Genomic DNA, 90572 nt, shown 5'->3' with positions numbered 1-90572 from the left:
ATATATATCAAACGAATCACTTATACTGTAACCGGGCTGAGTTCGATACAAGTATATACAGAAAACGAAGGAAGGAAAAAGGTATCTATACATAACCTTAAAAAACTCAGGATTACTAAATATTTTTCTTCCCATATTTAAAAATATAACTAAAACCAATCCCTATTTCTATAGGAGTCGATGTTTTCAGTTTCTTATCAAATTCAACAATTCCTGATTTATAATAATCCAACGTGCTATATCCCAACCAAGCGGCTATAGAAAAAGAACGACCTACCGGATACTGATAACCAGCCTTTATTACATATTCGAATTCGTGATGAATAGATTGCCCCTTATTTGCCAAACGATCGAAATTCCAATTCAGTCGGTTGTAAGCAAATTTATTTTCAATAAAGATATAATGGGAACGATCAATTTTTTCTTCGTATTTAATTGGCAAATAAAACTTCGGAGAGATATGAAGAGAAAAAAAAGAACCTTTATAGACTAAATTATCCCCTCTTAATCCTCCCAACCCAACTCGCTGTGTAAAACCACCTCCACCAAAACCAGCATTAACCCCAAAGAAAGGGACAAAATCAAATTCATATCCGATATCAGCGGCAATAACTCCAGGATTACCTATTTGGCTCAATGTGTAATGCCAACCGAATAAATATTTGAAACCGGCATTAATCTTCTGTCCTTCCTGAGCATAAGATACGACAACAGGCAATAGCAATAATAAAACCAGTATCTTCTTCATATTATTCTTTCGTTTAAGACAATACAAATATAGAAAGAGCCCCCTAATCAAACCGTTACCACATTGCCATCTACTGTTATTTAGTGTTACCACCGGAATGAACGAAGACAAATCAAGTTATATTTGTAATATGAAATTACAAATGCGTCTTATACTGATCTTCGTTTCCTTATCGGTCCTGGGAATATTCTTTTTCCAGGGATATTGGTTATGGAATAGTTATAACATAGAAAAACAACAAATCAGAAGAATTATCAACGAAACACTTCAGCAAGCAATTAATGAAGATCTGACAGAGCGGATGGAAAAAATGAAAAACGACACGACACCCGGTGCACCTCACGGCCAAGTGGAGTTCAGTTTTTCTATGGACAGTACTTCCCATACAGCCTCCCAACAGACACCCCGGAAATATTATTCCCGTACCCGGCTCCAATTATCCAATGAAACCGACAGCACCGTTTTTCAGGCTTATAAACCGGAAAACACCCCCATGATGAGAATGGCATTCAAAGGAATCTGGCAAGCTATTAACGGGATTTCTCCTGTAAACATTGAAAAAACCGACAGCCTATGGTCAACCTTTCTCAGTGCAGAAGGTATATACAACCGTCATTTTATCGACTTTACACTAGGCACAGACACTCTTCTGGCTTCTTCTTTACCGGACAACCAGAATCCAACCAATTTGCTTGCCACCCAAAAAATAGGCGTTAACAGTGACGATAGTATCGGCATGCAAGGATTTATCATTGCACCCGGAGAGACAGTACTCAAGCGGATGGGGCCATTGTTTCTCGCCTCATTCTTTCTGATTATCATTACGACAACTTGTTATATCTACCTGATACGAACCATTTTACACCAGAAAACGATCGCCCAGATAAAAAATGATTTTGTCAACAACATGACCCATGAACTGAAGACTCCGATCACCATTACTTACTCAGCTATCGACGCTTTGCAAACATTCAATTTCGTCGAACAAAAAGAGACACGGGAGGAATATTTCACACTTTGCCGCCAACAATTAAAGCATCTTTCCGGTCTGGTTGAAAAGATACTTAGCATGGCTGTCGACGAGCGCAAAAACTTCCGGCTGCAAAAAGAGACTTTCCGGATAAAACCGGTCATAGATAATCTGGCACAACAGCTTACGCTAAAAACAGATAAACCTGTTTCTTTTCAGATCGTCTGTGAACCTGAGGAACTGACGATATATGCCGATAAACTGCATTTCACCAATGTAATCAGCAATATGCTCGATAATTCAATCAAGTACTCCGGAAAAAGCGTACTAATCTCCATTCGGATAAACCGAATAGAGAAAGGGACTCAAATCGACCTGACAGATAACGGTATAGGCATCCCTACCGTTCAACTAAACCGCATATTCGAACGTTTCTATCGTGTCCCCAAGGGGAATATACATGACGTGAAAGGTTTCGGACTCGGACTCAGCTATGTCAAAGACATCATAGAGCGGCATAACGGGACTATTACCGTTGAAAGCAAAGAAAAAGAAGGAAGTACATTTACTATTATAATACCGGAAAAGAAATGATACATGTATTATTGGCCGAAGATGAAATAGCATTAGCTAAAATAATCAAAGACAGCTTGGAAAGCCGCCGGAAATTCCAAATTACAATTGCGGCAAACGGCAATGAAGCAATGTCTTTATATCACCGCTCAAAACCGGATATCCTGGTATTGGATGTGATGATGCCTCAAATGGATGGATTCACGCTTGCCAAAATGATCCGTCAAACCGACACACAGACACCGATCTTATTCCTTACCGCACGCTCATCGGTCGATGACCTGGTAACCGGTTTTCACCTGGGAGGAAATGATTATCTGAAAAAGCCGTTCGACATGGAAGAATTGATCGTTCGCATCCTCGCCCTATTGAACCGTCCGATAATCATAGAAGAAGAAAAACGACCGGAAGTTTTCAGCATCGGTCAATATACGTTCGATTACCCCCGTCAGACGTTACAGATAAGCGACCAAACAGAAACATTATCGCATCGGGAAGCCGAGATTCTACGCATGCTCTGCCAACATACGAATGATGTATTGCACCGTAAACCGGTTTTACTGGAGTTATGGGGAGACGATTCCTTTTTCAATGCCCGCAGCATGGATGTTTTTATCACCAAGCTACGTAAAAAATTAAAAGCCGATCCCTCGGTTCAGATTGTGAACATCCGGGGGATCGGCTATAAACTGATCATATAGTAAAATCAAATAAACAATTCCGGTTCGCGACGTGCGCTGAAGTTTTTATGAAGCATAGCCGTATAGGGAGTATCGAAAGTACGGGCCCCTTCCGGACATTCTTTTACGCAGGCACAGCATTTAATACAAAGCGACGGATCACTGAACATACGATCATCGACAATCGATATCGCCGCAACAGGGCATACATCGATACAATACTCACATTGTGTACACAAATCCTCATCCGTCACAGGAGCCTGTGGAGTGGAAGGACCTTTTACTTTGTACGGGAAATTTCCTTTTACCTCCAACGGCTGTAAATCCGTCAACGTCGATACGTTATCCAACTTTTTCAGAATTTCGCTACCGAATTCGGATGCTTTCAACAAATCGTCCTTATCCGGCCGACCGGCGGCAATAGGCATATCTTTCCGACTGTATGAATGCTCACCGATAAAGGCACCGGCACTCACCGGCACGAATCCCTGAGCGGAAAGCGCATCGCTTAACTCCTTTAAAGCGTCTTCGTAATCGCGGTTTCCGTAGACTACGACAGGAATAACCGGAGTTGCGTTTCCTTTAAACATACGGATGCGCTCCATAGCCGTCTCCGCAACGCGGCCTCCATATACAGGAACCGCAACGATTACCAGTTCATTTCCTCCCATCGAAAGCGGTTCCTTCAATCCTTCATGGGTAATATCCGATTCGGACAAAGTATCCGCTTCCAACGCTTCGGCAATTGCATAAGCTATTTTTGCAGAAGTATGCGTCGGAGAGAAATAAATCAAATGTATATTCTGATATTGCATGATCGTTTACTTTAAAGATGCACCAATCTTATCCATCAATCCGGCAAACTCCTCTTCGGTATATCCCTTGCCGGCATACATCACTTTTCCGTCTTTACCTATCAGATAAGTACGGGGAATCAGGTTCTTTGCAAATGCCCCGAAGATGGCACGGTTCTTATCCGGATACAACGGGAAGGTGAAACCTTTTTTCTCATTATACTTTGCCAACTCGGCATCTGTATGTTCACGTCCAATCACCAACATCTGAAAGTTTTTATTATCCTTAAACTTCGGCCACAACTTCTGCTGTACTTCCGCCAGTTCTTTCTGACAGGGAGGACACCAGGTTGCAAAGAAATTTATCAGCACTACTTTCCCTTTCAGGGAAGCAGACGAGATTTGTTTACCATCGTCGGAAACGATCGTGAATGCAGGCATCTGGTCGCCCACTTTTATAATATCACCATCGTTCTGAGCACGGGCTACAAACGCGAAAATTGCAAGCAGGACGGTTAAGAGGTACTTCTTCATAGGCTTTATTTTATTCTTTGGGCAACATCGTAACCGGCTTTCAGGGCTTTCAGGTTCATCTCAACCACTTCTTCCCCTTTACGACCGAAGATACGACGGATACCATCTTCTATTTTATTATACTCAATTCCAATAAAAGGAGCAGCAGCACCCAACATCACGATATTGGCGGCACGGGCCGTAGCGACTTCCTTAGCTATAGCTTCCACATCCAGGATAACCTTATGCGGCAATTTATCCAGCTCTTCGTTTACTTTCTCCATATCCGGATAATTAGGGATATTGACAAACGGCTGTGAATTAGTCACCAACCAACCATCTTCTTTCAGATAAGGAAGATAACGGAGACTTTCCATCGGTTCCAGGGAAATGATCAGGTCGGCATGTCCCTTCGGAATCAGGTCGGACGCGATCGGCTGGTCAGACAAACGCAGGTTCGACTGTACGTCGCCACCACGCTGGCTCATTCCGTGAACTTCCGCCTGCTTCATATACAAACCTTCTTTCAAAGCGGCTTCTCCAATAACGGCGGCAATAGAGAGGATACCTTGTCCTCCTACACCTGACAATATAATATCTGCTCTCATTTCTTGCTTGCTTTTTTCTTTCTTGTTAATGTCTGGATACATTCACGACGCGGGATCAGGACAGATACGCCTTTGTATTCGATCTCTTCGCGGATGATCTGTTTCATTTCTTCGTAATTCTTCTTCAACGGGATCATAACACGGATATGAGCGGGATCAACACCGATACCTGCACAGATAGCTTCCAGGCGTCCTGTTCCGGCTGAATCCTGTCCGCCGGTCATAGCCGTTGTTTCATTATCGGAAATCACGATTGTGATGTTTGTATCCTCATTGACACAATCCAGCAAACCGGTCATACCGGAATGCGTGAAAGTAGAATCACCAATTACCGATACGGCCGGGAATACACCGGCATCAGAAGCCCCTTTCGCCATTGTAATGGAAGCCCCCATATCGATACAAGAGTCGATTGCACGGAACGGAGGCAAAGCTCCCAATGTGTAACAACCGATATCGCCGAATACTTTCGGGTCTTTATATTCAGCCAGCACCTCATTCAATGCTTCATACACGTCGCGGTGACCGCAACCCTGGCATAATGCAGGCGGACGCTGTTCCACAACTTCGGGGATAGCATAGTAACTGGTAATATCTTTGCCTAAAGCCTTGCCTACAGCATCCGGAGTCAACTCGCCGTCACGCTGTAAAGTCCCGTCCAAACGGCCGTGAACAGTTATCCCTTTACCCAGGAAACCTTTCAATTGCTCTTCCACAACCGGATAGCCTTCTTCAAGCACCAGAATTTCCTTACATTCGCCTGTAATCTTTTCCACCAACTTACGTGGCAACGGATATTGAGTAATCTTCAATACCGGATATTCGAACCCGTCAGGATAATTCTCCGACAGATAGTTGAATGCAATACCGGTGGTAATGATACCCATCTCTTTGTTGGGAGCATCGAAATACTGGTTATACTTTGAACTTTCAGCCGCTTCGGTAAACCCTTTCTGCGCTTCCAGCAATACTTTGAAACGTTTGCGTGCCAAAGCCGGAAGCAAGATAAAACGCTGACGGCCGTCAGGCGGACAACTCATCGTATTTTCTTCCTTGATCGGACGCGTTACCACACCGGCACGAGAGTGCGCCATACGGGTAGTAATACGCATCAGGATCGGATAACCCAATTTTTCCGATAGCTCGAAACCTTCATACACCATATCATATGCTTCCTGCTGGCTGGATGGTTCCAGCATCGGGATCATAGCAAAATTTCCATATACACGGTTATCCTGCTCGTTCTGTGATGAGTGCATGGAAGGGTCGTCGGCCGTAATAATAATCATACCACCGTTGATACCGCTCATTCCGGCATTCATAAAGCAGTCTGCCGCCACATTCAGTCCGACATGTTTCATACAGCAAAGCGAACGCTTTCCGGCATAACTCATACCTAAAGCTGCCTCCATTGCTGTTTTTTCATTCGTACTCCAACGGCTGTGTATTCCCCGTTCTTTCGCTACTGCCGAGCCTTGTATATACTCGGTAATTTCAGTAGAAGGGGTACCCGGATAGGCATAAACACCGGAAATACCGGCATCGATCGCAGCCTGTGCGATAGCCTCATCCCCCAAGAATAGTTGTTTTTCCATGTATATTTGTTTTCTTAAATTGATTTTTATGTTATACCAACAGCCAAAGATACAGCTTTTACCATAAACAAAAAGCAAAAAGCCTACCGAATCTTTCTCCTGTTCAGTTCAGCCCGGTAACGGTTTGCATTGCGATTATGCTCTGCCAGCGTTGCCGCAAAATTATGCCGGCCCGAAAAATCTTCTTTGGCGCACATATAAAGATAATTATGCTTCATATAATTCAAAACGCTGTCCATCCCCTTGATAGTCGGGACACGCAGCGGTCCGGGCGGCAACCCGGCATATTTATATGTATTATATGGAGAATCTATTTCCAGATGTTCGAACAGGATACGTTGCAAGGTAAAATCACCCACTGCAAATTTGACGGTAGGATCGGCTTGTAACGGTATGCCACGATGCAGACGATTCAGATACAAACCAGCCACAATCGGATATTCATCCGCCGCAGCCGTTTCTTCCTCTACGATAGAGGCCAGGATGGCGACTTCCGCAGGTGTCAGATCAATCGCTTTTGCCTTCTCCAGACGTGCTTCCGTCCAGAAGGCTTTATATTCACGATTCATACGCTGCATCAGTTTTTCTGCGGGAATATTCCAATAGACCTCATAGGTGTTCGGAATAAACATGGAGAGGATTGTTTCGGTAGTAAATCCCAGCGAATCGCAATAAGCCGAATCGTTCAGCAAGACAAGCAGGTCATCTTTATCCAGCATCAACTGTTCGTCCAACCGTTCCACCAGATCATCTTTAAAGCGGATATTATTAAAGGTAAGACGGGTTGCCACCTGATGACCGCGCCGCAGATCGTTCAACAGTTCCAAGTTGCTCATTCCCGGCGATACCGCATATCGGCCGGTCTTCATATTTCCCTGGTATTGCAGGAATCCGGCCAACTGTTTAAAACTTCCGATACGATTGCAGCCGGCCGAATCAATCAACTGACGGCAAAGTTCGCCGAAATCCTTGTCTTTTCCTATATACAGATAAACCGTTTCTTTGGGAGTAAAGTTAGGCGCCCATGCCAGACGGTATCCCCAGAAACCTGTGCCCGCCAGCAAAAAGACTAAAAATACGACAATCCCAATTAGTATATTACGCTTCCCCTGTTTTTTCTTATTCATTTTTTCCTCCAATAAAATACTGATTATCAGAACAGGTCACAAAAGTAATACCTTTTTCCGAAAAAATAGATGCAAAATCCTTTGTTTATTTAAAAACATCCGCCTATCTTTGCAGCGCAATTCTAAGGAAGAAGCACAGAACACATGGAAGTGTGGGTGAGTGGCTGAAACCACCAGTTTGCTAAACTGACGTACTCGTAAGGGTACCGGGGGTTCGAATCCCCCCGCTTCCGCTCCAAAGGCTGTTAGTCGAAAGATTGACAGCCTTTGTTGTTTTACCCCCTAAAACGAACCTGCCATTGAGGAAAATTTCATCACATTTCCCCAATTCCACATCCCCATTCTACAGTCTGGCACAATCACGAATACGCAATACTATTTGATTATCAACACACAAGCAATCATACCATCCGTTTGGCACACGAATTGAATTACATTAAGCGTATTAGTAATAAAAGATTGTTGAATTAAAAAAATTAAGATCATGAAAAAGGTATTAGTAGTAATGGCAATGGTTATGGGTGTTGGTTGTATGAGTGCTATCGCAGCAGAAACAAGTGTTGATTCAGTAGCTTGCTGTCAGTCTACTCAGGATGAGTACACAAAGGTTGAAGTGGCAGATGTTCCCGAAGTAGTGAAAACAGCAGTTGAAAAAGCCTATGCAGGCCAGACCATCAAAGAAGCCTCTGTAGCAGAAAAAGACGGAGCCAAGACTTATAAACTTGTTATCGCTACAGCCGAAGGTACGGAAAGCACAGTTACCTTCAATGACAAAGGCGAAGAAGTAAAATAAAATTTAATAACAACAGTTATGTCGGTTAAGACAAACGTCCGGATGTCCCCAGGGAAGTCCGGACGTTTTGTTGTTTTTAGCTCTCATGTTTTTCAGCCCATTCAAATATAACCGGACTCTGCACATCCACACCGAACTCCGCCGCTTTTTGCAGGATACGGTAAGCCAGCAACGGCTTCTTATCCTCGGGTGCATATCTGAAATAAGATTCGGCAGCCCTTACATGGGCCGCATCGGGCATAGGAAACTCACGGGTTTCCGGAAGGCCAAAATCAGAGGAAGGAAGTTCCTTGCGTTCTTCTGTCGTCAACTTGTCACTAAACCTGTTTACCATAATCATTTATTTTGATTGTTCATTATAACCCACTCAACAACCAAAAAGCTCATTTCTATTGCCTGATTTAGCAATTATTCTATTAAAACAGGGAATCAATCCTCTTTCTTCAGCAAGATGATATCCAGAATGGAACTGACTGTATCCGCTTTTTTGACCACCATCAGATGATCGCCTCCCTCAACGGGAAAAACATTTTCAAGCCGGTCATAAGGAAAGATCTGATCGGCCGTGCCATGAATATGATAAAGGTGTTCGCTCTTATTGTCCGGTACCCAGTCAGTGATCTGTTCTACCGCCCATTTGATATATATGGGATCGGTAACAGTCATATACTCTGCCAGGTCGAAATTGGAGGCATTATATACCAGGCGGTTAAAGGCATTGGTAATAAAGTCGGTCGACGAGAAAAGCCGTTTAGGCATAAACTCCATCAGGTTGACTTTCCTGACTGCCTGGAAAAGAATAGGGATTTCCCTTTTGCTTTTAAAGGAAGAAATGATAACGCACTTCTCCGGTTTCAGAAAAAGTGTCATCTCCTGCATGATAACGGCACCAAAAGAATAACCGATCAGGATAAACGGGCGCGAGGTGTCGATCGTCTTTGCCATCTTATGGGCATACTCCGACAATGATTCGTCGGGGCTGGGAATAAACCATTCAATATAGGCTTTTTTATACCCCTTCGGAAGCCGCAGTTTGTCAAAGACCTTACAGTTATAGCACATCCCGGAAATAAAATAGACAGTAATATCCTCCGCCTCCTTTTTCCAAAGCCAGTTTACCAACGATGACAAACGTCTCCACAGTCCGGGTGATTGCACTTTACTTCCTTCCATATATCATTTTTACTTTATAAGCATAAAGATAGTGGTTTTGTTCAAATGATCATCTATCGGCTTTCAGCTGACGTAATAATTCGGAAGGAGTGCAGCCAAACTGCTGCTTGCAGAAACGTGTAAAATGAGTCGCCGAGTTAAACTTATACAACCGCATAACATCACTCAGCGTATTTCCCGGTTCGGCCAGTTTGAAACGCACATGTTTTGCTTTTTGTTTCAATAACCATTGATGGGGAGAGATTCCGAACTCTTCCTTGAACTTATTATTAAAATTCGTACGTCCCATACCGGCTATTTTTGCCAACCCGTCCACCTGGTCCACCTTCAGATAATTTTCAAGTATGAGGGAACGGAAATCCAGCGATTTTCCAACGATAGGATGAAATAAATAAGCCAACTCTTCTTTTCGATAAAATCCCCGAAACAGCAAAAACAGCTCCATCGACTTTATCTCATGCAAATGCTTGCAGTTCATCTTCGACTCCAGGTATTCTATGATAGTCTCCAGGAATAAACGTAAAGGCGGATATATAACAGTCGGCTGATAATCATACTCGATCTCACGACTAAGGGGAGCCAGCGATTGAAGTTCCAGTTTATTGCAAGCACCGGGGAAACGGTCAAACGTAAATATAACAAGGTTGGAATCAGATAATATCTTACAGAAAAAATCAGAAGACTTCGGGATCAATATAAACTCATCCGACCGGATGATTCTGTTTCTTTGCTCATTACAACAAATAACAGCTTCACCTTCCAGGAAAAAGATCAGATGATGGCAATCCTTGTCCTGCTCTTTCAGTTCACTCTCCTCTCTTACTATACGATGTTTAAATCCAACTAAAATATCCGGAGAATAATCTTTACAAGATATATGCTCTTCCAAATAAAGTAACTTTTTCATTACATCCCCCATTTTTAATTCCGACATTAGTGTTTCCTCATATTTACCTTTACAACGGTATCGCATTCAGTCGGTTATTCACTCACTATACAAAAGGCTCATTTCACAATTTGAAACAAATGTATAACTTTTTCCGGTTAAACAACTCACATATCCATCGTTAATGTTTACATATCTGCTACGGAAATACGGCGAGGCTATTATTGTCCGGCGCTTTCCGAAAATAAAAAAGTGCAGTTCCTGCATATACTACAAAAACAGCACTTTATCAATTACTTATCAGAAAATTAAGTTACTCAATCCTGCCTACCATTCCGGAAGGATCCACCCATTCATCGAACTCTTCGGCCGTAAGCAACCCGGAATCAACGGCTGCCTGCTTCAACGATTTGTTTTCACGAAATGCTTTCTGGGCAATCGAAGCTGCTTTATAATAACCGATCTTCGGATTGAGTGCCGTCACCAACATCAAGGAGTCGTCCAGATGTTTCTTTATAGTCTCTTTTACCGGCTGGATACCGACAGCACAATGGTCGTTGAAACTCCGGCAACCATCACCAATCAGCCGCGCGCTGTGCAGAAAATTATAAATAATCATCGGCTTGTACACATTCAACTCAAACTGCCCCGACGCACCGCCTACGGAGATCGCCACATCGTTCCCCATGACCTGCGCTGCAATCATGGTGAGAGCTTCGCACTGGGTCGGGTTCACTTTCCCCGGCATGATAGACGAGCCCGGCTCATTTTCCGGCAAACGGATTTCACCGATTCCCGCACGCGGACCGGAACCCAGCATACGGATATCGTTAGCTATCTTCATCAGGCTGACTGCGACGACTTTTAACGCACCGTGCGTTTCAACGATCGCATCATGGGTTGCCAGCGCCTCGAATTTATTGGGTGCCGTGACAAACGGCAGACCGGTCAGTTCTGATATTTTCTTTGCCACCTTCTCCCCATAGTTTTCCGGAGTGTTGATACCGGTACCGACAGCCGTACCTCCCAGCGCCAGTTCCGCCAGATGCGGCAACGTATTCTTTATCGACTGGATGCCGTATTCCAGTTGGGCGGCATACCCGCTGAACTCCTGCCCCAAAGTCAAAGGAGTCGCATCCATAAAATGAGTACGCCCGATCTTGACGATCGGCATGAACTCCCGGCTTTTCATGACAAGGGTACGGTGCAACAACTCCAGAGACGGAATCGTGTTCTCCCGAAGCATCTTATAAGCGGCGATGTGCATAGCCGACGGGAACGTATCATTAGACGACTGCGATTTATTCACATCGTCGTTAGCCATCAGGACCTTTACCTCATCGGTCAGTTTTCCGCCATTCAGGACATGTGCACGGTTGGCAATCACTTCATTCACATTCATATTGGTCTGCGTACCGCTACCAGTCTGCCAGACCACCAGGGGAAACGCCTCATCCAGGCGGCCCGCCAGTATCTCATCGCAGACACGTACTATCAGATCGCACTTTTCCGCCGACAGCACACCTGCATCCTTATTGGCCAGCGCAGCTCCTTTTTTGAGGTAGGCAAAGGCATAAATAATCTCTTTGGGCATACGGTTTATATCTTGTGCAATCTCAAAGTTTTCGATACTACGTTGCGTCTGCGCTCCGTAATAAGCATCCACGGGAACCCTGACGATTCCCATGGTATCTTTTTCTATTCGACATTCCATAACTTCTTCTTATTCGTTTTTCTTATAAAACCATTCAGATTATGAATTGTTTACGATTACAACCGGTATGTCTTTTTATATACACACTTCATGTACCAATAAGATAAGACGAAGAGAGACAGGACATAAATATGTTCCGTCGTCCAATACACAGCGAGAGGGAGATTCGGGGTTGCGGACAATACATACAGGTATATCACATAGAAAACCGTCGTAACCACTTCAAAAAGGAAAGCCGTACGGGTCCTTCCGGTTCCGGTAACGGCATTGCAATAAATATGAGCCGGAACCGAAAAGAGGTAATTAGCCAGCATGACCGTAAAAGGCCAGAAGGCAATCCGGATCAACTCCTCATTCTTCGTATAAACGCCCAACACCGCATCGGAGAAAAAGAAGGTCAGCACAATCAAAGGAAGTCCTACAAAATAACCCAGGCAAACCATTTTACGGCACAAAGGCATCACCTTTGCGTATTCGCCTGCCCCTATCAGATTGCTGACCAACGATCCCGTTGTTGTCGAGAATGAGCAGACGATCACAAAAAAGACCGTCGATATGCTCCGGATGATATTGGCTACAGCCAGTATGTTTTCTCCCAGATGTTCAATCATCACGAAAAAAAAGAACCAGGGAGCCACACTGATAAAAGCATGCATCATACTCCACACGGAGAGATGAAGCAAACGGAGCAACAACCGCCCGTCATACACAGGCCGCAAGCCATACTGACGTTTGTCTACCTCCCGGAAGATATAGACAAGAAAGACGATTAAAAAAGACAATTCAGACAAGGTCGAAGCCAGAGCGGCGCCGGAAATACCCAACCGTGGAAACCCTGCATGACCGAATATCAACAGGTAATTCAGTAGGATATTGGTCGTCACCATAACCACGGCCCCAACAGTCAACACCCTGGTTTTGATAATCCCGACAAAGAAAGAACGGAAAGCCAGTGCCGGGAAAGTAAACAGAAGCCCGAATGTCCGCCAGTCGAGATAATCCATTACGGCACCATAGACCTCATCCGAAGTGACCAATCCGGATAAAATAACCGGTGCAATCCATTTGGATAACAGGAACAGGAAAACCGCCAGCACTACCAGGAAAAACAATCCCTGAAAAAACACCTTTCCCGTTTCATCGTATTTCTGTTCGCCGTTACGGCGTGCCACCATAACCTGCAATCCGAGGCTAAAACCAAAACCCAGCATATAAAGAATCAGGTAATACATGCCGGCCAGGGCAGAAGCGCCCAGTTCAACCTCCCCGTAATGCCCCAGAAATATAGCGTCGGTAATATTAATCAGTTGTTCCATTAAAATGCTCATCATCACGGGATAGTTGATGAGCCAGATCTGTTTGTATGTGAAATTCATAATTCAACTTAATATATAGCGTCGGCATACGTTCCCGCTAGAGAACATACCGCGACCATGAATACTAAAAAATAGATAGATTGTACCCTGTATAAAAAAGGATAGCGAAAGTCAGGCAAAACAGTTTTTGCCTTATGTCCGGGAGAACGACGCTATATACAGAGTTGCCACTTCATAAGTTGAATAATCGGATTATTTGATTCGGGAACAAATGTAGGAGTTTTTTCAGGAAATAACAAGGAGGTGCCCAAAGTCTCTCCACAGTCATCCTTGGATAGCCCTAGGATCGCATACTACACCGACAAAACAGGTTGCATGAATTGTCGGATCAAGTGCGTCATGACAAAACAGACTTTACAGCACCTCCTTCAAGCATGTTTACTTATCAGAATACAATCCCAACGTATTTCCTTCGCTATCGGAAAACATTGCGAAATAGCCGCGGTCTTCGGATTCGATCTTTGTCTTTTCGCGGACGATGCTGCCACCGTTGGCTTTGATCAGAGCAAGCGTTGCATCCATGTCGTCCACATTCAGATGGACAAGCACGCCGTTCTTTGCCGGAAGGAAGTCGGCCGCCCATGAGATAGCACCCGGAGCCAAGCCGTCCTCGTCGGGGAAGAAAGCCATCTTTTCGGATTCGCATTCCATCACGCTCAATTCCAGGTTCAACACTGTTTCATAAAACTTCACGGCTCTGCCAAAATCTGCCGTAGGGATCTCGAAGAAAGAAACTAACTTTTTCATGTTCACTTTTTTTGTCGTTAAACTATTTCTGCCAATTGACAATGCAAAGGTAGGACACGCCGAAGGAGCAAACTTGGAAAAAAAGGACATTAGTCGTTTTCGGTAGAAAAATAATCGGAATAGGGTGCACAGAGGGACAGGTATTCCTTCGGCGTATAGCCGGAGAATATTTTAAACTCGCTGATAAGATGAGGCTGGTCGTAGAAACCGCATTCGCAGGCCAGCCGCGAAAAGGTCATGCCCGGAACAGACTGCAACATATACAAAGCATGCTGGAAACGGACTATGCGCAGGAAATCTTTGGGACTGATCCCTATATGCCCGGTAAACACACGCTGAAACTGCTTGGTACTTAAAAAGACGGAAGATGCCAGGTCGGATACACGTATCTCCCCTTTTTCACGGCCGATCGTCGAGATCACAGAACGCATGCGCTCCAGGTTATACGATTTCAGGGGATTTAACCGGCGAAGGAGGAATTGCTCGACCAGACGGATACAATTCCGGTCTTCTGCTTCGTATAGGAGGCGGTCTTCCAGTTCCAGCAGGTCGCGGTCGCCTGCCTCACCGGCAGTAACCTTCCGGTCACAAAATTCGCTGACCGGTATACGGAAAAACGCATTGGCGGCATAGGTATGGAAAACGACAGCCAATATCTTTATATTTCCGGTATAGCTCAGGTCGGAGAAGCCGACGAACTGCCCGCACAGGACGGACTGGCTATCCAACCGGCGGGTATCCTGCCGGGAAGAAAGCGAGACCGGATTTCCGCGGTAGAAAAGCATCTGGATATTACCACACGGAATAATACGCTCGGTACTCCGGGCGACACTATCCGTCTCCAGCAACCAGTAATGCCTGATGTAAGGAGCAAGTGCCGGCGATGGTAATACGATCTGAAATGATTCCATGGCGGCAAATATACAAATTTATCCGGCCAGGATATAACTATCGAAGTACAAAACTGTCGGAGAGCTGCCGACATCATTCCGGCAATCTGCCACCCTTTTTCCGTGGACTAAGGCAGGAATCATCCTACATGATTGCCACAATCATCCCACATGATTACTACAATCATCCGGGATGATTCCTGCTTTAGTCGTATAGGCGACCATGCCGATGTCCGGCAAAGCCGTCTATTCGACCGGGACATAAATCTCGGTCATCAACTCTTCCGGTGCCGTATTGGCCGGATTGTTCAGATACTTTTCATACCCCGGGGAGTCGGCCGGTTTATAGCCGCCTTCCGGTAACAGGTGCGAATAGACCGTATCGTATACGGATTTCAGATGTTCATAAGAACCCTGATAGCGGTAAACAGCATATTTGCCGCCCGGCAACTGTTTTACTCCTATTTCACCCCGCGGTTCCGCCGGTTTGGGGAGGATAAGGCAAACGTCTGTCCGCAACTTATCCGGCTCGGTCACTTTGGGATCGTTATGATAAATACAGATATGCTCGATGCCCTCTGAGAAGAGGTTCTGTTCTTTCACGAATCCCCATAACTTTTGCCAGGCTCCGCAATAATCGAGGTTCATATACGCTCCCGACAGACGCAGGTAAGCGATCTGGCAGGCCGGAAGTTCTTTCACTTCCGCTTCTATTTTCAAATCGTGTCTTATTTCTAATGGTCTCATGATAATGTAATCTTTGTTTTTACGATATCCGTTCGGCGAAATACCATAGAACTGTTTGAACACCTTCGACAGAGAAGAGGGTACATCGTATCCAACGCGCCAGGATATTTCCTGTACCGGCATATCAGAGTGACGCAGTAACCGAGCGGCCGTCTCGACTCGCATCCTGACGATAAAGGCACCTATATTTTCACCGAGGAATGCCTTTACTATCCGATGGAAATGCCAGGGCGAAAAACCGGACATTTCTGCCAGTATATCCAGATCAATTGTTTCGCTCAAATGATTGTTGATATACTCCACGAGGATATTTACTTTACGCTGATACTCTTCCGTTGTTGCAGGTCGTTGTTCCATATTCTTTTGTATTTCGCTACAAAGATAACCTCCGGCCTGAAAACCTACTTGTCCTATCTTGCTAAAAAGAGAAAGGGCGACCATCACTGGCAGCCCCTTCCGACGTTCACGTTGAATTATCGTTTGTTTCTAAATCAGAGAGTGAATGTTTAATATCATCCATTGTTATTGAAAAATTTTCATTGTTGTTGAGCCTTTCCAGGACCAGCGCGCCGATCTTACGGGCACTGGCCTCATCCGGGAAAGACCTTAGCGTGTCAATTGCAGGAATGGTGGGCTGATATATCAACACCTTCTCATTCATCACGATCCGATAGCCCCAGCCATCCTCCAATTGAAACGTTTGCAACTCCGGTTGCCGGCCGTCCGGAGACCCCTTTTCCCCGGGACGGAAATAAATAAGTAAAATAAGTACCGGTAGCAGCACCAAGCCCCAAAGAGCTTTTCTACCTTTAATAGTCATCATCGTCGTATTCATAAGGGTGAAGTTCCCAAACATCATCAAAACGGTAAGTGCTGCTTTTACCCGTTGCCACAAATCCCCTCTCACCATTGGAGAAGCCGACCGCAACCGTACGGGCCGTACCTTTGAATTTGGCTACATTTTCCCACAAATCGGTTGCAGGATAATATTTCCAGGTGTCAGAACGTAAACTTCCGCTTTCACCGCAGGTCAGGTAGACAGCTCCGTCGATCACGAAAGCCACACCATTCATACGTGCTATATTATAATCATCGTCATAATCATCATCTGAAGTATCGGCTATGTCGCGTAATTGCGTCCATGATTCCGTCGACGGGTCAAACATCCAGAAATCGTCCACATATTCTCCGTTGTTCACTCCGCAGCAGACATATGCCTTGTTGTCCAAAACAAAACTGGTGGCACCCCAGCGTTTAGTCCCCCCGATACTAACGATCTGCTGCCAGCTGTTGGAAGAAGGATTGAACGCATAGAAATCTTTCAGATAATTTCCGTCGTCACCACAACCGATATAGGCCTTTCCGCTGACACCGAAAGCCACCGCACCGTAACGCGCCGTTCCGGGAAAGTCGGCTTTCTGTGTCCAAGTATTGGTAGCAGGGTCATATTCCCAGAAATCATTCAGACGGTTCACTCTGTCATAGCCGGTTCCGAAATAACCTTTACTATCGACAGTCATGGCCACCGCTGAGTTTCGGGCTGTCCCCGGGAAGTTAGCCTTTTGTGTCCAGGAATCGCGGTCCATATCATACTCCCACAAGTCTGACAGACAGTTTTTACCATCATACCCGCAAACCAGATAGCCTTTATTTCCAATAGAGAACGAAGAGGCATCACTGCGTGCCAGGCCGTCGAAGTCGGATACGCGATACCACTTACCTATCAAATCATCATCATCGTCATCCCCACAGGATACCATTACCAGAGGCAGCAACGCCAGCAGGAACAGAAATAGTCTTTTTTGTGTCATCATATAACGTGTTACTGTTTACGGTTGCAAAAGAATAAAGTATCCGAAACACCGGCAAATTAAATCGACAAATGGCGGTTCCTGTCCGATGAACGGGTATTTATGGGAGGTAAAAGGCTTTTTCGGACGTTGTTTCCGGCTTACCGCCGACTAATCTGCGGAATCAGGCGATTAACAGAGAAATCCGGGGCATTGACAGGTTATTCTTGCACAGGAAATACCGAATCCGGTTCTTTGTGCGGTCAATAGAATAGTATTATATATATGAAAAGAAGCCTTTTTCTGCTATGGATATGCCTGGCAACAGCCGGTTGCCTCTTCCAATCCTGCTATGACGAGAGTAATAAGTATGGTAACGGATTAGTATCTTCGGCATTCCGCAATATCAGTACCGACACCAGTACGGTGACAGTCGCAGCCATGTTGATTGACTCGCTGGAAACCTCCGGCAAGGAGCTCGTCTTGCTGGGTGAATATACGCATCCGGTATGGGGCAAAATGTCCGCATCCGGTTATGTATCCTATAACCGTCCTTCCTATAATACCGATATAGACGAGCGCGTCGTACTCGATTCGCTTATGCTCACCTTCAGGTACGGAGGTTATTATATCGGCGACACGCTGAAGGCCCAACACTTCAACGTACACAGGCTGACCCAGAAACTCAGGCTGGGAGACAACGGTTATCTTTACAACACCTCGTCGTTCACCTATGAAGCCGAACCATTGGCAAGCCATAGCTTTATCCCGCGGCCAAACAGCGGGGAAGAAGTGGAAGTGCGCCTCCCGGACGAAATGGGACAGGATTTCCTGACCCGTTTCCACAGCCGCGACGTACAGGTTAATTCCGATTATTTCGAAGATTATTTCAAAGGGCTGGTCGTTATTCCCGAAGGGGCCGACAACCAGTCGCTCCTCTCCTTCCAGGTGGCCGACAGTTCTGCCGTGCTCGTTCTCCATTACCATATAATAGATGAAAAGGAAAACGAACAGGAACTGACCTTTACGCCCAATACCAGCACCCAGTTCAATCATTACGAGCATGACCGGAGCGGTACGGCGCTGGAACCGTTTCCTCCCGAGCAGAAGGAAATCCCTTCCTCCCAACTGGATAACAGGGGTGTTTTGTTTGGCGGACTGGGATGGTATGCCCGCCTGGAATTTCCTTATATCAATAATATCCTTATGCAGGGAGAGCAGGTAGCGATTGAAAGCGCACTGCTAAAAATTTATCCTGAACCGGGCACGTTTTCGGCAGAGAATGCCCTGCCCGACAGCCTTTATCTTTATATCGCCGACGAGAACAACGTGGTTACCGATGCCGTGACCGACTATCTCGGTGAAGAGGTGCAAAGCGGAACATTGGTAAAAGATGATACGTATGATGAAAATACCTATTATTACTTCGACATTACCAGTTTTATGCAACAGGAACTGGGAGCTTTCGGTATGTATAAGCATAACCTGCAACTGGTATTCAACGAAGATACTTATACAAAGACATTCCGCAACCTGACCTTCAGCGACCAGCAAGGCCGTTCGCCCATTGTTTTACAGCTAATCTACAAAGTATATGAAAGTTATTAAGCATCTGACTCTATTCCTTTTACTGACAGTTACCGTCAACGCACAAAATATAATGACCTCGTCGCCTTACTCGATGTTCGGGATCGGCGAGATCGTAACGGGATTGTATGGTTCCAATTCGGCGATGGGGGGTGTATCGACAGGTATGCGCAGCACCTGGTTGCTCAATACGGAAAATCCGGCTGGCCTGACGGGGCTCGACACGCTCCGGTTGTTTGCCGAGACATCCGCCTTTATGAAAAGCGAGTCGTACCAGTCGAAAAACGGCAACAGCAATGCTTTCACCGGAAATATGTCGGCTTTCACGCTGGCAGGACGTATCATGCCGCACTGGTATATGGCAGCGGGATTGACCCCTTATTCATCGGTCGGCTATTATTTCCAGAGTACGGAACCGCTGGAAGGCTCACCCGGTTCATACTATACAAGTACGTTCGAAGGATATGGCGGACTGTCAAAGGTTTACCTGACCAATGCATTTATGTTGGGCAAGAATCTATCGGCTGGCGTCAACGTCAGTTACATCTTCGGAAACACTAAACTTACGGAAAGCCAGAGTAGCATTTCCGTAGAAAACAGAATGTACACGCATGCGTTCTATGCTGATTTCGGATTGCAATATCACCGCCAGATCGGAAAAGAGACGGCTTTTACAATCGGGGCCGTTTACGGATATAAACAGCGGCTGAGCATTGAAAATTCGATCGCAATCGTTTATAGCAGCAGCGAAACAGAGGAGAGTAAAAGGAATACAACCCAATATTTGCCTCAATTTGCCGGCATAGGCGGCTCGCTGACCTACAAGAAATGTACTTATGCGCTCGACTATGATTTCCACCAGTACAGCAGCCTTTCATCGGGTGACAGCCGGGTAAAATTCAGGGATTCGCATAAGTTGCGGCTGGGGTTCGATTATTCGCCCAACGGTTATTCGTCTTCGAGTTTCTGGAAACGCAGTTCGTATAAGGCCGGAGTAAACCTGTCGACTCCTTACTTGCAGATCAACGGGCAAAAAGGTTACGCCTACCGCTTCAGTGCCGGAATGGGACTTCCGGTAACGAACGGACGGATCAACGTAGCCCTTTACTACGACAAGACCCAACTAAATAATGATGTATACGGACAGAGCACTTTCGGGATGACGGTTACGTATACGCTGAGTGAGTTGTTTTATAAGTTGAAATTGTAATCGGGAGCCTTCTATTTCGAAGATGTCCCGCTCTCCAGAATGCTGACAATGGAGAATAAAGTAAAGCAGATGCCACCCAAGCCGGCTAAAACTCTGGCCGGAACAAAATAGTAAGCATGAGCGGAACCCAGTTCGAACAGGAAGGCGGACAGGAACAAACAAGTCAATGCCGTAAATATAGGTATTAACGGAATACGGTTTGATAATTTGAATTCGTGCCGCCATATTTTGGATAGCAGGATCACTTTGCTGGAAATGCTATAGCATACCAATCCCAGTCCGATCATGATATAGCCTGTTGTACCGTTTGCCGGATTGATGGTAGCCAGGATCAGGATAATTCCCCATACAACACAAATACTGCCCATGACCAATACCATAATAGGCCAGAATTCACGTTCGGTAGGAGAAAATATATTCCTGATCTGCCGGGCAATAGTCGCTACCAAGGCAATCAGACTCGTACAGATACAGGCCAGGCCGATCATCACATGGCCAGCCACAAAATATTTCGAGCTCTGGTCGCTATGGGCTAACAGGCAGAATGCCCATATCCAGACAGTCAAGGCGATCAGTCCGGCAATAGCAATCAGGGTCAGTCCCTGGGCACGGGTAAAAGCCTCGGGCGGAATATCATGGCCTGTCTTTTTCGAATTGACGGTAATCATGGTGAACCGGGTGGAAGAGGTGGCAGTTGTGGCTACACAAGCAGTAATCAGTCCCACTCCGCAGATTACATGACCGGCTACAAACGATGCCGTATCAGGCGACCGCATAATCCATATCCCTGCAACGACCGTCAGGATAGCCGACAAATATCCCAATGCCGGAAGCGCATACCGACTGATCTCTCCGAAAGTATTAATAATCTGCCTGATAATGGTTGCCGCCGTTGAGAACAGGGCTATACAAATCATACCCAAAGAAAATACGACCGGACCAGCCACAAAACGGCTCGGGTCGGTTCCATATTCATACACGAACCAGCCGTAACCGAAACAGAACAGGGCCATCAACAAGGGTATAGCCCTAAAAAGAACACTAATGCCGTAATTCATAGTCTATTTGTTTTTAATTTTCCTCCAAACAGACAGGATTACGGCATTGTTCCTCAAATTACATTTTTATAGAATCTTTTTAGTTATCAGGGACAGGGAGACCTATTCCTGCAAGGCCAACCGCCCCATAAGTGCCGGAAGGTAGGAGTCGCTGATCGGGATCAACTCGTCACCGATGCGGATACGTTTCCGTTCGATATAACTGATGTGGGAAAGAGATACGATATAAGAACGGTGCACACGGCAAAACAAACTGTCGGTGAGGTTTTCTTCAAACCGCTTCAGGCTGACCTGCGAAAGCAGCGGTTTGCCGTTCGTGCGATGAATCTTCACATAATCGCCATAGCCTTCCAGAAAAAGAATCTCTTCTTTACGAAGGCGAATGATCTTACTTCCTTCCCGAACAAAAACAGGTTGTTCAGTCTGTTCTTTGTGCAACACTTCATGCACATCAGCCAATGCTTTATCCAACTTCTCAAAATAGCCCATCAGAGCATTCAACGTAGAAGCATCTCCATCGAAAGTAATACATTTCAACATAGTCGCTTTTCTTTTAAGTTTACACTACAAATAAATAAGAATATTCGGTGAACAAAGGTTAAGAACCGATAAATGGTAGAATTGGGTCGGTGAATCGCCCGGAGGAAGAGGGTGAAAAAAATCACCTCGATGATGCAGTATTTCACCGGATCATTCTTCCATCAATATCCATTTCTTGAATACCGGGGTTTTCGTTTTACTGATAATGATACGTTCCGGAATAGGCAAAGTGAGGTTGACAGACAGGCGGCTGCCGAACCAAAGGTCAATATCCTTAATGGCTTTCCGGGAGATAATGAACTGGCGGTTGGCACGAAAAAAATGCTTTTCATCCAGTTGGTCGCCCAAGGCATCCAGAGTGCGGTCTACCGGATGCAGCTTGCCGTCGGAAGTATAAGCAGTAACCTTTTCATTCATTGTATAAAAATACTGGATATCTTCTACCTGCAACGGGTAAAATTTGTCGGTGAGCATGATCAGAAGGCTCTTTATGACGTGCCGTCCCTGTATGGTATCGTTCGTGCGCCGGATATGGGCCAACCGCTCTTCGGGGCTGAAGAGGCGCAATTTTCCTAATGCCCGTTCAAGGGAAGTCAGTGTGATCGGTTTCAGCAGATAATCGATACTGCTGACCTGGAAGGCTTGCAGGGCATACTCGTCATAGGCCGTTGTAAAAATGACCGGTGCAGCGATTTCCACCTGTTCGAATATTTTGAAGGCTGAGCCGTCAGCCAGGTGGATATCCATAAAGATAATATCCGGCTGGGGATAGTTATGGAAATAAGTAACGCTTTCCTCTATACTCTCCAGTTCGGCCACTACCTCGACAGGCATCATGGTGTTTTGCGAAAGAATTGCTTTCAGGCTACCAACAGCAGCCGTTTCATCCTCGATAATTACAGCGTTCATACAGTTTAATCTTTTAATTGTTATACCCGTCCGTTACCGTTCAGTAAAGGAAGGGTTACCTTAAAATAATCTTTCCGGTTGGAGATATGGATATCCTTTCCGGTAAGCATCCGGTAACGTCCCCATAGGTTCTTCAACCCAATGCCGCTTCCCGTGCTCTCTTCCACCTTCGGCTGTACCCTGTTGGATACGACCAGTTGGCTCTCTTTAGTAGTATAAACGTCGATTTGCAGCGGATACTGCTTGCTGATCACATTATGTTTAACCGCATTTTCGATCAGCGGCAGAATACTCAGGATGGGCAAATGCCATAATAAAAGTGCCGGAGCCGCTTGAATAGAGAAGAATAGCTTCCCTTCATAACGGACGCCAAGGAGATAAGTATATGCTTTTACAAACTGCAATTCTTCTGCCAGCGTAACCATTTCTTTCTTGTTGCTCTGCAAAATATAACGGAAAACATTCGACAACTCATCCAGATAAGTCAATGTCTGCTCCTTCTCCCCGCTCCTGATCAGGGAGTTCAGCCCATTCAGGGAATTGAAAAAGAAATGAGGGTTGATCTGTCCCATCAAAGCATTGTATGAAGTCTGGAGTTTTTCAGTCTTCAATTGTTCATATTCAAGCATCATCTGTTGTTTACCATTCAGCAGGCGTATCAAAAGGACACTCAGCAAAACGGTTAGCAGTATAAATAGATGTTCCGTCAGAAAGGGTTTCGGGAAATCTGTCGCCCGGCTGAGAACCATAGACATATGCGGATCAGGGGAAGCAGGGGGTGTCGCTTTCTTTCTTGCCGCATCTTCCATTATAACAAAACTATCAGAACGGAACATTTGATCAACTTCCAAAAGGTCGATCATCACAAAACGGTGTATGACCGGATACATGAAAAAGAACGCAATGCCACAGACGATTGTCACACCGACAGACAACAGGATTGTTTTATATTCTTTATTACAAAACAGACGGTCGCCCAACTTATACATTTGAGAATCCAGTATAAACAGCAGAAAGGCATATACGAAAAACCAAAATAAGGAATAATAAAGAAATTCATCTCCGGACGAATAGTTCCCCGGGAAAGGGACTCCCAGCGACTGCATTTTATAAGTATGCATCAACATGGTAAAGTTGACGAATAGGCTTAACAGCACTGACACGATAAAACCAATCAGCAGATTGTTTTTTACGGAATGTTGCATAAGTGTTTTATTTATAGGTGACAAAAGTAAACCTATTACCACGTCGATAAAAATTAAACCGATGAAAGAGACAAAAACATCGGCGAATCGCCGTAATTACCTAATAAAACGTATATCTTTGTTCAATCTAGAAAGGTTAGTCACTACTCTGCCTTCCACATTATATATACTCACTTTATAGAATAACAACAAATCAGATATGTCTGAATGGTGTAAATATATTAACGGAAAACTAGTATTATTGATATTGACAGGAACCATACTTCTCGTTCTGACTACATGCTCTAAAAGGGAGAAGGAAGAAATGCACACCATCGATATTCGCTCCGGATGTATATATCCTCAGGCCATACCATTAAGTAGTATCACAGATTCAGTCGAGATCATTCATTTTTCTGATCCTTTTTATAGGGATAAAGTCTTGTTGCTCGACAGTGTAATCGTCGTAGAGAGTAAAAAATCTTGCCAGCTTTTCGACCGCAAAGGAAAGTTCATAAAAGAAATTGCCCGTAAAGGAAACGCTCCCGATGAATACCCTAATTGTTTGGCATTAAATGAATGGAATGGGAATATCTATATTACAGATCACAATGGTGTAACAAAAGTTTATACACTAGACGGACAATTTTTGGAAACCTTTCTATGCCCTATCGATTTTCTAAGTACAATAGGAGTCCTGAATGAAAAGGAATTTGTCGGATACCGCATCAACTATAAAGGGAATGAGAAAGACCGAATGATATTCTATGGGAAAGATACTATCTTCAACAGACTCTCCTACCAAAAAGAATACACTGAACCCAAAAACTACTTCTTTTTCAGGAAAGACGGCCATTTTGTAAGAACTCCTCATTCTTTATTAATGAAAGAGTTACTGAACGATACGATTTATCAGGTTTCGTCTGCTACGCATAACATCGAACCGGCTTATCTGCTGGAACTGGACTCGTTGCGGGGAGATGAATCTTTGCGTTACTCACTGGAAAATCCGGAATTCGAACTATTCCGTTATACACCTTATATCATGTTATTAGGAGAACACAACTCAACCTGCTGGTTCACCACCGTATACAGTTCCTATGAACAACAAAAACAAATATACGCAACGCACTGCTATGACAGGAAAACCAAAAAGGTTTACAGCATGGAACTTAAAATGTCATTGAAAGATATGGGGAAGGATAGTCAACTCTTATATGATTCTACCCAATATACCCCTCCTTCAGTCAATTGGGATAATTTCTTTCCGGAACAAATGTCGACAGACGGACGTTACCTGATGTCATACAGAGGAAACGATATATTAGTCATAGCTCGGCTAAAAAAGAATCCTATAGCCATCCTCCAACCGGACACAAACCTCAGATGGCACACAGTTCTTTTGCCTCTTATTATATTATTAATACTCGCAAGTACATATTTTTACTTCCGCCATAAAAAGATCAGGCAAGCCTTGAAACAAATAAAGAAACAGTTATCCAGTAATGAAGAAATCCTGAAACACTATCACATAGAACTGGAAAAGATGCGGAAATCATCCACTGAAACGACCGCTTCCATACAAAAGTCGGCCGAACTGGAACAGCAAATCTACCTCCTTGAAATACAGAATGAGGAACTAAAGCAACATTTAGCAGTCCGGGAACAGAAAAAACAAAAAACGGAAACAGAAAGGACACATCTTTCCGTATCTGATGAAGGTTACAACTTATTTATAAAACTGAAGGCAGAACCGTCCTATGTCTTTATCGGAGAAAAAGAGCACGAACATCTTTGCCGCATTACAGATAAACTCTATCGTCAGTTTGCCACCCGCCTCCAGACTACTTATCAAGAATTGACCAAACACGATATAGAAACCTGCTGCCTATTGAAAGCCGGACTAACCAATCAAGAGTTAAGCATCATCTTCAACAATACGCCAGCAGCTATCACCAAATCAAAGAACCGGATTAAGAAGCGAATAGGACTGAATGGGGATACAAATCTCGATTCTTTCCTTCAGGAGTTTTGAATGTTGTCCGGTCAGTTACTCCATTTTATTTTGTAACAATTAGTATTTCAACTGTTTAACAAAACACATTTGTCAAGGTGTGATTCTCAGAACATCCTTTTTGTTCCTGTACTTTTGCGATATGAACTATAAACTCAAATCAACAATGTTATGAAAGTACATGTTATTCTTTTTATTTCTTTTCTGGGAATAATCATATCCTGCACACAGAAATCCGACCTTCACTCCAGTATAGACGTCGTCAATATCGGACAGCAAATGGAAAACCCTTCTGAAGTACCCATCCGCGATTTAGCCAAATCTGTCGAAATCGTCCAGTTGGAAACAAACGATTCGCTGTTGATACGTGATATCTACAATCTCCATTTATTTGATAATAACCTGTTAATTGATGGCCGTTTGTTTGACAGGTTTGGTAAGTTCTTAAATCAGGTCTACCGAATAGGTGAAGGACCGGGCGAAGTAACCAAAGGAGCCAATGTCATTAAGGTGAAAGACAACAAAATATATGTACTTGATTTTGCAGGTAAAGTAAATGTATATTCACCGGATGGTAAATGTCTGGAAACAATCAAATCGCCAGCTAATTTCTATTTTGAATTCCAACCGCTGGATAATGGTAATTTCGTCGGCTTCAAATCCAACTTCAAAGGAGATGAAAAGATCTGTCTGGAGTTCTTTGACAAAAACGGATTACAGGCAACTGTCCCCTACACCGAACAATACACCTCTGAGGCAAGCTGGTTTGCGCCGGGAGAAGGCAAATTTTTCGATCATAATGGCAAATTGTTGTTGAAAAAGCTCCTTTGCGATACAATCTATCAAGTAGATACAAAAAAACATCTGCTGGTTCCGGCCTATCATATAGATTTCGGGAAATGGCCATCCAAAGAAATTCTCCGGTATAGCTACAAATCAATAGAAGAACTACAGAACCGACTTTTTACAGAAATGCCGTTTGTCAGTTTCTTGGGAGAGGGTAGTGATTATCTCGTTTTCACTGTCACTTTCACCGACATGGTAAAACAACAAATGATGCATAGTACTAATTTCTATAACTTCCAAAATAAAAGTACCCGAAGTGTCATGCTGACATTATCTGATGAAGATCTTAAAATACTGGGAGAAGACGGCGATCCGCTCCCCGATTATATGAAAGGCATATCAAATAACTATTTCTTCCCTCAGGTGATGTCGGATGACGGAAATAGCCTGATCAGTTGGCGACAACAGACAAACGACCAAAATCCAGCTGTTATTATAGCGACACTCAAATAATATATCCATACAAAAAAGCCACCCAAAACGAATCGGATGGCTTTTTTGTATGGCAATTAAATCCCGAAGGATTAGAATCTTCTTTCTTTGATTCTTGCTTTCTTACCTGTAAGAGCACGCAGGTAATACAATTTAGCACGGCGTACTTTACCCAGTTTGTTTACAGTGATACTTTCGATGAACGGTGATTCGATCGGGAAAATTCTTTCTACACCAATGTTCTCAGACATCTTACGAACAGTAAAACGTTTTTTGTCACCATGTCCTGAGATACGGATAACAACGCCTCTGTACTGCTGGATACGTTCTTTGTTACCTTCTTTAATACGGTAAGCTACTGTAATAGTGTCACCACTCTTGAATGAAGGATATTCCTTCTTTGTAGCAAACGCTTCTTCTGCAATCTTAATTAAATCCATTGTTTTATAGCTTTTTAATTGTAATTTTAAATGAAACGCAATTTAACGGGCTACTTCTCCCGACAGAGATTGCGCAAAGCGGATGCAAAGTAACGAAAGATTTATTTGATACGCAAATTGTAGGGGGAAAATTCATTCGAAAATCAAAGATACTTCCTTATATCAATACTCTTTTCTGAATAAGGAATAAAGAAAATGGGTAACTCATCAAATTTATAGTCCATCTTCAATGGTAAATTTTTTAGTAAAGATATATCATGTTTCAATATCAAACCAGAGTCTTTGGCATTATACAATTTGATACAAAAACGTTCTTTACAATAACCAGACATAATCTGAGCCTTTTTAGTGAGCTTTGATAATGTCTCAATATCCGGTTCTAAAGCTATAATCAAAGCACAACACTTATAATTTTCTTTCACAAAATCATCAAAAGAGTGCAGCAACATAAACAATTTTGCATAACTTGCCTCTATCTGACTTTCCGCCTTTATGATATTATCATAAGTATATTTACTTTTCAATTCAACCAAAATTAAATATTTCTCTTTCGCACAATGATAAATAAGCACTCCGTCACATCCTTTGCATAAAGAGAAACGATCGTCTTTTTGTTTGAACAGTAAATTCATCTGATCTAATATCTTTTTATTTAAATAGATAAAATCTCCATTCTCAAGACGGACGGACCGCACCTTCGCCTGCGGATCTTCTTCTTCGATTGTAACTGCTCCTGTATATTCACAAATAAAGTCAGGATTAAATAAGGTTTTAAGTTTATCTATCATAAAGCTATAAATTATGTTCTTCTATAAAATCATCCAAAGCAAACGAAACGGTAGTTGTTTGTTGTACTACATCAGAAAAAGTATCAAACGGAATACCTTTAGAAGGTTCCTGTGTTATAATCTCTACACTTCCGTCTTCCCTTCTCTTAAAATAATAAGCACCTAGTTTATCAGGGTTAAGAGTTAACTCGCCATCAAGCCCGTTCTGATTACATAAAGCATTATAATCTTCTGCCGATACATTCGACTTAATGTAATGTAGCTTCAATAAGTCATTTATTCTCCCCATAAAATAGTCGCTATGTGTTGTTACCTGAAAAGAAGCACCATCGTTCACTGCATGAGCAATCAGATCTGCCACTTTTATTTGCATCCGGGGATGAAGATGAGCTTCAGGTTCTTCTATTAAAACCGACAGTTCTGCCGCCCGATATCGCTGCAACAACAAAAATAAAGGACTTAACTCTTTAATTGAAGAAGCTGCCGCACTAATAGGTAATTTTGTTCCATTAAACTCATAATAAAGCCGTCCGTCTTGCCTGACCAGGTTTCCTTTTAATATATCTGATATCGCATCTAACAAATAAGGAGGGCAAAGAGTCTCATTATACGAAGCAGAAAGAACCAAATCCAGTACCTCTACAAACTCTTTATACATTCCAATACTCATTATAGCATTCGTTGCACTTATACTAGCTCCCATTAAAGCAGCTCTGGCTGGCGGCAAAAGCATATTTCTCTGATAACCTATATTTAAAAGTGACTCAGATAAATATCCTTGACTTATAATAGCCAAAAGGTTTATATTAGGCCGAGTTTTTTTATAAGGACTTCCTTCATTGCCATTCAAATAAGTTATTATGTCTTTTTCTCCAGTGTCTTCTACCAGCTTATATCCAATTGTAAAATTAGGGAAATTAACGTCTATTTCTACTTCTGCTTCCAAGCCTTCATTTCCTATCAAATATCCAATAAAACGAGAAGCATTCTTATTCAACCATTTTTTATACTGTTGAGCTGATATAGTTATATTATATTGATTAAGTTGATTTATTTCTGAAGCATTTTTACCTAACACCTCTTCTATAAAAGAAACTAATGCCGCCTCTCCCATCATTGAATTAACAAAAAAATAAGACAAAAAAGCAGCATAGCTTTTCCCTAATCCCGAATCTCCCGAAAAGATCATAAAAGGCTTGTACTCAAAAGTGGTATTCTTCAAAGCACCCAGTTTATGTATCTTAAATTGTATAGGCATAACGACTTGTTTTATTGTTTTGCATCAAAGATACAAATAACCTTAATACGAAAAAGATATCAAAGCTAAAATTCATAATTCAGCTTATTTTCTTATTTTTGGTGGATAATAATGATAACGTGAAGATGAGGAAGATACTTACAATGCTGTTATGTTCTGTGTGTTTACTAACGGCCAAAGCACAGACTATTCCTAATATGTACCGTAACGTCGATCAGGCAAAAATGAATCATTGGGTTGATTCTGTGTTTGATAAGATGAGTTACGATGAACGGATCGGACAACTCTTTATGGTGATTTCCGAACCGAAATCGGATAACCGCACCATGCAGCGGCTTATGCGATACGTCAATGAAATAAAGCTCGGAGGAATCCTCTTTCATAAAGGGAATCCTGTTACCCAGGCTGAAGTAACCAACCGGTTGCAAAAAGCGTCACGTGTCCCGATGTTCGTTTCGCTGGACGGAGAATGGGGCTTGTCTATGCGCCTTAGCGGAACGACACGCTTCCCTAAAAACATGATGCTGGGAGCTATCGAAGATGATAAACTGATTACCGAATATGGGAAGGAAGTAGCCCGCCAATGCAAAGAGATGGGCATTCAAATCAACTTTGCCCCCGATATAGATGTAAATAGTAATACCGATAACCCGGTAATCGGCCTCCGTTCGTTCGGAGAGAATCCCCGTGCCGTTGCCGATAAAGGAATAGCCTATGCTCGCGGATTGGAAACTGCCGGTATCATCTCTGTAGCTAAACATTTCCCGGGGCATGGCGATACTTCGGATGATTCGCATAATACATTGCCTGCCGTCCATCATGACCGGGCACGCCTGGACAGCGTTGAATTGTATCCTTTCAAACGTTACATCTATGATGGTTATGCCGGAGTTATGACCGGACATCTTTATGTTCCGGCACTGGATAAAACCCGTAATCTCCCTTCCTCCTTTTCCCGTCCGATTGTAACGGGACTGTTGCAGGAAGAACTTGGTTTCAGAGGCCTTTGCTTCACAGACGCGCTGGCCATGAAAGGTGCTACGACTAAAAAATCGGATAATCCGTCAGTAAAAGCATTACTGGCTGGGAATGATATATTGCTGGCCCCGGCTGCCCCGATTAACGATTTCACTGCGGTGAAAGAGGCTATCGACGAAGGTATTTTATCCATAGAGGATATCGAAGCCAAATGTATCAAGATACTCCAATACAAATATATTACCGGACTGGATAAATACCGACCGATTGAAACGAAAGGATTAAGCAAACGGCTGAACTCACCGCATGCAGCCTGGCTGGCCGCCAAACTCAATGCAGAAGCAATTACATTATTAAAGAACGAATCCGACATGGTCCCGCTCAGACAGCTGGATAAAAAGAAGATTGCCGCCTTGTCAATCGGTTCGCCTGCCGGAAATGAATTTCAGGAAATGCTGGGACGTTACGACAGTATTGCCTGCTTCAGCATCAGCCGTAGTTCAACAGCTGCACAAATCCAACATGTTTACAGACAGTTAGAGAAATACGATGTAATCATCTGCGGCGTACACACAGTCCGCATCCCTGAAAGCCTGCAACTCCGCCAGCTGGCGACTAAGAAAGAGCTCGTTTATGCCTTCTTTACCCTGCCCTATTTCTGTAAGGAATATAAAAGTTCCATTATGAAAGCGAAGGCGGTAGTGATGGGATACGAAGGAACGCCTCTTGCTCAGGAATATGCCGCCCAGGTTATCTTCGGGGGGATTCCAGCTAAAGGCAAACTACCGGTTACCATCCCAGGCGTATTCCATGCCGGAGCCGGTATCTTCACGGAAAAAACACGGTTAGGTTATCACGAACCGGAGGAAGTCGGAGCCAATCCCATACGCCTCGATGTAATCGGATCCATTGCAGAAGAAGGACTTGAAGAAAATGCCTATCCGGGTTGCCAGGTGCTGGTTGCCAAAGACGGTATGATTATTTACGACAAGGCCTTTGGTTACTTTGACTACGACCAAAGCCGGAAGGTACAGGAAAATTCCGTCTACGACCTGGCGTCTGCCTCCAAAGCGGCCGGGACCTTACTTGCCGTAATGAAAGCGTACGATGAAAAGAAATTCACCCTCAATAATAAAATAGCAGACTTTCTCCCCGAACTGAAAGGTTCCAACAAGAAAGACCTGAATATAAAAGAATTGCTTTACCATCAGTCAGGAGTTGTCTCCACAATCAATTTCTATCTGAATGCCATCGATAAGGATAGTTACAAAGGCAGCCTTTACAGCAGTGTAAAGAACGCTACCCATCCGGTACGCTTCGATGCCAAAACATACGTACGCAATGATTTCAACTATCTGCCCGACCTGGTTTCTACTGAGAAGAAACCGGGATTCACCACCGAGGTAGCCCGCAACTTCTACCTGCACGATTCCTTCAAAGACAGTATCATGCAGGAAATAAAAGACTCCCGCCTCGGAACACGCGGCAAATATGTGTATAGCTGCGTCAACTTCATCATGCTGAAAATGATGGTGGAAAACCAGATGAAGCAACCGATGGACCAGCTGTTGCATAACGACTTTTATAGCCGGCTGGGAGCCTGGCACACCACTTATAACCCGCTGAAAAGAATAGACAGCCTCCTGATTGTCCCGACCGAGAACGACCAGTTCGTACGCCGCCAGTTACTTCGTGGCTATGTACACGACGAAGCTGCCGCTTTCCAGGGGGGCGTCTCCGGCAATGCCGGCCTGTTTTCGAATGCCAATGACCTGGCGAAAGTATTACAGCTTTTCCTTAATCAGGGCACTTATGGCAACGAACAATACTTATCAACAGAAACCTGTCGTCTTTTCACCCAAAGTAAAAGCCCGACAAGCCGCCGCGGACTGGGTTTCGACAAGCCTGCCCCGGGAACACATAAAGGTTCTCCTTGCAGCAGCCTGACGCCACCTTCCGTCTATGGGCACACCGGCTTCACCGGGACTTGTTTCTGGGTGGATCCGGACAACCAGTTGCTTTATATCTTCCTTTGTAACAGGGTCAATCCGTCGCGTGCCAATAATAAACTCAGCCAGTTGGATATCCGCAAACGAATACAGGATGCAATCTATAAGGCAATTGATAGGAAAAGCCAAAAAGATTAGTATTTTTGCACCACCTTTTAGAACAACATTAATTACATAAAACAAATAAAGTATGCTATTCGGACACGGTGATGACTTTTACAATTCGCAGAACGAAGTAAAGATTAACTTCAGTTCTAACGTATGGCACGGTGCTAACCTCGATAAACTCAAGGAACATCTCAATGAGCATTTCAGTAAACTGACACGTTATCCGGAACCGGATGCTGCTTCACTTAAAAGGTTGCTTGCCCGCCGGTATGAGATAAAAGAAGAAAATGTAGTTGTAACCAATGGTTCGATTACCGCTTTCTATCTGTTGGCACAGGCTTGGAGAGGGGCTAAATCAACGATTGCCGTTCCTTCCTTCTCTGAGTATGAAGATGCCTGCCGCCTACACGAACACGAGATAAATTTCTTCCCAACCTCCGACGACCTTTCGGAACTTTCTCTGGAAGGACAGGATTTCTGCTGGATATGCAATCCTAACAATCCGGATGGTAAATTGATTCATCGTACGGAATTGCTCCGGTTGATTGCAGCCAACCGCAATACAAAATTCATCATCGACCAGGCTTATGTTGCCTTTACCACCGAAGATATGCTAAAGCCTTCAGACGTTAAGAATCACCCAAACCTGATTCTTATCCAGTCTATCTCTAAGGCCTACAACATTCCGGGATTACGTATCGGTTACTTGGTAGCTTCTCCTGAAATAACAGCCGAAGTAAATAAGTATATCATCCCCTGGTCGGTAAACGCTATTGCGCTTGAAGCCAGTAAATATATCCTGATTCATCCGGCCCAGTTTACTTTGCCTATCCGTAAGTGGCAGCGTGAAACAGCCGAATTGATTTATCAGTTAAGCAAATTCGATAACCTGGAAGTCATTCCTACTTCAACAACCTTCTTCCTTGTCCGCCTAAAGAAAGGCACAGCGGCAGAACTAAAGAAATACTTGTGGGAGAAGAATGGAATCCTGATTCGTGATGCCTCCAACTTCCGCGGACTGGATGAAACATACATCCGCCTGTCCACCCAAACAAGTGCTGAAAATCAGATATTGATTGATGCTATCCGTGAATGGTTCGCTCAATTATAATAGTATAAAATAGAATAGCCGGAGTAAAGAGATTGTTTTTGCTCCGGCTATTTCATCTCTCACATGCATTAATTCGAATAAAAACCATTCACCTTTTATCTGCCTGTCATCTATCGCTCCCCCTACTGACTATTCCTGCATAGCATACTGTCTTTTACTATAAAAGATATGACTCATTCTCTTTTCCATCGCCGTCGCAAAGCTTACCGACGGACGTGGATAAGCTTGCTGACGTCCGTCGGTAAGCTTTGCGACGGTCGTGAAAAAGACAAGATATAATATGCTTTCGATTAGAAATAAATAACCTCCGGGATAGTTACTACTAGCCTTTCTGATAAAGGTAAGGGACATAAACACCAAAAGGCCACCTCTTTGGGAGGCAGCCCTTCAGTCTATTACATCTGATTCTGTAAGTGTCAGAATTATTTTTTGTACGTCTTATAGCCATAAACAGCCAGATCGCCCAATTCTTCCTCGATACGAAGCAACTGATTGTACTTAGCCATACGATCCGAACGGCTTAAGGAACCAGTTTTGATCTGTCCTGAATTAGTAGCTACAGCGATATCGGCAATCGTTGCATCTTCCGTTTCACCGGAACGGTGCGACGTCACTGAAGTATAGCCGTTACGGTGAGCCATTTCAATAGCATCCAGTGTTTCACTTAATGTTCCGATTTGATTTACTTTAATCAGGATAGAGTTGGCACAGCCTTCTTCGATACCTTTCTTCAAGAATTCAACATTAGTTACAAACAAGTCGTCACCAACCAACTGAACACGGTCACCTAAAGCTTTGGTAAGATGCTTCCATCCTTCCCAGTCGTTTTCGTCCATACCGTCTTCGATAGAGTCGACCGGATATTTGTTAACCAAATCCAACAGGTAAGCCACCTGTTCGGCAGCAGTCCGTTTGGCACCGTGGGCACCTTCAAACTTCGAATAATCGTAGATACCCTTCTTATCGTAAAACTCGGAAGCAGCACAGTCCATAGCGATTGTCACATCTTTACCCGGTTCGTATCCGGCAGCTTTAATAGCGGCCATAATAGAACCCAAAGCATCTTCCGTACCGTTGAGAGCCGGAGCAAAACCACCTTCGTCACCAACTGCCGTACTCAGACCGCGGTCGTGCAACACCTTCTTCAAGGCATGGAATACTTCTGCTCCCATACGCAAGCCTTCACGGAAACTCTTTGCACCTACCGGGCGAATCATAAATTCCTGAAATGCTATCGGAGCATCACTATGCGAACCGCCATTGATAATATTCATCATCGGAACAGGCAATACATACGTATTTGTTCCGCCTATATAACGATATAACGGTAAATCGAGATAACTGGCAGCTGCTTTAGCTACGGCCAGCGAAACGCCTAACATGGCATTGGCACCGAGTTTCGACTTTGTCTTTGTTCCGTCCAACTGAAGCAGTTTATGGTCGATTGCACGTTGGTTTAATGCACTCATTCCGATGATAACCGGTGCAATTACATTGTTAACATTATCCACAGCTTTCAGTACACCTTTGCCTCCGTAGCGTTTTTTATCACCGTCACGCAGTTCTATTGCTTCATTTTCACCAGTAGAAGCACCGGATGGAACGGCAGCACGACCAAAAGCGCCGCATTCAAGAAGCACATCTACCTCTACTGTCGGGTTACCACGGGAATCAAGAATCTCTCTACCTATTACTTTTTCAATTTTCATAACCTAAATATTTAGTATTCTGTATTTTTTTCACTCAGTACAAATATAACAAACGGTTCACTAAGATTGTTGCCAAACCCTTATAAAGATTTTCGATGAATAAATAGAGGACTGCCTTTTTGAATACTATACTTTATCTATATTTATCCCCCGAATCAACAGGCATTTTTTCTTAAAAAGTTACAACCTTTTGCATTAACAAAATGTTTTAACATAAAAAGTTTATTCTCGAATCATGAAGAAAGTTCTGTCCATATTAACACTCCTTATCCTGATCTTTACAGGGCAGGAGATTGCGTTTAATATCGACAACGAAGAGATGATTCAACCATGTAACCTTAATGGCGAAGAAAAGAGCCTCTCCTACGATAATAAATTAAAACAGTTTGAATTAGGGAAAATCCCTCTTGAGTCTCTTGATATAACTGCACGTACCAAACCGGCTTTCGATAACTACGAACGGCTATTCAAATTATCGAACAGCAATAAGAGTCTTCTTCTCTTGAAGTTGAAAGAGCAGGCCTCACAATATAAAATATCGGAGACATTATCTATTATCCATACAATAAACTACCTCTCGCTTCGCAAATGCGGAAATCAATGGATCTACGTTTTGCGAAAACTCATTATTTGATATTATTATAAGACATTTATAATTGTTGATTATGCCTTCGAATACGGCATGATTCGGGTGTGCATTTCCTTTTTTGTACACTAAGACTATTATTTTCTGTTTTTTATCTCTTTAATAATATCAAAATTATGAAAACAAATCAATCTGTTATATCAAAAACATCTAATGGCGTTTCAGCCGGCATCGTCATTATCATTTGCTTTATCCTGGCAGTATGCTTCTTTCATTTCGTACTAGGCAATCCTTCCAACTTCATGGATAATAATCCGGATAATCATCCGCTTCCCGGCAACTATGCTGGTACGATTTATAAGGGAGGTTTCATTGTCCCCGTTGTTATCACTCTTTTACTTACTGTAATCACCTTGAGTGTTGAACGTTTTATTGCCATCAACCGGTCTAAAGGGAAAAAAGCCCTGCTAGGATTTGTACGTACTATAAAAAAAGACCTTGAAGACGGGAATCTGGACGCAGCTCAAAAGGCTTGTAAAGAACAGCAGGGTTCTGTGGCCAATGTGGTTAACGCCGCATTGACCCGTTACGCTGATGTAGAAAACAGGGCGGATCAGACCAAAGAACAAAAGATGGTCATCATACAGAAAGAGATCGAAGAGAGCACGGCACTGGAATTACCGTCTATGGAACAGAACCTGCCGGTTATTGCTACAATCTCGACATTGGGAACTCTGTTCGGGTTGCTTGGAACCGTACTGGGTATGATCCGTTCGTTTGCCGCCCTGGCCAATGCCGGAGCTCCCGACTCGGTAGCATTGTCGACCGGTATTTCCGAAGCTCTGGTCAATACGGCCTTAGGTATCGCCACCGGTGCCATGGCTATTATCTCGTACAACTATTTCACCAGTAAAATAGATAATATCACCTATGCCATCGATGAAATAGGTTTCTCTATCGTACAAACATTTGCGGCTAAACACTGAAACATATGCCTAAGATTATAGTAAAACGAAAAAGCACATTCATCGACATGACGGCGATGAGTGATGTAACGGTGTTACTGCTTACTTTCTTCATGCTGACATCTACCTTCATCCAGAAAGAACCGGTCGTGGTTACTACTCCGGCTTCCGTTTCCGAAATAAAAATACCGGAAACGAATATTCTTTCCATCCTGGTAGATCCGGAAGGGAAAGTATTTATGAGCATGGACAAACAAGAGGATAAGGCAAACGTATTAAAGAAGCTGGGACAAGACTACGGTATTAACTTCAGCGACAAAGAAATATACGAATTTAGCCTTCTTCCTTCCTTCGGTGTTCCTATCCAGAATATGCAGGAATTTCTGAATCTTCCGTCTTCCGAACAAGACCGTCTGACGCAGAATTACGGAATCCCTGCCGATAGCACGAACAACCAATTCAAAGCCTGGGTACAACATGCCCGCGAAGTGAACCGCGACCTGGTGATCGCCATCAAAGCCGACCAACAGACGCCGTATCCTAAAATCAAAAATATAATGAACACATTGCAGGACCTGAGAGAAAACAGATATAATCTCATAACAACTCTCAAGAATGTGCCCGACAATGTTTAAACAACAAGCAGTATGGCAGAAGTAAATACAGATAAAGGAAAAGGCGACGGCAAGAAAGGCAAACAAAAGAAAGTCAATATCCGTGTCGACTTTACGCCGATGGTGGATATGAATATGTTGCTGATCACGTTCTTCATGCTTTGTACTTCGCTGAGTAAGCCGCAGACCATGGAGATCAGCATGCCGTCGAAAGACCATGTCACGGAAGCCGAACAGACAAAAGTGAAAGCCTCTAAAGCCATCACCCTTATATTGGGTGAAGACAGCAAGGTGTACTACTATTTCGGTGAACCGGATTATGAACATGTAGAATCACTGAAAACAACCGATTTTTCTCCTACCGGATTACGTAACATCCTACTGGAACGCAATTCCGACGCTATACAACAAATATCGGAGTTGAAAGTGAAAAAGCTAAACAAAGAAATATCCGAAGATGAGTTTAAAAAGCAGGCTACAGAGATAAAAGGAGGCAAAGATGCCCCGGTCGTACTGATCAAGGCGACCGACGATGCTTCTTATAAAGACCTGGTAGATGCGCTCGACGAAATGCAGATATGCAATATTGGTAAATATGCAATCGTCGATATAACCGACGGAGATAAATTTCTGGTCGACAACCTGAAAAGCGGCGGAGAACTCGCTAAACAAATAGCAGAGGCTAATGCCGGCCCTAAAAGAAAATAATTCGTATCACCAATAAAAAAGAACGATCATGATTAATATGAACAATATAAATCTGAATTCACCGGAGTGGTGCGAATTGATCTTCAACGGGAAGAATAAAGACTACGGAGCATACGAGTTGCGTAAAAATTCTTCCGGCAGACATATCCGCGCATTGATCATTGTAGCTATCGGAGCTATTCTGGTCATGACAATCCCGGTTTTGATCAAATCGGTTATTCCCCAGCACGCCAAAGAGCAGGTACTGGAAGTAACGACACTTTCCAACCTGCAAATGGAAACGAAGGTACCGGAAGAAAATCAAATCCGTAATTTAGAGGCTCCACCTCCTCCCGTACTGAAAAGTACAATCAAATTTACCCCTCCTGTTATTAAGGCGGATAAAGATGTAAGGGAGGAAGAGGAAATCAAGACACAGGAAGAACTGACAACCTCAAAACTGGCTATCTCAGTGGCAGACGTAAAAGGTTCCGAAAGTGAAGAAGCCATCGACATTGCAGACCTGAAAGACAACAAGGAAGTGATTGAAGAAGAAACCGAACCTTATGTTGCCGTTGAACAAATGCCGCAATTCCCCGGTGGAAACGAGGCTTTACTGAAGTTCATTAGTACACATTTGAGATACCCGGTAATCGCTGCCGAAAATGGTATTCAGGGAACAGTTACCCTCCGCTTCGTTGTAAGCCCAACGGGAGAGATCACGAAAGTGGAAGTTCTAAGGCAATTGGATCCGGCTTGCGACAAAGAAGCATTACGCGTTATCAAGTCTCTGCCACAATGGGTTCCGGGGAAACAGAATGGTAAACCGGTACCGGTCTACTTTACAGTTCCGGTACGATTTAAATTACAATAAGATGGAGGTAAAGTGTATAAATATTAAGTTTGTCTGGGGTATATTCATGGTCATGATATACCTCGGAATGACTTTCCTGCTGGTTTTCACTAACTTGTTTAATGAGAATATGTCATTCCCTATGCGAATAACAGTTGGTATTCTGTTCTTCTGCTACACTTTATTCAGAGGTTACAGGCTCATAAAAGACAGCAAACGATGAAAAGTTTATTCTATATAACAGTATGTATAGTTCTGTTGGTTTCTTGCGGAAACAAGAAAACAGAAACTCCGGACGATACTCCGACCAGTGGCGTTATCGCTATAGCTTCCGATGGCTGCTTTGCCCCTGTCGTAGAAGAAGAAATCGCCGTTTTCGAAAGTATTTATAAGGAAGCCGGGATTGTTCCTTACTTTTCCGGTGAAACAGAAACTATCAACAGGTTGCTGCGCGATAGCATCCGGCTGGCCATTACTTCACGCCCGCTAACCAAAGAAGAGACGGAATTTATGAACACTAAAAAATTATTCCCCAGAAACATTCAAATAGCAACAGATGCCATTGCATTGATTGTAAATAAACAAAATACAGATTCTCTGATTGGTATCCCTGCATTGAGAGACATACTGACGGGAAAAATAAAAGAATGGAAAGAACTCTGTTCCGATAACCAATCAGGAAGGATCGAAGTTGTATTCGATAACCCTAATTCCGGAACTGTACGCTATGCTATCGATTCAATCTGTAACGGAAAATCATTTTCCGGGGATTTACATGCAATGAAAGAAAACCGGCAAGTAATAAACTATGTATCCCAAAACCGTGGAGCGTTAGGTATCATCGGAGTAAACTGGATCAGTAATCCGTCTGATACAACCAACATGAGTTTCTCTGAGAATATAAAAGTAATGGCAGTCAGTCCTTACAGACATGCCACTGCAACAAATAGTTTTAAACCGTATCAGGCCTACATCGCATTAAAAAAGTATCCGATGAGCAGGCCTGTTTATCTGATACTATCAGAACCCCGCATGGGCCTGGCTTCCGGTTTTACAACTTTCATAGCTAGCGACCGGGGACAGCGGATCATTCTTAAATCAGGTATTCTTCCGGCTACACAACCTGTAAGGTTGGTAAATGTCAGGGACCAGTTATAAACCCTATAAATATTTACAGTCATGAAAAAGAATTTATATATAATCCTTTTAAGTTTTATCGCTATTGCCGTTTACGCAGATAACCGGCAAGGCATTGACTTTTACAAAGCCGGCGAACCAACTATAGCAAGCCGGCTTTTTGAGAAACAGCTGAACAGTTCTCCTGCCGAACAGGCTGAAGCTTTATACTATCTGGGAGAAATTGCTTTTGATGAAAATAAAACTTCCGAAGCTTTGGCTAATTACCAGAAAGGATGGATGACATTTCCTGATTATGCCTATAATAAAGTTGGTGAAGGTAAAGTGCTACTCAAAACAGATAAATCTACTGCGCAAAAAGCATTTGATGCAGCAATCAAAATCAATAAAAAAGATGCTTCTGTTTATGTCGCTATTGCTAAAGCCTACTCAATGAACGGAATGGAGGCAGAAGCCCAGGCGGCTCTCGATAATGCAAAGAAATATAATGCTAACGACCCCGCCATTTATTTGTATGAAGGCGATTTACTTATCAGCAAAGATAAACCAGGAGATGCTGCCGGAAGATATGAACAGGCTATCCACTTCGATCCGGCCTGCAAGGAAGCTTATATCAAATATGCAAACGTATATCAGGGAGTCACTCCAACATTATCAATAGAAATGCTTCAGAAAGTAATTTCAAACTATCCGGATTACTTGCCGGCGTACTGCCATTTGGGAAACATCTATTCATTACAAGGGAATTATCCTAAAGCTGTAGCAGCTTATAAAACCTACATGGCAGGAGGTCTTTACTCTACAGACAATCTGGTTCATTATGCCTCTGCTTTGTTCTTCAATAAACAATACGCTGAATCCGGTAAAATAATCAGTGAAGGACAAGCTATTGACCCTGATAACTTTTTATTGAAACGTCTGGCCATCTATAATGATTACGAAAGCAAAGCCTACGAAAAAGGACTGGAAGAAATAGAGACTTTCTTCAATAATCCGGATGCTAAATATATCTGGCAGGACTATTTATATTACGGTCGCCTGCTGAATAAAGCAAAACAATATGATCAGGCAGCAGATGCATTACAGAAAGCTATAAAAGAAAGTTCTTCGCATACAGAAATCTATAAGGACCTTGCTGAAGTTTATAGTAACAGCGAAAATAATGCTGAGGCCATCAAGGCTTATACGCAGTATATAGAGGCGCTGGGAGAAGAATCGGAAGCTGCTGATTACTATCAATTAGGTAAATATTACTATACAGCAGCTGCAAAAGATAGTATTGCAGCACAAAAGTACCTGTTCAAAGCTGATAGCTTATTTGCTATTGTAAAAGAACGTGTACCGGATAGCCACCTTGGTAGCCTATGGCAGGCACGTACACAATCTCAACTGGCCCCCGAGACAGAACAGGGTTTAGCCAAACCCTATTACGAGTCTTGCATTCCCATTCTTGAAAAAAACAAAGAGAAATATAGCAATGAATTAACCGAATGTTACCGTTACCTGGGCTACTATTATTACTTGAAACAAGATATGGATAACTCCAAAATTTACTGGAACAAGATTTTATCAATCGATCCATCTAATGCTACAGCGCAGGAAGCTTTAAAAAATATCAAGTAAGTAAACAAATAAATTAATTTGTTTATATACAAAAACAGCCGGCATAAAAATGTCGGCTGTTTTTGTATCGTATATAAGTTACAGAAATTATTCTGCAGCTTTTTCTTCTGTTGCTTCTGCTGCAGGAGCTTCAGCAACCGGAGCAGCTGTTTCAGCAGCTGTAGATTTCTTACGAGAACGTCTTGTTTTCGTAGTTTTCTTAGCTGTAGTATCCTTCAACATGTTTTCGTTGTAATCAACTAATTCAATGAAGCACATAGCAGCGTTGTCACCTAAACGGTTACCAGTCTTAATAATTCTGGTATAACCACCCGGACGATCACCGATCTTCTGAGCTACTTCCTTGAAAAGTTCTGTTACAGCGTTCTTATCCTGTAAAGTACTAAATACCACACGTCTTGAGTGAGTTGTATCCTCTTTGCACTTTGTGATCAGAGGTTCAACAAACTTACGAAGCGCTTTAGCTTTTGCTGTTGTCGTAAAGATTCTCTTATGCTTGATCAAAGAAGAAGCCATATTAGACAGCATTGCTTCACGGTGAGTATTTGTACGACCTAAATGATTGAATTTCTTATTATGTCTCATCGCTTTACTTACTCTTTATCTAATTTATATTTCGTGATATCCATACCGAATGAAAGGTTCAGGCTTTCAAGCAGTTCATCAAGTTCAGTGAGCGACTTCTTACCGAAGTTACGGAATTTCAACAAATCATTCTTGTTGAATTTAACCAGTTCACCCAATGTTTCAACATCTGCAGCTTTCAAGCAATTCAAAGCACGAACGGAAAGGTCCATATCTGCTAGCTTGCTCTTAAGCAACTGGCGCATGTGAAGTACTTCTTCATCGAATTCTTCATTGCCGTCAGTATCTACTGTCTCGATCGCAATCTTTTCATCTGAGAACAACATGAAATGATGTATCAGAATCTTAGCAGCTTCTTTCAACGCTTCCTTCGGATGAATAGAACCATCTGTGGCTATTTCAAGAACCAACTTTTCGTAGTCCGTCTTTTGCTCAACACGGAAGTTCTCGATTGAATACTTAACATTACGTATAGGAGTATAAATAGAGTCGATGGCAATAACGTGAACGTCTGCATTCGGGTCTCTATTTTCATCAGCGGGAACATATCCGCGTCCTTTATTTATTGTTAATTCAATCTGGAAACCAGCGTTCGGATCCAAACGGCAAATAACCAAGTCTGGATTCAATACTTCGAATCCGGTCAGCTGTTTACCTATATCACCGGCTTTGAACACTTCCGAACCCGAAACAGTAATACTTACTTTCTCATTCTCTATGTCGTCTACAATATGCTTGAACCGTACCTGTTTCAGGTTCAAGATAATGTTTGTTACATCTTCAATAACACCGGGAATTGTACCAAATTCATGGTCAACACCTTCGATCTTAATGGATGTAATAGCAAAACCTTCAAGCGACGACAGGAGAATACGGCGCAGAGCATTACCTATAGTAATACCATAGCCGGGTTCCAACGGACGAAATTCAAACTTTCCGAAGAAATTGTCCGCTTCCAACATTAATACTTTATCGGGTTTTTGAAATGCTAATATCGCCATGGAAATCAATTATTATTTAGAATACAATTCTACGATCAACTGCTCTTTAATGTTTTCAGGAATGTCAGTTCTTTCCGGCAGATGCAGTAATTTTCCGCTTAAAGAAGACTGATCCCACTCAATCCAAGGATATTTGCTGTGGTTGAATCCTGATAATGCATCAGCAATCACTTCCAAAGACTTGGATTTCTCTCTAACACCAACGATCTGACCGGCTTTCAAAGAGTAAGAAGGAATGTTTACAACCTTACCATCAACTGTAATGTGACGGTGAGAAACCAACTGACGTGCAGCAGCTCTCGTAGGAGCAATACCCAAACGATAAACTACATTGTCCAAACGACCTTCCAGTAACTGAAGCAGAACTTCACCGGTAATACCCTTTGAACGCTGCGCTTTGTCGAACAGGTTTCTAAATTGTTTTTCCAATACACCATAAGTGTATTTAGCTTTTTGCTTCTCGCGAAGCTGAATTCCGTATTCAGAAGTTTTTCTTTTTCTGGCGTTACCATGTTGTCCGGGAGGATAATTCTTTTTAGAAAGAACTTTATCCGGTCCGAATATAGCCTCACCAAACTTACGGGCAATTCTTGTTTTTGGTCCAGTATATCTTGCCATTTTTTTATTGTTTTAATTTTTCTGTCTGAATCTGGAACCGTGCAGCCGCGATTACAGAGAGGATAAGGTCTTTATGCAATCTATTCACAATTCCGGATTCAATGTTCAAGAAACTATAGTTAATTATACTCTTCTCTTTTTCGGAGGACGACAACCATTGTGGGGCAGCGGAGTAACGTCTACGATTTCAGTTACTTCGATTCCGGCACCGTGGATAGTTCTGATAGCAGACTCACGTCCGTTACCCGGTCCTTTTACGAATACTTTTACTTTTCTCAAACCAAGATCATAAGCTACCTTAGCACAATCTTGTGCTGCCATCTGAGCGGCATACGGAGTGTTCTTTTTAGAACTTCTGAATCCCATCTTACCTGCAGAAGACCAACTGATTACCTGACCTTCACTGTTGGCAAGAGACACAATAATGTTATTGAAAGAAGAATGAATATGAGCTTGACCGTAAGCGTCAACTTTTACGTTTCTCTTCTTTGCTGCGACTGTTTTTTTTGCCATATCAACTCTTATTATTTAGTAGCTTTTTTCTTATTTGCAACAGTTTTCTTCTTACCCTTACGAGTACGAGCATTGTTCTTTGTGCTCTGGCCTCTCAAAGGCAAACCAATACGGTGACGAACACCTCTGTAACATCCGATATCCATCAGACGCTTGATGTTTAGTTGAACTTCAGAACGAAGATCACCTTCTACCTTGTACTCAGCGCCAATGACTTCACGTACTTTTGCAGCTTGATCATCTGTCCAGTCTTTTACTTTGATATCACGATCAACGCCTGCTTTCTCTAAAATAGATTTTGAAGCACTCCGACCGATACCGTAGATATAAGTCAAAGCGATTTCTCCTCTTTTATTTTGTGGCAAGTCTACACCAACTATTCTTATAGCCATATTACTTACTTAATTATTTTGCAAAAATAATAAATTATCCCTGACGTTGTTTATACTTAGGGTTTTTCTTGTTAATTACGTATAAGCGACCCTTTCTTCTTACAATCTTACATTCAGGTGTACGCTTCTTTAAAGATGCTCTTACTTTCATATCTAGTTATTTTTATTTATATCTAAAAGCAATTCTACCTTTTGATAAATCATACGGAGACATTTCTACTCTAACCTTATCACCAGGAAGAATTTTAATATAATGCATACGCATCTTTCCTGATATGTGGGCAGTAATTTCATGTCCGTTCTCTAATTCCACACGAAACATCGCATTTGACAATGCTTCTACTATAACTCCATCTTGTTCAATAGCTGCTTGTTTAGCCATATAAATCAAATTAAATTGCGTTATTTCCTAGAACTTCTTCTACAAATTCAAATGAAGATAAAATCTGAGGGCCATCGGGTCTTATCGCTATACAATGCTCAAAATGAGCAGAACATTTTCTGTCTTTTGTACGCACCGTCCAACCATCCTTTTCAAAAACGACATTTTTGCTTCCCATATTGATCATAGGTTCAATGCAGATGCACATACCACTACGCAATAAAGCTCCGCAACCATATCTTCCATAATTGGGTACTTCAGGTTCTTCATGCATCTTGCGTCCGATACCATGTCCCACCAGTTCCCTTACAACAGAGTAACCTTTCGATTCACAGTATGTCTGCACCGCATGACTAACATCTCCTACTCGTTTTCCTTCTACAGCTTGTTGAATACCTTGATAAAGAGATTCTTTTGTCGTCTTCAACAAATTCTTCACTTCCGGAGCCACTTCACCTACACAAAAAGTATAAGCTGAATCACCGACAAAGCCATCCAATATGGTACCACAGTCAACTGATATGACATCACCTTCCTTTAAAACTGCTTTTGAGGAAGGAATACCATGTACTACCTGCTCATTTACAGAAGCACATATTGAATTTGGAAAACCACCATACCCTAAAAAAGCTGGGACTGCTCCATTATCCCTAATGAATTCTTCAGCAATCTTATCGAGTTGAAGAGTTGTAACCCCGGGAGCAATATGCTTTGCCAATTCTCCCAGTGTCCGGCCTACCAATTGATTGGCCGAACGCATCAACTCGATTTCTTCATCTGTTTTTAAATAGATCATCCTATTAATAAGCGGCAACTGAGCCTGTACGACCTTTAATTCTTCCTGACTTCAACAAACCGTCATAATGACGCATCAACAAATGACTTTCTACTTGCTGCAATGTATCCAACACTACACCAACCAAAATCAACAAAGATGTTCCTCCAAAGAACTGAGAGAACTCCATACTCACACCAGCGATTCTTGCAAAAGCAGGCATAATAGCTACCAATGCCAAGAAGAATGCACCCGGAAGAGTAATACGATCCATGATTGTATCCAGATAGTCTTTGGTGCTTTTTCCAGGTTTAACACCCGGAATAAACCCATTGTTTCTCTTCAAATCATCAGCCATCTGGGTCGGATTGATCGTGATAGCTGTATAGAAATAAGTAAAGAGGATAATCAATACCGCAAATACAAAGTTATACCAGAAACCGGTATTATCCATAAATGCAGCCCAAAAACCACTTTGATCACCTGTACTGGAGAATCCTACAATAGAAATAGGAATAAACATAATTGCCTGAGCAAAGATGATAGGCATAACGTTTGCAGCATTTACCTTTAAAGGAATATACTGACGAGCGCCACCATATTGTTTGTTACCTATAATTCTCTTAGCGTACTGTACGGGCACTTTACGAGTTCCCTGAACCAATAAAATAGCACCGGCAATAACAAGTAAAAGAAACAGCATTTCAAACAAGAACATAACCAGACCACCAGTTTTTTCACTTGTTCTTGAAATAAATTCCTGGAACAATGAATGCGGTAGACGGGCTATGATACCAATCAAAATGATAAATGAAATACCATTTCCAACACCTTTATCTGTAATTCTTTCACCTAGCCATAAGATAAACATACTTCCTGCAGCCAGAATAATAGTAGAAGATATAGTAAACAGAATACCCGGAGGTAAAGCTGCACCAGCGGCCTTCAACTGAACACTTAAGTTCACCAAATACGTCGGTCCCTGGAATAACAGGATAGCTACTGTGAGGTAGCGAGTCCATTGATTGATCTTTCTACGACCACTCTCCCCTTCTCTCTGTAATTTCTGAAAAGAAGGAACTGCAATGGCTAACAACTGCATAACAATTGAAGCGGAAATATAAGGCATAATACCCAATGCAAAAATAGAAGCATTAGAGAATGCACCACCTGAAAACATATCCAACAGTGCAAGCAATCCGCCTCTTGTCTGCGCCTGTAAAGCGGTTAACGCTTGAGGATCAATACCAGGAAGTACTACATACGTTCCGAAGCGATATATAGCCACCAATAAAAGAGTGGTGAGGATCCGATTTCTCAGATCCTCAATCTTCCAGATATTTTTTATTGTTTCAACTGCTCTCATGACTTAGAGTTTAACAACAGTTCCACCTACGGCCTGGATAGCTGCTTCTGCACTTTTAGAGAAAGCATGAGCTTCAACATCTAATTTAACAGTCAGGCTACCATTACCAAGAATCTTAACCATTTGAGATGATGAAATAAAACCAGCTTCGATCAATTCGTTAACACCTATTTTAGTTAAGTTCTGAGATTCAGCCATTAACTGTAATGTAGCGATATTGATAGCTTTATATTCAACACGATTAATATTCTTGAAACCAAATTTAGGCAAACGTCTCTGAATAGGCATCTGACCGCCTTCAAATCCGATCTTTTTTGAATAACCAGATCTTGACTTTGCTCCTTTATGACCTCTTGTTGAAGTTCCTCCTAATCCTGAACCCGGACCACGGCCGATTCTTTTTCTGGTCTTAGTAGATCCTTCAGCAGGTTTTAAATTTGATAAGTTCATATCTTATAATTTATTTTTTCAACCAATTATTACTTTTCTACTGAAACCAAATGTTTCACTTTCTCAACCATGCCTAAGATAGCCGGAGTAGCTTCATGCTCTACTACACGGTTCAACTTTGTCAGGCCCAGTGCATCAAGTGTTCTTTTTTGGTCTTTCGGGCACTTAATTCTACTCTTAACTTGTTTAATTTTAATAGTCGCCATAATTTTTCCTCCCTAATTAACCTCTAAACACTTTTTCTACAGATACACCTCTGTTCTGAGCTACAATAAACGGACTTCTCAATTCACCCAGCGCAGCAATAGTAGCTTTTACCAAGTTGTGAGGGTTTGATGATCCTTTTGATTTAGCCAAAACGTCAGTAATACCAACACTCTCCAATACAGCACGCATAGCACCACCGGCTTTTACACCAGTACCATGAGATGCCGGTCTGATCAGCACCTGTGCACCACCGAATTTAGCAAGCTGTTCGTGAGGAATAGTACCTTTATGAACAGGAACCTTGATTAAATTCTTTTTAGCAGCTTCTACACCTTTAGCGATAGCTGTCGTTACTTCACCAGCTTTACCTAAGCCCCAACCGATGATACCGTCTTCGTTTCCTACTACGACAATAGCAGCAAAACTAAAAGTACGTCCACCTTTCGTTACTTTAGTTACGCGGTTGATTGCAACTAATCTGTCCTTCAACTCTAAGTCGTTGGTCGATTTAACTCTATTATTAACTCCTGCCATCTTCATTAAAATTTAAGGCCGCCGTTACGTGCAGCATCTGCTAATTCTTTAATTCTACCGTGATACAGATAACCATTACGATCGAAAACAACAGCCTGAATACCAGCTTCCTGAGCGCCTTTAGCGATCAATTCACCAACCTTGGCAGCGATTTCTTTTTTGGGAGCCTTAACATCTAATTTCAAAGATGAAGCAGCAGCCAAAGTTTTACCTGTAGTATCATCTATAACCTGTGCATAGATCTGCTTGTTGCTTCTAAACACAGTAAGGCGTGGACGTTCAGGTGTTCCTGCAACTTTTCCACGTATTCCTCGTTTTATTTTTAATCTTCTTTCTTCCTTCGTTGTCATGATAATTTCAGTTTACGTAGATTACTTACCTGCTGATTTACCAGACTTTCTGCGAATTTCCTCACCCACAAACTTAATACCCTTACCTTTATACGGTTCCGGCATTCTGAATGAACGAATCTTAGCACAAATCTGACCCAGTAATTGTTTATCAGCTGATTCAAGGATAATAAGAGGATTCTTATTTCTCTCAGTCTTCGTTTCAACCTTTACCTCTTTAGGTAACTGCAAATAGATGTTGTGAGTATAACCTAAAGAAAGATCCAACAGCTGTCCTGTGTTAGTAACACGGTAACCAACACCGACCAGTTCCAGTTCTTTTTTGTATCCTTCAGATACACCGATCACCATATTGTTGATCAGAGAACGATACAAACCATGTAATGCACGATGGTTCTTATCATCTGTCGGTCTTGCTAAATGAATAACTCCATCTTCCAGAGTTACATTAATATCAGGATTAACAGCCTGAGTCATTTCGCCCTTAGGACCTTTTACAGTCACCACGCTATCCTTAATCGTAACCGTTACACCGGCCGGCACATGAATTGGTAATTTTCCTATTCTTGACATTCTTCTTTCCTCCTAATTAATAAACATAACATAATACTTCACCACCGATCTTCAGATCGCGGGCTTCTTTGTCTGTCATCACACCCTTAGAAGTCGAAAGAACGGCAATACCTAAACCATTCAATACTCTCGGCATTTCTTTGTAACCAGTGTACTTACGCAAACCTGGAGTAGAAACTCTCTCAAGTTTCTTGATTGCATTCACTTTGTTTACCAGGTCATACTTCAAGGCAATCTTAATTGTTCCCTGAGGACCTTCTTCTACAAACTTAAAATTAAGAATGTAGCCCTTTTCGAAAAGGATCTTAGTGATCTCTTTCTTTAAATTTGACGCCGGCACTTCAACAACTCTGTGCTTCGCTTTAATTGCATTACGCAATCTTGTCAAATAATCTGCAATAGGATCTGTCATATATAAATGAATTAAATTGATCCGGCCACCCGGACAATATTTAAATAAAAAAACTTACCAACTTGCTTTCTTTACACCCGGGATTAAACCATTGGATGCCATTTCACGGAATTGAATACGTGAAATGCCGAACTGGCGTACATACCCTTTCGGACGACCTGTAATTTTGCAACGGTTGTGCAAACGTACAGGAGAAGCATTTTTAGGTAAAGCCTGCAAAGCTTCGTAGTCACCAGCAGCTTTCAGTTCAGCTCTTTTAGCGGCGTATTTAGCTACTAGTTTTGCTCTTTTAACCTCGCGGGCTTTCATTGATTCCTTAGCCATAACTTAGTCTTTTTTTGCATTTTTAAAAGGCAACCCAAATTCTCTCAACAGAGCATACCCTTCTTCATCTGTTTTCGCAGAGGTCACAAAGGTAATATTCATTCCTAATATTTTAGTAATATTATCGATATTTATTTCAGGAAAAATAATTTGTTCCTGAATACCCATGGTATAATTACCTCTACCATCTAACTTACTTTCAATACCTTTAAAGTCACGAATACGCGGAAGAGCGATACGAACTAATCTTTCCAAAAATTCGTACATCTGCTCACGACGCAATGTTACCATCACGCCGATAGGCATTTTTTTACGCAACTTAAAGTTTGAGATATCCTTTTTAGATACTGTCGCAACGGCCTTTTGACCAGTAATTGTAGACAATTCGCTGATTGCGATATCGATGATCTTCTTGTCGGCAGCAGCCATACCCAAACCTTGATTGATTACAATCTTCTTCAATACGGGTACCTGCATTACTGATTTATATCCGAACTCTTTTGTCAAAGCAGGAACAATTCTGTCCTGATATTCTTTTTTAAGACTGGCAGTATTGCTCATTACTTAATTTCCTCCCCTGATTTTTTAGAATAACGAACTAAAGCACCTTCAGCATTTTCTTTACGTCCGATACGTGTCGGTTTACCTGATTTCGGGTCAACCACGTTCAGGTTTGAAATATGAATAGGAGCTTCCTTCTTTTCAATTCCTCCTTGCGGATTCTTTGCATTAGGCTTGGTATGCTTTGATACCATATTAACGCCTTCAACAATAGCACGGTTCTCGTCTACGAGCACCTGTAAAACACGACCTGTTTTACCTTTGTCTTCGCCGGCATTAACAAAAACTATATCGCCTTTTTTGATATGTAATTTACTCATTACCTTAAATTTTACGAATTAAAGTACTTCAGGTGCAAGTGAAACAATTTTCATATTTGTTGCACGAAGTTCTCTGGCAACCGGACCGAAGATACGGCTTCCACGAATATCACCACCGGCATTCAACAATACGCAAGCGTTATCATCGAAACGGATGTATGAACCATCCGGGCGACGGATTTCCTTTTTAGTGCGAACAATGATAGCCTTAGAAACAGCACCCTTCTTCACATCACTTGACGGGATTACACTCTTAATTGCTACTACAATTACATCCCCAACAGAAGCATAACGTTTTCTGGTTCCGCCTAAAACACGGATACATAAACATTCTTTTGCGCCACTGTTATCTGCTACTACTAGTCTTGATTCTTGTTGTATCATGTTACTTAGCTCTTTCGATTATTTGAACTAATCTCCATCTCTTTGTTTTGCTCAAAGGACGAGTTTCCATAATTTTTACGGTATCACCGATATTGCACTCATTCTTTTCGTCGTGAGCATGATATTTCTTCGTTTTGTTAACGAACTTACCATAAATGGGGTGTTTTTCCTTCCATTTAATAGCAACAGTGATGCTTTTATCCATCTTGTTGCTAGTAACCACGCCCGTTCTTTCTTTTCTTAAATTTCTAGTTTCCATCAGGCTCAATTATTTGTTGTTAAGTTCTCTCTGGCGCAATTCTGTTCTCATGCGCGCAATCATCCTGCGTTGTTGTTTAATCTGTGCAGGGTTGTCTGTCGGAGAGATAGTGTGGTTAATAACCTTCTGATCGTAGGCAGCAACCTCAGCATCTACTCTTTCAAGCAATTCTTTTGTGCTTAATTCTCTAATTTCTGCAATCTTCATAACAATTACGCATTTTGATTAGCCATATCATAATCACGTCTCACAACAAATTTCGTTGTTACCGGAAGCTTCTGTGCTGCTAAGCGCAAAGCTTCTTTCGCAATATCAAAGGGAACACCTTCAATTTCGAAAATCAGACGACCTGGAGTAACAGGCGCAACAAAGCCTTCCGGGTTACCTTTACCTTTACCCATACGTACTTCGGCCGGTTTCTTTGTAATAGGTTTATCCGGGAAAATCCGAACCCAAACCTGACCCTGACGTTGCATATAACGAGTTACCGCGATACGGGCAGCTTCAATCTGGCGACCGGTAATCCATTTATTCTCTAACGCTTTTATACCGAACGAACCGAATGCCAGCTGGTTGCCACGTTGAGCTTCACCCTTCATGCGACCTTTCTGCTGTCTTCTGAACTTGGTTTTCTTTGGTTGTAACATCTCTTCTTAATTCTAACGTTTAACGATTAGCTTTTTTTCTCTTGAAGTTCTTATCTCCTCTGTTGCCACCGGCATTGTCATTTCTGCGGCCTGAATCTTTAGAAGCTGTGAATGAAGGAGCAAGATCTCTCTTACCATAAACTTCACCACGGCAGATCCATACCTTGATACCCAGCAAGCCAACTTTCGTCAACGCTTCAGCCAAAGCGTAATCGATATCTGCTCTCAGAGTGTGTAACGGAGTTCTTCCTTCTTTGTACATTTCAGAACGAGCCATTTCAGCACCGTTCAAACGACCAGATACTTGCACTTTAATACCTTCTGCACCCATTCTCATGGTAGAGGCGATAGCCATCTTAATAGCACGACGGTAAGCAATTTTTCCTTCAAGTTGACGAGCAATATTGTTTGCAACAATGACTGCGTCTAATTCGGGTCTTTTTACCTCAAAGATGTTGATCTGAACTTCTTTGTCGGTAATTTTTTTCAACTCTTCTTTCAATTTATCAACTTCCTGACCACCTTTACCGATGATGATGCCCGGACGTGATGTGCAAACTGTTATTGTGATCAACTTAAGCGTACGTTCAATAACGATACGAGATACACTAGCTTTAGCAAGACGAGCATTCAAGTATTTACGGATTTTGCTATCTTCCAGCAAAGTATCTCCGTAATTTTTGCCGCCATACCAATTGGAATCCCAACCACGGATGATTCCTAAACGATTACTAACCGGATTAACTTTTTGTCCCATCTACAATTAATTTTGACTATCGTTTTTACTAAGTGTATCAACAAACAAGGTTACATGGTTCGAACGTTTACGAATTCTGTATCCTCTACCCTGGGGAGCCGGACGCATTCTCTTCAATGTAGTAGCGCAATCAACGCTGATTGAAGAAACAAACAACTCACCAGTTTCTGCTTTACGTTCATTTTTCTGCTCCCAATTGGCAATTGCTGAACGAAGCAATTTTTCTACTCTTGCTGCAGCTTCCTTGTTAGAAAACTTCAAAACACCAAGTGCACGGAATACTTCCATACCACGGATCATGTCTACAACGAGACGCATCTTACGCGGAGAAGTAGGTACGTTACGCAACTTTGCGAAGTACATGGTCTTTTGGGCTTCTTTTCTTGCTTCAGCTGATATTCTTTTTCTAGCACCCATTTTTATTGATTCTTTTTATTTTCAGATTCCTGAATTCCTGTTACTACCGATAATTATTTTTTCTTGTTACCGGCGTGACCACGGAACGTACGAGTTGGTGAAAATTCTCCCAACTTGTGACCTACCATATTTTCGGTTACAAAAACAGGAATAAATTTATTTCCATTATGAACTGCAATAGTATGGCCTACAAAGTCAGGCGAAATCATTGAAGCTCTTGCCCATGTCTTAACTACGGCTTTCTTTCCTGACTCATTCATAGCCAAGACTTTCTTTTCCAGCTTTACGTTAATATACGGGCCTTTTTTTAGTGAACGACTCATAGTTTACTTAATTAATCAGATTATTTCTTTCTTCTTTCAATAATATACTTTGAAGAATGCTTCTTCGGAGCTCTTGTCTTCAAGCCCTTAGCATACAAGCCTGTACGAGATCTTGGATGACCTCCGGAAGCACGACCTTCACCACCACCCATTGGGTGATCAACCGGGTTCATAACAACACCACGGTTGTGAGGACGACGACCTAACCATCTAGAGCGACCGGCTTTACCTGATTTTTCAAGACCATGGTCTGAATTACCTACACTACCAATTGTAGCCTTACATGCAGCAAGAATCTTTCTGGTTTCGCCAGAAGGCATCTTAATAATTGCATAAGCACCTTCTTTAGAAGTCAACTGAGCAAAAGCACCAGCAGAACGTACCATTTTGGCACCCTGTCCGGGACGAAGCTCAATATTATGAATAATAGTACCAACGGGAATATTTGCCATAGGCAAAGTATTACCTACCTCAGGAGCGGCATCGCTACCTGAAACCACTGTCTGGCCAACTTCCAAGCCGTTCGGAGCGATAATATAGCTCTTTGCTCCGTCAGCATAATACAATAAAGCGATGCGAGAAGTACGGTTTGGATCGTACTCGATAGACTTTACTGTTGCAGGAATGCCATCTTTATTTCTCTTGAAGTCGATAATTCTGTACTTTTGTTTGTGACCGCCACCAAGATAACGCATTGTCATCTTACCTGTGTTGTTACGACCACCAGTACTGCTCTTACCTACCACAAGAGACTTCTCTGGTGTACTTGCAGTGATTTTATCAAATGCACCAATAACTTTGTGTCTCTGCCCCGGTGTTGTGGGCTTTAATTTACGTATTCCCATTTCTTTTTTTAGATATTACTAAAGAAATCAATTGTTTCTCCTTCTTTCAACGTTACGATTGCCTTCTTAAAAGCTGCCTGTTTACCATTGATAATACCTGATTTTGTATAACGGCTTTTCTGCTTGCCGGAGTAGTTGATGGTGTTAACATCAACTACAGTTACATTATACATATCCTGTACAGCTTTTTTGATCTCCAACTTGTTGGCATCAGGAGAAACACGAAAACCATAGCGATTAGCCATTTTTTCAGTAATCGCTGTTTGCTTCTCTGTTACTATAGGTTTAATAATAATTCCCATTTCCTTACTCCTTATGCATTAAAAAGTTTTTCTATAACAGCAACAGAACTTTCAGTCAAAACCAAATTAGCTGCATCAAGCACTTTGTATGTGTTTAATTCAGAGGCTGTTATAACATTTGTCTTTTCTAAATTACGAGCCGACAAATATACAAAATTATTTTTCTCCGGTAAAACCATAAGTAACTTTTTATCAGCCACTTTCAGGTTTTTAGCAATTGTTACAAATTCTTTAGTCTTCGGAGCTTCCAGAGCGAAATCTTCTACAACTACAATTGCATTATTTTTAGCTTTATAAGCCAAAGCAGACTTACGAGCCAGACCCTTTACCTTCTTGTTCAATTTGAACTCATAATCTCTCGGTTTCGGACCGAAAACGCGAGCACCACCAACCAATACAGGAGAGTTGATATCACCACGACGGGCTCCACCACCACCTTTCTGACGGATCAGTTTGCGTGTACTACCAGAGATCTCACTTCTTTCTTTCGATTTGTGAGTACCCTGACGCTGGTTTGCCAAATACTGCTTTACATCCAGGTAAATGGCATGATCATTGGGTTCAATGCCGAAGATAGCATCGTTTAAAGTTACCTTTCTTCCGGTATCTTCACCTTTAATATTAAATACGCTCAGTTCCATTACTTTTCAATTAATACGATTGAACCTTTTGCTCCTGGAACAGATCCTTTAACCAATAAAAGATTATGTTCCGGCATTACCTTGATCACTTCCAGGTTCTGAACTGTTACACGTTCATTACCCATCTGTCCGGCCATACGCATGCCCTTGAATACCTTTGCAGGGTATGAACAAGCACCGATACCACCGGGAGCACGCAAACGGTTATGCTGACCGTGAGTAGTCTGACCTACACCACCGAAACCATGACGTTTTACTACACCCTGGAAACCTTTACCTTTTGATGTACCAACTACATCAACGAAACCTGCATTTTCCAGATAATCCACAGTGATCACATCACCCAGATTGTATGCAGTTTCAAAATTCTTGAACTCGGCCAAGTATCTCTTGGGAGTTACACCGGCTTTCTTGAAGTGGCCCATTTCCGGCTGAGTTGTATGTTTCTCTTTTTTGTCTTCGAAACCCAACTGTACAGCTTCATAGCCATCTTTTTCCAAAGTCTTAATCTGTGTAACAACACAAGGACCCACTTCGATAACAGTGCATGGAAGATTTTTTCCCTCGGCACTGAAAACGGATGTCATTCCGATTTTTTTTCCTAATAATCCTGGCATTTCACTTAATTTTTAAATAACTCACACTTTAATTTCTACTTCAACACCGCTGGGTAATTCCAGCTTCATCAAGGCGTCAACTGTTTTTGCAGTTGAGCTGTAAATGTCTATCAATCTTTTGTAAGATGACAGTTCGAACTGCTCACGAGATTTCTTATTAACGAAAGTAGAGCGGTTCACAGTAAAGATACGTTTGTGTGTAGGCAGAGGAATCGGTCCGCTAACAACAGCACCTGTAGCCTTTACCGTCTTCACGATCTTCTCGGCAGACTTGTCTACCAGAGAATAATCGTAAGACTTTAATTTAATTCTGATCTTTTGGCTCATATTGTTATATATGTTTCTAAATTATTTGATCAAATCAGCACGACCCTGTACTTCTGTCAGTACCTGCTTAGCAATAGAAGAGGATACCTGAGCATAGTGAGAGAACTGCATTGAAGATGTTGCACGACCTGAAGTGATAGTACGCAGTGCAGTAACATAACCGAATGTTTCAGCCAAAGGCACTTTAGCTTTTACAACACGTGCACCAGTACGGCTTGTTTCCATACCTTCTACCTGTCCACGACGTTTGTTCAAGTCACCGATAACATCACCCATGCTTTCTTCCGGAGTAACAACTTCCATCTGCATGATCGGCTCCATCAAAGCAGGACCTGCCTTTTCTGATGCGCTCTTGAATGCCTGGATAGCACAGATTTCGAATGACAACTGGTCAGAGTCAACCGGGTGGAATGAACCATCGATCAATGTAACTTTCAGCTTATCCAACGGATAACCGGCAAGAATACCGTTCTTCATTGCTTTTTCGAAACCTTTCTGTACTGAAGGAATAAATTCCTTAGGAATGTTACCACCCTTTACTTCATCAATAAACTGAAGTGTTCCTTCGAAACTTTCGTCAGCCGGTTCGATACGAACGATGATATCAGCAAACTTACCACGACCACCAGACTGTTTCTTATAAACTTCGCGAAGTTCAACAGATTTAGTGATAGCTTCTTTATAAGTAACCTGAGGTTTACCCTGATTACATTCAACCTTGAATTCACGACGCAGACGATCAACGATGATATCTAAGTGAAGCTCACCCATACCGCTAATTACAGTCTGACCTGTTTCTTCGTTAGTCTGAACACGGAAAGTAGGATCTTCTTCAGCCAACTTAGCCAATCCCATACCCAGTTTATCCAGGTCTTTCTGAGTCTTAGGCTCTACTGCGATACCGATAACCGGATCCGGGAATTCCATAGATTCCAGTGTAATCGGATGTGCTTCGTCACAAAGAGTATCACCAGTACGGATATCTTTGAAACCAACACCAGCACCGATATCACCACAACCGATAGCTTCCATCGGGTTCTGCTTGTTTGAATGCATCTGGAACAGACGAGAAATACGTTCTTTCTTGCCTGAACGAGTGTTGTATACATAAGAACCAGCCAATAAAGAACCTGAATATACACGGAAGAAACACAAGCGGCCTACATACGGGTCGGTTGCAATCTTAAATGCCAATGCAGTCAACGGCTCTTCGAACAACGGTTTACGCACGACTACAGTATCAGGATCACGTGGGTCTGTACCTTCGATAGCTTCTGCATCAGCAGGGCTAGGCAGGTAAGCACAAACAGCATTCAATAAAGTCTGAACACCTTTGTTCTTGAAAGAAGAACCACAGATCATCGGATTGATCTGCATAGCGATAGTACCTTTACGGATAGCAACTCTGATTTCATCTTCTGTAATAGTTGCAGGATCATCAAAGTATTTTTCCATCAAAGCATCGTCGCATTCAGCCAGAACTTCCAACATCTTATCTCTCCATTCTTCAGCTTCATCCTTCAGGTCTGCCGGAATTTCTTCAACAGAATATTCAGCACCCATAGTTTCGTCATGCCAAAGGATAGCCTTCATTGTTACCAGGTCGATTACACCTTTGAAAGTTTCTTCTGCACCGATAGGTATCTGAATAGGACAAGGATTAGCACCCAATACATCCTTCACCTGACGAACTACTTCAAAGAAGTTTGCGCCGGAACGGTCCATTTTATTTACATAACCAATTCTGGGTACATTATATTTATCAGCCTGACGCCATACTGTTTCAGACTGAGGTTCTACACCTCCAACCGCACAGAATGCAGCAACTGCACCATCCAGAATACGCAGTGAACGCTCTACTTCAACAGTAAAGTCCACGTGCCCCGGAGTGTCAATCAAGTTGATTTTATATTTGTCATTAGCGTAATTCCAGAAAGTAGTAGTCGCAGCAGAAGTGATAGTGATACCACGTTCCTGTTCCTGCTCCATCCAGTCCATTGTTGCAGCACCGTCATGAACCTCACCAATTTTGTGAGTCAGACCTGTGTAGAAAAGGATACGCTCTGAAGTCGTAGTCTTTCCTGCATCAATGTGCGCCATGATACCGATGTTTCTGGTATATTTTAATTGTTCGTCAGCTTTTGTTGCCATCTTTCTTTTATTCTCCTAAATTTGCTAAATTAAAATCTGAAGTGTGCAAATGCACGGTTAGCTTCAGCCATACGGTGCATATCTTCTTTTCTTTTGAATGCGCCACCCTGGTTGTTGTAAGCATCTACAATCTCTGCAGACAACTTATCAGACATAGTCTTACCACCTCTCTTGCGTGAGAAGATGATCAGGTTCTTCATAGAAATTGATTCTTTACGATCGGGGCGAATTTCAGTAGGTACCTGGAAAGTAGCACCACCAACACGGCGTGACTTCACTTCGACTTGGGGGGTAATATTGTCGAGTGCAGCTTTCCAAATTTCGAGAGCAGACTTTTCTTCGTTAGGCAATTTAGCCTTAACGTTTTCCAGAGCGGAATAGAAAATTTCGAAGGCAGTATTTTTCTTGCCGTCATACATTAAATGGTTTACGAATCTCGTAACCTTTACATCACCGAAAACAGGATCCGGGAGGATCTGTCTTTTCTTTGGTTTTGCTTTTCTCATTTTGTTTTCAAAAATTTCGTTTTTGTCTTTGGTTGCCTTTTAATTTTGTCTTCAACGGTTCCGCTGAACCATTTACTCAACCTTGTAGCCTATCCAAATAACTCAAACCAGCTTTAATACTTAAATTTAAATTCTCAGTTTGAAAGGGTGATTTTTACTTCTTTCCTTTTGCTGGAGCAGCACCCGCTTTTGGACGTTTTGCACCGTATTTAGAACGACGCTGAGTACGACCATTAACGCCAGCTGTATCCAAGGTACCACGTACAATGTGATAACGTACACCAGGAAGGTCCTTTACACGACCACCACGTACTAATACGATTGAGTGTTCCTGCAAGTTGTGTCCTTCTCCCGGAATGTAAGAGTTTACTTCTTTACCATTTGTCAAACGAACTCTCGCTACTTTACGCATTGCAGAGTTAGGCTTTTTCGGGGTTGTAGTATAAACACGTACACAAACGCCACGTCTCTGAGGACAAGCATCCAATGCAGGTGATTTACCTTTTACCACCAAAGTTTCCCTTCCTTTTCTAACTAATTGCTGAATTGTAGGCATTTCTTTTCTTTTTTAAACTTTGAATGTGTTATAATTTTATTTATCTCTTTTTTCTATTTCAGGCTGCAAAGATACGCATTATTTCCGTATAACCAACGAGTTACATCTGTTTTTCTGCATAATCTGCGCTAAAAACGGTGCAAAGTTACATAATAGTTCCCGTTTGTTTCTGTTCTACAACATGTGAATTCAAACTATTTATTATTATTTAACACGAAGCCCCGCCGGCTTAAAACCAACGGGGCTTGTCTTGTGTCTGTTTTCTCTCTTCACAAAGGTACTGACAGAAGAACTTTATTTTATTACTTTAGTATTAAAAACTACTTGTTCACCTCTCACAGGCTACTTAGTCCAGCTGTGTATTATAACTCATATAACCAAACTACGTAGTTCTAATTATTTGATTGTTTAAAGAAGGAAGAATCCTTCTCTAATTCTTATTTTACGATTGCTTTTACTGCTGTTTCACCTTCAATAGCTACTACAACAATACCAGCAGGAGCATTTACCTCAACATCATTAGATGTAGCGATTGTTTCAGCGATTGCCTGTCCCAACAAGTTGGTAATCTTAACAGACTTACCAGCTGCATTCAATACCCTAACAGAACCTTTAGCTGCAATTATGCTAATTTCAGATGTTGAAGAAATAGATTCGTTATCTGTTGCTATTTCACCTTCAGCATCTTTCAGACTAAATACCTGAGCCTGCTTAACAAGTTCCTCTACCTTAGCTTCATCACCATCATGGCTACCGCCAACTTCTTGTGTAGATTTCGCCAATACAGGAACACCATTTTCAATCTTCACCCAAGCACCCTTGAATGAACCGATACCAGATACACCTGCCAAATTAGTTTCAAGTAAGAAGTCTTCACCATCATCTGTAATCTTACGCAAAGAGAACAAGCAATTTGCATGAACATCTTTAGTCAGAGTTGTCGGTACAAGTTTTGTATTATCACTGAAATCAGCTGGAGCTATTACGCCATATTCCTTGCTTAAAGAAGCTAATGTATAACCCTTTCCGGCATTTACCTGATAGAATACGCCATCTTTGATAACACCTTCCATAAAGGCCAAACGAGTATATACATTATTATACATATAAGCATTGTCAGTTGAATCATTCAGATTAACCAAGAAACGTCCATACAAATATCCCTTATAGTCTACCGGTTCAAAATGTTCACCTGAACAAGTAGGATTATATCCGTGTTTATCACACCACTTTCCATCCTCTACAGTACCTGTAGCAACGCCCAACATATATTGTGGCATATGTTCACCACCTATTGCATGCAAATACAAAGCTGTTGTGTAATTTTCTCCTGGTTTAAAGTCTGTTCCAGTACCTATTCCTAAGAAGTTGAAACCACTAGTTGAATTTTCATACAAACATTCGGTTGAATTACCCTGTCTTTCACGATAGACCTTAACTGTTTTACCGCTCAAGTCATCAACATTTTGATACAAATCACGAGAAGCGTCAATCAATGCAAAAGCATCAATATCATCAGTTACATAATTTCTCAAGTTGACAGAAGTCATGTGCTGAACACCATCACCCAATGCAACACGGTGAGCATTTACTAATACACCTGAAGAAAGACTACTACCTACAGTGTCAACCAATGTATAATATTCCCGTTCCGTATCTACCTGATCATTCTTCAAATAGAATTTAGCGAGTGTTGCATTATTTGCAGCAGCCTGTTCCGGTGTATAAGCCTTATAATAAGATCTCTTAGTACCATCACTCTGTGTAATTTCGGCTAGATAGACATAACACTTATCATTATCAATCAGATTAGCATCTCTGACTTTCAATTTGTAAGCATATTTTTTCAACTGAGATGTTGTAGAATAATTAGTACCGAAATTCGTCGGAGTACCTTCAATTTGTTCTACCTGGAAATAAGTAGAAGAGCCATCGGTTGTAGCAACGAAATTCATATCTTTATCTACAGTAACCAAAGCATCTTTACCGCCAGTCAAATTGTCTGTAACATTATATTTCAACTTAAATTCGTTATAGGTCAATTCATTATTGCTTAAATATTTGTAACCATGATAATCACTTGCAATAATTGCTGCAGCGGCAGCACCATCTTTATCAACAACAGTAGTAATATCATAACCATCTTTATTATACAGCGATTTCATTGATATATTATCAATAGCAGTATTATAATTATTGTCAATGATAAAGACCTTACCTGTAGCATCTTTATAAAGCTGACCTTTGAATACTTCATTTGCAAATTCACGGTTTGCAATCTGTACAGGAGAAGTAGCATCTGCATCACAACCAATTTGTTGAACATCCCACATTGTAGCAGGCATGTAAACAAACTTCTGAGCTTCAGTAGGAACATCATATTGAGTCCAGCCAACCAAATTAGCAACAATATACTTGCCTCCAGTCATGATATAGTTCAAACCTTCGGTCAAAGTTACACGCTGTAACCATTTAGAAGACAAGTCTCTGCCATCAAAGTTAAATTTCGGAGTTGTTACAGATGTACCATCATTGTTATAAGCAGTTAAAGCTGTCGTATTACCTAACTCTACTAAAGTTACAACAACACTATCCTGAGCGGCATCACGTAAAGCCGTAGTAGGCTGATTATCTGCTGCCAAGAATGCTCTTCTGTTATTATAATAAGAGTTGTAGGCAATGCCTTTATTTCTCCATTCATAATTACCACTTACAGAAGCCATAGGCAGAGCATTCAACGGTTCGATAACCAAGCTATCAGTTGATGCATAATAAGTAAACTTATACAAGAAACGTGTAGCAAGAATTGTATCACTCAAAGAAGATGCAGCTTTATCATAAGCACTAAACTTGAACGGTACATAATCGTTGTATCCTGCTGCAGGAACAGAGTCAACCATCATATACTTAGTTGCATCAACTTTGCTCTGAAGCGCTACATACAGATTCAAACTGTCAGCACTGTTCAAACCTAATGTATCCTGAGCAAACTGATCAGAAACAGCTGATACTCCAGCAGAAAAATTAACAGGAGCTTTCAAGAATGCATCTGCTGAAACAGCCTTAAATTCACCACTGATAAATTCAGAGGCAATTGTAGGATCTGCAGAAGATTTCAATTTAAATGTACCCTCTGCATTAAAATCAACCAACGTGTTTAAAGCCAAAGGATCCAATACAAGCGGAGAAGCCAGTCTCGGACGTAATTTCAAGGCATCAGTAATAGCACTTACACCAGTTGCACCAACTACTGTTCTCGGATATTTAACAGCTACTACCTGATCTTTGTCATTCAGCTGCATTACCATAACAGAGTCATTGCTTGCACCAAAATAAGCAAACACTGCTGTCGGAGTAGAAATAGCAGCACCATTATTAGTTGCACTGTTATACCACTGCCATTTGTTCTGGCAACCATTCAAAATAGTTGAGTCTGCATTTGCCACACTCAGATTAGCTGTTGCAGAAGCTAATACATTACTGTTAGTTGTCTGATCATCAAAAATCAGGTCAACACCTGTTTCAGCATTTGTAAAAGTAAATTTAGCACCGCTAACGCCATCGGCTGCGTCTACTTTTACTCTCCATAAAGAGTAGTTCAGAGGAGCTTTGCTGATAGAATCCATTTTCAGGTAAAGAGCACCTGTTTCTTTATCGCGCAATTGCACCAATACACTGTCACCTGCAGTATTTGATAATTGATACAAAATGTTACCGGCCGTATAATCTTTAATCTCGGTAACATCAAAAGGGTAAGTTGGAGCTTTGTGCAAAGTATCTGCCATCACAAAATGTGAAAGGGTCTTCCAATCATAACCAAAATTGTCCGGCACATTGGCTGAAACTGAATTTTGAATCTGAGCAGAAGCACCAACTGCTGAACACAACATTGCGCCAACTACTAACGTAGAAAACTTTTTGTTCATAATCCTAAATTTAATATTAATACTAATGTTCTTAAAAGTCTAACTCGAGAACGTCTTCAAATGTTAATGACTAGCTAAAACGTTCCTTTTTTCTAGTCATCTTTTTATGGTTCGTAAGAAATAAAAGGCATTTCGTACAAACTTTGCTATTCGGTTGATAAGAAAGGATATAGGAAATAAAAAAAATAGCAAAAAAGGATTGCGCTTTCAAAAGTTATAATTAATTTTGTTGACTAGAAAAAAGGAACGTTTAAATTAGTCATTCATTTCGAGGCATTAGAGTGCGCTATATTACTATATATCAAATATTTACATTGTATATATTTATAATATAGCCAAATGTTAATTCAGCATTTAATAATATATTAATGTACGTGTACATATATAATACAACAAATCACCTTTCAGGTTTCAGCCGATATATCACACTGACTATCAAGCCAAAACAATGAAAGATGATTTATCAAGAATCTTTCTCTTATCCAACCTCATTTTCCCCATTTTTCAGAGTCAAATGTTAATTGGCCCTTTTTACACCTTAAAAGACCATTTTACACCAGTGCTACCACCCTATAATAATTACCGGATTCGGTATGTTTCCGTTCAATCCCCAGGGAAGAAAGGAACTTTCCGAAATTACCTGCCGATACCGAGCGCATAGCTGCCGGATTATGCTTTTTCAACCGCTGGAAAATCTCCGCAGCAGAAAGCATCAATGCCTTCTCTCCATATTCGGCCGGACGAAAACAACTCCTGAACACATCTTCTTCGACAGGATGTTTGTAATACGATTCGTTGGCCGCCATGATCTCCGCTTCCTCTTCAGAAGTGAACCAATACCGTTCGCCGGCCAGTAATTCGGCTTTCAGCTGAGCATAAAGCTGACGATAATCAAGCGGAGAACAATCTATTTTATTTTCTATTTCAACACACAGGAACCGACGACTTCCAGTGGGATCAGTCAGCAACTCCTTCTGATTAGACGTTGCGATGAAAGAAGCGACACGGGGTAACGGACGATAATTTTTCTGGTGTGCTTTGCGAACACATGGATTGACAACCTGCATCAGGTTCTTCAACAATGCCATCTTGCGAGGAGTAAATTTATCAAATTCATCCATATTGATCAAGCCGAATTCCGTTAGCTTACATTCTGCCGCCGATTGGGCGGACAGATCGTAGCTGTCCGTATAATACCTCTGCAACTCACGGGGAAGCAATAATTTACAAAACGTAGACTTCTGTTTTCCCTGTGTACGACTGACTAATACCGGCGATACACTGTTTGCATGCAGCCGGTCTGTCTCCAACCATTGCGCCGCCATCCCCAACAACCAGCGATGAAAACATTTTACCCACAACGGTACAGAAGAAACCCTGCGTGCCAGGCTATTGATCCGGTCAGTCCCATCCCAGTCCGGTAACTCATCCATATATAGGCGGAACGGATGATATTCAGGAATGCTATCGGAAAACACATAACGCGACACATCCCTGTCCCAACAATCTATCCCTTGCTTTCGCGCTTCTATACAAAAACTGTTCAACTCGCGCTGCCCCACAGGCTGGAAGCAGGCTCCGGAAAGATTCCGCTTCCTGAATTCCGTCTCCGACGTCAGCTTGTTGAAACGGAGATCGTACTGTTCACCCAGAAACTGCTCCATTGCCATCATCGCCCGGGTCGCTTTTTGCAAAGGGGTATCCGTTGCTGCAAGGGGCACAACATTACCTGCATTATTCACACCCGACACTTCCTGCATCATTGTCGGGTGTTTTTCCGGTAGCTCTTCTGTTGCCACTACCGGCATCACCTCCGATACTGCATTTGTTATCACTTCCGTTTCATCCGAAAACCGTCCGTGCATCACCAGGTCACACAGCTTTTCAATAAGATTTTTAATCGCATTCATATTCGTTTTTTTTAGTTATTTTCAGCGAATATAATACCGTATATCAAGTTTTTACAAATTAACAGACTACTATTTTCCAACAATCGCATCTACCGGAAAAGTAGGCAAAAGGTATTGCTTAAGTCATATACATCTATTACCTTTGTAGTCATTCAATAATCACTCCACAGTTGTAGGGCGTAAGAACCACTGCTGTTAAACAATAGCCTTACACTTGTGAGTCTTACGCCCTACAATTGTCAAGCGATGAATAGACAAGCATTTAAACAGGAGTTATTCATTAAACAAGCAAGAATATGTCAGCAGAATACGACTTCTATAAAAACCCTATACCGAAAGGGAGTAACCGCAAACCACGCCTGCATGCCCGGATTGTGCCGCGAGGAGTTATCACCACCGAAATGCTCTCAGAAGAGATACACGATGCCAGCAGCCTGACAACCGGTGATGTAGAAGCAACTATAACCATGCTAAGCAAAGCGATCATCCGTAATCTGAAACAAGGAAAAAGAATACATATCAAAGGATTGGGTTATTTGGAAATGACACTGCAATGTCCTCCTATAAAAGACCCGAAAGAGATACGGGCCGAATCCATCCAGTTCAAGTCGGTGGCGTTTCGTCCGGAAATAGCGTTAAAAAAGGAATTGAGTACCACCCGGTTTGTCAGAGCAGCACATAAAAATCATTCGAAAAGTCGCTCGGAAACAGAAATTGACAACTTATTAACCATCTATTTCTCAACCCATGAATATATCACCCGCCTGGAGTTCCAGCAAGTTTGCAGATTTACGAAAGGGACAGCCAATCGTCGTCTGACAGAAATGGTAAAAGCCGGGAAATTAAAGAAAGAAGGATTAGATAGATTCCCGATTTATGTACCTGTGCCCGGGAACTACAAAAAATAAGACAAATCAGCCACCCTTCATCCCTACATGTTGTTTTACAAGGCTGAAAGGTGGCTGAAAGCTGAAAGGATAAACACCGTATCTACTTACAGTGATTTATTAAAACCTTCATATTTTACAGTCCACGAACCATCTTTGGGAAAACCCGGAGCGTTAATAGCCGGACAACCGTCCCATCCCCCTGCCATCATGGCAACAGCCGTGAGTAATCCACCGTTACCGGGAAAATAAGGGAAAGGAGCCCTTCCTCCTCCAACAAGACCATGTTCGTCGAAGTCGAAGGCCGGATAATTTAACAAATAGTCGACAGCCTTATCCGGATGAGATAAACGGGCCGCACACATGGCAAGCATAGGAAAATCCCATCCCCATGTATCATTCAACTTCCAGGTATTATGAACTTTGGATAATGTTTTATCCATAACAGAGATATCAACTCCGTCTCCCGGTAACATGCCATAGGTTCCGATCAATGCCGGATGTTCAAAAGCATACTTGGTCCACATATCCCGAATACCTTCATGAGTCACATATACACCGTCTTCAACCGGCAGCGGAGACAATTTTTCTTCAACAAGCTTCCAGTTTTCCTCTACCGGAAGTGAAAGACGTTTACGCCATTCGTTGGCTACCCGTAAACCGAATTTCCAATAACTCAGTTCAAAGGCCGGATTCATCGTTTCTTCCGGCTTTGTATTTTCAGAAACGATAAATACAGGAGGACCTAAGACATACTGATCCCTATCTTTCACATAGAAAGCATAATCGGTCATAAAATCAGCCGTACCGAAAATAACCTGTTTCCATTTCTCCAGGGTTTCCCGGGTAGGATGCAATCTATAATCCAACTCTGCAAAATAAATCGGATGGGGTTGTTGCCAGATCAGTGTCGCATGTATCAGGTTAGGCCATTCACGATCAAAATCAGCCGTACATTTCGGCCAACGGGCACCCTGGTACCCCTGTCTTTTAGCCCTCTCTATGGAAGTCGGCAAATAATCACGGTAAACGGAAAGCGATTTATCCAGCAAGTTCCAACGGTTCCATAACGCATAATGAACACCATGCCACCAGATCATTTCAAAATGAAAACGTCCGTACCAGCCATTATTGACCAGTCCGCTTTCCTGAGGAGGAAGCGAACCTGCCTCATTTATCTTCATTACGAACTGGGACAATACGATCCTTCTCTCCAATTCTTTCCAGCGAAGATCTTTACTGGCAGACAGGTCGATTGCCGCTCCCGATTCCCAGAAAGATTTCCAACCAGCGGAACTTTCCCTGAATATCTGGTCCGCAACCAACCCTCCATTGGTTTCCTCACGGGAATAAAGGCAGGAGAATTCAAGCCGATCGGTATTTTCAGGACAGAGTTCAAAATGATGGGGACTATCCCCGGCTGCCTGTTCAAGGCGTGCCGGAGATGTCCATCTCAATGCTGTATAGTAATGTATATCGTCCATGTTTCTGGCGATCAGTACCCGGTCTTTCTCTTGCTTTTTAAGAACGGACTGATGGGCACCTGGTTGGTCATAGGTTCCCAGACAGTCCTGAAACTGATCATCTTTAGGATAAGGAAAATCCAGAAATACCGATAATTGCCCTTTACGAATCAAAGGACTTTCCACGGAAACTGCAACTGCATCTGATGTAGGGTGACAAGCTGTTTTCACCGATACGGGGATACCATCCAGTTTAAACTGACTGTAAATAATGCCTGTCCACAAATCAACCTCCTGTCGGGTATCCGACAAATCGGTTTCAGTCACCGGAATACCATCCGGCTTCGTCAACTTAAATCCGATACGTCCCAGGTTAAAACGGTGCGGATTTCCTGCCAGCCACGCCGAAAGTTCCGGTTGTTCGGGATTTGGAAGCTCATAAGGAACATCCCTTCCATGCGTATCCATCGTAAGTCTTTTAAAATCCTCCACCTTACAACCCTCCGGCAAAGGAAAACTATGCCAACTCCACTGTGACATCGTATTGAAAGGAACAAAAGTCTGTAACCCGGTAATATCCACCGAAAAGGCGAATTCTCCGTTACCTACCTGAGCCGGACTCCGGGGATTGGTCTTCGTTGTCACGATACGATGCCTGTCAACAACAGCTTTGCGGTCGATCTTCGCCTGACCGCTTATGCCTACACTTGCAAACAAAACACAAATAAGAACACTAATCAGTTTTTTCATTGAGAATCAATTTATTATTAATAACCTGGATTTTGCACCAGCGAACCTTCACTCTTATCTATCTCCGTACGAGGAATAGGAACCAGTTTATGTTGCTCTAAAAACGACCGCTTCAATAACATTGTAACTTCATATGTTTTAGTACCATCTGCCTGCTTTTGAATATTCATTGCCAATAGGTCCCTATTCTCTGTTTCATCAGCGATACACCATCTTCTTACATCAAAAAAGCGATGTCCTTCAAAAGCAAGCTCCACACGACGTTCATTCCGTATCTTATCTCTCAGCTTTTCGCCGGAAGCGGTAACAGGCGGCATATTCACACTTTGACGGGCACGTACCTTATTAACATATTCACGGGCTTGTTCCTCATTGCCCAACTCATACATGATCTCTGCATAATTCAGATAAAATTCTGCTAACCGGAAGAATATCCAGGGATTTTCAGGTTTTACAGATGACCCTGAGGGCGGAATGGATTCGACCATGAACTTTTTAAACGCATAAGCCGTCTTCGAGGCATTCCATGAACCGATGCTACTCTCCGGTGAATCAAGTCCGCCGTGCCAGGTTTCTGTCTCCCGTCCGGCCCACATAGAACCATCATGCAGGATCGAAGCATCCAGACGCGGATCACGTCCGGCATATGGATTCGACTCATCATAGCCGGAAGCCGGATTTATCTTCAACGGCAATTCCTCATTCAGATATGGTAATTCACCATTTGTCATCTCATAAGCATTCACCAGATTCTGCGTCGGGTTCTCTCCGGTCCATCCATTTGAACCATTCCGACCGTTAAACAGCATAAAGTCGGTAGAATTGGCCTGCGTAAAGTAACGCGCAAAGATTATTTCATCATTATCTTCCAGGAAGACAGACTGATAATCATTACCCAAACTATATCCGGCATCCAATACGGCCTTTGTCGCTTCTGCCGCTGCTTCCCATTTTTCTTTTGAATGGGAAGGATTATTCTGCTCGCTGGCAGCATATAATAGAACTCTCGCTTTTAAAGCCTTACAAGCATCCCCTGTAGCACGTCCCAACGTTTCACTGCTCGATTTTGCAGGTAACCAAGTCATCGCTTCATCCAGTTCTTTTGTAATGAAATCCACACAATCGCTATAAGAATCACGTTTCACCTTATAATCCTGATTCAACTCGAACAAGTCTGTGATCAGGGGAACATCGCCATAACGCCAAATCAGATTCGCATAGATCCAGGCACGGATAAATTTCATCTCGCCTTTCATTCTGTTTTTTAGATCTGTCTCAACCGGAGCATCATCAATCCGGTCAAAGAAAACATTGATCGTACGGATGTTACTATATGCAGACTTCCAATAATTAATCTTCTCTGAAATACCCGTTACGTTATCAGAAGTCATTTCTCCTTTTTGAATCACCCAGAAATTAGCCCAATTATGAATACAATAAGTTTCGTCACTCGCATCACTTAACATATGCTGACTAAATTCATGATTGATAGAATTATAAGAAGCATTCACATAAAGTTCTATCAATGCACTGTCTTCCCATACATCAGCATCCGAAACTTTATCCAGAGGTTTCATGTCCAGCACATCACATGAGTTCAAAGCTAAAATAGCCACTAATATATAAATTATCTTTTTCATATCAAATAGTATTTAGAATGTTACATTTACGCCAAAGTTATAGGTACGCTGTTGCGGGTAATACCAAAAGTCTGTTGTTTCCGGATCAAATCCCAATTCCTTCATATGATCGTAAATAATAAAGAGATTATTGGCACTAAAAGAAACGCGCAGATTCTTTACCCATAACTTCTCACAGATAGAAGCAGGTAGCGTATAACCGAATTCCAGATTTTTCAAACGAAGAAAACCGGCATTCAACAGCCATTGGGTCGAAGCTTCCGTATTATTATTCCACATACTCGAACTACCTCTCGGCATAGAAGCCTTTGTATTTTCTGGTGCCCACCTATCCTTGGCACGCCATTCCATAAAGTTTCCCAATGAATAACTCATTACCGGAAAATAACTTCCGAAATATTGTTTTGCATTCTCCTGTCCCTGGAACAGCAACGAGAGGTCGAATCCCTTATATTCGAAATTCGCATTAAAAGAATAAACTATTTCAGGAGTATTAGTCTGGTTCACACGGATACGGTCCCTTGAATCAATCTGACCATCTTTGTTGACATCTTCATAAATGATATCTCCCGGTTGTGTATTCAATAAATGAGGCAATGACTCTATCTGCTCTTCCGATTCAAAAATACCAATTGCATTATAGTACAATCCCGATCCGATCGGGCGACCGGTTGCATACTGATAGGGCTCAGCCGCAGGTTGCTCATCACTGAAAACAACTTTATTACGAGCAAAAGACACATTAGCAGACAACCGATATTTCAGAGGATTTGAATAGTTCTCATGGGAAACGATCATTTCAAAACCTTTATTATCTACTATACCGATATTCTCATCCGGCAACTTCAATCCTGTATAATCCGGAATAATAGCAGAACGCTTCGTCAATATATTGGAACGTCTGGTTTTAAAATAATCAAACTCAATTCCTAACAGACCATTCCATAAACGAGAATCAAAACCAATATTGGTTGTCTTGGCAACTTCCCAGGTGATATTAGGATTGGGTACACCGTTTTGAACTAACCCGGTTACATCATTCTTCCCTATTACATAGTTGCTACCATAACTATAAGTCGTCAGATACTGATAAGCCCCAACCTGATCGTTCCCCATTTTGCCATAAGAGCCGCGTATCTTCAGGTTATCCAGGAAAAGCAAATTCTTCATAAACGGTTCTTCCGAGATTCTCCACCCTAAAGAAAAGCCAGGGAAGAATCCATATCGTTTGTTTTCCGGAAAATTAGGAGATCCATCCCGACGGAAAGTGAACTGGGCCAAATATTTCCCAGCGTAATCATAAGACAAACGTCCGAAAATATTTTGCCTCGCCGTTTGTGACGAACTCCCATCATTACTTTGTTTGTTTTTATCACTGCTTCCGGCAAAGATCTCCGGTATTGAAATGGAAACATAATCCCCTCTATAGGCCTGAAGATAATTTCCTTTTGTTTCACTTTGTTCATAACCGACCATGGCACCAACATGATGAACACCAAAGGTATGATCATAGTTCAACTTTGCAGTCATGTACAAATTAGTCGGATTCTCATACTTCTCAGAAAGATTGGCCTTATCGCTTCCCATACCGGAACGTCCTTTATACAGTTCACCTGTCTTTTCATCCTTATAATAAACATAATCAGGTGTCTGAAAATCTTTGGTAAAGACATAACCTGCATCATAACTGGCACTACCATCCAGCCACAAACCTTTCACCCAAGGGATATCCAGTTTAAAAGAAACCGTACTCTGAAGAGCTGTAGTCTTTATATCCCGTGTTCCACCAGCGTCGCTTACCATATTCATGATATTTTCACTTCCCCGGTTTGGCATTAACTTGTCCGTCCCGGGCCAATAAGGCTGCCAACTGGGCAAATATAAAAAGATATGACTATATGTCTCATTCGTCGAGAAATACGGATAATGATTATCATCGACCTTTCCTGCCAGGTTCATTCCTACCTGAAGATATTTAGTAACCTGAACATCAATATTGGAACGTAAATTATATAATCTGACATCTGTTGTCCCATTTTTATAATGTCCGCTCTGATGTGACTCACCCAACGATAAATAATATTTCAAACGTTCATTACCACCTGATACTGACAAATTTACACGATGTTGCGGAGTTAACTTCTTGGTGATAAAGCCATACCAGTCCGTATTCGGATAATCTGGATCCGAACCGTTTCTGTATTTTTCCAGTTCTTCTGCAGTATATCTCGGAGCACGTCCTTCTCCTTCCTCTATTTCATTATATACTTTAGCATAAGTATAAGAGTCTGCCATCTTTGGTGTACGCGTCGATTCCGAAAATCCCTGATTATAAGAGAAACTTACAGAGGGTTTCATGGTGTTCCCACGTTTCGTAGTCACCAGTAAAACACCATTGGCAGCTCTTGCTCCATAAATCGCTGCAGAGGCATCTTTCAACACTGAAATATTTTCGATATCATTGGGATTTATTTCGCCTAAACCTCCACGTTCCACACCATCGATCAGGACTAAAGGAGAAGAGTCGCCCGTCGTACTTTTACCACGGATAAAAATGGACGGATCGTCTCTGCCAGGCTCTCCTGAACGGTTATTTATAATAACACCAGGTAAACGTCCGATCAAAGAATTGGCTACATTAATCGACGGACTTTTCATTACCTCGTCCCCCTTCAATGAAACAACAGATCCGGTAACAGATATCTTTTTCTGTGTACCATATCCTATAACGACAATCTCTTCTATTTGTTTTGAATCTTCTTCTAATTGAATAGCTACCGGCTGCCGGGAACTTGCAGAAACTTCTTTCGGGTTATAACCAATATATGTAACCTGTAAAACAGCATCAGCAGCAACCGAGAATTCAAAATATCCGTTCATATCCGTAACCGTACCATTGGTCGTTCCCTTCTCTACTACATTCGCACCAATAATCCCCTCTCCACTATCGTCTTTGACAAATCCACTTACCTTTTTCAGAGTTCGTTCCATTGCTTTTTTCAGGATCAAATGATTCCCTGAAACTTCAAAAGAGATTTCAAGCGGAGGCAGAACTTTATCCAATACAGATTTCAGAGCCTCATTATTAGATGTAACAGAGACAGGCAGATCCGAATTGATCTCATTATAAAAAACAAATGTATAGTTTGTTTGTTTTTCAACGGAAGAGACAAGCTCTTTCAAGGTACTATTCTTTAGCGACAACGTCACTTTCACGGATTGGGCAAATCCTACATTGGTAAAAATTATTGATAATAACGTAACAATTAACGTTTTTCTTATCTTAAACATCTTCTTAAAATTTAAGGTTATAATAAAAATCGTATCTTTGCCCTTGAATATAAGCTCCCTATTCTATTCATTACGATGAATAGAATCTTCGAACAAGAGTTATATTGAAGGTCGCAGGCATTATGAATAGCGGTTCATAATGCCTCTTCTTTACTACACCAATAGAAAAGTAAAGGGGGGAATCTGTTATTTATATCTTATGGTCACCTCCTCTCCGTTTATTTTATAGTCTATAGGAGTTATCTGGTTGATCAGATTCAACATCTCAGTCAATGATTCCGTTTTCAAAGTAAACCAATAAGAATAAGACGGATTTTCATTTTCCAACCTGATCTTAACCCCATACCAACGCTCTATTTTTCTAAAGACATCGTAAAGGGATTCTCCTTTAAACTGTAATTTATTCAACATCCAGATATTATAAGCCTCTGCATCAAAAGCGGAAACATTCCAGCTAATATCCGATTTAGCGATCAGCAATTTCTGTCCCGGCACCAATCTGGTCAGTAAATCATGCTCCCGACTGGTTTCTACCGAGACACTCCCCTTTTCCAGAGCCACTGAAATAAAAGAATCGGTAGGATAATCAGTCACTGAAAAACTTGTACCGTGCACCAGTACATTGACCGTACCGGTATTCACAATAAATTTATTATTCTCATCATGTACGACATCAAAATAAGCTTCACCTTCCAATTTTACCAATCGGCGTTTTTTAGAAAAGTCTACCGGGTAAGTCAATTTTGAATCGGAATTCATCCAAACTTTCGTTCCATCAGGCAATATAAGCTGGGATTTTTGTCCGGAAGGAACAATAAATACAGCCTCCGCAGCCAAATAATTTCCATCCGAACGGTAATAAGCAGAAAGCCAGACAGAGAAAGAAAGTCCAACCAATAAAGCAATTGAAGCTGCAACAGCAATGGCTTTATAAAGTTTCTTCTTAGTATATAATATTGTTTTAACAGGTTCATTGATCCGGGACAATATGTTTCCCCACATCTTATCACTATCTGGTAGCACGAACCGGGAAAAATCAGCATGTGCAATTTCCCATTCATGTAGATATTCCTTGTATAATTTTTCATTCTCAGGTGATTGGGCACGCCACCTCCTCACTTCCTCTGATTCTTCTACGGAAGTTTGGTTTACGAAGTGTTTCGCCAATAATGTATGAGGTATTTTCTGATCCATCTTTTTATATTTCTATATAATAGACACATCCCATCAAAGAATACCCTTAAAACAAAATAATATTTTTTCTGATTTTCGAATAATTATAGCAGAGTTAGCAAAAAAACGAAGATATCCCCTCCTTCTTTATAAGATGAAAGCATCTTTTCTCTTATTCTTTTTAATGCGATTCCCATCTGGGCTTCAACAGTTTTGACTGAAATACCTTTCTCTTCCGCAATTTCTTTATAAGTTTTTCGCTCATCGCGGCTCATCAAAAAAATTTCCCGACATTTTGGAGGTAGAGCTTCGATCGTATCCTGTAATAATAAAAAAAACTCCGCCCGGTCAATGCAATCCTGCGCTTGTCTTTCCTCCAATTCCATTTGAGCCCATCGCTCCAATATGATCGTCCGCGTATGTTCATTCCGTAGATAATTCAACATCCTATTCCGGGCACTGCTATACAGATAGGTTTTGAGATAAGTTATATTCAAATTGTCAGATTCTTTCCAGAGGTATACAAAAACATCTTGTACAACTTCCTCAATAGCTTGCTCATCGTGAGTATAGTAATTGAGAAAATAGCATAGTTTTTTATGATACTGCTTGTATATGCTGCGGAACTCCTGCTCACTCATCTCCTTAGTTATTAGACGAGCAAATATACTATATTATTTACTTATCTGAACCGTTTCTCCAGTTCTTCGTCAGTCAGCATGGAAATGATCGTCTTTCCGTCGGGGGTCAGGTTGGAATCCGGGCAGGAGAACAAGGTTGCGATCAGGTGATCCATCTCGTCGGCAGACAATGTTTTACCCGGACGGATGGCTGCAGCTTTTGCCAGAGACAAAGCGATTGCTTCACAGATCTCTTCATGTACTTCACATCCTGTCTCGATAGCACGGTTGACAATATCCTTTATCAGAACCAGCTGGTCTACATTCTCAAGTCCGGCAGGCAGGCCGTTGATCGCATAACTGTTATTTCCCAGATTCGACAAGTCGAAACCGATAAAACGCATATCTTCCAACAGAACAGGCAAGACAGCTGCTTCTGCTGCCGTGAACTCAATGATTTCGGGGAAAAGAACCTGCTGCGATGCACCTTTCTGCTGTCGCATATTATTCAGATACTGGTCGAACAAGATACGCACATGAGCCCTGTACTGGTCGATCAGGGCCAGGCCAGACTTCAATGAAGTAACGATATAACGACCTTTGTACTGATAGCATGGAGTAGTCGTTTCAGCAAACAAGGCTTCGCCTCCAACAACAGAAGCTACCGGTTCCGGCTTCTCATCAGCATCCGTCTCAATCACCTCTCCCATCATTTCCAAATCTTTACGCACGGCATCGCGGTCGCTTTCAAACCCCTGATAGAGTTGTGACCAGTCGAACTCCGACTTCCCGGAAAACGAAGGGGATGGCGAAGACGGAGAATAAGAAGACGGGGTAGAAGATGCCTTGAAAGGATTATAACCCGAATCAAGCTGCACGGTCGGTGCTCTAAATCCGTCCGGTTCTTTGACCGGGTTGTAAACCGGGATGTCTATCGCATCTTCCACATCAAAATCAATGGTAGGGATAGCACTCGACTTTGCCAACGCCTCACGGGTTGCCGCCATCAGTATCTGCCAGATAGGCTGCTCGTTCTCAAACTTAATCTCGGTCTTAGTCGGGTGGATATTTACATCGATCGTAGAAGGATCAAGCGTGAAATAGATAAAATAATTGGGTTGTTCGCCGGGAGGGATCAACTGTTCATAAGCCTGCATAACGGCCTTATGAAAATAGGGATGCTTCATGAAACGTCCGTTCACGAAGAAATATTGCAGTGCACCACGCTTCTTGGCAGAGTCCGGGCGACCTACAAAACCGGAAATAGTGACCAGCGAGCTTTGTGCATCCACAGAAAGCAACTTCTGGTTCAGGTTCTTGCCATATACATTTATAATACGCTGGCGGAGACCTGACTCCGGTAAATTAAATATCTCGGTATCATTGTGGTTCAACACCAGGGCTACCTGCGGGTTGACCAGGGCGATACGTTCAAATTCATTGATTATATTACGGAACTCCGTTTCATTCGATTTCAGGAATTTACGGCGCGCGGGTACATTAAAGAATAGGTTCTTGATCGAAAAAATACTTCCCTCTGTACAAGCATCGGGGCTAATATCTTCCAATGTGGAACCGGCGATGGATAGCTTCGTACCCAACTCAGTTCCTCTCAAACGGGTACGCAGTTCCACATGGGCTACCGCAGCGATAGAAGCCAGCGCCTCTCCGCGAAATCCCATCGTATGGAGGGAAAACAAATCTTCAGCCGAAGATATCTTGGAAGTAGCATGCCGTTCAAATGCCATACGGGCATCTGTCTCAGACATACCTTTCCCGTCATCGACTACCTGGATCAATGTACGGCCGGCATCCTTAATGTTCACCTGGATATGTGCGGCTCCGGCATCGATCGCATTTTCAACCAGTTCCTTTACAACGGAAGCAGGCCGTTGAATGACTTCACCGGCCGCTATCTGATTGGCTATACTATCGGGTAATAAATGGATTATATCGCTCATGACCAAAACAAAAACCAGAGTAAAGCACCCAGGACTGCAATCCCCACGATCAGTTTTACACTCTTATATTTACGGCTACGTGCATCGTCGCCCCTGTCAAGGCTTTTCTTCAGATGCGAAGTACCCTCAATAAAAGTTCCTTTGATCTGCGGCTTGTAATCTTCCAGCGATTCTTCCATGCCCATCTCGCGTTTCATTTTACGCACACGTTCTTCCATCGCCTCTTTATGGGGATCCCAATAAATAGGTTTATGATTGAACTGCCGGGGTTTACGTACATTATAAAATGAGAAAAGTGCCATAACTCAACAAATTTAATAATAAATGCTATTGCTCGTGCTTAAACTTATTGCTTCGAACCGGTGCGTCTTCGACTCTCCTCTTCACTACCTGATAAATATCATCTTTATTTTTCGGACGCAAGTAATCAAACCAATAAAAATCTTTCAGTGTTTTCTGTTCCGGCTTGAGATCAGGTATAGGGGTAAGACTTCCCTGCGGACTGGGCCATATCTTCAGCCGTTCCAACGCATTGTCTTTCACCCAAATTGTCAGGAATCCGCTCTTGGTTTCATTCAAACCGATCATCGCACCGTTATCCAACGGATAGAAGATGGATTCCGCATTCCCTTCGACATCGATCTGCCGGACAGCCTGACCTTCAAAATATGCTTTCAGGTCATTCCCTTTCAATTGATTATAATAAGTCGAATCGAGATGCTGCACTGCAAATGCATATTGTATCACATGTGCATAATCGATCGTACTGTCATTCATATAGATAACTATCGTATCACCGGATATCTGGTACTGCTCATTCCACAGAATCGGATCCCTATACATATATAATATGGAATCACGCGTATTAAACTGCATGGAATCACAAACACCCTGCATATCGGTGCGATAGAAACGCACACCATAAAATGCCTTTATTTCGCGGGCCGTCGAATCGATCGACATCATTTCCAGCGTATCGGCATGCAGATATAACGTGTCGCCCTGCGAATATTCAAGGAAACGGGCACTGTCGGTTGCAAACGCATATTCCGTCCGCTCATTATAGAAACCGTACTGTCCCTCCAGCATTACTTTCTGAGCCGTATCCTGCAAGCACATATTCCCGAAGGCTTCACCGAAACCGGCATTCTGGTCATATGATATAGAATCGCCGATCAGGACCCTGTTGCCCGAATAAACTTCGGAACGGTCTAGCAACAGCGAAGTGTTAGCTTCCGTATTGTACCATCCGCGGGAAGAATGGATCGTCCCGCTGTCTGAAACAATGATGGAAGGTCCCAGTATTGTTGCAATCTTCGATTCGGTATCGTAATGAAGCGTATCCGAATAGAGTGTAAAATTCGGATTCTCCAGACGCACACTATCATTAAATATAGCCAGTTTCGTGCCCGGAGAATATTGACCGTAGAAAGAGGACAACTGATTCAGCGAGTCAACGATCAAACCGCCGTCAAAATAATAACCGATATCGGGAATACGCTCATAGTTCAAACTATCGGTAAAAAGCGTTACCTGCCCGTTCTCCATACGGACATTTTCACGCAGGTAAGCAATCTGGGTATCTCCGTCATAAAACAAGTAATTGCCGTATACAAACAAAGTATCTCCTTGTTCCATACGGACATTACTGAAAGCCTCCAGCGAATTAGTCGCCTCAAAAAAGTATGCACTGTCGCAATACATATACGAACTATCGTGCCGGAAACTGACATTTCCCTCCAGAAACTGTGCATCAGCCTTCATCACTTCCTTATCATAGGATACAGTATCGGCATGCAGCAGATAAACCAGTGTCTTTTTAGTTGTGACCGTATCGGCTGTAGGAGTCTCTCCCTGCTTGACGGATATGGAATCCTGCGTTTGTGCAAACACACAAACAGCCAGCAGACAAAGCAGTCCTGTAAGAAAAAACTTTTTTACAATCTTCATTCTTTAACCCAACCCGGATATTTGAAATCGCAGTTACGCCATCCTTCGGCAATACGGACATACGTAGTTTTTTGCTTTTTCTTGATCCACTCATCCAACAATTCTTCTCTTTTCTGTTGTTCCACCATATTCTTCATTGCCTGGAAGTCATCAGAAAGATTTGCCTTATGCTGTTCTGTACGGGATTTCAATTTAACGATGGCAACCACTTCCTTCTGCTTGTTGGAAATCATAGTAAACGGTTTGGAGATTTCACCCACCTGCATGTTGTATACCACTTTACCGACTTCCTGGGGAAGTTCCTGCATTTCAAACTTCGGAGTACCGAAATTGTTTCCTTCATGATTCTGGTTAACCATCAACCCTTTGTTGTTACGGGTATCCTTATCATATGAAACGAATGTTGCAGCTTCCTCAAACGAGAATTTGTTTGCCTGCAAGTCCGCATATAATGAGTCCATGCGGGCAGTCGCTTCCGTCAATTCCTTTTCTGACACTTTCGGTCTTAACAGAATATGACGGCAGTTGATACGGTTACCGCGTTTCTCGATCAGCTGGATGATATGATATCCATATTCAGTCTGCACAACCTGAGATACACGTTTCGGATCAGAAAGGTTGAATGCCACATTGGCAAACTCCGGCACCAGGTCAGTCTTGCTCATAAATCCCATCTCACCGCCACGGGCTGCAGAAGCAGGATCTTCGGAATACAGGCGGGCCAACGTAGAGAACTCCATCTTACCGCTGTTGATCTGTTCCGTAAAATCACGCAGTCGTGCTTTGATAGCATCCGTCACATCAAACGGAATCTTCGGTTCGAAAGTAATGATCTGGACTTCCACTGTTGTCGGGATAGTCGGCAGGCTGTCCTTCGACAACTGATTATAAAACTTACGAATTTCAGAAGGAGTCATCTTGATCTCCCCGATCAGCTTGCGTTGCATTTCTGAAACGATCTGCTGTTCACGGAACTTTTCCTTCTGTTCATCCCTGATCTGTGAGATTTTCTTTCCGAAATATTCCTCTACTTTTTCCCTTGATCCGATCTGGTTGATTGCCCAGGTTATCCACTGGTCAGCCTGCTGTATCACCTGGCTTTCGCTGGCCTCGATACTGTCTATCTTCGCCTGGTTCAGGTACAGTTTCTGTATCGCTATCCGTTCCGGAATCACACAATAAGGATCACCATCCAGACGTTCGCCTTCGTTTTGCATATACAAACGCTGCGTTTCTACGTCCGAACGTAAAATAGCATCATCTCCTACCACCCACACAATCTCATCAATCACATTATCCTGTGCCATTGCCGCACAAGATAAGCAGGCAAGAAAGAATACAGTTAAAATCTTTTTCATCATTTCTACTTTATAAGTTACAAATTACGGTTCAGTAAAAAACTTTACATCACCTCCTCTGATTCCATCTTTATATAATTCTTCTTCAAACGTCTTCAAAAAATCTACTTTCCGCTGATTGATCAGCATCTCCGTGATTTGCGAACTCGCATAATCATAAGGCGCCACGCTTCCCTCCGGTAGATACTCTTTGATATTCAGCAGATAGCAATAACTACTATCGGCTACTTCCACAAACTTATTCGCCTTCAGATAAGCTGTTGAGTTGGATACATGGACAGGTATATTATCCATCACCTCGTCAAAGTCCACCCATTTGTCGTAAAAGTAGTCATAAATAGTGGCATTTTGCACACTATACTTCTCAATTTTTTCTAAAGAGGCTTCAGAAGTCGATTTGTACCACCCTTTTACCTCCGACAAACCGGGGGCATCCACCGGTATTTTCAGGAAAAGTCCCTTGATCAGGGCTTTATCAAGTGTAAACTTTTTCTGATTCTCCTCATAATAGTTCAGCTTATCGCTTTCGCGGATATCAGCCGACAATTTCTCTTTGATCAGGCGCTCCTGATAACGGTAACGAATCAGCGAGTGGCGGTATTCTTCTACCAGCTTGTCGACCTCTTCCTTTTCGTCCCCCAGGTTTCGCTGGGCAACTTCGTAAACCAGGGCATCCTTTACCCATTTCTTTACAAAGCTTTCGGCTAACAACAAACTATCCGCAGAGGACGTCCCCCGCGGAATCAGACTAACCACTTCCGAACGTTTCAACGTCCGGTCCTTCACTCTTACCAGCACATCCGCATCGTCGGTTTGCTGTGTTCGCTTACAAGAACACAGCAAAGATACGAATGCTATAAAAATGAAGCAATACTTCATAACCTTCTCTTTCTTATTTCTTTAGTTTTTTCAACAATTTCCAGTTAATCGTAACAGGATATTCCTTATTCAGCTCCTGCAACCAGGCTTTTTCCAACTCCGGCTGTTCAGCAGCTGGCTTGCTCCACACTTTCTGATTACTGATATTGAACAACAGGATACCATCCCGATATTCCTGCATCAGATGTGTAAATTCAGGATGCTTAGTTTCCAGATTCTTGCGCTCTGTTGTTGTCACAATATCACGAATGAACAGATCGAACACTTCCTGCATAAAATCACCGGCATACGTTTTTGTCGAGAACGGACAACGCTGGATATAATAAGCGAATTCGCTCTGTGGGAAATCCGTATCCACCAGATGGATCAATGTCTTATTCATATCCTTGGCCTTTTCGTAGAAGTCCTTGTCGGAAGGAAAATGATCATTGCACAAAGCGACCAGTTCGGCATAAGCCTCCGGATAGAACACATACCCATACTCTTTTTTCAGACGTTCATCGAACGCCTTATAATATTCGAAATTACGTTCACCCTGTGCCATCACACGGGACCATGATTTCTTCTTTTCTTCAAAAGATGGGATGCCTCCCTTGTCGAGCAATTTAATAATATGATAACCGAACCGTGTTTTAACAGGTTTAGACACTTCTCCCGGAGTATTTAAAGCAAATGCACCTTTTTCAAAAGGTTCCACCATTTCTCCGACACCGAACCAGGGAAGCACTCCCCCTTTGCGTGCCGAAGCGGCATCCGAAGAATTTTCTTCTGCTAACTGTCCGAAGTCTGCTCCGCCTTGTATTTTCTGATAAACCTCTTCAGCCAAAGCCAACGTTTCACTATCACTGCGAGTTACCGAATCTTTCTGGAAAGGGATCAGAATATGGGCAACACGGCGCATCCCCGGATTGGGTTTGCGGCTATGTAGTTTAATAATATGATATCCCAGCGTAGTACGTACCGGCATGGATAATTCACCCGGTTTCATAGAATAAGCATAATTCTCGAACGCTTTGATCGTCTGCATAGGCAACAGACAACGTGCATATTCATATCCGGTCTGTTTGGTAGAGTCCTGCTTTGCCAGCTCCTGACCAACGGTTGCCATGTCTTCCCCGTTTTTTATACGTTCATAGACTTTCATCGCCTTTTCATAAACAGCGAGCGTATCCCTTGAAAGAGTCTTTCCCGGCAGACGGAATAAAATATGACTCAATTCCAGCACTTCGCCCAAACGGTCATATTCCACACGGAGAGCTGCTTCTTCCCCGTCTCTGTCAGATAAGTAACTTGATGTCAGCTGAGCGCGGTATCCTTCCAGTTCATCGGTAAAATCTTTTGTCTTGTCGAGACCGGCGGTTTCTGCATCGACAACTTTCAACTTAAAGTTTTTATACAGTTCCACATAATTTTCCAATGACTTACGATCAGATAAATTAACTTCACCATTCTTTCTGGCCATAAAAACAAATTCATCCAGAGATACCTGTTTTCCGGCCACAGTCATCACTACAGAATCAGCCTTATTAGCGGCTTCTCCGGTTAAACAAGCGAATACTAAAGATAATACAAGCAACTTTTTCATCAAAATTCCGTTTATCATACTACGTACACATTACAAAAATAACACTAATCTAACGGATAGCATCCCCAAAAAGTATGCTATCCGATTAAATTAGTGTTTTTTATATAACGGGATTTATGCACATTTATTATTCGCCACGGCTATAATTGGGCGCTTCCTGTGTAATTGCCACGTCATGCGGATGACTTTCCTGTACACCGGCATTGGTAATGCGGGTGAATTTAGCCTGATGCAGTTCTTCAATATTATGCGCTCCGCAATATCCCATACCGGCACGCAACCCGCCAACCATCTGGTAGATCACTTCGAATAAAGAACCTTTATAAGGAACACGCGCGGCAATACCTTCCGGCACAAGTTTCTTCACATCATCTTCCACATCCTGGAAATAACGGTCTTTCGATCCTTTCTGCATCGCTTCCAGCGATCCCATACCACGATAGGATTTAAACTTACGTCCGTTGAAAATGATCGTTTCACCCGGTGATTCTTCCACTCCGGCCAGCAAGGAACCCATCATCACGGATGATCCGCCGGCAGCAATCGCCTTCACGATATCACCGGAATAACGCAATCCGCCATCGGCAATCAGAGGAATACCTGTACCCTTCAATGCTTTTGCAACATCATAGATTGCAGACAACTGGGGAACACCGACTCCGGCAATAACACGGGTCGTACAGATAGACCCCGGTCCGATTCCTACCTTAACGGCATCTGCTCCGGCATCTGCCAGATATCTGGCAGCATCGCCCGTAGCAATATTACCAACCACGCAATCGATACCCGGATACTGTGCTTTAATTTGTTTCAACACATCGACCACACCTTTGGAATGTCCGTGAGCCGTGTCGATAACCAAGGCATCGGCACCAGCCTCTACCAATGCAGCCACACGTTCAAATGTATTGAATGTCACACCCACACCGGCTGCCACACGTAAGCGGCCTTTGGCATCTTTGCAGGCTGAAGGTTTATCTTTTGCTTTAGTGATATCTTTATAGGTAACAAGTCCGATCAGCTTATTATGGCTGTCCACCACCGGCAGCTTTTCAATCTTGTGTTGCTGAAGGATCTGGGCTGCTGCTTCCAGGTCTGTAGACTGATCTGTCACGACCAGGTTTTCCTTCGTCATCACCTCGTCGATCGAACGGTTCATGTCTCTTTCAAAACGAAGGTCACGGTTGGTAACGATTCCAACCAGATAACCGCCTTCATCCACAACAGGTATACCGCCGATCTTATATTCTGCCATCATAGCCAACGCATCGGCCACACGTTTTCCCTTCGTGATTGTTACGGGATCATAGATCATTCCGTTTTCAGCACGCTTAACGCTTTGAACCTGCTTAGCCTGTTCTGCAATCGTCATGTTCTTATGAATAACACCGATACCACCTTCGCGGGCAATAGCGATTGCCATCTTTGCCTCGGTAACCGTATCCATAGCGGCCGATACCATCGGGATATTCAATGTAATGTTTCGTGAAAACTTTGTCGTAAGGTCGACATTTCGGGGAAGAACTTCTGAGTAAGCGGGGATCAACAATACATCATCGAATGTTAATCCGTCCATAACTAACCTGTCTGCAATAAATGACATAAAACGTATGCTTTAAAAATTATTGCGCGCAAATATACGAATAATATGCCAATAAAACAATATGCCAATGTGCCAATAAAAAACAACGATATATTATCTCTATTGGCATATTGGCATATTAACCCTATCGGCATATTATTAATTTGCCATTTCCGATAAGAATTTTATGCGTACCAGACGGATCTCTTCTTCTGTATAATCACCGCCCAACTCTTCGATCGCATCTTCCAGATCATCCGTTTCGGAATCTTTGAAATATTCATAGATATCTTCCACATGATCTTCGTCCATCACATCGTTTACAAAGTAATCGATATTGATACGTGTTCCCGAATAAACGATCGCTTCGATCTCATCCAGCAGTTCGTTGAATTCAAGACCGTTTGTCAACGCTATCTCATCCAGAGCGACTTTGCGATCAATACGCTGGATAATGGAGACTTTCAGTTTCGACTTGTTTGCAACCGTACGAACACGCAAGTCTTCCGGACGTTCGATCTCATTTTCTTCTACGTGTTTTTTGATCAGTGTAATAAATTCCTGTCCGTAACGTTTTGCCTTACCGGCACCGACACCGGGAATATTCTGCAACTCATCCAGAGTCACCGGATAAGTGGTAGCCATCGCCTCAAGCGACGGATCCTGGAAAATCACAAAAGGAGGAACTTCCAATCGCTTGGACAGCTTCTTACGCAAATCCTTCATCATAGAATAAAGGACCGGGTCAACCGCACAGGTTGCTCCGCCACGTACAGGCACTTCAGATTCTTCCTCTTCCTCAAACTCGTTATCCTTTGTTATTTTGAAAGACACCGGCTTCTTCATGAAATCTTTTCCCTTCGGAGAGATTTTCAGCAGGCCATAGTTTTCGATATCCTTTGTCAGATAACCGGCAATCAGCGCCTGACGGATCACTGCGTTCCAGGTCTTGTCATCTTCGTCCGTTCCCGAACCGAAGACTTCCAGTTCATTGTGTTTGTAAGATTGAATTTCGGAGGTCTCGTTACCGACCAACATGTTGACAATATAATCTGCCTTAAATTTTTCTTTCAAAGTACTTATCACTTCAAGTACCGCACTCAATAATTCTTTCGCTTCCACTTGCTTTTTGGGGTTCAAACAATTATCACAATTTCCACAATTTTCTTCCAGGTATTCCTCACCGAAATAATGCAACAAGACTTTGCGACGGCATACGGAAGTTTCGGCATAAGCCGCTGTTTCAAGCAACAGTTGCTTACCGATTTCCTGTTCCGCTACAGGCTTTCCCTGCATGAATTTCTCCAGCTTCTGCAAATCTTTGTATGCATAAAAGGCAATACACTGGCCTTCGCCACCATCACGGCCGGCACGACCTGTTTCCTGGTAATAACCTTCGAGGCTCTTCGGGATATCATAATGAATGACATAACGTACGTCCGGCTTATCGATACCCATACCGAATGCGATAGTAGCCACGATAACGTCGGCTTTTTCCAACAGGAATGCATCCTGATTGGCCGACCGTTGCCCTGAATCCATTCCGGCATGATACGCAAGCGCTTTGATACCGTTCGCTTTCAGAATATCGGCAAACTCTTCCACCTTCTTGCGGCTCAGACAATAGACAATACCCGATTTACCTTCGTTGGCCTTAATATATTTAATGATCTCGCGGTCTACATTTTCATCCTTCGGACGAACTTCGTAATATAAATTAGAACGGTTAAAGGAGGATTTGAAAACTGAGGCATCAATCATACCCAGGTTTTTCTGGATATCGTGCTGAACTTTCGGAGTGGCAGTTGCCGTCAGCGCAATCAGCGGACGCTTGCCTATTTCATTGATGATAGGACGTATCCGGCGATATTCCGGACGGAAATCATGTCCCCATTCTGAAATACAATGCGCCTCATCTACTGCATAAAACGAAATATTCACATTGCGCAAAAATTCGACATTCTCCTCTTTTGTCAGCGACTCGGGAGCAACATACAATAATTTCGTGCGGCCAGCCATTATATCAGCCTTCACCTGGTCGATCGCCGACTTATTCAGTGAAGAGTTAATAAAATGAGCGACTCCGTCTTCTTCACTAAAATTACGCATGGCATCCACCTGGTTCTTCATCAAAGCAATCAGGGGAGATATAACGATCGCAGTACCTTCCATCATTATAGAAGGCAACTGGTAACAGAGGGACTTGCCCCCGCCGGTGGGCATCAACACAAAGGTATCATTCCCGGCCAGCACATTTTCAATGATTGCTTTCTGATTCCCTTTAAAGGTATCAAAACCAAAATGAGTCTTTAAATGCTCAGTTAAACTATCCTTCTTCGCCATACTTATTATATTTTACAAACCGCAGGCATTACGCTATCTGCAAACGGTTTACATCTGATTTTTCAAACTTCTCCTTCGCATACTCCAATGTTACATGGAGTTTCTTCTTCTTCTCAGACGGCATGCTGAACATAGCATCCATCATGATAGCCTCTACGATCGAACGCAGGCCACGGGCTCCCAGCTTAAATTCCAAAGCTTTATCTACAATATATTCGTAAACGTCTTCATCAAACGTCAGTTTAATGGAATCCATCTCAAACAATTTGACATACTGCTTGATGATCGAATTCTTCGGCTCTGTCAGAATGCTGCGAAGCGTGCTCCGGTCAAGCGGGTTCAGATAAGTCAGAATAGGCAGACGGCCGATGATCTCCGGAATCAGCCCGAACGACTTCAGGTCGGTTGGCGTAATGTATTTCAGGAAGTTATTCCTGTCCACCTGAGCAGTATCCTTGCTGGCAGAATATCCCACAACACGAGTGTTCAGACGTTGTGCAATTTTCTTCTCGATACCGTCAAATGCTCCGCCACAGACAAAAAGAATATTTTTAGTATCTACCGCTATCATTTTCTGTTCCGGATGCTTTCTTCCGCCCTGGGGAGGTACGTTCACGATCGAACCTTCCAGTAGCTTCAGCAAACCCTGCTGTACTCCTTCTCCACTTACATCACGGGTTATAGACGGATTGTCACTTTTACGCGCGATCTTATCTATCTCATCAATAAATACAATTCCCCGTTGGGCTGCATCCACGTCATAATCGGCAGCCTGCAACAGACGGGTCAGAATACTTTCAATATCTTCTCCCACATAACCGGCTTCGGTCAGTACCGTAGCATCCACGATAGCAAACGGCACATGCAGTAATTTTGCGATCGTACGAGCCAGCAGGGTTTTTCCCGTACCGGTTGCGCCGACCATAATAATATTAGATTTCTCGATCTCCACGTCATCCGAAGTGACTTTCTGGAGTAATCGTTTGTAATGGTTATACACCGAAACAGAAAGGTAACGCTTGGCGTCATCCTGTCCGATCACATATTGATCCAGAAAGTTTTTTATATCCTCCGGTTTCGGCAGTTCCGCCTGGTCAAGTCCCAGAGAACTTTTCCTGGCAGGCTGTTGTTCTTTTACAATTTCATACGCTTGCTGTGCGCATTCATCACAGATGGCACCGGATATCCCATTTATCAGCATATTAACGTCCCGACTGCTTCTCCCACAAAACGTACAAACGTCGCCTGTTTTGGCCATAGATATTTTGTTTATTTATTTGTCGAAAAAGACAAGGCGCAAAGGCCTTGTCTCTATGTTTGTTATTTACTATTACGGACCAGGATCTCGTCTACCATTCCATAAGCTTTCGCTTCTTCGGCAGTCATCCAGTAGTCGCGATCGCTATCGCGTTCTACTTCTTCATAAGGTTTTCCTGAGTGAGTTGAAATAATAGTATACAGTTCTTTCTTTACCTTCAGGATTTCACGAGCAGTAATCTCGATATCCGAAGCTTGTCCCTGTACACCGCCCAGAGGTTGGTGGATCATCACGCGAGAATGCGGCAAAGCCATACGTTTGCCCTTCGTTCCGGCTACCAGCAATACGGCGGCAAAAGAAGCGGCCATACCTGTACAGATAGTAGAAACATCACATCCGATAAACTGCATGGTATCATAAATACCATAACCTGCATATACCGAACCGCCCGGCGAATTAATATAAATAGATATATCTTTGCCGGGATCGCTGGAATCCAGATATAATAATTGCGCCTGAATCACATTGGCCGAATAATCGTCGACCTGTGTTCCCAGGAAGATAATACGATCCATCATCAAACGGGAAAACACGTCCATCTGCGCAACATTCAGCTGGCGCTCTTCAATAATTGTCGGAGAAATATAACTGCTGGTGATATTCATATAACTATCCAGTGCGTTACTGTTCATCCGCAAATGCTTTGTTGCATACTTTCTAAAATCGTCCATAGTTTACTGTTTATTGTATAACCGAAAGTCATAAAAAAAGGGATTTCCCTCTGACTTATCGGAATAACAAAGTTATAAATAAATTTCTGAAAGAAACAACTTATTTGCTATCCGCTAAGATATTTTTTAGAGAGGAACCCCTTTTTCTTGCTGAAACCTTAGTAAATACTACGATTTCTGAAGAATAATATTATTCAAAGAGTTTGTTGAACTCTTCTGCTGAAACTTCTTTTACGTCCAGTTCTACCTGTTCTTTCAACCAGGCAGCCAGTTTTTCTTCTACTGCACGGTCGATAACATTCTGTAAAGTCTGTTTGTTTTTCAACATATCTTTTGCATAGTTGGCCAATACATCTTCAGGAACAGAAAGCATGCCGTACTGTGCAAACTGAGCTTTTGCCACACGTTTTGCAAAGTTTTCAATATCTGCATCTTCTACCTTCAGGTTATTGCCTTTCACCAGGTTTTCTTTGATCAACTGATATTTCAGATCTTCGATAATCTTCGGATACTCTTCATCCAGTTTTTCAGCCGTATTCTTTTCATTTGCAGCCAGCAACCAACGTTTCAACAGGTCGTCGGCAAACTTCAGTTCGCCAGCTTTCTGTACCAACACTTCACGGGCATCCAACAGGAACTTAAAGTCGCTCTGAGGAGTGAACTGTTCTGCCAATGCATCCTTAATCTTATTCTTGAATTCTTCTTCGCTGGAAACAACGCCTTCACCGAATACTTTGTCGAACAATTCCTGGTTCAGTTCTGCCTTTTTGTGACGTGTGATTTCTTTAATCTCGAAGCTG

Annotated in this window: 92 protein-coding genes and 1 tRNA gene (1 of these 93 only partly in view); 18 read left to right on the top strand and 75 right to left on the bottom strand. The window is 42.4% G+C overall.

What is annotated here, in order from left to right:
* Positions 1–115: 115 nt before the first annotated feature.
* Positions 116–748, bottom strand: a complete 633-nt coding sequence (locus tag DWW91_RS21790) for a hypothetical protein (protein ID WP_010800531.1) — start codon at positions 746–748, stop codon at positions 116–118.
* 130 nt (positions 749–878) lie between these two features.
* On the opposite strand from DWW91_RS21790, the gene DWW91_RS21785 reads away from it, so the two are divergent.
* Both DWW91_RS21785 and DWW91_RS21780 read left to right on the top strand, forming a co-directional pair.
* Positions 879–2312, top strand: a complete 1434-nt coding sequence (locus tag DWW91_RS21785) for a sensor histidine kinase KdpD (RefSeq protein WP_224264373.1) — start codon at positions 879–881, stop codon at positions 2310–2312.
* The gene (locus DWW91_RS21780; RefSeq protein WP_046146335.1) at positions 2309–2992 is read left to right on the top strand and encodes a response regulator transcription factor; all 684 of its coding nucleotides are present in this window, start codon (positions 2309–2311) and stop codon (positions 2990–2992) included. The genes DWW91_RS21785 and DWW91_RS21780 overlap by 4 nt, the downstream gene beginning before the upstream one ends.
* A gap of 5 nt (positions 2993–2997) precedes the next feature.
* Here the strand turns inward: DWW91_RS21780 and DWW91_RS21775 are convergent, their stop codons facing one another.
* From DWW91_RS21775 to mltG, 5 genes are all read right to left on the bottom strand, one after another.
* A complete protein-coding gene (locus DWW91_RS21775) occupies positions 2998–3786 on the bottom strand; it encodes a 4Fe-4S binding protein (RefSeq protein WP_009859486.1) in 789 nt (262 codons plus the stop codon).
* A 6-nt stretch (positions 3787–3792) separates the two neighbouring features.
* Positions 3793–4299 (bottom strand): peroxiredoxin, encoded by a 507-nt coding sequence (locus DWW91_RS21770; RefSeq protein WP_009859487.1) that lies wholly within the window; start codon positions 4297–4299, stop codon positions 3793–3795.
* A 5-nt stretch (positions 4300–4304) separates the two neighbouring features.
* Positions 4305–4886 (bottom strand): indolepyruvate oxidoreductase subunit beta, encoded by a 582-nt coding sequence (locus tag DWW91_RS21765; protein ID WP_009859488.1) that lies wholly within the window; start codon positions 4884–4886, stop codon positions 4305–4307.
* Positions 4883–6481 (bottom strand): thiamine pyrophosphate-dependent enzyme, encoded by a 1599-nt coding sequence (locus DWW91_RS21760; RefSeq protein ID WP_046146333.1) that lies wholly within the window; start codon positions 6479–6481, stop codon positions 4883–4885. Before DWW91_RS21760 ends, DWW91_RS21765 begins: the two co-directional genes overlap by 4 nt.
* 83 nt (positions 6482–6564) lie before the next feature.
* Entirely contained in the window at positions 6565–7608 is a 1044-nt protein-coding gene (mltG, locus tag DWW91_RS21755; RefSeq protein WP_009859490.1) for an endolytic transglycosylase MltG, read from the bottom strand.
* A 146-nt stretch (positions 7609–7754) separates the two neighbouring features.
* Here mltG and DWW91_RS21750 point away from each other — a divergent pair.
* A tRNA-Ser gene (locus tag DWW91_RS21750) sits at positions 7755–7841 on the top strand.
* Positions 7842–8092: 251 nt separating this feature from the next.
* Positions 8093–8401: a hypothetical protein gene (locus DWW91_RS21745; protein WP_010800535.1), complete on the top strand. Its 309-nt coding sequence runs from the start codon at positions 8093–8095 to the stop codon at positions 8399–8401.
* A 76-nt stretch (positions 8402–8477) separates the two neighbouring features.
* On the opposite strand, the gene DWW91_RS21740 is transcribed toward DWW91_RS21745, so the two are convergent.
* The 10 genes from DWW91_RS21740 to DWW91_RS21695 form a co-directional block, all read right to left on the bottom strand.
* A complete protein-coding gene (locus tag DWW91_RS21740; protein ID WP_009859492.1) occupies positions 8478–8735 on the bottom strand; it encodes a hypothetical protein in 258 nt (85 codons plus the stop codon).
* 95 nt (positions 8736–8830) lie between these two features.
* Positions 8831–9574 (bottom strand): alpha/beta hydrolase, encoded by a 744-nt coding sequence (locus DWW91_RS21735; protein WP_122328893.1) that lies wholly within the window; start codon positions 9572–9574, stop codon positions 8831–8833.
* Positions 9575–9623: 49 nt separating this feature from the next.
* Complete coding sequence (locus DWW91_RS21730) at positions 9624–10481, bottom strand: helix-turn-helix transcriptional regulator (RefSeq protein ID WP_224264370.1); 858 nt, start codon at positions 10479–10481, stop codon at positions 9624–9626.
* A gap of 292 nt (positions 10482–10773) precedes the next feature.
* Complete coding sequence (fumC, locus tag DWW91_RS21725; protein ID WP_122328892.1) at positions 10774–12174, bottom strand: class II fumarate hydratase; 1401 nt, start codon at positions 12172–12174, stop codon at positions 10774–10776.
* Positions 12175–12230: 56 nt separating this feature from the next.
* Positions 12231–13550 carry an MATE family efflux transporter gene (locus tag DWW91_RS21720; protein ID WP_122328891.1) on the bottom strand — a complete coding sequence of 440 codons (1320 nt, stop codon included), beginning with the start codon at positions 13548–13550 and terminating at the stop codon, positions 12231–12233.
* A 378-nt stretch (positions 13551–13928) separates the two neighbouring features.
* Complete coding sequence (locus DWW91_RS21715) at positions 13929–14297, bottom strand: VOC family protein (RefSeq protein WP_010800538.1); 369 nt, start codon at positions 14295–14297, stop codon at positions 13929–13931.
* 89 nt (positions 14298–14386) lie between these two features.
* Entirely contained in the window at positions 14387–15208 is an 822-nt protein-coding gene (locus DWW91_RS21710; RefSeq protein WP_122328890.1) for a helix-turn-helix domain-containing protein, read from the bottom strand.
* 225 nt (positions 15209–15433) lie between these two features.
* On the bottom strand, positions 15434–16291 hold the full coding sequence (locus tag DWW91_RS21705; protein ID WP_044215299.1) for a GyrI-like domain-containing protein: 858 nt from the start codon (positions 16289–16291) through the stop codon (positions 15434–15436).
* A 106-nt stretch (positions 16292–16397) separates the two neighbouring features.
* The gene (locus DWW91_RS21700) at positions 16398–16769 is read right to left on the bottom strand and encodes a DUF4907 domain-containing protein (RefSeq protein ID WP_009859500.1); all 372 of its coding nucleotides are present in this window, start codon (positions 16767–16769) and stop codon (positions 16398–16400) included.
* Positions 16744–17745 (bottom strand): kelch repeat-containing protein, encoded by a 1002-nt coding sequence (locus DWW91_RS21695; RefSeq protein WP_009859501.1) that lies wholly within the window; start codon positions 17743–17745, stop codon positions 16744–16746. The genes DWW91_RS21700 and DWW91_RS21695 overlap by 26 nt, the downstream gene beginning before the upstream one ends.
* 264 nt (positions 17746–18009) lie before the next feature.
* Here DWW91_RS21695 and DWW91_RS21690 point away from each other — a divergent pair, with 264 nt between their 5' ends.
* Positions 18010–19332 (top strand): DUF4270 family protein, encoded by a 1323-nt coding sequence (locus DWW91_RS21690; RefSeq protein ID WP_122328889.1) that lies wholly within the window; start codon positions 18010–18012, stop codon positions 19330–19332.
* Positions 19319–20521, top strand: coding sequence for a hypothetical protein (locus DWW91_RS21685; protein WP_010800542.1), 1203 nt, complete (start codon positions 19319–19321; stop codon positions 20519–20521). Before DWW91_RS21690 ends, DWW91_RS21685 begins: the two co-directional genes overlap by 14 nt.
* Before the next feature lie 11 nt (positions 20522–20532).
* Here DWW91_RS21685 and DWW91_RS21680 read toward each other — a convergent pair whose 3' ends face one another.
* The 4 genes from DWW91_RS21680 to DWW91_RS21665 all read right to left on the bottom strand — a co-directional run bounded on the left by DWW91_RS21680 (position 20533) and on the right by DWW91_RS21665 (position 24233).
* Positions 20533–21579: a DUF2776 domain-containing protein gene (locus DWW91_RS21680; RefSeq protein ID WP_009859504.1), complete on the bottom strand. Its 1047-nt coding sequence runs from the start codon at positions 21577–21579 to the stop codon at positions 20533–20535.
* 102 nt (positions 21580–21681) lie between these two features.
* Entirely contained in the window at positions 21682–22119 is a 438-nt protein-coding gene (locus DWW91_RS21675; RefSeq protein ID WP_010800543.1) for a LytTR family DNA-binding domain-containing protein, read from the bottom strand.
* A 150-nt stretch (positions 22120–22269) separates the two neighbouring features.
* On the bottom strand, positions 22270–23028 hold the full coding sequence (locus DWW91_RS21670; RefSeq protein WP_046146322.1) for a LytTR family DNA-binding domain-containing protein: 759 nt from the start codon (positions 23026–23028) through the stop codon (positions 22270–22272).
* 20 nt (positions 23029–23048) lie between these two features.
* Entirely contained in the window at positions 23049–24233 is a 1185-nt protein-coding gene (locus DWW91_RS21665) for a sensor histidine kinase (RefSeq protein ID WP_122328888.1), read from the bottom strand.
* Between the two features lie 199 nt (positions 24234–24432).
* Here DWW91_RS21665 and DWW91_RS21660 point away from each other — a divergent pair, with 199 nt between their 5' ends.
* Together DWW91_RS21660 and DWW91_RS21655 are read left to right on the top strand one after the other, a co-directional pair.
* Positions 24433–26247: a 6-bladed beta-propeller gene (locus DWW91_RS21660; protein ID WP_009859508.1), complete on the top strand. Its 1815-nt coding sequence runs from the start codon at positions 24433–24435 to the stop codon at positions 26245–26247.
* 150 nt (positions 26248–26397) lie between these two features.
* Positions 26398–27525 carry a 6-bladed beta-propeller gene (locus DWW91_RS21655; protein WP_122328887.1) on the top strand — a complete coding sequence of 376 codons (1128 nt, stop codon included), beginning with the start codon at positions 26398–26400 and terminating at the stop codon, positions 27523–27525.
* Between the two features lie 71 nt (positions 27526–27596).
* Here the strand turns inward: DWW91_RS21655 and rplS are convergent, their stop codons facing one another.
* The 3 genes from rplS to DWW91_RS21640 all read right to left on the bottom strand — a co-directional run bounded on the left by rplS (position 27597) and on the right by DWW91_RS21640 (position 29990).
* A complete protein-coding gene (rplS, locus tag DWW91_RS21650; RefSeq protein ID WP_009859510.1) occupies positions 27597–27944 on the bottom strand; it encodes a 50S ribosomal protein L19 in 348 nt (115 codons plus the stop codon).
* 143 nt (positions 27945–28087) lie between these two features.
* On the bottom strand, positions 28088–28732 hold the full coding sequence (locus DWW91_RS21645) for a hypothetical protein (RefSeq protein ID WP_009859511.1): 645 nt from the start codon (positions 28730–28732) through the stop codon (positions 28088–28090).
* 4 nt (positions 28733–28736) lie between these two features.
* The gene (locus DWW91_RS21640) at positions 28737–29990 is read right to left on the bottom strand and encodes an AAA family ATPase (protein WP_009859512.1); all 1254 of its coding nucleotides are present in this window, start codon (positions 29988–29990) and stop codon (positions 28737–28739) included.
* A gap of 125 nt (positions 29991–30115) precedes the next feature.
* Between DWW91_RS21640 and DWW91_RS21635 the strand changes: the two genes are divergently transcribed.
* Positions 30116–33115, top strand: coding sequence for a glycoside hydrolase family 3 N-terminal domain-containing protein (locus DWW91_RS21635; RefSeq protein WP_122328899.1), 3000 nt, complete (start codon positions 30116–30118; stop codon positions 33113–33115).
* Positions 33116–33167: 52 nt separating this feature from the next.
* Entirely contained in the window at positions 33168–34196 is a 1029-nt protein-coding gene (locus DWW91_RS21630; protein ID WP_009859514.1) for an aminotransferase class I/II-fold pyridoxal phosphate-dependent enzyme, read from the top strand.
* A gap of 422 nt (positions 34197–34618) precedes the next feature.
* On the opposite strand, the gene eno is transcribed toward DWW91_RS21630, so the two are convergent.
* Complete coding sequence (gene eno, locus DWW91_RS21620) at positions 34619–35905, bottom strand: phosphopyruvate hydratase (RefSeq protein WP_122328886.1); 1287 nt, start codon at positions 35903–35905, stop codon at positions 34619–34621.
* Between the two features lie 235 nt (positions 35906–36140).
* Here eno and DWW91_RS21615 point away from each other — a divergent pair, with 235 nt between their 5' ends.
* The 7 genes from DWW91_RS21615 (at position 36141) to DWW91_RS21580 (ending at position 42370) form a co-directional block, all read left to right on the top strand.
* Positions 36141–36539, top strand: coding sequence for a hypothetical protein (locus DWW91_RS21615; RefSeq protein WP_010800547.1), 399 nt, complete (start codon positions 36141–36143; stop codon positions 36537–36539).
* A gap of 128 nt (positions 36540–36667) precedes the next feature.
* Positions 36668–37477, top strand: coding sequence for a MotA/TolQ/ExbB proton channel family protein (locus DWW91_RS21610; protein WP_009859517.1), 810 nt, complete (start codon positions 36668–36670; stop codon positions 37475–37477).
* A 5-nt stretch (positions 37478–37482) separates the two neighbouring features.
* The gene (locus tag DWW91_RS21605) at positions 37483–38091 is read left to right on the top strand and encodes a biopolymer transporter ExbD (protein WP_009859518.1); all 609 of its coding nucleotides are present in this window, start codon (positions 37483–37485) and stop codon (positions 38089–38091) included.
* Positions 38092–38103: 12 nt separating this feature from the next.
* Positions 38104–38778 carry a biopolymer transporter ExbD gene (locus tag DWW91_RS21600; protein WP_122328885.1) on the top strand — a complete coding sequence of 225 codons (675 nt, stop codon included), beginning with the start codon at positions 38104–38106 and terminating at the stop codon, positions 38776–38778.
* Positions 38779–38815: 37 nt separating this feature from the next.
* Positions 38816–39631, top strand: coding sequence for an energy transducer TonB (locus DWW91_RS21595; protein WP_199722615.1), 816 nt, complete (start codon positions 38816–38818; stop codon positions 39629–39631).
* Between the two features lie 198 nt (positions 39632–39829).
* Complete coding sequence (locus tag DWW91_RS21585; protein ID WP_122328882.1) at positions 39830–40768, top strand: PstS family phosphate ABC transporter substrate-binding protein; 939 nt, start codon at positions 39830–39832, stop codon at positions 40766–40768.
* Between the two features lie 21 nt (positions 40769–40789).
* The gene (locus tag DWW91_RS21580) at positions 40790–42370 is read left to right on the top strand and encodes a lipopolysaccharide assembly protein LapB (RefSeq protein WP_122328881.1); all 1581 of its coding nucleotides are present in this window, start codon (positions 40790–40792) and stop codon (positions 42368–42370) included.
* 87 nt (positions 42371–42457) lie between these two features.
* Here the strand turns inward: DWW91_RS21580 and rplQ are convergent, their stop codons facing one another.
* The 35 genes from rplQ to DWW91_RS21405 form a co-directional block, all read right to left on the bottom strand.
* Positions 42458–42955, bottom strand: coding sequence for a 50S ribosomal protein L17 (rplQ, locus tag DWW91_RS21575; protein WP_010800551.1), 498 nt, complete (start codon positions 42953–42955; stop codon positions 42458–42460).
* A gap of 8 nt (positions 42956–42963) precedes the next feature.
* Complete coding sequence (locus DWW91_RS21570; protein ID WP_009859525.1) at positions 42964–43956, bottom strand: DNA-directed RNA polymerase subunit alpha; 993 nt, start codon at positions 43954–43956, stop codon at positions 42964–42966.
* Between the two features lie 12 nt (positions 43957–43968).
* Positions 43969–44574: a 30S ribosomal protein S4 gene (rpsD, locus tag DWW91_RS21565; protein WP_009859526.1), complete on the bottom strand. Its 606-nt coding sequence runs from the start codon at positions 44572–44574 to the stop codon at positions 43969–43971.
* 123 nt (positions 44575–44697) lie between these two features.
* Positions 44698–45087 (bottom strand): 30S ribosomal protein S11, encoded by a 390-nt coding sequence (rpsK, locus tag DWW91_RS21560; RefSeq protein WP_005634781.1) that lies wholly within the window; start codon positions 45085–45087, stop codon positions 44698–44700.
* An 11-nt stretch (positions 45088–45098) separates the two neighbouring features.
* A complete protein-coding gene (rpsM, locus tag DWW91_RS21555) occupies positions 45099–45479 on the bottom strand; it encodes a 30S ribosomal protein S13 (RefSeq protein WP_009859527.1) in 381 nt (126 codons plus the stop codon).
* A gap of 34 nt (positions 45480–45513) precedes the next feature.
* Entirely contained in the window at positions 45514–45630 is a 117-nt protein-coding gene (ykgO, locus tag DWW91_RS21550) for a type B 50S ribosomal protein L36 (RefSeq protein WP_005645768.1), read from the bottom strand.
* Positions 45631–45642: 12 nt separating this feature from the next.
* Positions 45643–45861, bottom strand: a complete 219-nt coding sequence (gene infA, locus DWW91_RS21545) for a translation initiation factor IF-1 (protein ID WP_009318521.1) — start codon at positions 45859–45861, stop codon at positions 45643–45645.
* Between the two features lie 10 nt (positions 45862–45871).
* The gene (gene map / locus DWW91_RS21540) at positions 45872–46657 is read right to left on the bottom strand and encodes a type I methionyl aminopeptidase (RefSeq protein WP_122328880.1); all 786 of its coding nucleotides are present in this window, start codon (positions 46655–46657) and stop codon (positions 45872–45874) included.
* A gap of 4 nt (positions 46658–46661) precedes the next feature.
* A complete protein-coding gene (gene secY / locus DWW91_RS21535; RefSeq protein WP_009859529.1) occupies positions 46662–48002 on the bottom strand; it encodes a preprotein translocase subunit SecY in 1341 nt (446 codons plus the stop codon).
* Positions 48003–48005: 3 nt separating this feature from the next.
* Positions 48006–48452: a 50S ribosomal protein L15 gene (rplO, locus tag DWW91_RS21530; RefSeq protein ID WP_009859530.1), complete on the bottom strand. Its 447-nt coding sequence runs from the start codon at positions 48450–48452 to the stop codon at positions 48006–48008.
* A gap of 29 nt (positions 48453–48481) precedes the next feature.
* A complete protein-coding gene (rpmD, locus tag DWW91_RS21525) occupies positions 48482–48658 on the bottom strand; it encodes a 50S ribosomal protein L30 (protein WP_009859531.1) in 177 nt (58 codons plus the stop codon).
* A gap of 16 nt (positions 48659–48674) precedes the next feature.
* Positions 48675–49193, bottom strand: coding sequence for a 30S ribosomal protein S5 (gene rpsE / locus DWW91_RS21520; protein WP_009859532.1), 519 nt, complete (start codon positions 49191–49193; stop codon positions 48675–48677).
* A 5-nt stretch (positions 49194–49198) separates the two neighbouring features.
* On the bottom strand, positions 49199–49543 hold the full coding sequence (gene rplR, locus DWW91_RS21515) for a 50S ribosomal protein L18 (protein ID WP_009859533.1): 345 nt from the start codon (positions 49541–49543) through the stop codon (positions 49199–49201).
* A 21-nt stretch (positions 49544–49564) separates the two neighbouring features.
* Positions 49565–50116 carry a 50S ribosomal protein L6 gene (gene rplF, locus DWW91_RS21510; protein ID WP_009859534.1) on the bottom strand — a complete coding sequence of 184 codons (552 nt, stop codon included), beginning with the start codon at positions 50114–50116 and terminating at the stop codon, positions 49565–49567.
* Positions 50117–50132: 16 nt separating this feature from the next.
* Positions 50133–50528, bottom strand: coding sequence for a 30S ribosomal protein S8 (gene rpsH, locus DWW91_RS21505; RefSeq protein ID WP_009859535.1), 396 nt, complete (start codon positions 50526–50528; stop codon positions 50133–50135).
* A 54-nt stretch (positions 50529–50582) separates the two neighbouring features.
* Positions 50583–50852: a 30S ribosomal protein S14 gene (gene rpsN / locus DWW91_RS21500; protein WP_009859536.1), complete on the bottom strand. Its 270-nt coding sequence runs from the start codon at positions 50850–50852 to the stop codon at positions 50583–50585.
* 3 nt (positions 50853–50855) lie between these two features.
* On the bottom strand, positions 50856–51413 hold the full coding sequence (rplE, locus tag DWW91_RS21495) for a 50S ribosomal protein L5 (protein ID WP_010800552.1): 558 nt from the start codon (positions 51411–51413) through the stop codon (positions 50856–50858).
* Positions 51413–51733: a 50S ribosomal protein L24 gene (gene rplX, locus DWW91_RS21490; protein WP_009859538.1), complete on the bottom strand. Its 321-nt coding sequence runs from the start codon at positions 51731–51733 to the stop codon at positions 51413–51415. The genes rplE and rplX overlap by 1 nt, the downstream gene beginning before the upstream one ends.
* 18 nt (positions 51734–51751) lie before the next feature.
* The gene (rplN, locus tag DWW91_RS21485; protein ID WP_010800553.1) at positions 51752–52117 is read right to left on the bottom strand and encodes a 50S ribosomal protein L14; all 366 of its coding nucleotides are present in this window, start codon (positions 52115–52117) and stop codon (positions 51752–51754) included.
* 1 nt (position 52118) lies between these two features.
* The gene (gene rpsQ, locus DWW91_RS21480) at positions 52119–52376 is read right to left on the bottom strand and encodes a 30S ribosomal protein S17 (RefSeq protein ID WP_009859539.1); all 258 of its coding nucleotides are present in this window, start codon (positions 52374–52376) and stop codon (positions 52119–52121) included.
* Positions 52377–52385: 9 nt separating this feature from the next.
* Positions 52386–52583: a 50S ribosomal protein L29 gene (gene rpmC, locus DWW91_RS21475; RefSeq protein ID WP_009859540.1), complete on the bottom strand. Its 198-nt coding sequence runs from the start codon at positions 52581–52583 to the stop codon at positions 52386–52388.
* Between the two features lie 5 nt (positions 52584–52588).
* Positions 52589–53023, bottom strand: coding sequence for a 50S ribosomal protein L16 (rplP, locus tag DWW91_RS21470; RefSeq protein WP_005634742.1), 435 nt, complete (start codon positions 53021–53023; stop codon positions 52589–52591).
* A 19-nt stretch (positions 53024–53042) separates the two neighbouring features.
* A complete protein-coding gene (rpsC, locus tag DWW91_RS21465) occupies positions 53043–53780 on the bottom strand; it encodes a 30S ribosomal protein S3 (RefSeq protein WP_009859541.1) in 738 nt (245 codons plus the stop codon).
* Positions 53781–53786: 6 nt separating this feature from the next.
* On the bottom strand, positions 53787–54197 hold the full coding sequence (gene rplV, locus DWW91_RS21460) for a 50S ribosomal protein L22 (RefSeq protein ID WP_009859542.1): 411 nt from the start codon (positions 54195–54197) through the stop codon (positions 53787–53789).
* A gap of 53 nt (positions 54198–54250) precedes the next feature.
* Entirely contained in the window at positions 54251–54520 is a 270-nt protein-coding gene (rpsS, locus tag DWW91_RS21455) for a 30S ribosomal protein S19 (RefSeq protein WP_005634738.1), read from the bottom strand.
* Between the two features lie 20 nt (positions 54521–54540).
* Complete coding sequence (gene rplB / locus DWW91_RS21450) at positions 54541–55365, bottom strand: 50S ribosomal protein L2 (RefSeq protein WP_009859543.1); 825 nt, start codon at positions 55363–55365, stop codon at positions 54541–54543.
* Between the two features lie 8 nt (positions 55366–55373).
* A complete protein-coding gene (gene rplW, locus DWW91_RS21445) occupies positions 55374–55667 on the bottom strand; it encodes a 50S ribosomal protein L23 (RefSeq protein ID WP_009859544.1) in 294 nt (97 codons plus the stop codon).
* Positions 55668–55678: 11 nt separating this feature from the next.
* On the bottom strand, positions 55679–56308 hold the full coding sequence (rplD, locus tag DWW91_RS21440; protein ID WP_009859545.1) for a 50S ribosomal protein L4: 630 nt from the start codon (positions 56306–56308) through the stop codon (positions 55679–55681).
* Entirely contained in the window at positions 56308–56925 is a 618-nt protein-coding gene (rplC, locus tag DWW91_RS21435; protein WP_009859546.1) for a 50S ribosomal protein L3, read from the bottom strand. The genes rplD and rplC overlap by 1 nt, the downstream gene beginning before the upstream one ends.
* A 21-nt stretch (positions 56926–56946) precedes the next feature.
* On the bottom strand, positions 56947–57252 hold the full coding sequence (gene rpsJ / locus DWW91_RS21430) for a 30S ribosomal protein S10 (protein ID WP_005634728.1): 306 nt from the start codon (positions 57250–57252) through the stop codon (positions 56947–56949).
* A 21-nt stretch (positions 57253–57273) separates the two neighbouring features.
* Positions 57274–59403, bottom strand: a complete 2130-nt coding sequence (gene fusA, locus DWW91_RS21425; RefSeq protein ID WP_009859547.1) for an elongation factor G — start codon at positions 59401–59403, stop codon at positions 57274–57276.
* A 29-nt stretch (positions 59404–59432) separates the two neighbouring features.
* Positions 59433–59909 (bottom strand): 30S ribosomal protein S7, encoded by a 477-nt coding sequence (gene rpsG / locus DWW91_RS21420; protein ID WP_009859548.1) that lies wholly within the window; start codon positions 59907–59909, stop codon positions 59433–59435.
* A 154-nt stretch (positions 59910–60063) separates the two neighbouring features.
* Complete coding sequence (rpsL, locus tag DWW91_RS21415; RefSeq protein WP_009859549.1) at positions 60064–60465, bottom strand: 30S ribosomal protein S12; 402 nt, start codon at positions 60463–60465, stop codon at positions 60064–60066.
* 437 nt (positions 60466–60902) lie between these two features.
* Complete coding sequence (locus tag DWW91_RS21410; protein WP_147426562.1) at positions 60903–64391, bottom strand: DUF6383 domain-containing protein; 3489 nt, start codon at positions 64389–64391, stop codon at positions 60903–60905.
* A gap of 551 nt (positions 64392–64942) precedes the next feature.
* Positions 64943–66301: a VapE domain-containing protein gene (locus DWW91_RS21405; protein WP_122328878.1), complete on the bottom strand. Its 1359-nt coding sequence runs from the start codon at positions 66299–66301 to the stop codon at positions 64943–64945.
* A 296-nt stretch (positions 66302–66597) separates the two neighbouring features.
* Here DWW91_RS21405 and DWW91_RS21400 point away from each other — a divergent pair, with 296 nt between their 5' ends.
* Complete coding sequence (locus tag DWW91_RS21400; protein WP_009859561.1) at positions 66598–67209, top strand: HU family DNA-binding protein; 612 nt, start codon at positions 66598–66600, stop codon at positions 67207–67209.
* 86 nt (positions 67210–67295) lie between these two features.
* On the opposite strand, the gene DWW91_RS21395 is transcribed toward DWW91_RS21400, so the two are convergent.
* The 16 genes from DWW91_RS21395 to tig all read right to left on the bottom strand — a co-directional run.
* Positions 67296–69401, bottom strand: coding sequence for a hypothetical protein (locus DWW91_RS21395; protein ID WP_122328877.1), 2106 nt, complete (start codon positions 69399–69401; stop codon positions 67296–67298).
* 17 nt (positions 69402–69418) lie between these two features.
* The gene (locus tag DWW91_RS21390) at positions 69419–71041 is read right to left on the bottom strand and encodes a RagB/SusD family nutrient uptake outer membrane protein (protein WP_009859563.1); all 1623 of its coding nucleotides are present in this window, start codon (positions 71039–71041) and stop codon (positions 69419–69421) included.
* A 12-nt stretch (positions 71042–71053) separates the two neighbouring features.
* The gene (locus tag DWW91_RS21385; RefSeq protein WP_010800556.1) at positions 71054–74332 is read right to left on the bottom strand and encodes a TonB-dependent receptor; all 3279 of its coding nucleotides are present in this window, start codon (positions 74330–74332) and stop codon (positions 71054–71056) included.
* 186 nt (positions 74333–74518) lie between these two features.
* On the bottom strand, positions 74519–75526 hold the full coding sequence (locus tag DWW91_RS21380) for a FecR family protein (protein WP_122328876.1): 1008 nt from the start codon (positions 75524–75526) through the stop codon (positions 74519–74521).
* 83 nt (positions 75527–75609) lie between these two features.
* Positions 75610–76146: an RNA polymerase sigma-70 factor gene (locus DWW91_RS21375; RefSeq protein ID WP_009859567.1), complete on the bottom strand. Its 537-nt coding sequence runs from the start codon at positions 76144–76146 to the stop codon at positions 75610–75612.
* A gap of 41 nt (positions 76147–76187) precedes the next feature.
* On the bottom strand, positions 76188–78086 hold the full coding sequence (mutL, locus tag DWW91_RS21370; RefSeq protein ID WP_122328875.1) for a DNA mismatch repair endonuclease MutL: 1899 nt from the start codon (positions 78084–78086) through the stop codon (positions 76188–76190).
* Positions 78083–78388, bottom strand: coding sequence for a hypothetical protein (locus tag DWW91_RS21365; RefSeq protein ID WP_009859569.1), 306 nt, complete (start codon positions 78386–78388; stop codon positions 78083–78085). The genes mutL and DWW91_RS21365 overlap by 4 nt, the downstream gene beginning before the upstream one ends.
* 25 nt (positions 78389–78413) lie before the next feature.
* A complete protein-coding gene (locus DWW91_RS21360; protein WP_009859570.1) occupies positions 78414–80036 on the bottom strand; it encodes an OstA-like protein in 1623 nt (540 codons plus the stop codon).
* A complete protein-coding gene (locus DWW91_RS21355) occupies positions 80033–81397 on the bottom strand; it encodes a peptidylprolyl isomerase (protein ID WP_009859571.1) in 1365 nt (454 codons plus the stop codon). The genes DWW91_RS21360 and DWW91_RS21355 overlap by 4 nt, the downstream gene beginning before the upstream one ends.
* Before the next feature lie 21 nt (positions 81398–81418).
* A complete protein-coding gene (locus DWW91_RS21350) occupies positions 81419–82273 on the bottom strand; it encodes a hypothetical protein (protein ID WP_010800560.1) in 855 nt (284 codons plus the stop codon).
* Positions 82274–82286: 13 nt separating this feature from the next.
* Positions 82287–83876: a peptidylprolyl isomerase gene (locus tag DWW91_RS21345; protein ID WP_009859573.1), complete on the bottom strand. Its 1590-nt coding sequence runs from the start codon at positions 83874–83876 to the stop codon at positions 82287–82289.
* A 109-nt stretch (positions 83877–83985) separates the two neighbouring features.
* The gene (gene guaB, locus DWW91_RS21340) at positions 83986–85461 is read right to left on the bottom strand and encodes an IMP dehydrogenase (protein WP_009859574.1); all 1476 of its coding nucleotides are present in this window, start codon (positions 85459–85461) and stop codon (positions 83986–83988) included.
* Between the two features lie 138 nt (positions 85462–85599).
* Positions 85600–87783: a DNA helicase RecQ gene (gene recQ / locus DWW91_RS21335; protein WP_009859575.1), complete on the bottom strand. Its 2184-nt coding sequence runs from the start codon at positions 87781–87783 to the stop codon at positions 85600–85602.
* A 28-nt stretch (positions 87784–87811) separates the two neighbouring features.
* Entirely contained in the window at positions 87812–89041 is a 1230-nt protein-coding gene (gene clpX / locus DWW91_RS21330) for an ATP-dependent Clp protease ATP-binding subunit ClpX (protein ID WP_009859576.1), read from the bottom strand.
* Positions 89042–89103: 62 nt separating this feature from the next.
* On the bottom strand, positions 89104–89772 hold the full coding sequence (gene clpP, locus DWW91_RS21325; protein ID WP_009859577.1) for an ATP-dependent Clp endopeptidase proteolytic subunit ClpP: 669 nt from the start codon (positions 89770–89772) through the stop codon (positions 89104–89106).
* A 190-nt stretch (positions 89773–89962) separates the two neighbouring features.
* Positions 89963–90572: the 3' portion of a trigger factor gene (gene tig, locus DWW91_RS21320; protein ID WP_009859578.1), read on the bottom strand. The gene runs 743 nt beyond the window's last position; the window shows 610 of its 1353 coding nt (coding positions 744–1353); its start codon lies beyond the right edge, outside the window — the gene reads right to left on this strand; it ends in the stop codon at positions 89963–89965.

It is taken from the genome of Parabacteroides sp. AF17-3 (assembly GCF_003635445.1).
GTDB classification, from domain to species: Bacteria; Bacteroidota; Bacteroidia; order Bacteroidales; family Tannerellaceae; genus Parabacteroides; species Parabacteroides goldsteinii.
This window is presented reverse-complemented; position numbering and strand designations above follow the sequence as displayed.

Bases quoted from the DNA above. Each gene is read 5' to 3' on its own strand.
- DWW91_RS21790 (WP_010800531.1), bottom strand. From the start codon at position 748: ATGAAGAAGATACTGGTTTTATTATTGCTATTGCCTGTTGTCGTATCT.
- DWW91_RS21785 (WP_224264373.1), top strand. From the start codon at position 879: ATGAAATTACAAATGCGTCTTATACTGATCTTCGTTTCCTTATCGGTC.
- DWW91_RS21780 (WP_046146335.1), top strand. From the start codon at position 2,309: ATGATACATGTATTATTGGCCGAAGATGAAATAGCATTAGCTAAAATA.
- DWW91_RS21775 (WP_009859486.1), bottom strand. From the start codon at position 3,786: ATGCAATATCAGAATATACATTTGATTTATTTCTCTCCGACGCATACT.
- DWW91_RS21770 (WP_009859487.1), bottom strand. From the start codon at position 4,299: ATGAAGAAGTACCTCTTAACCGTCCTGCTTGCAATTTTCGCGTTTGTA.
- DWW91_RS21765 (WP_009859488.1), bottom strand. From the start codon at position 4,886: ATGAGAGCAGATATTATATTGTCAGGTGTAGGAGGACAAGGTATCCTC.
- DWW91_RS21760 (WP_046146333.1), bottom strand. From the start codon at position 6,481: ATGGAAAAACAACTATTCTTGGGGGATGAGGCTATCGCACAGGCTGCG.
- mltG (WP_009859490.1), bottom strand. From the start codon at position 7,608: ATGAATAAGAAAAAACAGGGGAAGCGTAATATACTAATTGGGATTGTC.
- DWW91_RS21745 (WP_010800535.1), top strand. From the start codon at position 8,093: ATGAAAAAGGTATTAGTAGTAATGGCAATGGTTATGGGTGTTGGTTGT.
- DWW91_RS21740 (WP_009859492.1), bottom strand. From the start codon at position 8,735: ATGGTAAACAGGTTTAGTGACAAGTTGACGACAGAAGAACGCAAGGAA.
- DWW91_RS21735 (WP_122328893.1), bottom strand. From the start codon at position 9,574: ATGGAAGGAAGTAAAGTGCAATCACCCGGACTGTGGAGACGTTTGTCA.
- DWW91_RS21730 (WP_224264370.1), bottom strand. From the start codon at position 10,481: ATGAAAAAGTTACTTTATTTGGAAGAGCATATATCTTGTAAAGATTAT.
- fumC (WP_122328892.1), bottom strand. From the start codon at position 12,174: ATGGAATGTCGAATAGAAAAAGATACCATGGGAATCGTCAGGGTTCCC.
- DWW91_RS21720 (WP_122328891.1), bottom strand. From the start codon at position 13,550: ATGAATTTCACATACAAACAGATCTGGCTCATCAACTATCCCGTGATG.
- DWW91_RS21715 (WP_010800538.1), bottom strand. From the start codon at position 14,297: ATGAAAAAGTTAGTTTCTTTCTTCGAGATCCCTACGGCAGATTTTGGC.
- DWW91_RS21710 (WP_122328890.1), bottom strand. From the start codon at position 15,208: ATGGAATCATTTCAGATCGTATTACCATCGCCGGCACTTGCTCCTTAC.
- DWW91_RS21705 (WP_044215299.1), bottom strand. From the start codon at position 16,291: ATGGAACAACGACCTGCAACAACGGAAGAGTATCAGCGTAAAGTAAAT.
- DWW91_RS21700 (WP_009859500.1), bottom strand. From the start codon at position 16,769: ATGAATACGACGATGATGACTATTAAAGGTAGAAAAGCTCTTTGGGGC.
- DWW91_RS21695 (WP_009859501.1), bottom strand. From the start codon at position 17,745: ATGACACAAAAAAGACTATTTCTGTTCCTGCTGGCGTTGCTGCCTCTG.
- DWW91_RS21690 (WP_122328889.1), top strand. From the start codon at position 18,010: ATGAAAAGAAGCCTTTTTCTGCTATGGATATGCCTGGCAACAGCCGGT.
- DWW91_RS21685 (WP_010800542.1), top strand. From the start codon at position 19,319: ATGAAAGTTATTAAGCATCTGACTCTATTCCTTTTACTGACAGTTACC.
- DWW91_RS21680 (WP_009859504.1), bottom strand. From the start codon at position 21,579: ATGAATTACGGCATTAGTGTTCTTTTTAGGGCTATACCCTTGTTGATG.
- DWW91_RS21675 (WP_010800543.1), bottom strand. From the start codon at position 22,119: ATGTTGAAATGTATTACTTTCGATGGAGATGCTTCTACGTTGAATGCT.
- DWW91_RS21670 (WP_046146322.1), bottom strand. From the start codon at position 23,028: ATGAACGCTGTAATTATCGAGGATGAAACGGCTGCTGTTGGTAGCCTG.
- DWW91_RS21665 (WP_122328888.1), bottom strand. From the start codon at position 24,233: ATGCAACATTCCGTAAAAAACAATCTGCTGATTGGTTTTATCGTGTCA.
- DWW91_RS21660 (WP_009859508.1), top strand. From the start codon at position 24,433: ATGTCTGAATGGTGTAAATATATTAACGGAAAACTAGTATTATTGATA.
- DWW91_RS21655 (WP_122328887.1), top strand. From the start codon at position 26,398: ATGAAAGTACATGTTATTCTTTTTATTTCTTTTCTGGGAATAATCATA.
- rplS (WP_009859510.1), bottom strand. From the start codon at position 27,944: ATGGATTTAATTAAGATTGCAGAAGAAGCGTTTGCTACAAAGAAGGAA.
- DWW91_RS21645 (WP_009859511.1), bottom strand. From the start codon at position 28,732: ATGATAGATAAACTTAAAACCTTATTTAATCCTGACTTTATTTGTGAA.
- DWW91_RS21640 (WP_009859512.1), bottom strand. From the start codon at position 29,990: ATGCCTATACAATTTAAGATACATAAACTGGGTGCTTTGAAGAATACC.
- DWW91_RS21635 (WP_122328899.1), top strand. From the start codon at position 30,116: ATGAGGAAGATACTTACAATGCTGTTATGTTCTGTGTGTTTACTAACG.
- DWW91_RS21630 (WP_009859514.1), top strand. From the start codon at position 33,168: ATGCTATTCGGACACGGTGATGACTTTTACAATTCGCAGAACGAAGTA.
- eno (WP_122328886.1), bottom strand. From the start codon at position 35,905: ATGAAAATTGAAAAAGTAATAGGTAGAGAGATTCTTGATTCCCGTGGT.
- DWW91_RS21615 (WP_010800547.1), top strand. From the start codon at position 36,141: ATGAAGAAAGTTCTGTCCATATTAACACTCCTTATCCTGATCTTTACA.
- DWW91_RS21610 (WP_009859517.1), top strand. From the start codon at position 36,668: ATGAAAACAAATCAATCTGTTATATCAAAAACATCTAATGGCGTTTCA.
- DWW91_RS21605 (WP_009859518.1), top strand. From the start codon at position 37,483: ATGCCTAAGATTATAGTAAAACGAAAAAGCACATTCATCGACATGACG.
- DWW91_RS21600 (WP_122328885.1), top strand. From the start codon at position 38,104: ATGGCAGAAGTAAATACAGATAAAGGAAAAGGCGACGGCAAGAAAGGC.
- DWW91_RS21595 (WP_199722615.1), top strand. From the start codon at position 38,816: ATGAACAATATAAATCTGAATTCACCGGAGTGGTGCGAATTGATCTTC.
- DWW91_RS21585 (WP_122328882.1), top strand. From the start codon at position 39,830: ATGAAAAGTTTATTCTATATAACAGTATGTATAGTTCTGTTGGTTTCT.
- DWW91_RS21580 (WP_122328881.1), top strand. From the start codon at position 40,790: ATGAAAAAGAATTTATATATAATCCTTTTAAGTTTTATCGCTATTGCC.
- rplQ (WP_010800551.1), bottom strand. From the start codon at position 42,955: ATGAGACATAATAAGAAATTCAATCATTTAGGTCGTACAAATACTCAC.
- DWW91_RS21570 (WP_009859525.1), bottom strand. From the start codon at position 43,956: ATGGCGATATTAGCATTTCAAAAACCCGATAAAGTATTAATGTTGGAA.
- rpsD (WP_009859526.1), bottom strand. From the start codon at position 44,574: ATGGCAAGATATACTGGACCAAAAACAAGAATTGCCCGTAAGTTTGGT.
- rpsK (WP_005634781.1), bottom strand. From the start codon at position 45,087: ATGGCAAAAAAAACAGTCGCAGCAAAGAAGAGAAACGTAAAAGTTGAC.
- rpsM (WP_009859527.1), bottom strand. From the start codon at position 45,479: ATGGCTATAAGAATAGTTGGTGTAGACTTGCCACAAAATAAAAGAGGA.
- ykgO (WP_005645768.1), bottom strand. From the start codon at position 45,630: ATGAAAGTAAGAGCATCTTTAAAGAAGCGTACACCTGAATGTAAGATT.
- infA (WP_009318521.1), bottom strand. From the start codon at position 45,861: ATGGCTAAACAAGCAGCTATTGAACAAGATGGAGTTATAGTAGAAGCA.
- map (WP_122328880.1), bottom strand. From the start codon at position 46,657: ATGATCTATTTAAAAACAGATGAAGAAATCGAGTTGATGCGTTCGGCC.
- secY (WP_009859529.1), bottom strand. From the start codon at position 48,002: ATGAGAGCAGTTGAAACAATAAAAAATATCTGGAAGATTGAGGATCTG.
- rplO (WP_009859530.1), bottom strand. From the start codon at position 48,452: ATGAACTTATCAAATTTAAAACCTGCTGAAGGATCTACTAAGACCAGA.
- rpmD (WP_009859531.1), bottom strand. From the start codon at position 48,658: ATGGCGACTATTAAAATTAAACAAGTTAAGAGTAGAATTAAGTGCCCG.
- rpsE (WP_009859532.1), bottom strand. From the start codon at position 49,193: ATGGCAGGAGTTAATAATAGAGTTAAATCGACCAACGACTTAGAGTTG.
- rplR (WP_009859533.1), bottom strand. From the start codon at position 49,543: ATGACAACGAAGGAAGAAAGAAGATTAAAAATAAAACGAGGAATACGT.
- rplF (WP_009859534.1), bottom strand. From the start codon at position 50,116: ATGTCAAGAATAGGAAAATTACCAATTCATGTGCCGGCCGGTGTAACG.
- rpsH (WP_009859535.1), bottom strand. From the start codon at position 50,528: ATGACAGATCCTATTGCAGATTATTTGACAAGATTGCGTAATGCAATT.
- rpsN (WP_009859536.1), bottom strand. From the start codon at position 50,852: ATGGCTAAGGAATCAATGAAAGCCCGCGAGGTTAAAAGAGCAAAACTA.
- rplE (WP_010800552.1), bottom strand. From the start codon at position 51,413: ATGAGCAATACTGCCAGTCTTAAAAAAGAATATCAGGACAGAATTGTT.
- rplX (WP_009859538.1), bottom strand. From the start codon at position 51,733: ATGAGTAAATTACATATCAAAAAAGGCGATATAGTTTTTGTTAATGCC.
- rplN (WP_010800553.1), bottom strand. From the start codon at position 52,117: ATGATACAACAAGAATCAAGACTAGTAGTAGCAGATAACAGTGGCGCA.
- rpsQ (WP_009859539.1), bottom strand. From the start codon at position 52,376: ATGGAAACTAGAAATTTAAGAAAAGAAAGAACGGGCGTGGTTACTAGC.
- rpmC (WP_009859540.1), bottom strand. From the start codon at position 52,583: ATGAAGATTGCAGAAATTAGAGAATTAAGCACAAAAGAATTGCTTGAA.
- rplP (WP_005634742.1), bottom strand. From the start codon at position 53,023: ATGTTACAACCAAAGAAAACCAAGTTCAGAAGACAGCAGAAAGGTCGC.
- rpsC (WP_009859541.1), bottom strand. From the start codon at position 53,780: ATGGGACAAAAAGTTAATCCGGTTAGTAATCGTTTAGGAATCATCCGT.
- rplV (WP_009859542.1), bottom strand. From the start codon at position 54,197: ATGGGTGCTAGAAAAAGAATATCAGCTGAAGCAAGAAAAGAAGCCCAA.
- rpsS (WP_005634738.1), bottom strand. From the start codon at position 54,520: ATGAGTCGTTCACTAAAAAAAGGCCCGTATATTAACGTAAAGCTGGAA.
- rplB (WP_009859543.1), bottom strand. From the start codon at position 55,365: ATGGGAATACGTAAATTAAAGCCCACAACACCGGGGCAGAGACACAAA.
- rplW (WP_009859544.1), bottom strand. From the start codon at position 55,667: ATGGGAATTATTATTAAACCTATAGTAACAGAGAAGCAAACAGCGATT.
- rplD (WP_009859545.1), bottom strand. From the start codon at position 56,308: ATGGAACTGAGCGTATTTAATATTAAAGGTGAAGATACCGGAAGAAAG.
- rplC (WP_009859546.1), bottom strand. From the start codon at position 56,925: ATGCCAGGATTATTAGGAAAAAAAATCGGAATGACATCCGTTTTCAGT.
- rpsJ (WP_005634728.1), bottom strand. From the start codon at position 57,252: ATGAGCCAAAAGATCAGAATTAAATTAAAGTCTTACGATTATTCTCTG.
- fusA (WP_009859547.1), bottom strand. From the start codon at position 59,403: ATGGCAACAAAAGCTGACGAACAATTAAAATATACCAGAAACATCGGT.
- rpsG (WP_009859548.1), bottom strand. From the start codon at position 59,909: ATGAGAAAAGCAAAACCAAAGAAAAGACAGATCCTCCCGGATCCTGTT.
- rpsL (WP_009859549.1), bottom strand. From the start codon at position 60,465: ATGCCTACAATTCAGCAATTAGTTAGAAAAGGAAGGGAAACTTTGGTG.
- DWW91_RS21410 (WP_147426562.1), bottom strand. From the start codon at position 64,391: ATGAACAAAAAGTTTTCTACGTTAGTAGTTGGCGCAATGTTGTGTTCA.
- DWW91_RS21405 (WP_122328878.1), bottom strand. From the start codon at position 66,301: ATGAATGCGATTAAAAATCTTATTGAAAAGCTGTGTGACCTGGTGATG.
- DWW91_RS21400 (WP_009859561.1), top strand. From the start codon at position 66,598: ATGTCAGCAGAATACGACTTCTATAAAAACCCTATACCGAAAGGGAGT.
- DWW91_RS21395 (WP_122328877.1), bottom strand. From the start codon at position 69,401: ATGAAAAAACTGATTAGTGTTCTTATTTGTGTTTTGTTTGCAAGTGTA.
- DWW91_RS21390 (WP_009859563.1), bottom strand. From the start codon at position 71,041: ATGAAAAAGATAATTTATATATTAGTGGCTATTTTAGCTTTGAACTCA.
- DWW91_RS21385 (WP_010800556.1), bottom strand. From the start codon at position 74,332: ATGTTTAAGATAAGAAAAACGTTAATTGTTACGTTATTATCAATAATT.
- DWW91_RS21380 (WP_122328876.1), bottom strand. From the start codon at position 75,526: ATGGATCAGAAAATACCTCATACATTATTGGCGAAACACTTCGTAAAC.
- DWW91_RS21375 (WP_009859567.1), bottom strand. From the start codon at position 76,146: ATGAGTGAGCAGGAGTTCCGCAGCATATACAAGCAGTATCATAAAAAA.
- mutL (WP_122328875.1), bottom strand. From the start codon at position 78,086: ATGAGCGATATAATCCATTTATTACCCGATAGTATAGCCAATCAGATA.
- DWW91_RS21365 (WP_009859569.1), bottom strand. From the start codon at position 78,388: ATGGCACTTTTCTCATTTTATAATGTACGTAAACCCCGGCAGTTCAAT.
- DWW91_RS21360 (WP_009859570.1), bottom strand. From the start codon at position 80,036: ATGAAGATTGTAAAAAAGTTTTTTCTTACAGGACTGCTTTGTCTGCTG.
- DWW91_RS21355 (WP_009859571.1), bottom strand. From the start codon at position 81,397: ATGATGAAAAAGATTTTAACTGTATTCTTTCTTGCCTGCTTATCTTGT.
- DWW91_RS21350 (WP_010800560.1), bottom strand. From the start codon at position 82,273: ATGAAGTATTGCTTCATTTTTATAGCATTCGTATCTTTGCTGTGTTCT.
- DWW91_RS21345 (WP_009859573.1), bottom strand. From the start codon at position 83,876: ATGATAAACGGAATTTTGATGAAAAAGTTGCTTGTATTATCTTTAGTA.
- guaB (WP_009859574.1), bottom strand. From the start codon at position 85,461: ATGTCATTTATTGCAGACAGGTTAGTTATGGACGGATTAACATTCGAT.
- recQ (WP_009859575.1), bottom strand. From the start codon at position 87,783: ATGGCGAAGAAGGATAGTTTAACTGAGCATTTAAAGACTCATTTTGGT.
- clpX (WP_009859576.1), bottom strand. From the start codon at position 89,041: ATGGCCAAAACAGGCGACGTTTGTACGTTTTGTGGGAGAAGCAGTCGG.
- clpP (WP_009859577.1), bottom strand. From the start codon at position 89,772: ATGGACGATTTTAGAAAGTATGCAACAAAGCATTTGCGGATGAACAGT.